Raw genomic sequence first — 111,914 nt, 5'->3', positions numbered from 1 at the left:
CTTTCAGGTGAGGGAAGGGCCTGCTGCTTTGCCGATGAGGCGGCTAGACCTCGCTGCGAATGGCTCTGTTGGACGGAAATACAAGCGATGTGGGATCGCTTGGCGTTCCGTCTTAAGCGATCGCGCCGGCTGATCTTATCGGCGGCTGTGGCTCGGCGGTTCGGGACTATTTCGGGAGGCTGGTTGGGCGTGCGCCCATGGCCGCTGGCGAGGTCGCGGTCGTCATCGTCCATCAGCAGGTCATATCCGTGGCCTTAGTGGGTGCGGCGATAGCGCCGGCCCTTCGCGCCGCCGTGATCGACCATGACCGTCACCACTTCGGCGCTGTCGTCGCTCCAGACCAGCGCCAGCGAGGCCAACTTGTCGGGGTTGGAGCTCAGGTCCGCCCGGATGTCGCCGTCCTGCAATCGGCGGCGGCTGACGCGCAGCACGGTGCAGCCGCCGCCGACAGGCGCCTCGACGTCAGCATGGGCCAGGAGGTCGGCGATCATCTGGTGGGTAATCCCGCGTTGATTGGCGCGGATCGCGGCGTGGCAGGTCATCGAGAATGCAGGCACGTCCAATTCTCCATTGGGATTGAGCACAGCCTGTGTCTAGATTTGCCTTGCGCCAGATTTGGTCGTGGGGGGATCTGATGCGGCAGGAGAAGATCGCAGCCTTGTTGGAGCTGGCGCGGCATCTGGCCGCCAGCGCCGAAGGCCTGACGCTTGATGAGATGGCGCAGGTCGCCGGCGTCAGCCGTAGGACGGCTGAGCGCATGCGCGATACGCTCTTCTATCTCTTCCCGCACATGGACGAGATCTCTGATCCACCCACAAAGCGCTTTCGAATTCCCAACGGATTGGATGGCTTCGCCCAATCGCCGACCGCCGCTGAGCTGCTGGAACTCTCCAAGGCCGCGACCATGTTGCGGGCTTCCGACGCTGGGCCGCGGGCGGCCGTCCTGGAAGGGCTGGAACGGAAAATCCGTTCGGCGATGCGGGCCGCAACGCTTCGGCGCCTAGCGCCTGACGTGGAGGCGCTGGTGCGGGCTGAGACGATCGCCGTCCATGCCGGCCCGCGGCCGTTTGAGGATGAGCATGTCATCTCGACGCTGCGCCACGCCTTGATCGCGATGAAGGCGGTCTCCTTCACCTATCGGGGCGGGCGCACGCCAGGCCACCACCGCAAGGTCGCGCCTTATGGGCTGCTGTTCAGCCGCATGAACTATCTGGTTGGTTCGGAGTTGGGCGAGGTGGAACCGCGCAATTGGCGGCTTGACCGGATCGTCGATCTGGAAGTGCTTGAAGCCTATGGGGCGCCGCCCGAGGGCTTTAGCCTGCAGGACTATGCTTCTCGCTCCTTTGGGATCTTCCAGGGCGATGTCGAGCATGTGGTCTTGAGAATTTCGCCTGATGGCGCCGAGGACGCTCTGGGCTGGCGCTTTCACGCCAATCAGACCGTTGAGCTCCAACCGGACGGGTCGGTGCTCGTGCGGTTCGCGGCCAGCGGGATGCTGGAGCTCAGCTGGCATCTCTTCACCTGGGGCGACAAACTTGAAGTCCTGGAACCGAAGGTCCTGCACGACACGATGGTCGAGCAGCTGCAGATCGCGCTCAGCCGCCATGCGACCCCGACCAAATCTGGCGTAGTCACGGCCTAAGACGGCGGCATGAACACGCCCCGTCTCTCCGCCTCTCGGCTCAACAACTTCCTCGGCTGCGCCCATCACGCCGCGCTTTGGCTGGGTGGCGTCAAGCCGCCGCAGACGGAAGACGCCGCCTTGGAGCTCGTCCGCGCCAAGGGCTTCGAGCATGAGGCGGAGGTTCTGGCGCGGCTGGAAAGCGTCCACGGCAAGGCCGTCTCCATCGCCGACAAGGCGCCGCTCGAGCAGCGCGTCGCTGAAACCAGGGCCGCGATCGCCGCCGGCGCGCCGCTGATCTACCAGGCCGCCTTCGCCAACGATCGCTGGGTCGGCTTCCCCGATTTCTTAGTGCGAACCGAGGGCGCGGCCGGGGCGGCGCGCTATGAGCCGGAGGACGCTAAGCTTGCTCGTAAGGCCAAGGCCGAGCACGTCCTTCAGCTCGGCATCTATGCGGCGCTGCTGCAGGAAGCCGAGGGCGTTCCAGTCGGGCAGGGCGCTATCCATGTCGGTGGCGGGGAGCCCGAGCGCTTCGAGCTGCATCGGACGGGTCACATCACCCGCCGGTTGATGTCGCGTTTCGAAGCGTTTGCGGGCCAGCCAGCGCGCGAAACCCGCGCGATCCGCACGAGCGCCTGCGGCCAGTGCCCCTACCAACCGCGGTGTGAGGCGCAATGGCGGGAGGCCGACAGTCCGATCTTTGTCGCGGGGCTGCGCACCGAGCAGATGCTCAAGCTGGAGGCGGTCGGCGTCGGCACGCTGACGGACCTGGCTGCCCGTGATCCGAACGGCTCGGTCCCCGGCATCGGGCAGGAGACCCTGGCTAAGCTTGTGCACCAAGCGCGGCTGCAAAAGGCCGGCGCCGAGCGCGGGGAAGGGCTGGTCGAATTGCTGCCCGTGGAACCAGGCCGCGGGTTCACGCTGCTGCCGCCGCCGCAGCCTGGCGACCTCTTCTTCGATATGGAGGGCGACCCGCTCTATCCGGGCGGTCTTGAGTATCTCTTCGGGCTTTGGGGGCCGCTAGCGCCCGATGGCGCTGATGGTTTCTTGCCGATCTGGGCTCATGATCCGCAGGAGGAGAAGGCGGCGTTCGAGCGCTTCATGCGGCTGATCGTCGAGCATCTGGCGCGCTATCCGGCGGCGCGCATCTACCACTATGCGCCCTACGAGACCGCCGCCCTCAAGCGCTTGGCCATGCGCTATGCGACCATGGAGGCCGAGCTCGATCAGCTGCTGCGCGAGAAGCGTTTTGTCGACCTCTATCAGGTGGTCCGGCAGGCCATCCGAGCCTCCACCGAGGGCTATTCGCTCAAGGACCTGGAGAAGATCTACTGGGGCCAACGCAGCGGTGATGTCACAAATGCCGGCGACAGCATCGTCGAGTATGAGCGTTGGCGCGAGACGGGCGAGCAGTCGATCCTCGACGATATCGCGCACTACAACGAAGATGACGTGGTCTCGACGGCGCGGATGCGCGATTGGCTCGAAGGCCTGCGTCCGGCTGATGCGCCCTATGGCCCGACCGATCTAGACGCAGAGGAAGATGCAGAAGCCCTTGCTGAAAGAGAGGCCAAGGCGGCGGCACGTCGAGCGTTCGAGGAAGAGCGCCAGTTGCTGGCGACGCGCGTGCGCGCCTCAGATGCTCTCTCTGAACCGGCGCGCGACCTGGTCGCCGAGCTCCTGTGGTTCCATCAACGGGCGCAGAAGCCGCAATGGTGGGCGCTCTTCGACCGCCAGACCTGGAGCGACGACGAGCTCTTTGATGATCTGGAGAGCCTTGCTGGGCTGACCCTCGATCCGGCCACGCCGGTGTTCAAGGACAAGCAGTCCCTGGTCGCGACCTACCGGTTCGAGCCGCAGGACACCAAGCTGAAGGAGGGCGATCCCGTGAAGATTGCCCTGACCTTGGAGCCAGCGGGCAAAATCGTCGAGATTGACCTAGAGGCCGGCCGGGTGGTCGTGCGGCGGCAAGCCAAGGCCGGCGACTATCCGGAGCAGTGCTCGCTGATCCCTGGCCGCCTGATCGATCAGGACGTGCTCATCGACGCCGTGGTGGCCTTCGCCGGGCGGGTGGCATCCGGCCAAACTGACGGCGACCGCGCGCTCATCAGTATCCTTGAGCGCGCTGCGCCGCAAATCGGCGGCTTGGCGCCTGGATCGCCGATCGTCGCGCCTGGGGCCCAGCTGGTCGAGGCCGCTACCGCAGCCATTCAGCAGCTAGAGGCCAGCCACCTGGTCATGCAGGGGCCGCCGGGCACGGGGAAGACCTACACGACTTCGCACGCGATCCTGGCGCTCCTGGGCGCCGGCATGCGCGTCGCGGTGTCGTCCAACTCGCACAAGGCGATCAACAATGTCTTGGCGGCCGTCGAGGAGCGTGCTCGCGAGGCCGGGGTTTCATTTGTCGGCGCTAAGCGTGCCACCAAGGGGAACGCCGAAACGGTCTATGCCGGCGACTTCATTGCTCCGGCCTATTCCAAGGATGAGGTGACGGGCGACTTCCAACTTGTCGGGGCGACGGCCTTCCATCTGTCGTTGCCGGAAGAGCTTGGCCAGTATGACTATCTGTTCGTCGATGAAGCCGGCCAGGTCGCCTTGGGTAATCTCGTGGCGATGGCCGGGTGCGCGCGCAACATCGTGCTGGTGGGCGATCAAATGCAGCTGCCGCAGCCGGTCCAAGGGACGCATCCGGGCGAGTCCGGCCTTTCCTGCCTGGACTACCTGATGCAAGGGGAGGCGACCGTCGCGCCTGATCGCGGGGTTCTGCTCGACGTCTCATGGCGCATGCATCCGAGCGTCTGCGAATTCATCTCCGATGCATTTTACGATGGGCGCCTGCGCTCGCATCCAGACGCGGCTCGGCGGCGACTGGTTCTGAAGTCCGATGCGCATGGTGCTCTTCGACCTGCCGGACTGTCGGTGGTGGAGGTTGGCCATCAGGGCTGCACGCAAAGCAGCCAGGAAGAAGCGCAAGCCGTTGCGGACCTTGTCACGTCGCTGCTTGAGCAGTCGCTCATCGAAAAGGACGGCGCCGTTCGAGGCGTCGCCTTGGACGATATCCTGGTGGTCGCACCGTTCAACGCCCAGGTGAACGCCTTGCGGCGGGCGCTTCCGGCCGGCGCACGGGTGGGGACGGTGGACAAGTTCCAGGGCCAGGAGGCCATGGTCGCGATCGTGTCGATGGCGACGTCAAACGGGGCGCATGCGCCGCGCGGCACGGAGTTTCTCTTCAACGCCAATCGCCTCAACGTCGCGCTCAGTCGCGCGAAGTGTCTCGCGATCTTGGTTCGTGGCAGCGACCTTCTCGAGCTCTCTCCCGGGACGGTGGAAGATTTGCGGCGGCTCGATGGGTTTGCGCGGGCGGATGTTGTAGGCAGTCGCGACCTCAGCGAAAGCTGACATTGAAGATCTGTGCAGGCGGAGGTGTGACTTCCGGCAGATGGGGGCGGTGTGGTCAGGGAAGCGTTTAGAGACTGGCTCAGTGATCAGTCGTTCACGGGCAAGACCAGAAGCGTGCAGTGGTCGCAAGTCGGCCGTCTTGAAAGGCACTACGGCGATCTGGACGCGGCCTATGACGCGGACCGCTTCGCGACAATTCTTGGCACGCTTCGCTATTCGAAGGACGACGAGCGCGAGGGCCGCGCTAATCCGTCCAAGCTCGAGATCAACGGAGACGTCTACGCCAATCTGGCGGGGTATCGGGCGACGCTGAGCTACTATTCTCGCTTTCGCGAGGCCGAGGCTGGCGAGGGGCGTCAAGACATCAGGCGTGATGAGCTTGAGCGCATGAAGACTGAGTTCCTCGCCCAGTACCCTGACTTCGAGGCGAAAGGGTTCGGGGCGCGGGAGGGCGCCTATTGGCAGGACGAACGCGCGTCGAAGGAAGCGGTAGTTCGCCGGTTTGCCGAGCTCATAGAGCAGCCTGACCTCAGCGATGACGTCCTCGGCGACGAAGCGCTCGCCCTCCTGCAGCAGTTGGACGGCAATCCCGTCGGTTGGAGAGCCTTTACGCAGATCAAGGACGCCGGTGAAGCGGGTGCGAAGGACATTAGCATCGCCGTCGGGACGTTGCTGCGCGATCCGGAGGATCCGTGGACTGCAGCGGCGACTTGTGCTGCCGCAATCCACCCTTTGGTGACCGGCGGCGCGCTTGAAAATCCCGCGTACGGGCAGGTGCGGGGCTTGGTGACCTACGCGTTGGCGTTCGCGCGACCGGACGAGGCGATGGCTATTAAGACCCAGGCGATGCAGCGCGCGGCCAAGCGGCTGATCGGGCGCGGGCCGTTTGTCGGGCTGATGACCGCTTCGGAGTACCGCACGGCTCTATCGATGGCGGCCGCGGTCTTTGCGGTGATGCGTGACGAATGGGGATGGAAGCCGAAGGACCTCTGGGACGTGCAGGGGTTCTTGTGGGTGACCAACAACCGAGCTGGAAACGACAGCGGACGCCAGGACGAGGAGGGGGAGAACGAGGTGGTGCAAGACAAAGGAACTGCGGGCAAACCGCAGCCGACCAACCTCATTCTGTATGGTCCGCCAGGGACTGGCAAAACGTTCGCGACGGCCGAACACGCGGTGCGGCTATGCGATGGGGTGCTGCCCGTGGGCGGGCGAGAGGCAACCATGGCTCGCTATAGCGAGCTCGTCGCGCGCAAGCGGATCAGCTTCGTCACCTTCCACCAGACCTACGCCTACGAGGACTTCGTCGAAGGGCTGCGCCCTGAAACCGGCGAGGACAACGAGAGCGGCGGTTCTGCCGGCTTTTCTCTACGTGCTCAACCTGGCGTCTTTCGGCAGATTGCGGGCCTGGCCCTGGACAACCATCGACGTGCCCAGCCGCTCAAGGCCTTCAATCGCAATCGACGCGTGTTCAAGATGTCGCTCGGCCGTAGCGACAGCGAAGAAGGCGGGCGCCTATTTCGGGACGCGATCAAGGGGGGCTATGTCGCCTTAGGGTGGGGCGGCGTAATCGACTGGTCGGCGTCAGAGTTTGATGAGTTCGCTGCGATCAAGGCAAGATGGCAGCAGGACCATCCGGACGCGACCGGTAATGCTCCCGACATCCAACAGCTCTACGCACTGCGCGGCGCCATGAAGCCCGGCGACTTGGTCGTCATCTCCGACGGCAACAAGAAGTTCCGTGCCATTGGTGAAGTCGCGGGGGACTATCAATTCGCCCCGGATGATCCTGGCAATTATTTTCACCGCCGCCCGGTGAAGTGGCTCTGGCACAACGACGTGGGTCAGCCTCGCGAGCTGATCTATGGGCGGAGCTTCAGCCAGGTTTCGGCCTATCAGCTCGATTCAGAGCAGATCAATTGGCTGGCGCTGGAGCAAATCGTTGCCGGCGGCGGGGATGAGACGGAGGTCGCTGGCGAGCCTGAGGCCTACGTCCTCATCATCGATGAGATCAATCGGGCGAACGTTTCGAAGGTCTTTGGCGAATTGATCACGCTTATCGAGCCCGATAAGCGACTAGGCGCTCCAAACGAGTTGACGGTTACGCTGCCCTACTCGGGCGCCGTCTTCGGTGTGCCCTCCAATCTGCATCTCATCGGGACGATGAACACGGCCGACCGGTCGATCGCTCTCCTCGATACCGCGCTACGCCGCCGGTTCGAGTTTGAAGAACTGATGCCAGACCCGCAAGCGCTGGAGGATGCAAGCGTGGCGACGGGCGTGGATCTTGTCGGCGTTCTCGCTGGCCTCAACGCCCGCATCGAATATCTCTTCGATCGGGAGCATCAGATCGGCCACGCCTTCTTCATGGGATGCCAGAGCCCAGCTGACCTCTCGCGGGTCATGCGCAAGAAGGTGATCCCCCTGCTCGCAGAGTACTTCTACGAGGATTGGGAAAAGGTCCGTCTGGTGCTTGGCGAAAGCACAGACGAGGGTGCATTTGTCGGTCGCGTGCGGCTCAAGCCGCCGACGAGCATGGAGCAGTTCCTGGCGGACGCCGAGCGCTGGCGATACTTCATCCGCGCCGATCACCCCGAGCACGCGTTCGAGCAGTTGAAGGCGTGATCGTCCGCAGCCGCCGTGAGTGGGAGTATCTCGCCGTTTCTGAGGCGGATGGTGACGACTGCGTGCCCCGTTGGGCGGCTGATCGCCTTGTCGCGGCCGCCCGCTCGGCCGCAATCGGTGGGGCGGACGGGGAGGGCGTGCTCGTCAACGGCCATAGGCGTTTGCGTACGCAGCAAGTGGTTGGGGTCATCGCCGCGCCCCAGGTGACGCTGGAGATCCTGCCGAAGATCGATGGCCTCGATGCGGGCGCCACCCGTCACTGCTTGGTGCACATGATCGCGCGGGTCTTTGACTTGGAAGTGGCAAGCGGCGCCATGGCAGGCCTGGGTTGGCAGGGGCATGACCTGCTGGAAATCGTCATTCGTTTGTTCTGCGACCGGTTGATTGACGCTGTGCGTCGCGGATTGCCGCGTCGCTACGTGTCCGAAGAGGCTGATCGAGCGTCCTTGAGGGGGCGCCTCAACGTCCAGCGGCAGTTCACGGCGTTGGCGGCCTCGCCGTACATATTGGCGTGCCGGTATGATGAGTTGAGCCCTGATATTGCGCTCAACCAGATCATGAAGGCCGCCATCGGGCGATTGCGAGTGCTTGCGAAGGCGCCCGAGAACCAGCGCAGACTAAATGAACTCGCCTTCGCGTTCGCTGATGTCAGCGCTCCGCCGATCGGCCAGTTGCCTTGGGATCGGGTGGTGCTCGACCGCACGAATGGAGCCTGGGCGACCCTGCTAGGGCTCGCTAGATTGCTGCTCGGCGAACGCTTCCAAACCACCAGCCTGGGAAATGGTCAGGGTCATACCCTGTTGTTTGAGATGAACACCCTCTTTGAGGAGTTCGTGGGGCGCTCGCTGAAGCGAGCCTTGAAGGACACGGGTTTGGAGGTCCGCCTCCAAGGACCGCAAGATCACGCACTGCAGGCCGATGATGGAGCCCGGCGCTTTGCGACCCGGCCTGACATTGTGGTTAGCCGGGCCGGCCAGCCCGTGGTGATCATCGATACGAAGTGGAAGCGGCTGAAGGGCGAAATCGATGATCCCAAGCGTGGGATCAGCCAGGCCGACGTCTATCAGATGATGGCCTATTCTCAGGTCTATGACTGCAGGCAGGTGATGCTCCTCTATCCGCACCATGACGCGGTCGGGGCCGAGGAAGGGGCGATCGCCACCCACCAAATTCGAGGAGCCGATGGGCGACAGCTCACCGTTAGCTCGATTTCACTGTCGGACCTCGCAAGCTTCGAGGGACGGAGCCGCGCGCTCGTGCTGGACGTGTTGGGCAAGGCCAGTGCGCCTTCGATCGAAGGCCTAGTCGGCGTTTAAGGAAGGACCACAAGTGTCGCTGGACGTCTGTCGCGTGAAGCTCAGCGCGGGGAATATTAGCAACCATCACTTCTATCTGCGGCATTGCCAAAGCGTGATCCCGGAAGGTGGGATCGGCGGCAAGAATAAGGGGGAGCCGGGGATCCCGTTCGTCGTCCGTTTTGAGCCTGGCCGACAGTCGAAACGGATGTGGCTGGGGACAAGATGATCCTCAGGAATCGAAAGGCCGTACGGGAGTTCCTTGGGACCTCCGCTGCGACAGAGGGTGATGTCGTCGTGGTGGAGCGTGCCGGCGAGCGATCGATCACCGTTTGGCTTGATCGGGCGGGCATCGAAGCCGCCACCGACTGAGGGGGCCTTTCGCGTAAGCGATCTGCACTCGATTGGTAGCGCTGCCCAACCTGCTGATCAACCGCATCAAGCCAAGAGATCCTGACTGCGGTTCGGGTCTATTCCGGGCCTGCGAAATGGCGGCCGACGGCACGCAGGATCATTGAGGCGGATGTGCGTCCCCCAGGAGTCGGTGCTTGGTCGCCATCATGGGGCGGGCGCGATCCGTTCGAAGAACGAGGACGCTCGTACCGAGCAGCGAGCGCATCTTCATCAGGAGAGGAATCAAGAATAAAGTTCGTGAGCGGAGCAGGTGGGGGCGCAGATGGCCGAATACTGGTGGGTCAACCACAACACCAGCCACAAGCACGAGATCGCCGGGAACTTCCTGTGGTCGCCGCAGCGAGAGCGTGACGGAAAGTTCAGCCAGTTCTACGAAAATATGCGCGTGGCGCGTCCTGGCGACATCGTTCTCTCGTACGCGAAACAGCGGATCGGCTACGTCGGGCGGGTCGTCGGGCTGGCCGAGGAAGCGCCTCTTCCGGACGAGTTGCGCCGGCCGAGCAATTATTGGGCGTCCACCGGCTGGCGGCTACCAGTAGTATGGGAACGCGCATCGCGCGCTGTAGAGCCGAAGAGCGTGTACTCCGCTCTCCAGCCGCTCATGCCGAGCAAGTATTCCCCGCTGAAGCGTAGCAAGCCCGAGGGAGCCCAAAAGGCATATCTGGCTCGCGTCGGTCGTGAAGTATTCGATGTGATCGCAACTGCCGGCGGATGGGTGCCGATCGTCGTTCCAGAAGCTTCGCGACCATCTTTCGAAGACCTGGGTATCGAGGGGGCCATTCGGCAGGCGCTAGCCCGAATTGCAGCGTCGGCCGCGCGCAGTGGTGAACAGCGCACGAGCAGCTATCCACAGCGATCTGCCGAGCGCTCAGATCCGTTGGAGGCCCTTCTTCGGGAAACTTGGGCCGCTCAGAAAGGCGCTTGTTCATTGTGCGGGGTTGCTATTCCCATCTCACCTCAGAACCCGTTACTTCAGCTTTCGGTGGATCGCATCGACAGCGACGTAAAAGAGTACGTCCGCGGCAATGTCCAAATCACCCATCTAGGATGCAATCTCGCGAAGAATAGCGCCCCAATGGAGCATTGGGGCGAATTCTTCGGAGTGATCACTCAAGTCGCAGCGAACAATGGAATGTTGCCGCAGGGCAAAACAATTCTCTAGCGGGGTACGTGCAAGAACGCCAGGAGAGGCCCGAGGTAAGATCCTGTCTTGGTTTCGCACTCCCAGACGATGTGAACGTTCCAGCCTGCTGCCTTCAGCTGAGCAATCATTTTCGCGTCGCGCTCCACGTTTCGCTCGAACTTGTCGGTCCAGAAGGCCTGCCGAGTTCTGGGCATCGTCGTTGCGCGGCAACCCGGATGCCGGTGCCAGAAGCAACCGTGGACGAATACGACCGCCCGACGCGAAGGGAACACGAGGTCCGGCGAGCCCGGCAGCGACCTGACATGTAGGCGGTAGCGCAGCCCCCGCCCGTGCAGCTCCCGACGCACGATCAGCTCAGGCGTCGAGTGTTCACGGCGGACCCGTCGCATCAATGCGCTGCGCGCAGGGTCGACACCGTCCACCGACCGGTTGGCCGAAGGTCGAGCACTAGGTTGGCGCCGAGGCGGACTCAAACCGGGCTCCCGAAGGCAGGCGCGAAAGGCACGTCAACGAGAACGAACGCGCTCGGATGGCGGGCCAGGCAACGGAAAGGTTTAGGCCGCCTTTGCTCTCGCCGAAGGAATGGAAATGCCACTGGCGGCGTCGATACGGCCGAGATGATCGCGCAGAGCGTCCACGAACCCCGGTCTGATGCGCAGGCGGCTCGCGAGCAGGCGACCGAGAAAGCCCGCGGTCGCGCGCGACGAGAGCGGGGCGCCAGGATATCGCAAGAAGTCGGCGAGCGGCTCGCGCGGCATGGCGACAGGCCAGGAGCCTACCGAGGCGGCGAAGCGCCCGGTTCGATCTCCGTACGCGGCCGCCGGCCAAGAATCGGTGTCCTCAAGAGGGCGGCCCGGGTCACCAGCCCAAAGCACTGGTTCCGCGAGGCGCTGGCCCAGCCATGCGGCCACTCGCACGCTCACGGCGTTGCCGACGAGCAACCAGCGGCGGCGGTGTCGGAATTCTGAGCCGTCCAGCGTGACGAGCTCGCGCGACCAGTCGGCGGGAAAGCCCTGAAGTCGTTCGGCGTCGCGAATGTCCGGTGTGATAAGACGAAGGCCCGCGGTCGCGGTGGCTGAGCTCGGAAGGAGGATAGCCGGGGGCGAGGGCACGCCGGCGCTCGACCCGCCCTTCAGGGTCGGGACGCAGTCTTCTCCCCAACCCAACCCGCGCGTTCCCTCCGTCCAGTAGAAGCCGTGAGCACGCTCTTCGAGCGAGAATTCGGTCGTAGGGGGGGCGACGTCGCCGTGGAATAGCACGTCGCGGGGATCTCCCTCACGCGTAGCGTAGAGAAAGATCCTCAGCCGACGCTGCGGCGCGCCGAAGGCGAGCGCATCGACCGTGCGATAGGCCCACCGGTAGCCCTGCTGCTCCAGCGCGGTGACCACCTCTGCAAGGTAGGCTCCCTTGTGAAGAACGCGCCAATTGGGAACGTTCTCCAGGAGCACATGCGCGAAGGGTCTCGCTGCGAGGAGCCTCAGGGCGTCGCGGACGAGGCTCGAACGGCCCCCGGCGAAGCCTTGAGCGCGTCCAGCTTGGCTGAGATCGGTGCAAGGGAACCCAGCGGTGAGAAGCTCGGAGCGGGCTCCGATGGCGGCGGCGACCTCTTGAGTGTTCCGGATGTCCCGGGTGAGGGTGGCGTCGGGGAAATGCGATTTCAGGATCGTCGCGGCTTCGGGATCGAGCTCGCAAAACGTCGATGCGCGATGGCCCGAGCTCGAAAGCCCCAATTCTAGACCGCCGATTCCGCCGAACAGGGCGGTCACCTCGAACGTGCGGGGTTTGGGCTTTGCCGTCACGGAACTTCCACTGAGTCGCCAGAGAGCCATCGTAGGCGGGCGCCCGGCGGTGGTCGACAGAGCACCGGACGCCCGATAGTTCTGGATTCCGCCCTGTCCTGGCGAAATTGACGCCCGAGACTTCCGTCCAGGTCCAGATCATCGGCTCGCGCCGATCGGCCTGTGGATAAAGGCGCCAAATGGCGACGGCGCCTCTAAAACGAGTGGGCACACGCCGCTACGCTCTGGACGGGAATCGCCGTGGCCCGAGCCGCCGACCGCAGGAGTTTGGATCATGGATCCGGGAGCAGCTGCTTACACGACGAGCCAGGTCACCCCCGAGCCAGGGCAGCTGGTCGAGGTGAGGCGTCGTCAGTGGCTCGTCTCCGATGTGGATCGCGCATCTGCGGCCCCTGAACTCCCCAGCCAGAACCTCGTGTCACTGGTCTCGATCGACGAGGATGCGCTCGGCGAGGAACTTGAGGTTCTCTGGGAGCTTGAGCCTGGGGCGCATGTGATCGAGCGGGCAGGCCTGCCGCGGCTCTCGGGCTTCGACGATGCAGCGACGCTCGACGCGTTCCTCGATGCGGTGAGGTGGGGCGCCGCGACCAATGCAGACCGAGGATATCTGCAGGCTCCGTTCCGGAGCGGCGTCAGCATCGAAGATTATCAGCTCGATCCTTTGGTGCGGGCGATCGACATGGCTCGCACCAACCTCCTGATCGCCGACGACGTCGGCCTCGGCAAGACCATCGAAGCGGGCCTCGTCGTTCAGGAGATGCTCCTTCGACACCGCGCACGCACGATCCTGGTCCTTTGCCCGGCCTCGCTTCAGGAGAAGTGGCGCCAGGAAATGCAGGAGAAGTTCGGTCTCGAATTTCGCGTGGTCGACACCGAATACGTCAAAGGATTGCGCCGAGAGCGAGGGCTGCACGCCAACCCGTGGACATCCTATCCTCGCCTGATCACCTCGATGGATTGGGCGAAGCAGGGCGAGGGCTTGCGGTTTCTGCGTGATGCGCTGCCGCCATACGTGACCCACCCACGTACCTTCGACCTCTTGATCGTGGACGAGGCGCACAACGTCGCCCCGACGGTCGGCCGCTACGCCGTGGAGAGCCGCAGAACGCGATTGGTTCGGCTGGTCGCGCCGCACTTCCAGCACAAGCTCTTCCTGACCGCGACGCCGCACGACGGATTTACGGAGTCGTTCACGGCGCTTCTCGAGTTGCTCGACGATCAGCGGTTTGCCCGCAATGTGCTGCCCAGCCCTTCGCAGCTATCGCGTGTGATGGTGCGTCGCCTCAAGAGCGACCTCGTAGACGCGCAGGGCAGGCGGATCTATCCCGAGCGCCGCCTCGAAGCGCTCCCGATCCGGTATAGCGACGACGAAAGGAAAGCACGCCAGCTTCTCGACGCGTTCATAGAACGCCGTGAGGCAGCTCGCGAGGACGGTCGGACCGCGTCCCGCTTCGTCCATCAGCTGCTACGCAAACGCCTCGGTTCGTCTCCGGCCGCCTTCCTCGGGACCTTGGAGCAGCACGTCGCCACGCTAGAGGGTCGTGAACATGGGAGATCGGGTGGAAGGCGGTTGGACGAGCTCATCCTCAGGAAGGCCATCGCGAGGGTCGAAGAGGACTATGCCGACGATGCTCAACGTGATGCAGCGGAACTTGAGGCCCTCGACGAGGCCGGCAAATACGCCCGTCCGTTCGCAGACGACGAACGTAGGCTGATCGGCGAACTGCGTGCGTGGGCCCAACAGGCGGCGCATCGCCCGGACGCCAAAGCCCATGCCGTGCTGCATTGGCTGAACGAGCACCTCAGGAAGGGAGATGGCTGGACGTCCGAACGCGTGATCCTGTTCACGGAATACCGGGCCACGCAGCGATGGATGCAGCAGATCCTCGCCGCGCATGGCTTCGGCGGCGAGCGACTGGCGTTGATCTATGGAGGCATGGACCAGCAGGAGAGGGAGGCGGTCAAAGCCGCGTTCCAAGCCGCCCCTTCAGAAGCTCCGGTGCGCATCCTCCTCGCGACCGATGCCGCGTCGGAAGGCATCGATCTCCAGAACCATTGCCACCTGTTGATCCATCTGGAGATCCCGTACAACCCGAACGTGATGGAGCAGCGCAACGGCCGGATCGATCGGCATGGCCAGCGCTCGAACGAAGTGGTGATCTGGCACCCCGTAGACGCGGAGGGGGGCCATGGCGAGGACATCCTTCGCGCCCTTCGGAAGCTCGACTCGATGCGGGCGGACATGGGGAGCGTCAATCCGGTAATCGCGCCGCAACTCCCGGACCTTCTGGAGGGAAGACGGCGAGATCTGGACACTCGCCCCGCCGAGGCTCGGATCGAGAAGGCGCGCCGCATGGTCAGGGCGGAGCGGGACCTTCGGGAGAAGATCGCGAAGCTGCACCAGCGCCTTAGCGAGACCGAGCAAGAACAGCGACTGACACCCAATCATATCGAGAGAGCGGTTCGAACGGCCCTGCGACTGGCGGAGAAGCCGGATCTACAGCCGATTTCGCTTGCCGGGGCACCTGACGGAGCCGCCTTCCGGTTGCCGCCGCTCTCGGGCTCCTGGTCGCGTTGCCTCGAGGGGCTCGAGCACCCGTACACGCACAAGGCGCGGCCGATAACGTTCGACCATGCGGTCGCGCGTGGGCGAGATGACGTGGTGCTGGTCCACCTGAACCATCGCTTGGTTCAAATGAGCCTCGCTCTGTTACGAGCGGAGATTTGGGCGCGCGACGACGTAAAAAGGCTGAATCGGGTGGCTATTCGTTCCCTGCCCGACGGTCAGATCGAAGGACCAACAGTCCTCGCTATTTCGCGGCTCGTGATCACCGGCGGCAACCACCATCGCCTGCACGAGGAGCTCACGGAGGCGGGCGGCTATCTGCGAGACGCAGGCTTCCGGAGGGAGGACCGGATTACCGAGCTGCGCCGCTGGCTGGACGAGTCCGAGCCAGTCCACCTTTCGGCCTCGTCATTCGACGCGCTCCGGACCCGCTTCAACAAGCAGAGCGAATCCATTTTGTCCGCCATCGAAGCTAGATCGAAAGACCGTCTACGGTTCCTCGCCAACTCGATCGAGATGCGAAAGCGGAAGGAGGTCGAGGACATCCGCCAGGTGCTCGACGATCTCGAGAAAGCGTTAACGAGCGAACTCGTCGCCGACCAGCAACCGTTGCAGCTGTCACTCTTCTCGGAGGACGAGCGCACTCAACTGAAGCGTGACAGAGCCGCGCTGGAGGCCCGTCTCGCCCGAATTCCGCAGGAACGAGAACAGGAAGCGCGCGCGATCGAGGACAGGCATTCGCAGGTGACCGATCATACCTTTCCTGTTGCTGTCGTCCTGCTAGTGCCCGCTTCGCTCGCGACGGAGAAGCGCCGATGAGCAAGGATCACGAATGGCTCAATCTCATCGAAGTGTCGGGCCCGTTCCTAGCAGTTCCCGTGTTGCGGGACGTCTTTCCCCAGGGGCTCGAAGCACCGGCGCGAACTCAGCGATTGCGTCGGGCCTACGATGAGTGGCGTGACGCCGTCGATCAGGACGACATCGATCTAACAGCGCTGCACCGCGCTTGGATCGACGAGGTAATGGTCAGCGCGCTTGAGATGGACGATCAGGTTCTGCGCCGCGGCGGGGAAATACCCGAGCGCCTGCGGGCCGCTATTCCGGAGCACGGCGTCACGCTCTCGCCCGATCTGGCGCTGATGAACCCGACAAGTAGCGACGACGCGCTGCTTCTGATCGATGTCTATGACCCGGACGTGGATCTCGATGCGAGCCGCCGTTTCGACGGCCTCGCCGCCACGCCGGCCGAACGCATGGTCTCGCTGCTTCGCGCGACCGGATGCCCGATCGGCCTGGTGATCAATGGAGAGCGATGGATGCTGGTCCATGCTCCCGTCGGCAGTGTGGCCAGTTTCGCGAGCTGGTACGCCCGACTTTGGGCCCAGGAACCCGAGACCCTCCGTGCCTTCGTCAGTCTACTGGGGGTCCGGCGCTTTTTCGGCCCCGATAATGAGAAGCTGCCCGCGCTATTTGAGCGCTCTCTCAAACATCAGGACGACGTCACTGATGCGCTCGGCGAGCAAGTCCGGAGAGCCGTTGAGGTGCTCGTCCAAGCGCTCGATCGGGCCGACCAGGATCGGAACCGGGAGCTGCTGCGCGACGTCGATCCGCGGGAGCTCTACGAAGCCGGCCTGACGATCATGATGCGGCTGGTCTTCCTGCTCGCCGCCGAAGAGCGCGGACTTCTGCTGCTTGGCGATCCCCGCTACGATTCCTTCTACGCGACCTCCAGCCTGCGCATGCAATTGCGCGCGGACTCCGAGGAGATTCTCGAGAGAAGGCGATCGGCATGGTCCCGCCTGCTGGCTTTGTTCCGTGCCATATTTGGCGGCATCGAACATCCAACCCTCCGACTTCCGGCCTTCGGCGGCTCGCTCTTCGACCCGGATCGCTATCCGTTCCTGGAAGGCCGCAATAAGGGTACCAGCTGGCGCAGCCAGCCGGCCGAACCACTACCGATTGACGATCGCACCGTCCTGTTGCTGCTGGAGGCGATCCAGACCTTCGAGGGCCGTACTTTGTCCTACCGCGCTCTCGACGTGGAACAGATTGGCCACGTGTACGAGGGCCTGCTGGAGCGCACTGTGAAACGCGTCGACGACGTCACGCTCGAGCTCGACAGCGCAGCGAAAGCCAGAAGCCCGCGCATAACCCTGGGCGAATTGGAATCGGCCCGCCTAGAGGGAACGCGAAGGGTCGTGGAACTCCTGAAGGAACGGAGCGAGCGTTCCGAGCCCGCGATCCACAACAATCTAGAGCGCCCGGTCGATGATCACCTGGCGGCACGGCTGCTGACAGTCTGCCGCGGCGACGCGTCCCTACGTGACCGCATCCTGCCCTATGGCGCGCTTCTGCGGGCCGACCCTTGGGGTTATCCGCTGGTTCATCATTCCGGCGCGTTCGTGGTCGTGCTCGGTGCCGATCGGCGTGAGAGCGGGACGCACTACACACCCAAGAGCCTCACCGAAAAGATCGTCCAGGAGACGATCGCGCCGATCGTCTATCGGGGGCCGGAGGAGGGTAGGGCGCGGGAAGAATGGGAGCTGAAAGGCACCGACGAGATTCTCGATCTCAAGATTTGCGATCCTGCTATGGGGTCGGGAGCCTTCTTGGTCGAAGTTTGCCGTTGGGTGGCTGACCGGCTCGTTGAAGCTTGGGCTGCGGAAGAGGAGCAAGGAGAGCTCTTCGATCCGGACGGTGCCCGTCTCCCTCCCGGCAGTTCGGCTGAACTCGGCTTGCTGTCTGGGGGTACTGAAGAAAGGACGCTTGTTGCAAGGCGCCTGGTTGCGGAACGTTGCCTCTATGGCGTCGATCGCAACCCTCTGGCTGTTGAGCTAGCCAAGCTGTCGCTGTGGCTTATCACGCTGGCGAAGGGGCGCCCGTTCGGATTTCTCGACCACAATCTTCGCAGCGGTGACAGTCTTCTCGGAATTCAGCATCTCGACCAGCTGCTGAAGCTAGACATGAGGCCAACCAGCGTTGAGCAGCTCCGGATATTTGGACGAACCGTCAAGGCGGCTGTCGAGCGCGCACTCGAGCTTCGAGGCGAATTACGGGCAATCCCCATCAGGGACGTCAGCGATATACAATCGATGGCCGTTCTGGATGATCACTCGCGAAGGGAGCTCAACTTCCCTGAACGGATAGCGGACAGGCTCGTCTCCATTGCGCTTGCCGGGGAGCGAGCGAGTGATCAAGCCGCGAAGATCGAGAATCTAGCCGCTTACGCAGACGTTGTTTCGCGAGGAGACCCCTCAGCTATTGATCGGTTGCTGCGGGAAGCACGCCGCGACCTGGCGAAGGACGCACCGGACGGTGCAGCGCGTCGCCCGCTACACTGGCCGCTTGAATTCCCCGAAGTGTTTCAACGCGAGAATCCCGGGTTCGATGCGTTCGTCGGGAACCCGCCATTTCTCGGCGGGCAGCGCATAACCGGGGCGCTTGGCACCTGCTATCGGGATTGGCTGGTCACATACCTTGCTGACGGGCGGCGCGGGTCCGCTGATCTTGTGGCCTACTTCTTCTTGCGGCTGTTTGCTCTTCTTCGTCGCGGCGGCGGCTTCGGCCTTCTAGCGGTGAACACAATTGCTGAGGGAGATACGCGTCAAGTCGGGCTTGAGGCAATGGTGCAGGCAGGTGCAGTGATCCACTCTGCTTACCCAAATGAGCCGTGGCCGGGTGCAGCGGCTGTAGCTACGAGCCGCGTTCACGTGAGGAAGGGAGATTGGCGAGGCGATCGACTATTGCGAGGAAAGCCTGCACCCTTCATTTCGGCCTTTCTCTCTGATCGGGAAGAGTGGAGTCCAAAGCGACTTAAGGCGAATGATGGAATTGCTTTTCAGGGTTGCATAACTCGCGGCCTTGGTTTCGTAATAACTCAAGAAGAAGCGAGAAGAATGCTAGAAGCAGATCGGCGGAATGCTGATGTGCTTTTTCCTTACCTGAATGGGGAGGATCTGAATTCCGATTCAGAACAGCGCCCTAGCCGGTGGTCAATCAATTTCTGGGATTGGCCTGAGTCGCGTGCGGCAAGCTATACCTTGCCCTATCGCCACGTGCTTGAGCATGTAAAGCCAGATCGTTTTCGCAGAAAGGAAAACGGCCAGTTCGTTTGCGCCGAACCGCTAAGGGAAGCTTGGTGGTTGTATGAGGGGCGGCGAACGGGTCTCTTTCACGCTATTGGCCGCGGTCGTCACTTCGATCGACATCCCGAAGGATGGGATGCAACAAGACAGCCGCCAAAGACCATTATGGTTTGCAGCGAAGTAACCAAACATTTGGCGTTCGCGATGGTGCCGAACACTTATGTCATGTCCGCAAATTTGGATGTGTTTTCTGGTGGGCTAGGGTTGTGGCTGATATGCCAGTCGTCCATCCACGAAGTCTGGGCGCGTACTTATTCGTCGAAGCTTGAGACGCGACTGAAGTATTCGCCTGGAAACGCCTTCGAGACCTTTCCGTTGCCGCGTCTCAGTGAACCAGAATCTATCGTGAAACTCGGTGAAAAATTTCACGAATTTCGTCGATTGACTATGATCTCCAATGAGATTGGTCTCACGAGACTGTACAATCGAATTCACGCTCCAGATGATCAAGATTCACAGATCGAAGAGTTGAGGCAACTCCAGATCGAAACTGATCTCGCGGTTATGGATGCGTACGGCTGGACAGATCTTAATCTTGAGCACGACTTCCGTGATGTGCCCTCGCTGGCGGGGAACGACCGCCTGCGTTTCGCAATTTCCGAACCCGCGCGCCTCGAGGTGCTTCGCCGGCTCTCAGAACTCAATCGTCGACGGTTCAATGAGGAGGTTGCGCAAGGCTTACATGGAAGCTCTCTCTCCAATAAGCGGGCTCGCAATCTCAAGCGTTCACCTACTAGCTCCCAAGTCTCACTCTTTGCGGAACCCGCTCCTCGCCAACGCGACATCACCGTTTCTCAGAGTCCGCAACAGGTAATCTTGGATTATTTGCAGAAGATCCCTGGCTGGCATGCAAAAGCGGGCGTCCTTAGCGCAACTGGCTTAGCCGATGCGGAGTGGAATTCGGGGATTGGAGGGCTCCTTAGCCAGGGTGCCGTCGAGCGTCTTGGTGAACGACGCGGTGCTCGATATCGGTATCGGGGGTGACTGTACGGATGCGTTATGAATCCAACAGACCAATGCCAACATCTGCCTGGTTGCTGAAAGGTGGGCTAGAGGCAAATGCCTATTGTACGCGACTGGAGCTCAAAGCCGAGGGGTACGGGGCCATCAATGAAGGCGATTGGGTCCTAATTGTAGGCGAACCTACCGATATCACGCATGCGGGACGCATCCTTCGGAAGCGCTGTAGCCTCGGATCCGCGCTGATCTACTTTGATCGTCTGCACACCTTTGACCCGCCCATACCGCTAACTGATGCGGAACTCGTGCTGCCACAAGCAACGGCAACAAGGGTGAGGTGGGACGACTTCACCAGAACACTCGCTAAATCCGACATCGAAACTCCGGGGCAAATCCCAATGGTGGAAGACGTCGGCTACGTACGCGACCTCCTGGAGCTCGCCGTCCGTGACGACCTTCTCGGCCCAGCTGGCGGCCCACACGAGCTGATCAAGGACATGAGCGTCCGCGATCGCTACCTTGTCGGCAAGCTTGCGCCGCGCCGGCCGGCTGACGGCCTCTCCCCTGAAGCCGAACCAGCCGCGGCAGCTGACGATGCTCGTGACCTTGAGGACGAACGCGCCGCGCCTCTGCACGAACCCGGCGCCGAGTTCTCAAGCGCCTCGGGACGCGTCGAGCCCGAGGACGACGCGCTGGACGAGATCGACACGACGAACAACCAGTCGCTGGTGCCGTCGAGCGTTGGACTGACCTTCTGCGTGGCAGCCGATGTCGAGGCGCTCGAGGTCGAGGCTACCTGGGGACGTTACGAGCGCGTCCCCGGCGACGAGCACGAGGTGGTCAAGCATCGGCGCGACCGGCAGACGGGCCACGAGGAAGAGGTCAAGGTCAGAGTTTGGCGTCGGATTCCCTGCGGAGGTCCCGCTCGTCTCCAGTTGGTCGACGGCCAAATCAAACCGATAACGCCCGATCGCGATCAGCAGGACGTGCGGCTTCAGGGCACGATCCGGACCAACGGTAATGGCGAGCGCCTAGTAACTTTGTTTCTCGTGAACGGGCAATTGGAGCCGGAAGAGAACAAGGACAGCGCCTGGGTCTTCCAACCGGAAATCGCCGTCGCCGCCTCTCCGGAGCGCGCCGACAAGGCCGTGTTCAGGCGGCGACCCAGCAACAATGTCGTCGTGGACGACCCGGAGCACGATCGGCTGGCGCTGATCTATCGCAATCGCCTCGAATTCGCCGTTGGTCACGGTGTATCGGTCCACGTGGAAGTCAGCTCCGCGGAGCCCGACAAGGCGCTCCGAGTCCGGACTGAAATCGTTCCCCGTTACGAGGTCGCGGTGACCGAGACACCGGGCTCCGATCCCGGCGATCGCCCGGCGATGCGTCGCATGGTGGAGCAGGGTTGGCTCGATATGGCCAAGCTGGCCGACTTGGACGCGGGCCAACTCGAAAATGCGCTTTCTTGCCTAGTCGACGACTACGGCGCTTGGATCGAGGATCAACGACAACGGATCGGAACCGAAATCTTTGGTTTCGAGGAAGCCAGCGCCGACGTAATCGCCAGATGCGAGGAGGCGCTCCTTCGGCTCCGCCACGGCGTCGAAACCGTCCTGCGGGACGAAAAGGCGCTCCAGGCGTTCCGTTTCGCCAATCGCTCGATGGCGATGCAGCGCGTTCGAAGCCTCTATGCGCTCAAGCGACGTCGGAACGAGCCCGCTGATCTCAAGGCGTTGAACATTCCTAAGAACAGGTCGTGGCGGCCGTTCCAGCTGGCGTTCCTTCTGCTCGCCATCCCGTCGCTGGCGGATCCGACCCACCCCGACCGCAGTCGGCCGGCAGAGGGTTTCGCCGATTTGCTCTGGTTCCCGACCGGCGGTGGCAAGACCGAGGCCTACCTGGGCGTAGCGGCTTTCGCGATGGGCATCAGGCGATTGAAGAGCGATCTCGGCGGCCTGGATGGATCGCGCGGGCTCGCCGTGATCATGCGCTACACGCTACGACTGCTCACCCTGCAGCAGTTCCAGCGTGCTGCGACACTACTCTGCGCGATGGAAGCGTTGCGCCGCGCCGACGCTCGGACCTGGGGCAATGAGCCATTCTCCCTCGGCTTGTGGGTGGGAAATCGCGTCACGCCAGGGACCACGGAGGTGTCGCATCAGGCCATCGAGGCTCTGCGGAACAAGGATCGGAATACGGCGGGGATGTCGTCGCCGGCGCAGTTGACGAGCTGCCCGTGGTGCGGTTCCGAAATCGCGCCCGGTCGCGAGATCGAGGTCGATCGGATTGGGGGACGCACGAGCATCTTCTGCGGCGACAAGCTGGGCCAATGCGAATTCTCGCGCGCACGATCCAGCGGCCACGCTCAGCCTGGGCTGCCGGTGAAAGTCGTCGACGAGGAGATCTACCACCGTCCTCCGACCATGTTGATCGCGACCGTCGACAAGTTCGCGATGATGGCTTGGCGGCCCGAGGTTCGAAACCTGTTCGGGCGCGTCGGGCAGGAGTGCGAGCGTCATGGGATGCTCTGGCCTGGTCACGACTGCGGAACGGGTCACAGAGCCAATCGGGGATATCCTGTGGCGGCGGTGAAGACTGCGCGCGAGGTTCGTCCGCCGGATCTCGTGATTCAGGACGAGTTCCATCTCATCAGCGGTCCGTTGGGGACGATGGTGGGGCTGTATGAAAGCGCTGTCGACCAGCTCAGCTGCTGGAGTATCGGATCGGCCAAGATCCGACCGAAAATCGTCGCCTCGACAGCGACCGTGCGACGCGCTGAGGATCAAGTCCGCAACGTCTTCATGCGGCGGCTTGCGGTGTTCCCGCCGTCCGGCCTGGACGTCGAGGACAACTTCTTTTCCGTACAGCGTCCAATCGAACAGAAACCGGGCAGGCGCTATCTCGGCATATGTGCGCCAGGAAGTTCGAGACCCGCCGTTCTGATCAGGACCTACACGGCGTTCCTCACGGCTGCGCAATCGCTGTTCGACCGGTTCGGCCCAATAGCAGACCCGTACATGACGCTGGTCGGCTATTTCAATTCGCTGCGGGAACTTGGAGGTATGAAGCGGCTGGCCGAAGACGATGTTCAGACGCGTTCCTTCCGCGTCAACATGAGCCTCGTCGAGCGACCGGGGTTGGCGCAGCGAGCGGTCAATGTCGTGAGAGAGCTGACCTCGCGAGTATCGAGCCAGCAAATCCCACGCTACCTCGACGAGCTTGAGATGCCGTTTCGCGGCACGTTCGACAAAGGCGAGGACAAGTGGCTGCCCGACCGCAAGAAGGACGATCCCTGGGCGATCGACGTCGTCTTGGCGACGAACATGCTTTCGGTCGGAGTCGACGTGAACCGGCTTGGGGTCATGGTCGTCAACGGTCAGCCCAAGGGAACCGCAGAATACATTCAAGCGACGAGCCGGGTGGGGCGTGCCCATCCTGGGCTCGTGGCGGCCGTCTTCACATGGGCTCGGCCACGAGACCTCTCGCACTACGAGACGTTCGAGCACTACCACGCGACCTTCTACCAACACGTGGAAGCCCAGTCCGTCACACCATTCTCTCCGCGAGCCCTAGACCGTGGGCTTACGGGCGCGATGCTTTCGGTGATGCGTCAAACCTACGATCCCTTCGCGCCCAACCCAGGAGCTGCCTCCCTGAACAGCCCCAGCCGGCCAGAAATGCAGGAGACGATCGCGGTCGTCGCGGAGCGCGCCTGGGAGGTGACCGAAGATTCCCACAAGAGAAACTTGGTCGAAGCGGAGCTGAAAAGTCGCGCGGACGAGTGGGCGAGTGAAGCCGCCGTCGGCGGGCGCGCTCTCGTCTACGAAAAGCGCGGGGCGGGCCCGACAGCATACCCGCTGCTGTCGCCTCCTGGGGTGAAGGCCTGGACGGACTGGACGGTTCCCATGTCGATGCGCGAGGTGGAACCCGGGGTTCGTCTGGTGATGGACGACGACCGCTCGAACGTAGATCCACCCTGGCCGCCCCGCCCGCCCAAGAATGGGGGCGCAGCATGAGCCGGACACCCGTTGGAGAAGTCCGCCCAAGTCAGCTCCTCTGGACCTATGGTCCGGGTGCACTCGTAGATCTGCCCAATCTCTCCGTGGTCACGATGGGGATGGATCGATGGGAGAAGGACAGGTGCTTACCTGTCCAGGAGGCGAGATTGCTCGCCAACGTCCGACGTGTGCTGGGTCCTCAGGTCGAGTCCCTCCGCATCCCGCCCATAGGCGCGCGTGACGGCGTCGACCCCAACTCGGCCGAAGCGCTTATTGGCGTGCCCGTCAGACCGTTTCCGAGATGGCTACGGTGCGTGAAGTGCGGCCTGCTGTCGCCCTACGACGCCGGGCTGTTCAAGCTGAAAGACAACCGATACCGACCCGAAGCGACCCGGTTCGTGCACGAGGCATGCCGAGGGTCGAGTGGAGACCAAAAGCCCAAGGACGCCGACGCGGTGCCCGCACGTTTTCTGACAGCGTGCAGGGCGGGTCATTTGGACGATTTTCCTTGGCACTGGTTCGTGCATGGCGGCCCGAGTGACTGTCGTGGGACCCTCAGGTTCTTCGAAAGCGGCGCCTCGCTTCAGACCGAGAATCTATGGGTCAAGTGCGACGGCTGCTCGTCCGCCCGGAGTCTGGCACAGGCATTCGGACAGGCAGGTCGAGACAATCTGCCGGGGTGCCGCGGGAGACACCCGCATCTCGATAGGTTCGACGAGGATTGCACCGAAGACCCGAGGGCCATCCTACTCGGTGCCGCCAATGGCTGGTTCCCGGTCACCCTGTCCGTCCTGGCCATTCCACAAACCGGCAGCCCGCTGGCTCAGCTGATCGCAGACGGCTGGACCTTCTTCGCGGACGTGAGCTCGGCCGTCGAGGTCGGATTCGTGGTGAAGACGCTTAAGAAGTCGGCCCAACTTCCGGGCATCGAAAAGTTCACCGACGAACAAATCTGGGCGGCGATCGAAACCCATCGGGCAGGCGGAAAGGAGATCGAGCAAAGTGATCTGAAGGAGCCCGAGTGGGACATATTGACGGCCGAAGATCCCCCCACGGACTATCCCTATTTTATGAGCAAGAAGGTGGACGTGCCGACCGGCTTCGAGGCCGCGATTACGCGCGTGCTCCTTCTTGAGCGCTTGCGCGAGGTGAACGCCTTGGTCGGCTTCACCCGGGTCGAATCTCCGGACGAAGGCGGCGGTTCGAGCGCCGCCCCCCGCGCGCCGTTGATGCGCAAGACGCCCGAATGGGTCCCCGCCACCGAGGTCCACGGAGAAGGGATATTCATTCAGTTCGAGCCGCAAGCTCTCGCAAACTGGGCTTCACGCGCCGCGGTCGTCGCCGTGGACAAGCGCCTGCGTGAAGGTCATCGCGGTTGGCGCAACAAGCGTGGTCTGGACCCCAGCGAGGGTTATGCCGGGATCCGGTACGTCATGCTCCACACGCTGGCGCACTTGCTGATACGGGAGCTCGCATTGGAATGCGGCTACAACTCCGCCAGCATCCGTGAGCGGGTGTACGCCGATGTCGACGAGGGCCGGGATCAGGCAGGCATTCTCGTATACACGGCGGCAGCGGATTCCGACGGTACGTTGGGAGGACTCGTCGAGCTCGGGAAACCAGAGAACCTAGGGCGGCTCCTTCGCCAGGCCCTCGACAGGGCGGTCGTCTGCGCATCCGACCCGCTTTGCGCTGAGCACGACCCCTCCAAGGATCAGTCGCTGCACGGAGCCGCTTGTCATGCGTGCTCGTTCGTTTCGGAGACGTCCTGCGAGCGAGGCAACCGTCACTTGGATCGCTCGCTCGTAACGCCCACCCTCGAGGCGCCTGACGCGGCGTTCTTCGGTGGCTCCTGATGGAGGCTCTTCTCGGCCCCATCGTGGAATTGGCTGCGCTCCTCTCCCCGAACAAGATCGAAGCAATCGCCAATAGGCTCCAGAAAGGCCCAGTCACTGACGCGGAGGTTCCGAGTCTGGTGGCGACGGCCCCGGCGAGACGTGCTCTTTGGCGACTGATCTCGGCTATGGACCGAACCTCTTCGAGCGACCTCGTGAGAGGGATGCTTCTGGGGGCCGCGCGCGCCAATGCAGCCGCGCGTGATGCGACCTCGATCGAGCTCGTTTGGACCGGCCCGACCACGAGCGCCGTCCCCACGCGGCGTACAGAGCAGGTTCTGCTCGACGTAATTGGAAGCGCGAAAGAAGAGCTCTTCCTGGTCAGTTTCGTGGCCTACAAGGTGGCATCGGTGGTCGATGCGCTCAATGCCGCAGTCAGGCGGGGCGCGGCGGTCCAGATCCTTATCGAGGCTTCGGTCGGAAAGGGAGGAAGCCTCGACCAGGACATGATCGCGGCCATGCGGGCGAGTGTGCCCGGCGCGACCTTGCTGAGCTGGGTGAACCGGCCGGAACCGTTCAGCGAAGGTCGTGTCCACGCCAAGCTGGCACTGGCCGACGATGAGGCGGCATTCGTCACGAGCGCGAATATCACCGGCTACGCCCTCGAAAAGAATATCGAGGCAGGCCTTCTGGTGCGCGGCACGGACGTCCCGAAAACGCTCCGAGCCCACCTGCACGGACTTGTCGCAACAAAGGTGCTTTCCGTGGTTGCATAGCCGATGGCCTGAGCGACAGCATTTATCCGGCCAAGCGCCCTAGCATCGCTTGGCGGATAAGCTAAGCGACTGATCTCAGGGCGAAATTGGTCGCGAGGCGCCATCTCTCCGGGACTATTCCGTGGCCACCCGTCCTGGTTCAACTGCCCCGCGGCGCTTCAACGACTTTGGCTGGCGGCAGCGATCACGATGAGCTTTCGCATGCGGGGTAAGCGTCGTTCCGACCCCAGTATTCTGAATTCTAGATTAGCTCAATCCCAGGGGTGGCCATTTTTGTTTCTGAACGTTCTGGTCAGTGAATCGTCAACTCTTCGGGCGTCTTTATTATTCGCCGCGTGGCGCAGTGAATGCGATGAATTTATACATATGGACGTTGTGTCTTGAGCATATCCAGGCAAATCATTGTTTTGTCCATCTTGGAAACGATCGTCGCGCGACCCGGGCCAAGCCTGGTTGGGCGGGTCCTTGATGCTGATGAAGGCTGTGCAGAACTCACCAGCGGCCAGCCTGCGGACATGGCCTGCGCACTGGCCCCGAAGGGCGTGCAGCATTGCGGTGTCCGACCACGGACAGCCCCAGGTCATCACCATAGCCGTCAAATGTATGCTTCTGCTGCGCCATGAACTCAGACGACAACGGCCGTGCCGCGCTGGCAGATCGCTTTCTCGCCCGCTTCAGCGCCGCTGATGGCGATGTGTCGCCGCTGTCCTTGATGGCGGACGATTCTGATGGGTATTTCGAGGCGATCATCTGCCGACCGCACGAGTTTTCCGCTGCGATTGATCACGCAACAGACGCGATTCAGGGAACGACGGCTGATCTGATTGGCGGCTCCTTCGCCTCGGCGGCCTGCCTGCCCAGCGGCGCGGTCCAGGTCGCCGATGACGCCTTCAGAGATTGGCTGATGGAGGAGGGGGCTGTCGCCCACCATATCGATGTCCGCGCCGATGGCGGCGCCCAGCTCAGCCTGGTTCTTCAGGGCCGTACTGGACGCCCGGTCGCGGTAACCTCGGCGGGGAGAGCGGCAACGGGGCGGTGGCCGCTTTCGGGCGAGGTGCGCGCCGAGCTGGATGCTGGCCGTGCGACCCACGCGGTCCTGGCCTTTGCCCCTGACGGCGCCGGATGGGCGCGCGCCTCGCGCGCGCTTGGTCTCACCCCGGCGCAATCGCGCCTCGTCATCGCGTTGGTTCTGAAGGGTGACCTCCGGGTGGCCGCGCGCAGCGTCGGCATCAGCTATGAAACCGCCCGCACTACAATTGGCGACGCCATTCAGCGGAGCGGCGCCAAGCGTCAGACGGAACTCGTACGCCTTGTCCTGCGACTGGCGGGGGGCGACCTGCGTGAGCCTGACACGGTCGCGCGGGTCTTCGCTGACCTTTTCGGACTCACACTGCGCCAGGCTCAGATCGCGCGCATCATCGCGTCAGGTGCGACCCGCGCTGAAGCCGCGCGCGTGCTGGGTGTATCGCAACATGCCGTGAAGACTGATCTCAAACACGTCCACGTGACGTGCGGGACGACGAGCGCTCTCGATCTCACGCGGCTGAGCGCAGAGGTCGACGCCTTGACGGGGCTCGCCACCGCCTGCGACGTGCGCGTGGCGCGCCCGGAGCAATCGGCGCCGTTGCGCCTCTTAGCGAGGCCCTGGGCGCCTGGGCGGATTGCAATCTCCGACCATGGGCCGGTCGATGGCTTTCCGGTGTTCATCCTTCACACCCTGACTATGGGCAGGGAGCTATCTCCGCGCTTTGTCGCGGCCCTTCAGGCTCAGGGATTGCGGCCGATCGTCTTTGAACGCTCGGGATTTGGGCTCACCGACTTCGTTCCGGGTGAACCGATCGACACATTCGTCCGAGACTTCGAAGCTGTCATCGACGCGCTTGGATGCGCACGGGTGCTTTTTGTTGGGATCGGGATGACGCATGGCGCGGTCAGTGCGGCCAGCCGCTTGCCAGGCAGAGTCCAGGGGGGCGTTCTCCTAAATCCTGGCCCGCCCGCTAGGTCTGATCGCTCGCGTCGCGGTGTCCTAGGCGCGAGCCGAGCCATCTTCTATGAGCGGCCATGGCTGTCTGAAAAGCTGGCCCGGCTGCTCTCCCAGCGTACGAGCTCAGAAGCGATCGCACGTCTGGTGCTAGATAGCGTGCATGGCAGCTCTGCCGATGTCGCCGCGCTACGGGACACCGCCGAACTCGATGTGGTCGTACGGGCCTGTCGCCAGTGCGCGCAGTCCATGCGGGGTTTCCTCACAGAAATCATCGCCAGGGGAGCGGGCGCGGAGGCCGCGGCTCTGGCTGACGGGCGCGCATGGACGCTCGTTTTCGGCGATCAGGACGCCGTCTTCGATCAATCGGTGTCACTGCCGTACTGGCAGGAGAAGCTTCCGGGGGCGCGAGTCGTCCGCCTGCCGGATGGGGGGCGCATGGTCCATGTGACGCACAGCGTGCTTCTCGCCCAACTCTGCGGCGAGCGGGCCCTTCAGAGGTAGCGCTGGCTTACCTCAAATGGGGGTTCCGCCAATACCGAGCCGCAACTACCGCTGATCGCCTCGCGGGACGCGGGACGCGGGAACCGGGCGGCGTGCCGTTCGGGACCGCTTTGGCACGCAACTTCATTCCTGGGCGGCTTTGGTCGACTGGTGACTAGGGGGAATTATGAAAAGGGATGCTCGCCGACTGGCTCTGGCCGTTGCCTTCAGCTTCGTCGCTTCGCAAGCTGGCGGTACGCAGGCCGATGCAGGGGTGCTGGTCGCTTCGGGCGATGAGTGGACTCTGAGCAACCACGCCTTCACCGCGCCATACGAGACTGGGACCACGGCCTTTGTACAGGACTTGGCCACGACGTTTGGCGGCGCAAATTATCTTCTGTTGACTGGCAACGGAAACGTATCGGACAGCCAACTTAGCCAACTCACCGCGGAGCTCACAGGGCTAGGCAAGAGCGTCCAGAGTTCGAGCAACTTCGATGCCTCCACCATCGCTGGCTACGACGCAGTCTTTCACTTTGGCCAAGGCCTAAGCGCAGAGCAGCTTACGGATCTGGATTCCTACGTGACGGGCGGTGGAAACGCTTACGTTTCCCTTGGCGCAGGTTGGTATGGAACCGCCGCTGGCGAGGCGGCCACCTGGAACCCGTTCCTGGCGAATTACGGGCTGGTGGCCGGCTCGACCTGGTTCACAGCGCCCGGATTTGTCGACGCCACGGTGACCACAGGGCCATCGGGCGCAACCAATCTGATCTGGGGCTATGGCCAGTCCATTGAACGGCTGCCGGCTGGCCAGGGCGTTTCATACGTTCGCGGGAGCTTTGTCGGTGGTCCCGCAGACGTCGGGTTGGTCGGTGCAAGCCGCGCGCTGGGCGTCAGCGCTGTTCCAGAACCGAGCAGCTGGGCGCTGATGATCTTAGGCTTCGGCGTGACTGGTCTTATGATGCGCCGGCGCGTGTCGGCGAGCGTGCCAGCTTGATGGCGCTGGCGAAATAGCGCTCGGCTCATCGTGTGCGGACCCCGCCAGAGTCTGCGAAGACTAGGGCGGGGCGCTGCTTTTGCTTCTGCCCGCGTCCAGTGGAAAGCAGTCGCCTCGCGGAGGCGGGGACTAAGACCGTCGCGACGGTGGTGCTTGGTCGCGCCTGTATCTAGTCGGATCTGCTTGAATCTCACAATGGCATGGGGGCGGAGTAACGCTTACCATTACGCGCCCGGGGCTCCTCCAACGGGCTACGAGCCAAGCTTGACCTTGAGGGTTCGGCCTCCTCATATCGCGCTGTTATCTGGGGGTGGAAGTTGAGCAAGAAAGCGATCGGCCTGGCCGTTGTGGGGGCGGCGGCCTTGTGCATAGTCGCGTTCGCGACACCGTTCCTGACGCTTTGGCGCGTGGCCGCTGCGGTCGAGGCCCGCGATGCCGACCAATTGGAATTGGTGGTGGACTTTCCGGCTGTGCGGGAGGGCCTGCGCAACCAGCTGAACGCCAGGGCGATGCAAGGCGCCGTGGCGGCTCTGTTTGCGCCCGATCTGGTCGACTCCGTGATCGACTCCGTCATCACCCCGCAGGGTATGATCGGCTTGATCGCGACCGGTGAGGTGCTTAGCGACGACGCTCCGGTGGCGAAAAGCCAGGCCGGAGATCGACCGAAATTCAAACTTCACCGTGCGCGCTTTCTGAGCCTGAACCGGTTCAAGGCGACGATGGGGCCTGACGCCACGAGCACTGTGGAGCTCGTGCTGGATCGATCGGGCCTGTTTGGTTGGAAGATCGCGCGCGTGAACCTTCTGGACCCAGCGCCAGCGCCAGCGGTCAGCGCGCCGAGCGAGCAGGCGGACGTCGGCGGGCCGGATCACGCGACGCAGTATCCCGCGGTGTCAGAGTTAGATGCGGACGGGCGGCCGAGCGCCGGCGCGCCCTATGGCGTTTGGCGAGCCTACCTCGTCTCGAACGGAGTGACGCCGGACCCAGATTGGGCGGGGGATGGCGGAAAGGACCTTAGCTGTCGCAGCAAGGAGATGTGCGTCGCCATCTTCCGGTACACCGACAAGGATGGATGGGGGCGCTACCTGGTCGTTGAGACCGATGGCGCCGGGCAGAAGGTGCTGGATGTGCGAGATCCGGTAACCGTGGAGGGGCTGACCCCGATCCCGCCGCCGCCCGCAAGCGATATTCCGAACCTTGTTGCGCAGCCCTATGGAGCCGCACGCAAGCGATTGATCGCCGAGGGCTACTTGCCGACGAGGGCCTATCAAGCGGAGCCCACGCGCGCCTGCGCTAAGGCGATTGAAGCAGGGGACTTCATCGACTGTGAGGACGACCTCGACTTGCCGGAAGTCGCGAACTGTTCGGGGACCGGGCGAGGGTACTGCGTCGCCTACTGGCTTGGAGGGGATGGTCGGGTGCTGAAGGTGACCACCATCGGAGAGCCACAGCCTGGCGGTGTCTACAACATGGAGTGGGCCTCAAAGCAGGACCTTGCGGAGCTGCCGCAGGGCTGGCGCCCATAGACCCCGGGATCTGAACGGCGGCTCCGGTCCGGCCTAATCTGCGGCTTTGATGGCTTGCGGGGCGGCCGCGCAGTTCTCGAGTCCGCGGGCCAGCGGCAGCGTCGTACCGCTGTGGTCGGCAATGATCGCTGTAGCGCCATGGTCTCCGGGGATGACCGATTGGGGGCGATCGAGCGTTGAAAGCGCTTGAGCGGCTTCATCGGGCGTATCGACACCCAACTGGTCGTAAAGAGACAGGCATTTGCCGCCAGCGACCGACGAGCGTCTCAAAGCGCACTGCGTCACCCGCGTAGAGGGCTCGTAGGGCGTCTTCATAACCTGCGAGATGTCCCGCGAGCGCATACATCACACGATAGGTCGCGGTCTGAGCCTTGCGGTGGCGGTCTAGGTCGGCGTTGTCCTGTTGAGCCTGTTCCACCAGCCGCCGGAGCGCCGCTGATGCGCCGCCAGGCTGTTCTTGTAGCCAGGTCCAATGCTTGGGCAGCAGCGTGACCTCGCGCGCAGTCACGCCGAGTTTTGGGCGTCCACGGGCGCGGGGCGCATCGGGCTGAGGCGCCTCGGAAGGGCGTAGTCGCCTTACGACGTCCTGTGGCCCCCCGCGAAGGTCGAGATCGACAACGCTGCCGGTGGCGTCATCGAATACGATGGGCATCTCCGCCTGCCGGTCCTGTGCCTGGTGGGCGGCAAGGGCCACGACTTCCAGGTCTCCGGCGGCGAGGCGCGCAGTTCCGACAAAAACGGTGAAGGTCGGCAGCATATGCGTGTCCCCTGTCCGTCGCCTGGCGACTTCCGACGCCCGACGAGGCTTGTCAATCTGCCCGGGTAAAAAACGGCGAGTAGAGCACAAGCCGCACGCAGATCCGTGGCCAGGGTCCAAAGTGCGCCGCTCTGGGCCGAGGGAAGGGGGATGCACAGGCTGTCGCGGCCACGCTTCGCGCGCGTAAACCGTCTTGGGCCACGTCCACCGATTGCGCAAACATTGTGTCCCGGGCGGCGTCCTTCGAAGCGGGCGCGTCCTAATGGTTGGGGGTGAGGGGCCTGTGCCGCGCTGGCGTTGCCCCCTGCGCCAGACCATTGAGCCGTCGCGTTCGCGCCTCATAGGCCTGCGCCCAAACCAGACGTAGCCGTAGCTTAAGGAAAACAGTCTGCGAGCCAAGCAAGGCGCCGCATGTCAAGTATGGGGCTCCCATTGCTGCAGCTCGCTCGATGGCCCATGGCTAAGCTGCAAGGGGTTCCGCGTGAACCTAGTGAGCGTGTCGAGCGAGACCGGGACGCGCCCCGAGCTGGTCCGGTTCAAGCCGACCAAGCGCTAGACGCCGCTTCGGCTCAACGTGCGTCTGGCAACTACGAAGTGAGGGACTGAATGCTCAAGCTGCAAACCGCAACAAGCGCTGTCGAGTTCGACTACGAAGAGCTGCATGACGCTAGTGAGATCGCGATCGAACTGCGAACCCTTGAGAGCCCCATCAACGAGTGGGGGGATGATGCGCTCGCAAGCTGCGAGGGACGCGTTGTCGGGTACCGTTTGGGCCCGTTTGAGGCGCTCGTTGAACTCGGCGTGAAGCTCCCGGTGACGCTGACGCTCTACCGTACCTGGAACAGCTCAGTCGAAGATTTCGCCCGCCAGCCAGATAGCCAAAACGGCCGGGTCGCTGTGACGATCGGGCGCTTTGAGAGTTCCAGGTACGAATGCCTCGTTGCGGCGCTGGACGAGGATGAGAGGCTTCTGCAGCGGCTCGCGGTATCGATGCTCGCCGCCAGAGCTAGCGGCGAGCAGGTCGTCGAGGTCGTTCTGCGCAGGTCCCTCGAAGAGATGCGCGCCTTTGATGGCGCGCGGCTGGAGGTGGGAGACGGAAGTCTAAGGCCCTTCATCGAGGACTATGCGGACCGCGATCTCGGGATCGAGGTCTATGGTGACGATGGTTTTCTCCAGGGCCTCGACGCACGGGAGTCTGAACCTCCGACGATCTATTTTGAATCGCTTGAGGCGGGCTTCGCGATCCGCCTTCCGAAACCGGCAAAGTCCGGGGAGGGGAGCGCCGCCGTCGCCAAGCGCCGCATCCCCCGAACCATGTAGTCACGTTGCGTGCTGCGCGGGGCGCCCGGGCATGATCGTCAGCGACGACGGCGCGGAGTGCGCCTCCAACGCCATCCTCAGTTGGGCCGGCGAGATCAGTATCGGCCGGGGCGCCGCGAACCTTGGCCGCTCCGCGCCCCGGCGTCTTGCAACTCCAGCTCTCCCGGCCCTGGCCCGAGCATTGCGCTGGAGCGCTCACAACGGCCCTTTCGCGCCTTAGGAGGCCGCTGATGAGCTGGGTCATTCTGGCGTTCTTGCTGCTGATCGTGCTGATCATGCTGATCGGCGTCGGCGGCGCCCCGGTCATCTGGCTGATCTCGATCATCGCCGTGTTGGCGTGGTGGACGCTCCGGGCCGTGGTGACGATCGCCGTCGGGCTAGTCTGCGCCCTCCTGCTACCGATCCTCAAATTGATGGACCCTGAAACTTGGAAGACAGTCCGCAGGGCCGTGCGCGATAGGCGGCGTTGAGCCGCGTTTCCAAGGTCCAGGAACGTGCCCGTGCGTCCAGGCGGCCGGCGGCTGACGACATCTCAGAGCACTGCAATCAGGCCGCTCGGAATACGTCCTCGAACGCCAGCATCGACGCTAACGGCGCGCCGTAGCTTACGAGACGAACATCGAGGGGGCGGCCCTTGAAGAGGTCCAGAGTTCGCTCGATAGCCTGATCGATCCAGGCATCCCTGTTGCCGAAGGCGCCGCCGCCGAGCCGGGTGAGCAGCACGGTGTTCGAGGCGCCGCGCTGGGCGTTGTGGAGCGCGGCCCAGAGTGTTGCTTCGTAGGCCGCTTCCAGAACGAGCTTGGCGAAAGGCGCCCAGAGTTCGGCGGGTTGCACGCCATAGGCCACCGGCAATGCCGAGCAGAAGGCCTGCGAGATGAGCTGCCGAGGCTGAGCGTCACGCTCGGTGGCCTCAACGTCCCGATGCAGGCCGATCCGCAAGCTGGCCCGAAGCTCGTCACGGCCGGCCTCATCTAGGCTTGAGATCAGGTCCGAGATCGCCTCCAGGCCCTCACGCGTGCAGAGAGCATAGCCGTTTCGCATGGTCCAAAGGCTTGTGACCGGGCGCTCCAGCGCCGCTGCGAGCCATCGGCCGACACCCGCCAGCCCGTCGAGCTGGCGGGCCGCCGTTTGACCAAATTCGCCATCCACTGGGGCGAAGTAGTTCCGATAGATCGTGGCCGCGCCGGCGGCGATGGCGCAGGCGGGGCCTTGAGTTCGGTCGTAGGCATATCGGGCGACGCCGTCCTCGGGTGTGATGTCGGGGCCCACCATCTCCAGCAGGTTGAACTGTGACGCCACCTGGAAGAGCGCGCCGACATGCTCCTTGGCCTGGTGCATTGCGCGAACATCGCCGGTGACATTGCGGACGGTGAGTTGGCCGTTCCCGGCAGCCGATTGCGAAGCCCGCTCCCGCAGCTCGCCCAGCGAGACGAGCTCCAAGGCGCCAATGTTGTAGGCGGCGCCGTTTCGCAAGGATCGAAGGCGACCGCCTTCCACGGCGAGCTTCTGGCGCGTGGCCTCATAGGATCCCTCGGCGAAGCCGGTCAGGCGTTCGAACCAATTGTGATCGTCGCCCATGCCTTCCCCCTCAGACTGCCCCGAACGTTGGCTGCGTCTCCTGGCGCGCATCATGCCAAGTTCGTCTGGGCGACGGCAGCTGATCGCGCAAATACTGTATCGAGTCTCGATCAGCTTAGCCTGCCGCACGAGGCGACGCCGCCCCTACGTCTTGGCGCTCGAAGGCCATCGTCTGAGACACTAGAACGTCATTGATGGCATGAGCCGCGCGAAAATGTCGTCCGCCTCCGCTAGGCAACTGAACACGATCTCATCGCTCACCCCGTGGTGACCGTGCTCGTCGTAGAGATCGGCCCATGGCGCGTCAGCGAAGTCAAAGGCCGACAGACCAGTGCGGGCGATCACGGCGCGGTCGACCCGGTCCATGAAGACGGCGAACCCGATGTCAGGGTGGTGTTGGGCATACTCGAACGAGCGCGCGGTCATGGGGGAGCTCCTGCAGCATCTGAATGCTGGAGCTTCGGCTGAAGGGCGCCGCAGTTGCGGCCTGGTCCTGGCCGCGAACTAAGTGTGGGGGGGGGCAGGGGACCTTTGTGATGTGTCCAAGCGATTGGTCATCGCTTGTGGCTGACCGATAAGATGCTGACGAGATGAGGAAAAGTGGGATGGGAAGGGCTGCGGTTCGGGACTATTCCGGGCGTGTGGCGCGCGCCTTTTCGCGTTTTCGGTTCGCGTCCTTGGCGCAGACGAATATCGCCCGCTCGACGTCGATCGCGCGCCAGGGCGCGCTGGGCCGTGGTGCAAGATCGCTTAGCTGGCTGGCGGCGTGGCGCAGAAACTCGCACCAGGCCTGGTACCCACGAGACATGGCGACCGTCTGGCCGCTGCTGAACGTCCCCTGGGCGGTCCAGGCCCACGCGCCGAGGTGCTCGTCGAGCCACGCCTCGAGCGCGCTCTTGTTCGGCTCCAGGCGGATCGCCGCCAGGTAACGATAAATCTGCTGATCGAAGATGCCACATCGCTCGGGCGCCAGGCAGGCGACGAGCTTTGAGGCGAACGACGTGCTGCCGACGCCATGCAGCGGCTCGCACGCGGCCAGCGCTTGCCCAAACTCGCCAGCGTCAACACGGGCGATGACCGCTGTCAGGTGCGCGCCAAGGTCGGCGTCTTCCATGTGCGCTGCGAGCTTGGCCTTGTGGAGCGCGAAACGCTCGTTGCGCGAAAGGTGCCCCCAGAAGATGACCGACAAGAAGCCGAGCTGCCGCCGCTCGGGATTTCCGGAGCGCAGGTCGCTGGCGATGCCGGCTTCAAATTGTGGGTAGGTAAGGGCGGCTTGGTTGATTATGCCATACGTCACGCCCTGCGCCTCGAAGGCCGCCGGGTAGGTGGCCGATGCGAGGGTCAGCCGCGTCTTGGGATAGTCGTACTTGCGCGCGGCTGCGGCCAGCAGATCTGCGATGTGTCGATCCATAAAGCCCATGTCCCCTGTGGCTTTGCGCCTAGCCTTGAGGCCGTCGTTTCCGCACGCGTTATCAACGCGGGCTAGCAAAATCGCTAGGCGCTGGGGAACTATCTTCGACCCGATAGGCGACGCCGCTCGTCACGTCTTTCAACTGGTCGATCCGCTCGCCGTCCCAATGATATGAAAGATGTCGGCCCTGGGCCGGAACGCCGATGACGTCCGGATAGAAGGCGCCTAGGCAGTCGGCGCCCGGCTGGCGAACGCTCGGATAGACTACGCCATTGGAGCCGCCGGCGCGCAGTTCGGCGCCAAGCGCTTGGCTGGCGCTGTAGTTGTCGGGAGCCAGGCAGCCGGCCCAGTCTCCGCCCGTCCGCAGATCGTGAAGCTCCGCCTCGACCTTGCCGATCAATTCGCGGAAGTCGGAGGTCCAGCCGGGCGGCTCGTCGGTCGCCGCCATGAAGCGGGCGTGATGATGCATGGTCTCGGCGAGCGCGCCTTCGAAGCTGCTGGCCGCGTAGTAGACGCCAAAGACGCCGTCGGAGAAGCGGCTGGGGCGATCTGGCGAGGCGTGGGTGAAGGGCGCCATCACCCAGGAGGAGCCGGGGCCGCCAACGCGGCGCTCGGCCGGCACCAGATCGAGCCGGCCGATGGAAAGTTCGAACCGCGGATTGGTCTTGGTTTCGGCGCGCGCCAGAGCGTCCCAGTCGGCCGGATCGGCGATGTCCTCGAAGAGGTCGATCGGCGGAAAGCGCGAGCGGATAATGCGGACGGCCTGTGGCCAGGCGACGCGCGAAACCGGCGGCAGGCTCGTCGGCGCTGCGCTCACCAGCCGCCGCGCTCAGCGTCGAGGTAGCGGCGCACGCGCACCAGATCGAGGAGTTCGCCCTGCAGCATCACGTCTAGCGCCGAGCGGCCGCTGAACGCCTGGTTAGGGCGCCTCACCCAGCCGTAGGCGCGGGCAGGCTCGGTGAAGATGATCCGCAGCGCCTTGTGGATGCCCATGAGATTGGAGAGGCGGGCCTTCAGGTCGCGGCCGATGCGCCCAATGTCGCCGGCCTTCCAGCGCGCATAGGTGCGCGGCGAAAGCTCGCCCAGCAGAATGCACGCTTCGGCGTCTGTCAGCTCCCAGAGCCCGAACAGGCGCACAGCCGCGCGCGCCATGGCCAAGCCCTCCGCGTCGGTGATGGCGGGGGAGGCCGGGGTGACCCCGGCCGTACGATCAGAGATTTGGACGAGCTGCACCATGTTTGCCTCTGTGGCGATGTATGGGATAAAACATGCCAAATGGCAAATGGATGCGATCTTGATCAAGACTGAGGCCGCGGCGGATTTGACGGCGATGGCGGCTCGGCTCGAGGCCAGCGGCGACTATCGGGTGCTGCGCCGCCTCGCCCCGCGCCGGCAGATCGAACCACACGATGGTTCGCCGACGCGCCTTGGCATTTTCCTGGATGTCGAGACCACGGGGCTTGACCCGCTGCACGACGAAATCATCGAGCTGGCCATGGCGCCGTTCACTTACGGGCTCGATGGCAAGATCTTTGACGTGGGCGAGCCGTTCAGCCGTCTGCGCGAGCCGTCCAAACCCATCCCGCCGCAGATCACCAAGCTCACCGGCATTGATGACGCCATGGTCGCTGGTCATGCGATCGACCCCGCTGAGGTCAGCAGGTTCGTGGCGCCGGCGGCGTTGGTGGTGGCGCATAACGCCAGCTTCGATCGCAGGTTCTTAGAGCGGTTTTGCGAGACCTTCTCGACCAAGCCCTGGGCTTGCTCGATGAGCCAGGTCGATTGGGTCGCCGAGGGCCATGAGGGCGTCAAACTCGCCTATCTGGCGATGAGCTCGGGCTTCTTCTATGAGCGCCACCGCGCTTTGAACGACTGCTTCGCGGCGATCGAGTTGCTGGCGAACGTGCAGCCGGCGAGCGGCGAGCGGGCGTTTGCTCAGCTGCTTGAGCGCGCACGGCAGGCGACCTGGCGGATCTGGGCGGAGAACTCGCCCTTCGACCTCAAGGACATTCTCAAGGCGCGCGGCTATCGCTGGAATGGCGAGGCCTCCGGCGGCCCGCGAGCTTGGTATGTCGACGTCGAAGACGGTGAGAAGGAAGCTGAGCTCGCTTTCCTGAAGGCCGAAATCTATCAGCGTGACATCGAGCTCCTCGTCCGGCGCATTGACGCCTACGACCGCTTTTCGGATCGTTGCTGAACGCTTCGGTGTGGCTATGCTTTGGCGCACGGATGAGCTGTGGCGCGGGGGGGGCGATGGCGAAAGCATCTAAGGCGGGGCGCGCTCTACGGTTCGCGCCCATTGTGGCCGGCCTTGCCAGCTTCGGTTGGGCTGCCAATGCCTACGCCGACCCCTGCAAGGCGATACCCGACCGGGGGGATGCGCCTGGCTATCTTGCGCCTGGCGCCAGCTTCTCAGGCCCAGTGGTCTATGTCGGCGACGGTGACAGCTTCTGCGTCGGCGTGGGGCCTGGCCGCAGCGACTGGGTCGAGGTCCGCATGGCTGACTTCTATGCCCCTGAGCTAAGCTCCGCCGATGGCCCGGCCGCGAAACGGGCGCTGGAGCATGTTGCAATGGGCCGGCAGGTGTCCTGCATCGCAGAGCATCAAAGCTATGATCGGATCGTCGCGCGCTGCGAGCTTGAGGGCCGCTCCCTGGGCGACCTCCTGCGAGGGGAGGGAGGCCTTGAGGGCGGCAATGGCTTCTCGGGCGGCGAACAGCGTCCGGCCGGCGAGAGCGCCCAAGCTGATCTGGTCGGCTTGGCTCAGCTTGGCGACGAGCAAGGCCGCGCCTGGATGCTTCCAACAGCAGCGCTCAGCGCCGCCGCCGCTTTGGGTGTTCTCTTTATCGGGCTAAGGCCTGGCCGCGGCGTGCGCAAACAGCCTCGGCCGACCATGAAGCACTGGCGAAGCCGGTAGGCGTCGTTCCCGTAGGCCGACCGTTGCTCGGATCTTTCATCAGGGCGGCCCTAGCAACCGGGGAGATCATCGACGGACGTGGTCGGCTCGTACTTGTCGGCGCGCTTCACGTATTCAACGGTTCGGTTTACCTCGCCCATGTAGACGACCTTGAAGCCCTTGGCCGTGCGCGCGATCGTCGATGAAAGTTCGGTCGGCGGAAGCTCGTTTCCGTCCTCGTCCTGCCCGGTCCAACTGTAGCCGGTTTGCACCGAAGCCCGCAGGATCGGCGCCTGCGGCGTAAGCTCGATAAGATCAACGAAGGCCATGCCGCAGCCCTGCTGCATGCCGCCGCCCCTCACCAAGAGCACAGGATTTTGCAGGATGTCACGCCGTAGGCTTGCCCCTGAAATGCGGCCATTGGAACCGGTTTGGCTCAGATTGGGCCAGGCTCCGACTGCCTTGAGATGCTCGCCCTCGCGTTGGAAGTAGTGGACGCTGACCAGCCCTTGCGCGACGCCGGTTTCATTGTCTTCGTGGCCGTCGCTCACCAAGGCCAGGCGCTCGCCAAGCTGAATCAGGCCCGTCTGACCTTCGACATCAGTTGGGGTGTAGGTGTAGGGATTGTCGTCGACCTGCCGGTGGGCCGATCCTGCGGTCCCATAGGCGAGCGCAAACGCCTCGCTCACTTGCTCGGCCGGCGAGGCCTCGTGGCCGGTCACTGTTGCGCTGGTTGACGTCTCAATGGGCATGGCGGTCTGGGCGGCCGCCTGTGGGGCGCCATCCTCCGAACCCTGGACCTTGCCCCAAACGTAGATGGCCGCTCCCAAGGTCCCCAAGATCGCGGCGAGGCCGACATATCCGATGACCCGCCGCATGCCGCGAGTTTCTCGCAAGCCGACCTGCATGGCCTGGGAGAACGTAGCTGGCGCGGCGACCGTAGCTTCGGAGTTCGCATCGTCCTCCGTGACCTTACCCGCGGCGATCAACCGGGAGCCCTTAACCGCCATGAAGGCCGCGTAGGTCGCGCCGACCGATCCCAAGGTGAGCTGCGCCCAAAAGCGAGGCAGGCCACTGGGTTCGAAAACCTGAAGGCCGCTGGCGACCGTGTCGAATAGGCAGAGCAGAAACGTCACGAGCGCCGCCCATCGACGTTGGGAGACGACGATTTCGACGCCGAGCCAAATGGCCAAGACCGTCGTGATCGCCGCAGCGGAGATCGCAATGTCTCGGTCGGTGTAACCGTCGAAAATCTCCGATGGGACGCCGGTGAGGAGCGGCCAAAGTTGGATGAACGTGCTGATGACCAGGTAGGTGATCGCCACGACCCCGAAGTTCCGGGTCGTTTCCCGGACCTTCGCGGGATGGAACGGGTTTGTCGTCGCGGCCGTCTTGGCTGGCTCAGGCGCGCTTTGATTGTTCGCGGTCATCTTGTTCTCCCCCAAGTATCAGAGATGCTACGTATCGTCTGTAGCTGTAAAGTCATCACTACCCGAACGATCGCCCCATGTCGGGCGAGCAGATTGGGGAGCTAAGGCGGGTGTTGGCCGCCAATGTGCGCCGGCTGCGCAAGGCCCAGGGCTTTAGCCAGGAAGGCTTCGCCGACGCCTGTGGTCTGCATCGCACATATGTCGGCGCCATCGAGCGAGCTGAGCGCAATGTGTCGATCGACAACATCGAGCGCATGGCCAGGGCGCTTGCGATCCCTGGCCACGAGCTCCTGAAGCCTTAAGCCCGCACCGGTTGGCTACGACGGCCGAGCAGAGCGATCACGGCGGCGGCCTTGGCGCTGTCCGCACAGAGATCCGCGACCAGATCCATGTCGCTGATCGAAGCTGCGGATGCCGCCCGATCGGACGCTGCCTCAAGGAGGCTGTAGAGCGCTGCGAGCAACGCCTCTTGGGCGATCTTCGCGCGGGCGGCGGGAATGACGCGCATGGCCGGCTCAGATCAGTTGATGGACGGGGGTGAAGTCGCAGTAGCGCTCGTAGAGCGCGGCGGCGAACTCCGTGGCTCCCGTCTCGCGGATGGCCCCGATCATGTCCTCCAGCGTCAACGACTGGAAGCTGCAGGGGCCTTGAGGCGCGACGAGTTTGGTCTTGTAGGTCTGGCAGGCGCGCTGGACCGAGACGTTGAGCTGCGGCGCCAGGCAGACAAAGACGCCGCGGTCATAGAGGCCGTTGGCGACCATGCGCTCGGCCAACATGTGCTCACGCCATAGCTGCTGCAGCGGATTGGCGCGAAGCGACGGGTCGCTGGGATCCTCATAGAGCCCGCAGACCTCGGTCAGCTCCTCGTAGCGTTCGCGGCCGCGCGCCTCGGGCTCGGTCATCGCCTCGGAGTATTTGACCTCAATGGCGATGAAGGTCTTGGCGCCCTGCGCGTCGCGGCAGGACAGGAAGACGTCGAAGGCGGTCGCGTCGGCGGTGAAGCGCAGATCACCGCGCGCCGGCGAATGTTCGAATTGAATGTGGCAGACCTCCTGCGCCAGGTCCGGCCAGAGCGCTCTGACGACAGCTTGCGCCAACTCGCGGTCGAGCTTGAGCGCGCTAAAGAGATTGAAGGTGAGCGGCATCGACGAGAGCATGTTCGACCAGAGGCGGGCCTCGTCGATCATGGCGCCAGGCTCGCGATAGGCGACCTCGCGAACGGCGAGCCGCCGAATGGCCGGGTCCAGGAAGTTGGCGCCGGCCGCGGACGCAAAGGCGCTGAGCCGGCTGCCGAGCGGTCGCTTGCGGCCCTTGCCGTTGACGTAGAAGCCCATCGGGATCTGCCGGCTTTCACGCCAGAGGGCCTGAAGCAATCGGGCGGCGGCTCGAAACCGCGTGTCGAGCGGATCGTGCACCTTGTATTGGCGCAGGGTGGCGGCCGGGATGATCGGCAAGCGATCCGGATAGGCAAGGTCCATCTGTCTGGCGTCTCCAAGGTTCATGCTGAAGCTTCGCGGCGGCGTGGGCGAAGTTGCGAGGAGCGGCCGGCGCCTAGATCATATCCGTCCAAATGCGGCCGGCGCGGCGAGCCGCGTCGGCATAGGCCGATAGCGTCTTGTCTGGCCGGAAGTAGCGGTCACGCTCGATCGGCAAGCCAAGCCGGCCTCGCGCGCGGCGCAGATCGGCAAGATCGACGTAGCCGAGTTCGGGAGCCCCAAGGCCAAGATCGCAAAGGCCGAAGGCGATCTCGGGTGCGTCCGGATCGATCTCTGTCAGGAGCCAGGTGGCGCCGCCATCGGGCGCGAAGAGCTTCACCACCGGTTGGAAATCGATCTCCTGTTCGGTGCCTTTCAGGGGCTTTTGGGCGTTGCCGTTGGCGAGGAGCTGGGCGAGGGAAGCGGGATCAAGAAGCTGCATGCGGAAGCTTCGACGGGGGGCGCTAGAAGTTGCGCCAAGCACGGGGTTTGGTTACCTAGCGGCGACCAAAATTGACGTACCTGTGGGCAAGATGGCGCCTATGACCAGAGCGCCTTCGTCGCCCGTTATCGCCCTTCGACAACCGCTGACGCGTCGAAGCTCGTTGGCGTTGCCGCCGTCCCGGCTCGCCGGCCAGCGACGTCGAGACATCGAGGCCGTTCCTGACGGCGCCTTGGCCGCGACGACGAAAATCGGAGTCCTCGAGAGCCGCTGGGAGGCGGGGCGTAACCTCAGTCTTCGTTCGGTCTTCGACCTCGTCTCAGCCTGCTATGGGCTCGGGCCAGACGCCTACGAGTATGAAATGGTCGGCGCGAGGGCTGCGCTTGCCGAAGCTCTTATTCGGCTGTCCTGGGACGCCGAAGTCGAGGTCATCTATCTGGCTTGCCACGGTGATGAGGACGGGCGCCTTGCGCTGCATAGCGGCGAGTTCGTCAGCCGCACGCACCTGGCGAACATGCTGGCCAAGTGCGGACCTGCCTTGAAGGGCGTCTACCTGGGAACCTGTTTTTCCGGGCGCGAGGATCTGGCGAGCTTCGTGCTCGAGCGTTGTCCCGACATCAAATGGATCGCGGGCTATTCCAAAGAGATCGACTATGTCGATTCAACCGCGCTGGACATGATGTTCTTCAGCAAGTGGATCGCCAGCGCTGGCGTGGGGCGTCGTCGGCTGCGCAGAGCCGTCAGCGCCTTGCGGCCTCTCGCAGCTGGGCTGATGGATCATGCTGAGGGGGAGGGGTTAGGGTTCTCGGCGTTCGTGCGTTCACAGGGACGGGTTGTCGACCTGGCGCACCGATAAGGGCCCAGATCGTTCCGAGGTCTGCTAAATGAGACCTAGGGTCTTGAAGCTTGCTACGCCTTCGCTGGCGACTACGACGTGATCATGGACGGTGATACGCAGCGCGCTGGCCCCATTGACAATCTCCTGGGTGACGGCGCGGTCGGCGCTTGATGGTGTCGGGTCCCCGCTCGGGTGATTGTGTACAAGGATGATGGCGGATGCCTCCAGTTCGAGCGCTCGCCGGAGAACTTCACGTGGATAGACCGGCGCATGGTCGGTCGTCCCATGTCCCATAGCCTCGTCAGCGATGAGCCGATTTCGCTTGTCGAGAAACAGGACGCGAAACCGCTCGCAGGTACATTCGGCGAGGTCGACCTTGAGGTAGGCGAGGAGGGCGTCCCAGCTAGATATGACGTCGCGTTTCAGCACCGATCCAGCAAGGATGCGCCGCGTCGCGTCATGCAGCAGCTTGAGATCGATAGCTGCGGCCCGGCCGATCAATCCCTCGAGCGTGCGCAGATCGGCCGACAACACGCGATCAAGCGACCCCCACCGGCTGAGCAAGACGCGGGCCCATGTCTGAGCTCCACGTGCGATTGATCGCGCAAGGGAATAGCTCCAATGCCTCGTTGTCGCTCAGAGCTTCCAAGCCAAACTCCACAGCGCGCTCCTGTAGGACAAAGTGAGGGGCAGTAGGGTTGGTGAATTCGCCTCGCATCCGGAGTCGCCTAGTGTTGATCGGCGCAGAGTTTCGTAAATCCTGTTCGGAAGTTGCGGCGGCCGAGCTGAAGCGGGGCTTTGGATGCGTAATGCGCGGCCTGGAGGGGGATATGCGAGGATGGGTATATGTCCTGAGCAATCAGGGGATGCCGGGGTTGCTCAAAGTCGGACGAACAGCTGAACACCCACGGACCCGGGCGGCTCAATTGCACACCACCGGCGTGCCGACGCCGTTTCAGGTAGAATATGCCGTTCGGGTCGACTGTTGCGATAGGGTTGAACGTACGGTCCACCATGAACTCCGATCGCACAGGATGGATCGAAGGCGGGAGTTCTTCACGATCGAACTCTCGGCGGTCGTTAGGGCGATGGAGAACGCCGTCTCAACGCTGCATCTTGATGTTTTGGATGTGGTGGATCCCGCGAAGGAGCGCGCGCGGGCGCGCGAACAAGCTCAGCAGGAGCAGCGTGAACGCGAACGCGTAGAACACGAGTTGAAACGGAGGAAGAGGATAGAGGGCGAGGCGCAGATGCTGATCGGCAAGGCGCACGAGCCAGTTCAAGCTGCGACAGACAAGATCGAGCGGGCTCTCCACCTAGCCTGGGCCGGCCTCGTGGGCCTGCTTGTCATTCTTGCCTTTACGGCGATCGGCTCCTTCCGGTTGTGGCCCATCGCCGTCGCGTGCTTTGTCTATTTTCCGGGCCGGTTGATTTTGATGCTGCCGGCAGGCCTGATTGTGTCTCGAACAAGATGGGGGCGAGCGGTGTTGGAGGTTGAGCGCGCTACGCTTGAGGCCATTGCCCAGCGTCGAGAGCAGGCCCTTCGCTCTCCGGTCGTTGAGAGCATCATCGCATCTTAGGGCGCGCTCTTGGCGCGATGTCGGTCGTTCTGAAGGGCTTGCCTGGCCGGTGACCGCCAGGCGAGCCAGAAATGTCCGCAATCGCTTGGCGGTGGGCTAGGCCCGATCCGAAATCGCCGGTCGATGGGCGTCGGCCTTGGCGAGCGCCAATTGGCGCAACTTTGCCAGGCTGATGGCACGTTGGCCGTTCTTCTGGATCGGTCCTGCGAGCAGCCATGCCGCATCCCCATCTCCGTCGAATACGACTTCAGCCTCTGTCGGAGAGATGATCTGGAGAACGATGAGTCGCTCGCATGTCGCATATAGGCTCACTGACCGCGTGCTCGTGAGCTTGATCTGCACTGCCCGTCCTGCGGGATCGACGGCGTCGTGGCCTGGGAATGATGCAGGGTAGAGCGTCAGCCCAAACGCTTGTGCCGCTATGACCTCGCCAATTGAACCGACTAGGTGTCCGTCGGGCGTGAATTTCCGACCTGGATAGGATGCTTCCAGGGCCTCGACGGCCTCGTAGATCTTCGCGACGGGCTCGGGGAGGGGAATGCGAATAGCCAGCTGAGCCCCGCCGACTTGTTTTAACATGCCGATCGGCGCGCGCCGCGAGTCCGGTGGACTATCAGGCGCAAGCGCAATTGATACGCGCGTTCCCCTCAAGGTCTGAAGCTGATGCCAATGGGCCTTGGCAGGTCCGATGGGTTTGAGGCCGGGGGTGCTGGCGCCGTTAGGGCCGGCAGCCATCTTCCGCCATTCGCCCTCGATCTCGGCGACCCTCAGACGGACAGACTGGCCGGGAGCCAAGGAGGAGAGCTGAGCCGCAAGATCGGCGTCGCCCGCAATGTGCTTGATCCACAGACAATGGTCTCTGACCTCGGCGACCGCCGTCTTCTCCAAATCCACCCAACCCGCCTCCGCTCGTCTAGGTCAGTCGTTAGACTGCCCGTTGGAGCCGCCACTGCCAAGCTTGCGACGCGGCCCCGGCAGGCGCTTCGAAGCGTGGGCACCAACCCTTCAACGTAGGCAAGGATGTTCTCAGCAAGCATTCCAGAACGCCGCTCCGCCTACAGGCGGCAAGCGAGCTGGTGCAGTGATGTGCCCAGCAGAATCCAGATTTGCTGAAAGCAGGTTTGCACTTGTTACGGTGGGCGTGACCGATAGCATTGCTGGACACGCGGGGGATTTGTGTTGAGCATTGAGAAGATCGAAGCGCTGGAGCGTCTGGAGCAGCTTCGCGGGAGCGGAGTGCTTACGGACGAAGAGTTTGCGCAGGAAAGGGCGAAGGTCCTCGGCGGGGCCCCAATGTTGGTGGTCACATCACGCAAATCGGCTAAACGCTCAGCGGGGCGCGCGAGATGGCTGCTGCCGACCTTAGCGGTCGCTCTCATTGCAGGTGGCGCTGGTGTCTTGCTGTTGCCCGCCAATAGCGAGCCAGGATCTCCACCCCAATCAGTCGCTGTCGCTCCTGCCGCGCAGACTAAACCCGTTGAAGCGCGCCCCGCGCCGGCGATAGTAAGCGAGCCGCCCGCACGCCTCAGCTGGTGCCATATGGGCTCGTGCTCTTGGCGGAAGGAGCTCGATCGGAAAGCCGTCGAGAAGATTGGAGAGGCCACTCTCTATCGTCTCACGCTTCTTGGTGGCGAAAGCAACATGGACGATACTCGTGGCGAGGAAGACGTCGCGAAGGTCGTGTGGAACTCGTCGCCTCACAAGGTAATGGTGCTCTGTTCGCGTGAACTGCCGACGGTTTTCATTCCGGGGCAGGACATCCAAGTCCTGCCGCTGAATCCCCAGGAAGGCCTGCCGAACGTGTTCACGTCCGACTTCGGCATCTACGCAGAGGTCTGCGCGCCCGCGGGAGCGGTTTTCGGCGACAGCGCGGACTTCGCGCGACAGTTCGGTTACGCGGTCAGCAGTGAAGCAGCCGAGAGCCTCTCCAGTGAAGTCACGACCGAGGATGACCTACTGAGGCGGATCCGAGGGGCCGAGCGGTGACGCCCGAGATCGCAGACGCGCTGCGGCGCCTGAAGGGGCTGCGTGATCGTGGCGTGTTGAGCGAAGAGGAGTTCGCAGCCCAGAAGGCCGATCTACTTGCAACGGGAGTTCAGCTAGGTGGCCGGTCGCGAAATAAGCGGCCCGCCCCGATCGCGCAAAAGCATGTTCTTCTGGCTGCCGGAGCCATAGGACTGCTCGCAATGGGCATCGTGCTGATGTCGAGGAATCCGCCGTCTAAAGCCGCTGCGAAGATCGCTGGATTGGACAGTGCCTCCGTTGAAGGCGCTTTCTCGGCTACCGCACCAAGCCGTGACGTGCGCTTGTCGTGCTCGGATGCGGCAATCCAATTCGCCGCTCTGACCTGTCTCGGCTCGGTGGCAGTTCTCGCTCAGCACGAGCTTGGCTTTCAGCAGGCGTCTGGCAAGCCAGTAAGTGCAGAGCTGGAGGCGGCTAGGGCCACCATCGACGCCAGCGAGAAGCAGCGCTGGGAAGCCGAGCGGGAGATTGACCGTGCATGCGCAAATCCTGTGGATGCTCAAGGCCTAGCGCTCGCCTATATGTCTAATGCTTCCCATGCTAGCGAGATCCTGCAAGCTGTGCGGAACGAGAGCGCATTTCCGCCAAGTGCGATCCATCGCTGGTGCACGAACATCGCCCGGGAAGCCCGGGAGGAGCTGCCGACAGTCGTGAACAACTTCCAGCTCGCTTCGCGGCAGCGTTGAGCAGACGGGCTTTCGATCGTTTCGGGTGCGTCGCCTCGGCGGGCCAACCATCGAGTGCGGCGGGCACAAGCGAGACGTCATCGCTTGGCATGTGGGTCTAACGCTTTGATTGCATGAAGGATGTCGGCAGCGGGCGCGCGGCGGTCCGGGACTATTTCGGGAGATCAGGGTGCGATTTGTCTGAAAAATTGCTCAAGGAGCTCCCCGGCGCGGATGACGGAGTTGGGCTCGTTGCGGTCCATCGCAACGTCCGCTTCTAGGCTAGAAGCCCAGCGGTTGTCGCCATGACCTACTCGGGCTGAGACTGTGTAAAAACGTGCTCGCTGATCTGTCCGGCCAGGGCGGATGACCGGCGACCGCGACCGTCTCCTAGGTCTGCATCGCGGTGATCAGCGGCTTGGCTCCGAGGATCGCCATCACCCGCTTCAGATTGTAAGCCAGGACGTGGAGGCTGATCTCTGTTCGGACGTTTTCTAGCCGCCTCATCTGGAAGTGGGTGGAGCCCATCCAGGATTTGATCGTCCCGAAGGGATGTTCGACGATCTGGCGTCGGGTTCGCATGGCGTGGGGCGCCAGATCCATTCGGCGCCGCATCGCCTCGACGACGTCCTCGTGCTCCCAGCGTGTAATCCGCCGCATGGGGCTGGGGGTGCATTGGGGCTTGAGACGGCAAGCCTGGCAGCTGGCCCGATCCCAGTAGCGATGCAGGACCAGACCTCTCTCAACGGTCGTCATGCGGTGCGGGAGCCGTTGCCCGCCAGGGCAGCGATAGACGTCTTCCTTGGGGAGATAGACAAAGTCCTGTTTGCCGAAGCGGCCGTCGGCCTTGGCGCCGGAGGTCTGGGGCTTGGGCACATACGGCGTCACGCCGATAGCTTCGCAGGCTAAGACTTCCTCGCCCGAGAAGTAGCCGCGATCAGCAAGCACCTCGAGGCCTTCCACGCCCATCGCCGCCTTGGCTTTCCCGCTCATCACCGACAGCTGCTGGCGATCGCTGCCGGTCATCGTCACCTCATGGGCGACGATCAGGTGATACTCGGCGTCGACGGCGGATTGGACGTTGTAGCCGATGATGCCGCTGCCGCCGGCGGACGTCGCCATCGCTCGAGCGTCAGGGTCTGTCAGCGAGACCTGCCCATCCGGCGAGGCCGCCACCTCAGCTTCCATGGCGCGCAGCGCACGCATGCGCGTCTTCAGGTGCTCGATCTTGCCTTTGAGGCGCATTACCCGCTCACCGGCCGCGTCAGCTTCCTGCATGTCGGCAATGTCCAGGTCACGAAGGTAACCTGCGATGCTCGCCTCGACCTGCTCGATCCGCCGTTTCAGCTTGGTCGGCGTGAAGTTCCGGTCGCTGTTGTTCACCGCCTTGAAGCGGCTACCGTCCACCGCAGCGACCGCGTGGGTGAAGAGGCCTAGTTCACGGCACAGCAGCACAAACCGGCTGCATGCCGCCTGGATCGGCGGACCATTGTCCTTCCGGAAGTTGGCGATGGTTTTGTGGTCTGGCGCCAGCTTGCCGGTGAGCCACATCAACTCGATGTTGCGTTGCGCCTCGCGCTCCAACCGGCGGCTCGACTGCACGCGATTCAGGTAGCCGTAGATGTAGAGCTTCAGCAGCGTGCGAGGATGATACGCGGGCCGGCCCGTCGCGGCCGGCGCCATGCCGTCAAAGCCAAGAGCCTGTAGATCAAGCTCGTCGACGAACACGTCGACCACCCTCGCCGGATTGTCGTCCGACACATAGTCATCAAGGCAACTGGGAAGCAGCGCCGCCTGGCGGCGATCTTCACCTTCGACGAAGCGGGACATCCGAACCCCCAACGCTGCAGCATCAGGAGTCTACGGTGCTTCGCGTTTTTACACAGCCTCGGCTCTAAGCGGACCTTCGAAAGGTTTTGCTTCCAAGCGCATTGTGCGCGTTGGAGCTCTACGGCTCCGGCGGATCGATCGTCCCATTCCCGCGCCCTGGCGCTCCCGGAGCTTCCTTCAGCGTCGCCGCGATTCGGTTATAAAGTTGGTCCCGAAGATCGTCGGGCGTCTTCCAGACGATGTGGGCGAACTGTCGGGTGTCGAAGTGCAGATAGCTCATCCGATCCTCCCGGCACGTGAAGATCACTTCCATTCCAAGGCCATGCGCCAGACCGGCCTCATAATAGACGCCACCTCGAGGCTCACCCTTAGGCTTTCCGCCCACGTCATGCTCAGGGCAAGTGAAGTCGGCGATCAGGAACCGGGACTTCTTGATCTCCGCGACGATTGCATCGTCGATCTTGCCATTGTGCTGTAGACCGTCAATGCGGAATGGCTCGTAGCCAGCGTCACGAATGCCCGGCACGAAACCGAGGCGCCACGCCTCCTTCATGCTCGGGTCGAACCACATGGCGACAAAGGCTTGGCTCGTATCGGCACCGCCATCTAACGCGTCGATGTAATCGTAGCCCTTGCCGGTGAACTCGAAGACTCTTTCGCCAAAGGTAAGGAAGCCATCATCCCGAAGCATCAGGATAATTGCGTGTCCCTCTTTGAAAGAATCCACGCCCATGAGCGCAAGCAGTTTTTGCGGATGATCCGGCCCCACGAGACTCTCATCAAAGCCATCCTGCCACCGGTTCCGACGCCCCGGCTTGATCCCGATGAAAGACCGAAAGAACCGCTCCTTCTTCTCCCGAAACCGCAGTGGACGCTGGGAGTAGATCGCGCTGAGGACCTCGGTCGTGATGAGGGGCGCTTCATCACCGAACCGTCGTCGATCCACTAGCCATGTCGTGAGCGCCGTCCGATGCGACGGCACGAGCAGCGGATGGTCATCCATCGCCTCGCTCGAAATGCGAAAGCCGCCGCCAGCGCGCTCCGAGAACACCTTCATCCCCGCGCGGCGTGAACCGGCCAGCAGTGTGGCTGGCGTTCCCCAGATCGGGCACGTAAACTCTTCAGGCATCGCCTCTCCCTGGCTCCCAGCGGCATTGCCCTGAATGTCGCCTTATTAGCTCGAAGTTCACGTCTGCTCCCGGCGCGCCACCGACTTGCGTCTGCGGCCGGCGGTGCCTAGCGCACCCTCATGCAACAATCACAGGCTCAACCAGGCGGCCGTCGGGCAGCGTGAGGAAGATCCCCCGCTGCCAGTTGCGCGGACGAAGCCCCACATTCAAGTAGACGCGCTTGCCAATGACCTCAATCCAGAACGGCGTCGGACAATGGCCATGGCGGCCCCACGCAGATAGGGCTGCTAGCCCCTCAGCGTTGAAGAGACTGCCCATGTTCGCGCGCACCTCGTGCGCGGTCTCCATCAAGCTGTCGAGCCGGCGCACTGCCTTGCCGGTGGCGAAGATCTCGGGCCGCGTCATACCTGCGAGCCGCGCCGTGATCTCGTCGCGCTGCACTATCCAGACCTGTGCGGCTTCTGCGATGGCCAGGTTGAGGTCCCCGAGGAGGTGGCTGGGGGGCGACAGCGCGTCGAGCCCGGCGGCGGTTGAGACGACGCGTTTCTCGATCACCTTACGACCGCGTTCGTCAGTCGCGTCCGCTTCCATGTCCACTGTGAGCTGGTCACCGATCCTAGAGCGTCGCATCGCCGCGACAGCCCGCTTTGTGATGCCGGCGACCGCGCGTTCCTGAAAATCCAAGACGCCCCAGATGTCGCGGAAGAGGGTGCGCGCTTCTACGAGCGTACGCGCAAGGTCAGGCATCCTCTCATCCAGCATCGAGCGCGCGACAGCCTCAGCGACTTCGTCGTCGTGCTCCTTGAGCGCGGCGGCATAGCTATCCTCGTCGAAGTGGTCGTGTCCGCACTCGTGTCCAATCAAGCGCAGGTAGCCGTCAGAGCAGAAGACAAGGAAGCCTTCATCGAACTTCGGCGTCCTCACGGAACAGATCGAACAGGGTGCGCGAGTGTCGCGCCCGTTCCGCAGCCGCTTCGGTATGCTGATCTTGCCGACTATGATTGGCGCTTCACCTCGCGGGTGCGGCGTGGTCGTGATCCAATTCCACGTATGGGGCGAACCGGTTCGCCAAACGTGCTGTCCGAAGTCTTTGATAATCGCTTCGCCAGGTCGGACGCGGAACCGCCGACCAACTCGAAGCTCTTCTAGTTGCGGGTAGATGTACGCCCGCTTTGTCACGGCCGATCTCCCGCCGGAACCCTTGAAGGGGAGGAACGCTACTCGGGTTCGCGGCTCACAGACATGCTAAAGCCGAGCCCGATTCGACGGAAGACCTAGTTCTATTTTTGTTCCATAGATCCGCCACCCCTCCGCGCGAGGTGGGTGGCTCCTGAACGTGCAAATTAGTGTCTGCTTCCCGGACACAGTCCAGAGTCCGCACCTGGTGCCTATTCCGGCCGCTCGCCACAGGGATTGGCGGCAAGACTCTGCGCCCGCGCTCGCCAGGCTACTCAAGGGCCTCCCCGCCAAGGCGCTTGGGGACTATTCTGGGGGGAGCCGATCAAGCTTTGTCGCAACGCCCCTTGAACTCGGCCGAACTGCGGCGCCCTATGGCCTGATCAAGCTTGGCTATGGGGGCTACTATGAAGGCGCCGAAGTCTGTCCCTGCGCTCGAGGAGCTCGGCCGTGTGCGGCTCTCGCGCAACTTCTTCATGCGCGACTTTCTCTATAGCGAGATCGCCAACCTCCACGGTCTTCCCAATATCCCGGAGGATCCAGATCTAGCGATCGCGGCGGGCACGCGGCTGTGCGAGGAGCTGCTCGAGCCGCTCAACGCCACCTTTGGCCGGATCGCCATCCGCTCGGCCTACCGCTCGCCCACCGTCAACGCGTTCGGCAACGCCAACAAGCTGGACTGCGCCAGCAACGAAGCCAACTATGCGAGCCACATTTGGGACCGGCGTGACGGTCAAGGGCGGATGGGCGCTACGGCCTGCATCGTCGTCCCATGGTTTGCTGATCGCTACGAGGCGGGCGCGGACTGGCGAGCCCTAGCCTGGTGGATCCATGATCATTTGCCCTATTCGAGGCTCTACTTCTTCCCCAAGCGCGCGGCGTTCAACATCGCCTGGCGAGAGGCGCCGGAGCGGCGGATCGACAGCTACATTGAGCCGCGCGGCTGCCTGACGAAGGCCGGCGCCGCCAATCAGGAAGGCGACCATTCGGCATGGTATGAAGGTTTCCCGCCGCTCCAGACCACCTCGGGGCCGCCGGCCTAGGGGACTGCGTCGTCGCGGCGGTCCCGGTGAGCGTGCGGGGGCGGAAGGTGGGCGTCCGCTGGTCGGACATCGGGTCCGGGGGATGAAGACGACGTCAGTTGTTCAAGGCCGGCGCGCAGGTCGCTCTCGACCGCGTGGGCGTACACTAAGGTCGATTGGATGCTGGCGTGACCTAGTAGGCGTTGAGCCACACGAAGATTGCCGGTCGCCCGTAGGATCCTCATGCCCGAATGGCGTCGCAGGTCGTGGGCGCCTTTCATGCCCTTGGCGGCCCGCAGCCCGGTGGCGGTGATCGCGCGACGAATGGCCGACGCTGCGCCATGGTAGGAGAGCGCATGAAGTTGGCCGCCGGCGAGCTCGCGGTGCCAGACAGTGTCAAGACCGGCGGCGCGGGCGCGCTCGGCTCGGCGGCGCAGCATACCAGCGTCGGCGGCGAGCAGCGGAATAACGTGGTCCTGGTCGTTCTTGCGTTCCCGCAGCGTGACCCGGGCGCTTGCGGGGTCGGTCAGATCGAGGGCGGAGAGCTTGAAGAACATTTCTTCGAGGCGACAGCCATAGGTCGAGGCGATCCGCACGAAGTCTCGCCAGTGGGGGGCTAGCGCCGCGAGCAGGGCCGTCAGTTCTGCGTCGGCAAATTCCTTGCGCTTGGGTTTGGGCTCTGGGAGGCGCAGTTCGCCCCAGTCGATTTCCGGCAACGCCTTGGCGCCCCAGGCCCGGCGCGCGCGCCGCAGGATCGGACGAAGGGTGTCAATTACTTCCAGATTCACGGTCCGATTGGACACGGCATAGCTCTGGGCGGACGGAGCATCGCTTCGGACGAACCGCTGGGCGCGGCGAGTTTGCATGGCGGAGAGCACGTCGGGCGTGGCGATCTCGGCGATGCGCCGTCCTGGGGCGAAGAGGACGAGCAGCCGTTCTAGGCGGCGCTCGACGGCGGCGGCGGTACGCAGATGGCGGCCCTTCTCCGACCACCAGCGGCCTGCCGCCTCGTCCAAGGTGAGCTGTGCGGCGTCGTCGAGGAGGCCGAGCGCGGCGTCATCACGAACCTTTCGTTCTACAGCTTGCGCCTTGCGGAGCGTCTCGCAGCCGGTCGATCCGTGAAAGCGATGACCCTGGTAGATGAAGTCGTAGTGGAAGAAGCGGCTCTTGGCCGGCCGGTAAACGGCCATCGCGCGTCGTGCCTTTCTGTTAGGTAGCGCCGCAGCTCATGTTCGGCGTATCCGCGGCGGTTCCCGCGCGGGACGGCGCTGATGAAGCCGTGTGCCGTCAGCAGGTCGATTGTCCCTGGATCAAGACCGAGAAGCTTGGCTGCTGCCTGCTTGGTGACCACAGCGCCTTGCGCGAAGGCCGCGGCGAAGCGCGCTTCGGTGATGGGGCCTAGGTCTAATTGTGCGAGGTGCGCTTGAGTGTCGGTCATGAAGGGGCGGGGGCCGCGGCCGTTGGTTTGAGGTCTCGTCGGTCTGCTTCTGGGCCGGGCGTCCGAAGTTGCTGGAGCTGGGGGATGTCCGCGGCCAGCGGCTGGGGGCGAATGAACGGCATGGCCAACTTGGGGGGATGGCCGCCAGCAGCCGCCTGCACCAGCAAGTGGAAGGGACGGGTGCATCAGGCCAGGTGCATCCGCCGCTTTAGGTCGAGGCTGGGTGCTTGGGCCTTACCGGACGGATGAAGGGGGCTTGGCATGGCTTTCGCCGGGCGGGGGGACCCGCGGAAGGGCCATTCTGGCGTGGGAGGTAGGCTGCGAGAGAGCGGGGAAGGGGAAGGGGAAGGGGTAGGGGTAGGGGTAGGGGAGAAGCGGGGGGGGGATGAAATAATAGCGGGACGCGAGCTTTCACTATAGCGGCGAGCCCCGAAATGAAGGGGAGGGCCATAGCGTTTTGGACCCTCCCGCGCGCTGCGAGCCTTTGGCCGCTGCTAAGCGGCGCCTTCGTCTGTCCTTGCGATCCAGGCGTTGAGTTCGACAGAGTTGTCGGTTTGCTCAAGCTTGAGGCCCCAGATGCGGCCGCACTCGGCCTTCAAAGTCTGAAGCCGAATTTCCACTGGTGCGATCGCCTCGACGAGACGTGTGAAATCGAGGAGGTTGAGCTTGGGGAAATCAGCGCCGGCGTGATGTTGTTCGTGCAGGCAGGCCGCCGCCTGCTGCCGCCGCTCACGCACCAGCTGTGAGCCCGATTCCTGGGGCTGGTCATGGGCGACGACGAGCCGCTGTCCGTCCCCGCAGCAAACCAAGGTGACTGGGTCCGCCATGTCGCGGATCAGCACTTGCTGAATGGGAAAATACCCGCCGAAGTCGCGATAGCTCAGCTCGGTTGTCAGGGTGCTTGTCAGTTTGGCGGCAAAGGCGTTGCGCGGCGCCTTGCCTTCAGCATTGGGGAAGGCGAAGCCGACGTCGCCATTGGTGATGACGTTCAAGTCGCCCACCTTCGCCCAGCGTGGCGTCTGAATGGCGTGACCGGCCTTTTCTGCGGTTTCGATGCGACGCCGCCGGTCCATCAGAGCCAAGGTGCGAATGAGCGTGTCGGCGTCGCGACGTCCGATACCGAATTCGAGCCCGTCGATGCCGGCGGTGCGAGCCTCAAGGTGACATGACCTGAGTTGGATCTTGCCAGCGCCTCCTGTGATCCAAACGGCTCCAAAATCTTGGCGCCGTTTAGTCGGTGCATAACTGTGCTTCGAAATCAAACGCGCCAATTGCCTGTTCGCATGGCTTGATGCAGCGAGCAGGAGGCGAATGACTTCGGCCAATCGGTGGGGTTCGAATGGGACGCCGCCGGGGCATTGGGCCCAGATTTCGTTCCAGTCGGGCTTGGCTTCCTCGGTGCTCACGCAGAAGAAGTGCTCGCTGGGTGGGCGGGGCTTGTGGGTGTGATCAGAGAATTCGAGCAAGCTGTCTGCGCTTGAGTAGCGCAGGCCTGCCAAGTCGCCGGCCTTCATCCAGCGCCGTGCGGCATGGGCGAAGTGCTCATATGGCAAGGTGAACGCAACCGGCTCGGACGCCATCAGTGCGGCGGGAGCCCGACTCCAGAACGTTGCGCCGTCCCATTTCACAACGATCCGCAGTTCGTCTTTGTTGAACGCGAACACCACCGGGCGCCGTGCGCCCGCTTTGGGCGGACGGAGCGTGTTTGCGGCGTCCGCAAATTGGCGACTGTCCAGTTTCAATGTGGCGTCGGTGGCGCCCGTAATCACCTGGGCCCCGACGGCTGAGGCGGGAGCCTCTGGCGTCTGCTGCAGGGGGGCGGGGCACGTCGCCCGCACTTCATCTTCAAATTGGTGCATGGCGCACTCCTAGCGCGCCCGCACTCGAATATCGGACGCCTAGTATATAGTGATTTCCGCCGATTTTGTGCACGTATGCCCAGGCGCGAAGGTCGAGCGGGGGATCGTCGGTGGCTCTGTGGCCGCAAAAATATCGGCCGAGAGCCTTCGAAGACGTTCTGGGTCAGGAAGGCGCGCAGGCAGTCCTTGAGAAGCTCGTGACGGGAGAGCCGACCTCTGTCGCCCTTGTTGGGGCCACGGGCGTCGGCAAGTCGACCCTGGCCCAACTCTATGCGCGGGCGCTTCTTTGTGTCGGGCCGCGGCAAGGCGCCAATGCCTGCGGTACGTGCGCCAATTGCCTTGAGTGGGCCCGCGGGGAGGCGCCGGGAGAGTATTTCGAGCTGCTCGCGAACGGCCAGCATGCGGTGGCCTTGCGTCGTGTGATCAGCGAGTCTGCAAGCCGCTGGCGCCTGTCGGGCAGGGCTATTGTCGTCCTGGAAGACGTCGATGAACTGCGCGGGTGGCGGCTGTTTAAGGGGCCGCTAGAAGCCACTGGAAATGATCGCATTTTCGTCTTCACCGCCGATCATCGCGCGCACATTCCACCGGAGATCCAGGACCGGCTGCTGGTGCTGGAGCTAGGTCGTCCGTCTAGCTCCGACCTCTATGAGGCCATGTTGCGGGCCTGCCTGGCCGAGGGTGTGAGCTTTGATCCCGGCGCCCTGCAGTTGATCGCTTCTGGCGCACGTAATTTTCGTGAGGCGATTGGCGAGGCCGAACGGCTTGCGCGGAGCGACGCCCTGACCAAGCAGGGCGTTCTTCGTGGCGCCTATTTGACCGAGCTCGCGTGGGTCGAACCCTACTTGGTCGGTCTTGCGAGGAAGGATATCGCTGCGCAGGTTGAGGCGTTGCGCAGCTCTCGTCTCGAGCCCGCGGCCACGGTCGAGGCATTGCTTGGCCTTATCGCGTGGCTCAAGACCGGGGTTGGGCTGAAACAAAATAGCGTGGAGCTTGATGGGGGCGTGGCGTCGGCGGGGCGGCGCATTCGGGCCCAGCGGCGGTTTGCAGACGCCGCCGCAAGTCTGGGAGTTTCGACGCCAGACCTCTGGAGCTTAGCTGCAAGCTTTTGGACGAGAGCGCCAAGGCCTGACAGCCCCGCCGCACTCGACGTTCTAGCGGTCCAATTTTGGACGGATGTCACCAGGGCCATGGCCCCGCCGTCAGGCGTCGTGGGTGGTTCAGCGTCGCCCTCCGGCCAAGCCGTCGCGCCGCGTCGGGTCAGGGTCGCTAAGGCCGATGCCGGACCGGTCGACGCAGCGTCAACTGGATTCCTTTCGCATCAACAGGTCAGAGCGCTCTACGAGGCTGCGACATTTGCGCTTCAGGTCCATTGGGCGCCGTTCAACACGCAAATCGAGATCATCTGGTCCGATGAAGCGCACTTGGCTCCCGGCGGGGTAAGCGGGGCGATCGACACGTTCGCACATGCCTTGCAGCAACGCGTCGGGGGAGGCGGAGGGCGGCCGTTCGCCCGACTACTGTTGAATGAAACGAACGCCGAGGGGCGAATGGTCACGACCATCATTGGTCATGTTTCGCCCGGCCATCGTGACGTGCTGCAAACCTGGTTGAACCGCAGGGCGGTCAAGGGCGTGGTGCGGCCGGTGCAGTTGCCCCAACCCGCGTCGACCGTCGAGGAGGCGGTGGCGATCCATTGGGCGCTGGTCCGACACCTCTGGGGCGGCTTGGACCCGGCCGCGTATGTGGACGGTCAATCGTTACTGGACGTTCTCGCGGTTCCCAACGATCAGCGTCGCGCGCTGGGCTCCGGCTTCACGCATCATAGTTTTTCCGTCGCCCTGTGCATTGGAAAGGGAGCTCAAAGGCGTTTGGCGAAGGCCGGCGCGCCGCATGTATCGGCCATGACCGAGCGAGCATGGAATTGGATTGCTACCGGCTGGGAGCGCATGCAGTTCGAGGCTTGGGCGAAGGCCGGGGGAGAGCGTCGCGCCGAGATAGCATTTGAAATTCGCCGTTTGCGGTCGAAGGGTGGCGATCTCGCCTTAGTGGCTAGAAATAAAGATGTGAAATATCAGATAGATATTGAACGCTCTGTGCCGCCGCCTTGGCGAAGCGGAGGCGTCGGGGCGTCGAATGTCGACGGACATTCTGCCGAGATGGGCTCTTTATTCGACGAGATGTGGTGATTTTGTAGCGAGCTATCTCGATGCGGGGGGGGGGGGCCTCGGCCGGACACGTGGGCGCGCTTTCGTCCCAGTCGGCTAGGGCTGGACGCTGCTGGATGCGATTCTGGACCGGCTACTTGCGCACCGTTCTCGGAGACAGCCGCCCGTCGAGGTTGTAGCGTGGCTGCAACCTTTGGGAGGGCGAATTGAGAATTCTGATCGTGACGGCCGTTGTTGTAATGGCGCCGGCGCTGGCGCAGGCCGAAGCCTTGGAGCTGATTTGCGAGGGCACGGCCTCGATCGCCTCGACTGAAAATAGCAAGATCGACACCGGCGTCAGCAATGGCTTCGGCACAAACCATCAGATGACGATGAAATCCGAGAGCGTGCGCAACAGTGAGCGCTCGGTCGCCATCCGCGTGCGCGATGACGGGACCGGAGATGCGAAGCTGCCGGGTTGGGGCATGCCGCTATGGGTCACGAAAAGCGCAGACGGCTGGCGTCCGCTCACCGATCTGCAGATGACTGACGCTGAGATCAGCGGCCGCTTCAAGCTCAACGGCCTTAACAACCCTACCTTCTCAATCAACCGGAAGACCGGCCGTATGCACCTGAGGATGTACGGCGCCTCGTTCAATGGCGACTGCTCGAAGGCGCCCGACAAGGACGCGCCCAACAAGTTCTAGATCGAGGTGGGAGCGAGCCCCATGGTAGACGGCAAAGCGGTTGCTGCGGCAGTTCAAGAGGCGCACGCGGACATCACCGGTGGTGAGCCGATTGACGGGGTGTTCGACCGTATTGCCGAGGAATACGGTCTTCGATCGGAGCTGCTCCGATTGAGGTTCTCGGAAAGCTATGGTGATGCGGCGCGGTTGCACGCCAATGCGAAATGGGCGCAGGCCTCTCGCGGCTATCCGGGACGTCGCTTCCGACTGAACGGCCGAGAATTCACCTTTGTCGAAATGGTCGATGGAGGCACCGCTCGGGTGGTGCGCACAGGCACAGACTCGATAGTCGAAATGGCATGGGCCCCCATCTGTGACGAAATCTGGGAACAGTGGGGGATGTGAACGCGAAAATTCTTCGCCTCGGGGAACCGGGGCGACGCTCACGGTCAAGTTGTCGCCGCGGTGAGCGCACGGCGGAAAGGGGCCGCTTTCGCGCCAGGTGCTGCGGCGGGCCCGGCGCGGCGCCTTCTGGTCTTGGAATTCGTGTTCGCGACCTACCTCCAGTCAGCCGCTTCAATGAAAGCCGCGTCCTTCTCCCAATCCGCGATCGCCACGGACATGGCGTCGGCATTCTGACGCTGCCCAGCTTGGCGAGCTAGCCATCGAACGTGCTGGGCCATTGCAGTCCGCCGCTCGGGCGAAAACGGTTGGCCCCAATGCTCAGCGTAGGCTGCAGGATACTCGACCGGGAGCAGCACCGAATAGAAGACACCAAGAAGCCGCCGCCTCTTGGCGAGGCTCAAGCCCTTTCGTCCGACGCGGTAGCCAAGCAGGTGTAGCGGGCTCTGCTCGGCCCAGTCCTTGCCCGCGTAATCATCATCGGGCGGGGTGAACGCCTCGTCGCTACGGGCTAGCTCAGCAAACGTTGCGTGGGGCGAAAGGGTGACGAGACCTGTGGAGCCGAATAACGGATCGACCGCAACCCAATCACTTGCCGTTAGATCCGCCACAAACGAGACGCACCAGTTCCGCTTCAGCGCGTAGAGCAGTTGCTGATTGTCCTCGCAGAAGTGGACCGGGCTGTCACAGGCGTTGCAGTGGCGGACGTTTTCAAAGCTCGTCGGGCTAAGGTCGTCCCATACCTTGTCGCATTTGAAACCCCACGAGCAGTTCCTGAGCAGGATATCACTGACGGTCATCTGGGCCCCGCTTTCATGTACGCGCGATTTCAGCCAGCGGGGGCGGCTTAGGCAATAGGCGCAAATGCTGCGCAGGTGGGCCTCTGACGGACACATTGGTGGCGTGACCGCCAGGAGGACCTCGGCAGCGCTTGCTGCGTCCAAATCCGCCACCCGCGCCGACAGCGAGGCTGTGCATGCGCGCCGTCGAAGAAGGGGGCCTAGCGAACCGGCGGCCGCTTGGCTTTCAGTGCTTCGATTGCGCCGGCTTGGTGATCGGGGCGGTGGTGGCCGTAGTGCTTCTCAAGCACGGCTGTCGTCATGCCAGTGTAGCCGGCCGCTTGCCAAAGCTCGGCGCCGGCCTCCATGAGCCAGGTCGCGCAGGTATGGCGCATCCAATGGGGGGTGATCTCGGCGCTCAGACCTGCGTCGCGCACGCAGCTGGCGAACCCGCGGCGGATCTTGCCGGAAATAGCAAAGCCGCCATGGTGAAGCACGGTCGCATAGCGCGCCGTCTGTTGGTCATCGTTGCCCGTCGCACGTTCGTCGAGTTTGCGCCAACGATGCATATGCGCGAGCAACCGCGGGCTCAGCTTGACCACTGGACGACGCTTTGTGCGACTTTCCCGCTCCTCCTTGCCCCGGCGAAAGATCATCCCGCGGTCAAGGTCGACCCATGCCTGGGTCGCTGAAGGCGCCCAAAGCAGCTTGGTGATGACGCTGTGACGGGTGCCCGTGTAGAGGCCGATCAGAATGAACCGACGCAGGTGCGCGCGATTGGCGCGGGCCGACGAGCCAAGACGCGTCCAGGTCCCATCCTCCAGCTTCCGATAGCCGCAGGCCGCCTTCAGCAAGGCGGCGGCCTGGGCGCGCGTCAGCGCATCTCGAGGGCTCTCGGGCTTGTCCGGCAACCAAACCTTGGGGCGGGTCGCCAGGGTGTCTTCGCCATGCCAGTAGCCGATCGCGGCGGAGAGCACCTCAAGTTCGCGGCGGGCGGTTTGTTGGGAGACTAGGCGGCCGGTCTCACCATGGCGGATCGGCTGGGCAATGCGATGCTCGACGTAGGCCTTGCAGCTCGAGCGCTTGACGTCGCTGACCATCCGCTCGCCCCACCACGTCAGCAGGTGCCGGACGAAGCCGGCGGTGGTGTGCGGATCTGATTTAAGCTGGGGCGCGCGCTCTTGAGCATAGAGCGCCAGGACTTCGGCTACGCTGACTTGAGCGGGATCGCCTCGCGCGCTCGCGCCCGGCGCTGCGTGCGGCCGCCACTTGCTGGCGATGTATTCGGCGAGCGCTCGCTCAGCTGTTGGCAAGCCATCAACGCTGCAGCCTGTGCTGACTTCATGCGCTCCGTCGCGGATGACCCAGGTGTCCGGGAGCCGGTCGCCGCCCCGGGTGATGCGTCCCTTTCGTAGGTAGAGACGGGGGCCTTTGGCGCGACGGGACATGGTTTGAAGAGATCCTTCAGTTGGGTGGGCGTGACGAAGAACTTCCCGGCCACGAGCGCGGGGGTCAGGTGTCCCTTGCGAATTTCGGTGCGAAGCATCGCCACGCTGATCGGCAGCTGGCGGCCAAAGACCGCCACGGCTTCTTCCAGCCGCATAGGTGCGTCCGGCTCCCAGTCAGCGGGATTGGGCCGTTCGCGGACACGGATCGATGAGGTCGTCACGGCAAGCGCTCCGGACGGGGAGGTGTGCTCGGTTTGCGACCTTGCGCGGCCGTGGCGGGACGCTGGCTGGGGGCGATATGGTTCTTCACCCAGCTATATAGTGATTTACGACGTAAAATAACACGACGAGGCGATGGCGGCATTCGAGCCTGGCTAAGCTCCGAATTTCGCGGGCGGCGCGACGCCAGGGTTTGGCCAAGCAGGCGGGCCGCCGTCAGCTGCGGCGGGCTACTGCAGTTGCGCCGGCGGGGTCGACTGAGCGCGGGGCGAATCGTCATCGGGCCTCCTGAGGCCATAGCTTCGGAGGAAAGGCCGCGGACTTGCGTTTGTCGGCTGGGCGCCGGCCGCCCAGCTCTGGCTGCCGAAAGTCACGCTCGGCGTGACGCGTCGCCTGGGCGTCAGGGATTCGTGGAAATTTGCGCCCAAGGAGGCCCAACGCGGCCCGAATTCGCCGGCGCGCGCCCCAACTACGCTGCAGGTGCGCTCGGTTTCCTGGGGAATATCTGGGGAGCGGAACCGCGGCGGTTCCATAACGTCTTGAAAAGAATGGTGGATGCGACAGGGATTGAACCTGTGACCCCCTCGGTGTGAACGAGGTGCTCTCCCGCTGAGCTACGCATCCGCCGCAGGAAGGGTGCGCCTATAGCCGCTAGCTTTGCGCCGGGCAAGCGGTCAGAAGCCGAACACACGCATTTGCCATCTGATCGTAGTGATCGACCAGGATGTCGGGGGCCAGTTCGACCGCCGGAATCTCGGTGTAGCCGAAGCTGACCAGGATCAGCGGAGCCTTGGCGGCGCGGGCGGCGCCGGCGTCCGTAGAGGCGTCGCCGACCATCACCGCGCGCTCGATGCGCCCGCCCGCCGCCTCGACGGCGAAGATCAGGTGTCGGGGGTCGGGCTTCGGCGCCGGGGCCGAATCGGCCCCCACTACGGCGTTGAAGAAGCGGGCGAGGTCGAGCCTTTCGAGAATCGGCGTCGACAGCCCGGTCAGCTTGTTGGTGCAGACCGCCAGCCTGGCGCCGGCCGCCTTCATCTGCGTCAGGCAATCGACCACGCCGGGGTAGGGGCGGGTCAGGTCGGCGCTATGGTCGTTGTAATGGGCGATGAAGCGCTCGAAGAGCTCGGGGATGCGCTCGGCGGGCAGGGGGCGGCCCTGGGCGGCGAAGCCGCGCTCGATCAGCCGCCGTGCGCCGTGGCCGATGAAGGGGCGGGCCTCGTCCAGCGGCAGGGGCGCGATCCCCTCCTGCTGCAGGACGACGTTGAGCGTCCCGATCAGGTCGGGCGCGGAGTCGACAAGCGTTCCGTCGAGGTCGAAGGCGATGGTCGCGCCGTCCAGCGCGCTGAGATCGGTCAAGGAAACGCTCCGTCGAAACCGCTCGCCGTTTCGGCTAAACGCCGCATGATTGCAACATCCGCACGACTCGTAAGGACCGATCCATGACCAGACGCGCCGCCGTGATTATGGCCGCCGGCCAGGGCACGCGCATGAAGTCGCCGACGCCGAAGGTGCTGCACAAGGTCGGCGGCCGCGCGATCCTCGACCGGGTGATCGACACGGTGCAGGCCAGCGGCTGCGAACGGATCGTGGTGGTGGTCGGCAACCACAGCCCCGGCGTCCGGGCCCTGGTCGAGGCGCGCCTGGGCGCGGCCGCGGTGGCGGTGCAGGATCCGCCGCTGGGGACGGCCCACGCGGTGCTGGCCGCCCGCGAGGCGCTGGCCGATTTCGACGGCGACGTCCTGGTCCTCAACGGCGATTGCCCGCTGCTCGAGGCGCACCACCTGGAGCCCCTGTTCGAACTGCGCACCGCCGGCGTCGACATGGCGATGCTGGCGTTCGAGCCCGCCGACCCGCTGCTCTACGGCCGGGTGCTGCGCGGGGCCGACGGCCATGTGCTGCGCATCGTCGAGGCCAAGGAGGCCACGCCCGAGGAACTGGCGGTCAGGGTCTGCAACGCCGGCATGATGGTCGCCGACCGGGCCCGCATGTTCGGCTGGCTCGGTCAGGTCACCAACGACAACGCCAAGGGCGAATACTACCTGACCGACACCGTGAAGATCGCGGTCGCCGAGGGTGGGCTGGTCAAGGCCTCGATCGCGCCGGAGAACGCGGTCATGGGGGCCGACACGGCCCTGCAGCTGTCACAGGCCGAGGCGGTGTTCCAGCAACGCCGCCGCGCGCACTTCCTGGCGCAGGGCGTGCAGATGCTGGCGCCGGACACCGTCCATTTCAGCTGGGACACCCAGGTCGCCGCCGCCGCGACGATCGAACAGTTCGTGGTCTTCGCGCCGGGCGTCAGCGTCGAGACCGGCGCGGTGATCCGCGCCTTCAGCCATCTGGAGGGCGCGGTGGTGAAGGCCGGCGCCCTGATCGGTCCCTACGCCCGCCTGCGTCCGGGCGCGGAGATCGGCGAGGAGGCGCACATCGGCAACTTCGTCGAGGTCAAGAAGGTCAAGGTCGGCGCCGGCGCCAAGGCCAACCACCTCAGCTATCTCGGCGACGGCACCGTTGGGGCCAAGGCCAACCTTGGGGCAGGCACGATCTTCTGCAACTACGATGGCTTCGACAAGTTCGAGACCCATGTGGGCGAGGGGGCCTTCGTGGGGTCGAACTCGGCCCTGGTTGCTCCGGTCACCATCGGGGCCGGCGCCTATACCGGCTCTGGCTCGGTGATCACCCGCGACGTCGCCCCCGACGCCCTGGCGCTGGAGCGCAGCACCCAGGTCGAGAAGCCTGGCTGGGCCGCCCGTTTCCGCGCCGCCAAGCTGGCCAAGAAGGCGAAGAAATGACGTCGCGGCGCGTCCGCGCTTGGCCTATGTCACCGCCATGAACACAGCAGACGATCAGAAGCGCGCCGCCGGCGAGGCCGCCGCCGCCCTTGTCGAGAACGGCATGACCGTCGGCCTGGGCACCGGCTCGACCGCCGCCTGGTTCGTCAGGGCGCTGGCTGCCTTGGGGCTGGACATCGTCGGGGTCCCGACCTCGCTGGCGACCGCCCAGCTGGCGCAGAGTCTCGGCATCCGGCTGGGCGAACTCGGCCAGGTGAAATCGATCGACCTGACCATCGACGGCGCCGACGAGATCGGTCCGGCCCTGTCGCTGATCAAGGGCGGCGGCGCGGCCCTGCTGCGCGAGAAGCTGGTCTGGGAGGCCTCCCGGCGCTGCGTGGTCATCGCCGACGCCGAAAAGCGCGTGGCCAAGCTGGGCAAGTTTCCCCTGCCGATCGAGGTCGTGGCTTTCGGACATGAGACCACGGCCCTGCGGATCTGCGACGCCCTGGCCGAGTGCGATCTCGGGATCGCGCCGCGTTTGCGGATCAAGGACGGCGCCCCGGTGAAAACCGACGGCGGCAACCTCATCTATGACGCAGCTTGCGGGCGTATCGAGGACCCCGCCCAGCTCGCCGACGCGCTGAAGAGCGTGACCGGCGTGGTCGATCACGGCCTCTTTCTGGACCTCGCGGACATGGCCCTGGTGGGCACGCCGGACGGCGTCGTCACCCTCGAGCCGTAAGGAGTCATCTGTGGCGAACTACGACTACGACCTCTTCGTGATCGGGGCCGGTTCGGGCGGCGTGCGGGCCGGACGGCTGGCGGCGCTGTCGGGCGCCAAGGTCGGCATGGCCGAGGAGCACCGCGTCGGCGGCACCTGCGTGATCCGCGGCTGCGTGCCCAAGAAATTCATGGTCTACGCCTCGGAATTCGCCAACCAGGCCCAGGTCGCCGAAGGCTACGGCTGGAGCGTCGGCGAGGCTCAGTTCGACTGGAAGCGCTTCCTGGAGGCCAAGGATCGCGAGATCGCCCGCCTGTCGGGGATCTATGTGACCAACCTCAGCAACGCCGGGGTCGAGATCGTCCATGCCAAGGCCCGCCTGAAGGACGCCCACACCGTCGAACTGGTCGGCAAGGGCGAGGTGACCGCGGGCAAGATCCTGATCGCCACCGGCGGGCGGCCCTGGACGCCGACCGATTTCGCCGGCGCCGAGCACATCATCACCTCGGAAGAAGCCTTCCATCTGCCGGAGCTGCCCAAGCGGATCATGGTCGCCGGCGGCGGGTACATCGCCGTCGAATTCGCGGGCATCTTCGCGGGGCTGGGAGTCGACACCACCCTGGTCTATCGCGGCCCGAACATCCTGCGCGGTTTCGACGACGACATTCGCTCGCACGTCACCGAGGAGATGAAGAAGCGCGGCGTGAAGATCATGCTCGGCTGCCAGCACCAGAGCATCGAAAAAACGGCCAGCGGCCTGGTCAGCCACATGGACGGCTGCGGCGACATCGAGACCGACGTCGTGATGTTCGCCACCGGCCGCAAGCCGTATGTCGAGGGCCTGGGCCTGGAGACCGCGGGCGTCGCCCTCAACGATGTCGGCGCTATCGTCGTCGACAAGTTCTCGAAGACCAACGTCGACAACATCTGGGCGGTTGGCGACGTCACCGACCGGATCAACCTGACCCCGGTGGCCATCCGTGAAGGCGCGGCCTTCGCCCAGACCGAGTTCTACGGCAACCCGACCAGCTTCGATCACGACATGGTCGCCTCGGCGGTGTTCTCGCAGCCGCCGGTCGGCTCGGTCGGCCTGTCCGAGGCCGACGCCCGCCATCTTCATGGCAAGGTCGACATCTACCTGTCCCGCTTCAGGCCGATGAAGACGACCTTCTACGGGGGCGACGAGCGTTGCATGATCAAGCTGGTGGTGGAGGCGGGCTCCGAGAAGATCCTCGGGTGTCACGTGGTCGGGCCGGACTCGCCGGAGATCATCCAGATGGCCGCCATCGCCCTGAAAATGGGCGTGACCAAGCCGCAGTGGGATTCGACGTGCGCCGTGCACCCGACCTTGGCCGAAGAACTGGTGACGATGCGCGACAAGTACGTGCCCCAGGGCGCGGCGGCGTGACGGCTGCGGAGGCGAGCGCCCCGATCCGGGAGGCCTCCTGGTACGGCTGGGTGCTGGCCTTCGCCTTCGTGCTGGCGCCCGTCGCCGGCTGGGTCGGGCCGCTGGCTTTCGCGCCGATTGTGGGCCTGAGCGGCCTGCTCAGCCTGGGCGCGCTGCGCATGGCCGAGCGCGACCGCCCGGCCGCCCTGGCGATCCTGGTGCTGTCGATCTGGGCGCTGGTCTCCATGGTCTGGAGCCCGTTTCATCCCACCAAGGCCGGGCAGGCCACAGCTATGAAGCTGATCCTGCAGGGCGTTCTCTATTGGGCGCTGTTCCGGGCTGCGGCGGCGCTTCCCTCGGCCAGCCGCATCCTGGTCCTGCGCATCTTCGCCTGGGGCATGGCGCTGCTTGGCGCGCTGCTGGCCATCGAGGCCCTGACCGGGGCCGGCGTCTACCAGGCGCTGCGCAATGCGATCAACGACCCGATCCGGCCGGACCTGGCGGTCAAGAACGTCGCCCAGGGCGGCTTCGTCCTGGCCGTGCTGACCCCGGCGGGGGCCCTGGCGGGCTGGCGCGCCGGCGCCGGCGTCTGGCCGGGCCTGCTGATGGCCGCCGGTGTCCTGGGCGCAAGTTTCGGCCTCGACGCCGACGCGCCGGTGATCGCCCTGGTCCTCAGCGCCCTGGCCGTCTGGGCAGTGTGGCGCTGGCCGGTCTGGGCCCCACGCGTGCTCGGGGCCGGCGCGGCGGTGCTGTTCCTGGCCGCGCCCGCGGTGGTCTGGGCCACGCGCCAACTCGGTTGGTTCCAGGCGCTGGAGCGCGAGGTGCCGCTCTCCTGGTCGCTGCGGATAGGCTATTGGCGTCATGCGGCCGACTGGATCGGCGACCACCCGCTGCGCGGCTGGGGCATCGACGCCAGCCGGACGTTCGGTCCCGGCATCACCCTGCACCCGCACAACGGCCCGCTGCAGGTCTGGCTTGAGCTCGGCCTGATCGGCGCGACCGCGGCGGCGGTGTTCTGGTTCGTGGCCATCGCCAGCCAGAGCCAGCCGCGCCGCGATGTCGGCCGCGGCGTCGCCGTCGGCACGGCGGTCGCCTACCTGACCTTCTCTGCCGTCTCGTTCGGCGTCTGGCAGGAATGGTGGCTGGCGGTCGGCGGACTGGCGGCGGCCGGATGCATGGCCGTTCTGCGACAGGGCCGGCTGGAAAACGCCTAGCAGGGGGCTCAAGGCCTTCCTACGTCATCGACTGCGCAATCATTCTGGGTTTAGAAGCCCTCGGCCCGTTCGTCGTGCGGGCGCGGAGTTGAGCCATGACCGAACATTGGACGCCTGCCTCCTGGAGGAACAAGCCCGCCAAGCACGTGCCGACCGACTATCCGGATCTGGCTGAGGTGGCGAAGGTGGAGCAGGTCCTGCGCGGGATGCCGCCGCTGGTGTTCGCCGGCGAGGCCCGCCGCCTGAAGAGCCTGCTCGGCGACGTCGCCGAAGGCCGCGCCTTCCTGCTGCAGGGCGGCGACTGCGCCGAGAGCTTCAAGGAATTCCACGCCGACAACATCCGCGACACCTTCCGCTTGATCCTGCAGATGGCGGTGGTGCTGACCTTCGCCGGCGGCAAGCCGGTCGTGAAGGTGGGGCGCATGGCCGGCCAGTTCGCCAAGCCGCGCTCGTCACCGGTCGAGATCGTGAACGGCGTCGAGTTGCCGTCCTATCGCGGCGATATCATCAATGGCATGGAGTTCGACGAGGCGTCCCGTCGTCCCGATCCGCAGCGCCTGCTGCAGGCCTATGGCCAGTCGGCCTCGACGCTCAACCTGCTGCGCGCCTTCGCCGGCGGCGGCTATGCCGATCTCTACAACATCCATCGCTGGACCCTGGGCTTCGTCGCCGACAGCCCGCAGGGGGCCAAGTACCGTGAGCTGTCCGAGAAGATCAGCGAGGCGCTTACCTTCATGGCCGCCATCGGCGTGACCCCGGAAAGCCAGCCCGACCTGCATCGCGTGGAGTTCTTCACCAGCCACGAGGCCCTGCTGCTGGGCTTCGAGGAGGCGATGACCCGCGTCGATTCCACCTCCGGCGAGTGGTACGACACCTCGGCCCACCTGGTCTGGATCGGTGAGCGCACCCGTCAGCTCGACGGCGCGCACATCGAGTTCTTCCGCGGCATCAAGAATCCGATCGGCGTGAAGTGCGGCCCGACCATGGAGCCGGATGACCTGCTGCGGCTGATCGACGTGCTGAACCCGAAGAACGAACCGGGCCGCCTGACGCTCTACGGCCGCTTCGGCCATGACAAGATCGCCGAGCGCCTGCCGCGCCTCCTGCAGGCGACCAAGAAATCCGGCCGCTCGGTGGTCTGGGCCATCGATCCGATGCACGGCAACACCCTGACCGCCGCCAACGGCTACAAGACCCGGCCCTTCGACCGCATCCTGTCGGAGGTGAAGAGCTTCGTGCAGATCGCCGAATCCGAAGGGGTGCACCCTGGCGGCGTCCATCTGGAGATGACCGGCCAGAACGTCACCGAGTGCCTCGGCGGCGCGCGGGCGCTCTCCGAGGGCGACCTGGCTGACCGCTATCACACCCACTGCGACCCGCGCCTGAACGGCGAGCAGGCGCTCGAACTGGCCTTCCTGGTGGCCGAGAAGCTTAAGGAAGAACGGTTGGAAGCGGCGCTCCGCGCGGCGATCTAACCTGCATGGCGGGGGCGCTCGGCGCTCCCGCGGCCGGTTCGGCAAGCGGCGGGGTGAGCGCTCGCTTGTGCCTTGGCGGGCGCCGGGCGCCTGGAAAATGAGCATGCCGGCCAAGCCGCCCCTTGCGGCTTGTGTTGCAACGCGTCACGTTCCGCGCCTTCTTTGAAAACCGGTGAGAACATGGCCGACCCGGCCCAGGCTGCTCTTCCCTTGGGAGAGCGCGAAATCGACGTCGTGCGCAAGGAAACCGCGGAGCTGTGGAAGCTCTCGTGGCCGGTCGTGCTGTCGCGCCTGGGCATCATGGTCATGGGCCTGTCGGACGCCATCGTCGTCGGCCGCTTTTCGGCGACTCAGCTCGGCTATCACGCCTTGGCCTGGGCTCCGACCAGCGTCGTGGTGACCATGTGCGTGGGGCTGCTCACCGGGGTGCAGGTGATGACCGCCCGGCGGATCGGGCAGGGGCGACGCGAACTGACCGGCGCGGTGCTGCGCCGCGGCCTGTCGTACGGCTTCTGGATCGGCGTGGTGTCGATGGCGATCACCCTGGCGGCCGGCCCGACCTTCCTGCACGTCATCGGCCTGGACAAGGACCTGGCCGACGGCGCCGCCAAGGCGATGCTGATCTTCGCCCTGTCGCTGCCAGGCTACGCCTTCAGCGTGGCCGCGAGCTTCTGGCTTGAGGGGCTCGGCAAGCCCAAGCCCGGCGCGGTGATGATGTGGCTGGCGAACGGCGTGAACCTCGCCCTGTTGCTCGTCCTGGTGCCCGGCAATTTCGGCCTGCCGGCGCTGGGCGCGGTCGGCGGCGCGTGGGCGACGACCGGGGCGCGGACCTTCCTGGCTCTGGCGATGCTGGCCTACATCTGGCGCATGCCCGAGGCGCGGGCGCTCGGCGTGTTCAACAAGCCCGAACGCGACAAGCCCGCCGAGGTCGAGCAGCGGCGTATCGGCTACGGCGCCGGGGCCTCAAACTTCTTTGAGGTCGCGGCCTTCGCCTCGATGAACATCTTCGCCGGCTGGATGGGCGGCCTGCACGTCGCGGCCTGGGCGGTGGTGCTCAACGTCGCGGCGCTGGTCTTCATGGTGCCGCTGGGCCTGTCGACCGGTACGGCGGTGATGGTCGGCCGCGCCTATGGGGCGCGAGACCCCCGCGGGGTGACCCGCGCCGGCCTGATCGGCTTCGGCATGACCGCAGTCTTCGGCCTGGTGATCTCGCTGGTGATCTGGCCGTCCGCAGGGCTGATCAGCCAGGCCTACACCTCCGACAAGATGGTGCTGGCCATGGCCTCGACCGCGCTGGTGCTGTCGTGCCTATTCTTCCTGGTCGACGCCTTGCAGGTGGTCATCGCCCAGGCGCTGCGGGCGCGCGGCGACGTCTGGCTGCCGACCTTCACCCACCTGACCAGCTATGTGCTGGTGATGATGCCGCTGGCCTGGTTCCTGGCCATTCATCTGAAGATCGGGCTGAACGGCATCGTCTGGGCGGTGATCGCCGCCTCGTTCCTGTCGGCCGGCCTGCTCAGCGCGCGCTTCTGGATGCTGGCCCGCCGCGGGTTGTAGTGGAACTATTTTTCGCGCGGTGAACGGTCGATTCACGCTGATCTGCGAGGGTGCCGGCCATGGTTCTCTCGCCGAAGACCACCGCCCGCTGCCTGCTCGTCGCCGCCGCCCTGGTGTGCGGGATCGGCATGGTCACGCCCGGCCTGCAGGGCGTGGAGAAGAACTTCGTGCCGGCCGACAAGGCCGCCCATTTCATCGCCTTCTATGGCCTGACCGTCCTGATGATGGCGGCGTTCCCCAAGAACCGCCGCCTGGAGATCACGTTGGCCGCGGTCATGCTGGGGGCCTCGATCGAGGTGGCGCAGATGTTCACCCATCGCGGGGTCAGCTTCAGCGACCTGGCCGCCGACGCGGCCGGCGCTTTCGCGGTCTGGGTTCCGATGTGGATCCAGTCGCTGCGCAGCCCGCCGGTGGTCGAGCGCCGTCGCCGGGCCAGCGACCGGGTTCCTGAGGCCTCGTCGGTCTAGGTCACAAGGCCGGACGGGCCAGGCCCCATCGAGCTGCTTGCGTGAGGCGGCGCGAGCGCGACGCGCCGCATTGTCGGCGTTAGGAACCGTTTCGCGGCTTAGTGAAAGCTCTCAGGCTAGTCTGCGGCGGCCGTCTTGAGGTGAAGGATCGGCCGTTTGCCCGGCGATGAATGGGACGTCGGCGTCAGGCGAGCCGGCTGGGCGTGACTGACGTAAGGGCGTCTCGGACGCCGAACGACTGAGATGAAGGACATTTGTGTTCCGTTGTTTGCGGTGACGTCTGCCAACGCTTGAAGCGTGTGGGTGTCGATCAGCGATGAGGGGAATGCTTGAGGCCGCGCGGCCGAATGGCGACCGCTGAGCGGCGCGGCGCGGCGCGGCGCGGTCGTCGGCGCTGGGCCGCCAGGGCGACGAGGCTCTTGGCGGCAAGAGTCTGGACGTGGCCGCTCGTCCTGTAGGGGGTCGCCTGGGCGCGATTAGAAACCCGCCCAGGCCTCCAACGCTTAGGCCGTCTGCAGTTGACCAGCGGACGTCTTACCGCTGCGCTGATCGCGTTCCAGCTCGTAGCCAAGCTTCTGGCCTTCGTTCAGGGAGGCCATGCCCGCGCGCTCGACCGCTGAGATGTGGACAAACACGTCCGGGCCGCCGTTGTCGGGTTGGATGAAGCCGAAGCCCTTGGCCGTGTTGAACCACTTAACTGTGCCGGTAGTCATGAGAAAATGTCTCCAAATAAGAGTTTTCGCGCGCTCAATAAGAGGCGTGGTTTAGGTTTTTCGAGAGGGTTCAAGAGGGGCCGTAGTTTGACTCTAGGGTCAAAATATCTGTTCGGCCGAAATTAAATCGCAAATCGATTTTGAAAGCATTTCACGCATTTCAACTCGGTGCGAGCGAAAAATAAAAATAACTTGCCTGCAAGGCGATATCGGGGCGCGAGCCGTTATCACCTCACGCTCAAAGAAGATTTGTGCTAAGTTTGTTAATGCAAAAGGAAATCGAACTCACGCGATTGATCGCCGATCTCCAGGCTCGATCAGTTGTCCACCATCACATCATCATGCAGTTGGTTCGCGATAACGCCCGGAAAGCAGGTAACCCGCGCGCCTATCTGTCCGGCCTTGCTGAAGATCTTACGCAGATTGTTGATCAGAGCCTACCTCTCGACGACGTGCGCACCGCAGCGATGAGCATGCGGCAATATTTCGACGAGTTCCTGGTCACCGTCGGAGCCGAACTGTTGATGAAGCAGCAATCCGACAAGTCCTAAGCGCGGCCTGACCGCGCCTGCGCGGCGCGGGAGCCCAAGCTGTGGCCGCCGTCGCGGTGGGGTTCGGAGGCCGGCGGTTGGCGCGCTGGCCTACTGCCGCTGCCGCGACTTGGCTTCCTCGTCTCGATTGATTTGCGCCCGCTCATTGCGCCTCGCGCGCTGGTTCTTCTTTTTCAGGCGCAGAAACACTGCAAGTCCGCCCGCGAACCCGGCGACCATGAGCACCGCAAGGCTTTCGAGATTGTCGCGCAGGGGCCAAGCGTAGAAGCCCGAAATGATCGCGTCAGCGGCGAGAAGCAAACCGGCGCCTGCTACGCCGGCCATGAAGAGGCTGCCGGTGGGGCGCGGCGCGTATTCTTCCGCTCGGGAGGCGGCCAAGTCGTCGCGTCTCTTCTCTTCCATGGGCGATGATATCACATGCATCGCTCAGGCGGGGTCACAATACGCCATGTTGAGCGACCGACACCGGGTTGGCGAGCGGCCGGCCCGGACCTAGGCCTCGACGCCCAGGATCCAGCCTTCCTCGGTTTCGGCGTCGACGATTACGTCGGCCGCCGAGCTCCTGGCCCCGAAGATCGCGCCCAGCTTGCCGGTCTCGTCCAGTCGCGCGAAGTGCTCGGCGGTGACGCGGACCTGAGCTTGATCCTTGATCTCGCCAGGCTGCGGCTGGGCCTTGTAGAGCGAGGGGTAGACCTCGGCCACGACCACTTCCACGCCGGCCAGGTCGGCCTCGGTCAACGCCTTGAAGCCGCCCTCGAACGGCCAGACCTTCACAGCCTCGCCACGGGCCAGCTTGAGGCGGCGGACGGCCGGAATGCCCAGGATCGCCTGACCGCCGACCGAGCCGTTATAGTAAAGCTTCCAGATCGAGGCCGCGCCCTTGGCGGCCAAATCCGCATGCCGGAACTCGGGCAGGTCGTCGGGGCCATGGGCCCGCGGGCGCTTGGGCTGCAGGGTGGTCAGCGCGTCCTTGGGCGGACAGCCCCAGAACGGGAACGGGCCGCCGGTCAGCCGGCGGTTGATCTCCGAGCCGACGCCGAAGCGGTTGTTGGTGTTGTCGGCCTTGTCCTTGACCATCTTGTCGAGCTGGTCCCAGACCGCGCGCCACGGCAGGTCGCCGGGCAGGGCGAGCGCCTTGGCCAGGCCGCGCGGGAAGCCGAGCGGGAAGTCGAAGCCGACCAGCACGCGCTCGCCGCGCTTCTGGAAGTCGTCGAGGATCTCGCCGAGCTTCTTCTCGGCCTCGGCGCGGGTCGAGGGATTAAACGCCTCGAACGAAAGCCGGAAGCGCAGGTCGCGCTTCATCACCCCGATCCAGACGGAGTCCGGGCCCGTGGCGGGCTTGGCCGCCGCGCTCCAGTCGACGATCACATAGGCGCTGAACAGGCGGGACACGGGAAACTCCGGCGGCGACTAACCCTTGGCTTGTAGCGGCTCGATCCCGAGCGGCCAACGCCCTCAGGTCAGCTTGACCAGCATCTTCCCGAAGTTCTCGCCGGAGAACAACTTGAGGAAGGCCTCGGGCGCACGTTCGATGCCCTCGAGCACGGTCTCGCGCCACTGCAGCTTGCCGGCGGCGTGCCACTCGGCCAGGTCGTGGTGGAAGGCCTGCAGCAGGTCGTAGTGGCTGGAGACGATGAACCCCTCCATGCGGATCTGCTTGCCGACCGCCTGGGCGATGTTGCGCGGGCCCGGCGGCGGAGTGGTGGCGTTGTACATCGAGATCATCCCGCACAGTGCAAAGCGGGCGAAGGGCCGGGCCGAGTTGAGCGCTGCCTCCAGGTGGTCGCCGCCGACATTGTCGAAATAGACGTCGATCCCCTCGGGCGCGGCGGCCTCCAGCGCTTTCATCAGGTCGGGCGCGGCCTTGTAGTCGATCACCTCGTCGACGCCGAGTTCGTCCTTCAGGAAGCGAACCTTCTCCGGCCCGCCGGCCGAGCCGATCACCTTGTGGCCCTTGAGCTTGGCGATCTGGCAGACCATCGAGCCGACCGCGCCGGAGGCGGCCGAGACGAAAACCACGTCGCCGTCCTTCAGGGCCGCGACCCGCAGCAGTCCGGCATAGGCGGTCATGCCGGGCATGCCGGCCGCGCCCAGGAACGCCTGCGGCGGCAGCCCCATTGTGTCGAGCTTCTGCACCATCGAGGCATGGGCGTTGAACGCCTCGCGCCAACCGTAGTTGGACTGCACCAGGTCGCCCGGCTTGAAGCTCTCGTCGGCGGAGGCGACCACCGTGCCGATCGCCCCGCCGTGCATGGCTTCGCCCAGCGCGAAGGGCGCGGCGTAGCTCTTGGCGTCGTTCATGCGGCCGCGCATGTAGGGATCGACGGTCATCCAGTCGTTGCGCACCTGGACCTCGCCGGGGGCGGGCGCGGGCAGGGTGACGGAGGCCAGTTCGAAGTTGTCGGCGCTCGGCGTGCCGACGGGGCGGCTCTTCAGCCGGACCTCGCGCGAGGTGGTCATTGCAGCGTCTCCCTTGCCCGCCTGTCGTTGTCTGCGGCCCATGTTGGCGCGCGGCGCAGGTGGCGTCGAGTGGGGCTTCCGTGTAAGGCGCGGCGCTAGAGTTGGTTGCGGAGCGAATCCATGGGCGAACCCCTGCGAGGCGGCGTGATCGGCGCCGGCGTGTTCGGCGGCCATCATGCGCGCAAGTATGCGGGCGCCAAGGGCGCCGTGCTGTCGGCTGTGCTCGACACCCATCACCCGGACCGCGCCGCGGCGCTGGCGGTTCCGCTGGGCGGGCGGGCGTTCCACAAGATCGACGAGTTTCTCGAGGCCTGCGACGTCGTCACCGTCGCCTCGCCGGCCAGCGCCCACATCGAGGGCGCGCTGGCGGCCTTGAAGGCGGGTAAGCCCGTCTACATCGAAAAGCCCATCGCCATCAGCCTGGACGACGCCGACAAGATCATAGCCGAGGCCGCCCGGCAGAACCTCGTGGTCGCCTGCGGCCATCAGGAGCGGGTGGTGTTCGAGGCCATGGGCCTGTTCGACATTCCCGAACAGCCGCTGAGCCTGGAGTCGATCCGCCATGGCACGCCGTCGGAGCGCAGCCTGGACGTCTCGGTGGTGCTCGACCTGATGATCCACGACTTGGATCTGGCGCTGTCGCTGTCGACCGCCCAGCCCATGGCGGTCGAGGGCGAGGGGACGGTCGACTTCTCTGGCGGCTGGGATCAGGCTCGGGCCGAGGTGACCTTCGACGACGGCTTCACCGCGGTGTTCGATTCCTCGCGCATGGCTCTGGAGCGCAAGCGCAGCATGAAGCTGGTCTATCCGTCCGGCGAGGTCGAGATCGACTTCATCAGCCGCAAGTTCCGCAACACCACGGGCTTTGCGCTGAACGAGGACTATGCCGAGGCTCCCGCCGTGAAGGACACCCTGGCGACCAGTGTCGAGGGGTTCCTGGCGGCGGTGCGCGGCGAGGCTCCTCGCCCGATCGTGACCGCCCAGGAGGCGGCCCGCGCGCTCGATCTGGCGCTGGCGGTCGAACGGGCGCTGGAGGATCGGCGCTAGCGGCGTTAGGCTTGCTCAACCCCATCGGTGGAGCACGGCCATGACCAAGTTCGCCTACGACTTCGAGTTCCACACCATCGAAGGCGGCCACCTGCCGCTAGAGACCTATCGGGACAAGGTCGTGTTGGTGGTGAACACGGCCTCGCAATGCGGCCTGACCCCGCAGTATGACGGCCTCGAGAAGCTCTACAGCGACTACCGCGACCAGGGTCTGGTGGTGCTGGGCGTGCCCTGCAACCAGTTCGCGGGCCAGGAGCCGGGCACCGAGACCGAGATCAAGGAATTCTGCGAGACCCGCTTCAACGTCGACTTCCCGCTGACCGGCAAGACCGACGTCAAGGGCGACACCGCGCACCCGTTCTACAAGTGGGCCAAGGAAGTCCTCGGCGAGCCCGCCGAGCCGGTGTGGAACTTCCACAAGATCCTGGTCGGCAAGGACGGCAAGCTGATCCGCGCCTTCGGCCCGCGCACCGAGCCGCTGGACGACGAGGTCGTCGGCGCGATCAAGGCGGCGCTTTAGGCCCCAGGCCCCGGTTCGCCGCGGCGGGGCGGGGCAAGTCTACCTAGTCGGGGGGGCAATGCGTACTGTCGGACTGCTGGGCGGGATGAGCGCCGAGAGCACGACGCTCTACTATCAGGCCATGAACCGGCTCGTGCGCGAGCGGCTGGGCGGCCTGCACTCCATCCAGCTCCTGATGTGGTCGGTCGATTTCGCGCCGATCGCCCGGATGCAGGCCGACGGGGACTGGCAGGGCGCCGGCGAGGTGCTGGCCAGGGCCGCCGCCAAACTGGAACTGGCCGGCGCCGAGGCGATCATGATCGGCGCCAACACCATGCATCTCGTCGCCGAACAGGTGCAGGCGGCGGTGAGCGTGCCGCTGATCCACATCGCCGACGCCACCGCCGATGCGGTCAAGGCGGCCGGCTGCTCGCGGCCGCTGCTGCTGGCCACCCGCTTCACCATGGAAAAGCCGTTCTATCGCGAGCGGCTGAAGGCCCAGGGAGTCGAGGCGAGCATCCCCGGCGACGCCGAACGCGAGCGGCTGCACGCGATTATCTATGACGAGCTGTGCCAGGGCGTGATTTCGCCCGCCTCGAAGACCGAGGTGCTGGCGATGATCGCCCGGGCATCGGGCGCCGACTGCGTGATCTTCGGCTGCACTGAAGTCGGCCTGTTGCTGTCGCCGGACGATCTGGACCGGCCGGTGATCGACACGGCCCTGGTGCACGCCCAGGCCGGCGTCGACTTCGCCCTGAGCTAAGGCCTCACAGCAGCCGCTCGTCGCTGCCTAGCTGGAACGGCGGCTCCTCCTCGTCTTCGGACGCGTCGAGAATAGGGCCAGGCATGGCGGCCGCCACGCGCGGGGCGATCGGACGGCGCAGGATCGCCTCGGCGCGCGCCAGCCAGCGGTTGGCCTCCTGCATGGCGTCGCCGGGCGAGGTCGCACGCCGGCGCGTCTCGTCGCCGGCCAGCCACAGATCCAGGTCGAAGTCGGGATGATGCGGGTCGTCGAAGATCAGCCGCAGCGTCACCCGCGCGGCGTGCTCCATCGTCTGATCGAGGGCGCGGCGGGGTTCGCCGCGATAGGCGCGCGCCACCACCTGGCCGTCGACGATTACCTCGGCGCCCATAAGCTCGTCCAGGCGGTAGATCAGCAGCCAGGCCCCGGCGTCCCAGGCCACGCCCATCAAGCCGGTCGAGGTGTTGAACCCCGCGCCCCGGCCGCGCCCGCGGGCGATGATCACGGCTTCGGCCGGTCCCTTCAGGACCCGTTTCAGAGCCCGCCGGATGCGCCGCTCCTCGTCCATCAGCCAGGCCGCCGCGCTGCCGAGCAGGGTCACGACCACGCCGGCCAGCGCCAACAGTAGGAAGAGCCTGGGCCATTCGTTCATGCCTGGACGCTAGCGCCGTTCGCAAAGGCCGAGAAGAGCGGCCGCCCGCGAATGGTTGAAGTGTCATGCAGGTGGTGTCTCATATGGCGCAACGATCTAATCGATCGTCGGATGACAGGAGCGCGACATGGGTCTGCTGGACGGCATTCTGGGCGGGGCGGGCGGCGACGGATCGCCGATCGGCGCCATCACCGATCTTCTCGGCCAACAGCAGGGCGGGCTGGGCGGCCTGATCGGCGCCTTCGAACAGGGCGGCCTGGGCGAAATCGCCAAGTCGTGGGTCTCGACCGGGGGCAACCTGCCGATTTCGGCTGAACAGATCCAGGCCGTGCTGTCCTCGGGGTTGCTTGCCGACTTCGCGGCCAAGCTGGGCGTCGATCCGCAGGCGGCGGCCGGCACGCTGGCCCAGGTGCTGCCCCAGGTGATCGATCAACTGACCCCGAACGGTCAGGTCGCCGCCGGCGGCGGCCTGGGCGGCCTCGCCGACATCCTCGGCAAGCTCAGGGGCTAGGGTCGCTGGACCACCAGCGCTTCAGGCTCCGCAGGATGCGCCAGCTGACATAGAGCACGCCGAGCGCGCAGAGCAGCAGGCCGACCGCCACGGCGATGGCGATATGCGGCTGGCTGAGCACCAGCCATAGGCCGCCGGCGGTCATCACGTCCTCAAAGCCGCTGACAGCGATGTTGCTGACCGGTTCGGGGCTGGTGTTCACCGCCGCGCGGGCGCTGGCCTTGGCGCTATGGCTGAGCAGCGCCGCGCCCCCGCCGAGCATGAACACCACCACCTGCCAGGCGGGGTCGGAGGCGTCGACGATGGCCAGGGCCAGCAGCGCTCCGCCCAGCGGGCGCACCAGGGTGTGCGCGCCGTCCCAGAGGGTGTCGAACCACATCACCTTGTCGGCGACCAGTTCGGCGATCGCGCCGAGGGCGGCGACGCCGATCACCCAGGGATTGGCGAGGGCGTCGAGAGCCTGGATCTTCTGCGGCAGGTCGATGACCCCGAACCGCATGGCCAGACCCACGGCGGCGATGCAGGCGTAAAGCCGCCAGCCCGCCAGAAAGCTCAGGCTCGCGGCCGTTCCGACCAGTTCGACCGCGCCCATGGCCCGATCTCCCAGCAGCTTCTCGCGGTGAGGCTAGCCCCGATCAACCGGGAGGTGAAGCTCAGCGCTGGAAGTTGAAGACGTAGGCTTCCTGCAACAGGTTGTTCCCGCGCATGAACTCGGCCATCGACTCGTAGGTCGCGGTGCGGACCGTGCCGTCCTGGTCGTCGGTGCGCAGCCGTTGGTCGGCGATCGGCCCGAACAGTCGCACCACGGCGTTGGTCTTCACGACCGTCGGCTCGTAATGGGCCTTCAGGTTGGCGGTGATCCGTTGCGGATCATCCGTCTGCCAGATCGCCGCGCCGATGACGTTCAGCATGAAGTTGTTGCAGTTCTGGTATTTGCGGGCCCACGGATTGGCGACCAGCGAATAGGCCGGGTTGTGGACCTTCTGGTAGGTCGGGCTGTCGATCACGGCCAGGATGCGGCGCTGCATTTCCGGGCTGGGGATGATCACCGCCATGTCGTCGACGGTGGAGCCGCGGGTGAAGTCCAGCGGATAGTCCTGCACCAGCCGGCTCTCGATCTTCGACCAGTCGGTCCCGTTGCCGGCATAGAGGTTGTAGACCGCGTACCCCTGCATCGTCCCGCCATCGGCGGTCTTGATGTCGCGATATACCCAGAACGCGCCGTGGGTATAGGCGATGCCCTCGGGCAGTTGGTCGCGCATGCGTCCGGCGCGGAACACCATCGCCACCCGCGCGCCCTTGGCGGCGAGATCGCGCTCGACCTGCTTGGAGAACGCGGCGGCCTGTTCGGCGCTCAGGTGCTGGGAGATCGCGCGGACGGAGCTGTCTTGCGCGCTCGCCGGCACAGCGGCGGCGCTCAACGCCGCCGCGATCAGCGCGGCTTGAAGGATTTTCATCAGGGGGTCGGCTTCTGGGCGTTGTAGGGCACGGCGGGCATGGCGTCGGGCGAGACGACCACCTTGTCGTCGACCTTCAGCGGGCCGGACGCGAAGTCGGCCGAAGCGCCGGCCGCTTCCGACAGACCACCCCCGACCGCAGCCGAGCCTGCGCCGACGCTCACGGCCGCAGACCCCGCGGCCCCCGAACCGGCCGCCGCGACGCTCACGGGGACGGCGGCGACGCCTACCACGGCCTGCACGCCCGCGGCGGCGAGGTGACCGACCGCTTCGGACGAGGCGCCGCCGGCGGCCGAGGCGTTGGCGGCGCTGTCTTGGGCCAGGGCCGGCGCGGCGCCTGCGCCAAGGGCGAGCGCCGCAATCATGAGAACGCGCATGTGAACACCTCCGATGAGTTCATGGTGCAGCTAGGATCGGGCCGGAATTGCGGCAAACGCTTTGCGACGAACTAGACTTCCAGCTCGACGACCAGGGGCACGTGGTCGGACGGCTTGTCCCAACCGCGAACGTCCTTGTGGATGACGCAGCCGCGCAGCAGGTCCGCCGCTTGGGGCGAGAGCAGGGCGTGGTCGATCCGGATGCCGTTGTTCCGCTGCCAAGCGCCGGCCTGGTAGTCCCAGAAGGTATAGGCCCCAGGCGAGCCGTCGGCGGTCATGAAGGCTTCGGTCAGCCCCAGCCATTGCAGGGCCCGGAACGCTTCGCGGCTCTGCGGCTGGAAGAGGGCGTCGCCCAGCCAGTTCTCGGGATGGGCCGCGTCGCGCGCCTCGGGGATGACGTTGTAGTCGCCGACCAGGGCCAGCGGCTCCTCGTAGCTCAGCAGTTCGCGGGCGTGGGCGTTGAGTCGCGCCATCCAGTTCAGCTTGTAGTCGAACTTCTCGGTTCCGATCGGATTGCCGTTGGGCAGGTAGATCGAAGCGACTCGGACCGGGCGAGGTCCGCTGATCACCGCCTCAAGGTAGCGCGCCTGCTCGTCGGCGTCGTCGCCGGGCAGGCCCTTTCGGACGTCCTCCAGCGGGGCCTTCGAGAGGATCGCCACGCCGTTGTAGGTCTTCTGGCCGTGAACGGCGACGTTGTAGCCCAGGCGCTCGAAGGCCTCGGCCGGGAATTTTTCGTCGACGCACTTGATTTCCTGCAGGCAGGCGACGTCCGGGGCGGCCTCCTCGAACCAACGCAGCACCGTTTCGAGGCGTGCGTTGACAGAATTTACGTTCCAGGTCGCGATGCGCATCGACTGCTCCAGCTAGGGGTGGGGACGCTAGTGGCGCCGACTGCGTGGCTCAAGCCCCGCGAACGCACGTGACCTTGTCGCAATGATAGTCTAGCTACCTGCGACCAATTGTCATTGCACGGGGGTATTCATGTCGCGTTTTGCAAAGCTGGCCATGGTCGGCGCAGCGGTGCTGACTGCGGCGCCAGTCGGTGCGTTCGCCCAGGGCCGTCCGGCCAAGGCGTCCAACGCTCAGAAGATGCAGGAAGCCGCGTCGGCCGAGGTGCCGCGTTGCACCCGCAAGCTCGGCACGCTTTCCATCACCAACGGCGACGATCCGCGCGGCTGGAACCAGTACAACCTCGCGCCGCCGGCCAAGCTTCTGCGCTCGATCGTCCAACGCTCGGGCTGCTTCAACCTGGTGGACCGCGGCGCCGGCCTCAACGCCGCCCAGGCCGAACGCGACATCGGGTCGGGCCTCGGCATGCAGCGCGGCTCGAACGTCGGCCAAGGCCAGATCAAGGCCGCCGACTACGTCCTGGTGGCCGAAGTGCAGGCCGCTGACGGCAATGCTGGCGGCTCGGCCCTGGCCGGCATCGCCGGCGGCCTGATCGGCGGCACGGCCGGCGCGCTGGTCGGCGGCATCAAGACCCGCAAGCTGGAAGCCAACACCGTGCTGTCGTTGACCAACGTCCGCACCACCGAAACCGTGTCGGTGACCGACGGCTACGCGGTGAAGAACGACATCGGCTGGAGCGCCGGCGGCGGCGGCTTCGGAACGACCGGCTTCGGCGGCGCCGTCGGCGGCGGCTACGAAGACACCGAGACCGGCCGCATCGTCACCCTGGCCTTCATTCAGGCCTATTCTAAGATGGTCAACGAGCTGGGCCTGGTCTCGGCCTCGCCGGGCGCGGCCCAGGCCTCGCCGGCCAAGACTTTCACCGCAACTGCGCCGGTGAACATGCGCCGCACGCCGGACGCCAAGGGCGCCCTGGTCCGTGCGCTGAACCCGGGGGCGATCCTCTATCCGACCGGCCAGAAGAACGGCCTGTGGTGGGAAGTCGCCGACGAGAACGACAATGTCGGCTGGGTGCTGAACACCAAGCTCGAACCCTCCCGCTAGGGCTCGAAATAGAGGGCGGGGGCCGCGGCTCCCGCCCTTTTTGATTCAGGACCAGGCGGCCCGATCCGGATCGTCGCGCCACACCCGCCAGCTCTCGAAGACGGCCAGGCCCGCCGCCGCGAGCAGGCCTGCCGCCAGCGCCTGCAGGCCGGCTGGCTGCGGCGTGAACGGAGCGGCGATGATCCCCGCCAGTCCGCCCCAGAAGAACAGCCGGCCCATCAGCCGGTTGGACTTGTCCCAGGCCAGCCGGCTGGCGAACGTCCATGGCGTGCGCACGCCGATCAAAGGATTGGGCGCGACCTTGCCGAGATAGGCCCCGATGCCGGTCAGGGCGAAGCTGATCGTCAGGTGACTGAAAAGCGCCGCGCCGCCGGCCGCCAGGCCGAACGCCACCGCCGCCATCAACACGCTGACCCCGCTGGCGACTGCGACGACGACGATTGTCGTCAGGCTCATGATTGTTGGTGACGCGACGGGCGTCCTTCGTCCGAGCGACAGATGCTCCAGTCCGAAGGTGGAGATCATCGAAAGGCCGGCCATCAGGCCGATGACGAAGGCGGCTTCGCCCCGGGTTCCCCAGCGGTCGACTTCGCCGGCGAGATCGAAGTGCATGGGGATCGGCGATGTCGGTCCAAACTGCGCCACATAGAGGGCCAGGGCGATCTGGGCCGTGGCGGCGGCGGCCCCGGCGGTGCGGACGATGGAGCGGTTCATGTCTCGGAGGCCTTCTGTGCGGGGAGGGGGCGGCGGTCCATGAGCTCAAGCAGGAAGGCCACGGCCTCCTCGACCGCCGAGATATTCAGGCGATAGCGAATCGATGCGCCGTCGCGCTCGGTCTCCACCAGCCCGGCGTCCTTCAGCGCCGTCAGATGCCCGGTGATCGAAGGCCAGGCCATGTCGAACTCGGCGGCGATGTCGCCGGACGCCATCGGGCGCTCGCGTAACATCTCGACGATGCGACGGCGGACCGGGTGGGAGAGGGCCTTGAAGACTGCGCTCATAGGATAAATCCTAATTAGGAAATATCCGAATTTCAAGTCGCGCGCCCAAAGCTCGGCGGTCGCGATGATCTGAGCGCTAGATCGAGAAGCTGACGCCGCAGCCGCAGCTGGACTTGGCGTTGGGGTTGCGGACCTTGAACTCGGCGCCGGCCAGTTCGTCGACGAAGTCGATCTCCGAGCCCTTCAGCAGCACCAGCGACATCTCGTCGACCAGGGCCGCGGCGCCGTCACGTTCGATCTTCAGGTCGTCGGGCTGCGCGGCGTCCACCAGGTCGAACTGGTACTGGAAGCCCGAACAGCCGCCGCCCTCGACCGCGATGCGCAGCATGATCGGCTTGCCTTCGGCGGCGCCGATTTCGTGCAGCCGCTTGGCGGCGGCGGGCGAGAGTGTGAGTTCGGTCGTAGTCATACTGCGGAAAACCTCTGCCTGGACTATATGAGATCGCCAAGCCCTTCGTCCAAGAGGGCGTCGTCAAACCGAGACCCGATGATCCTTCCGCCCCGCGCGCCCTACGCCGAAGATCCCACCAAATCCTTGGGCCGTAAGGTGTCCGAGCCGGAGAGCCGCACCCGCACGCCCTTCGCGCGCGACCGCGACCGGATCATCCACGCGACGGCGTTCCGGCGACTCAAGGAAAAGACCCAGGTCTTCGTGGCCCACGAAGGCGACCATTTCCGCACCCGACTGACCCATTCGCTGGAAGTGGCGCAGATCGCGCGCTCGGTCGCCACGGCCCTCGGTTTCGAGCCGGATCTGGCCGAGACCATCGCCCTGGCCCACGATCTCGGCCACCCGCCGTTCGGTCACGCCGGCGAGGACGAACTGCAGATCCAGATGGAGAAGTATGGCGGCTTCGACCACAACGTGCAGACCTTCCGGGTCGTCACCAAGCTGGAGCGCCGTTATCCCGGCTGGGACGGCCTGAACCTGACCTGGGAAACCCTGGAAGGGATCATCAAGCACAACGGGCCGGTGGCCGATAAGCTGGGCCGCCCGTCCTGGAACTCGATCGCCGAATTCGACAAGGGCTACGACCTGCGCCTGTCGACCTGGGCCTCGGCGGAGGCCCAGGTGGCCGCCCTGGCCGACGACATCGCCTACAACAATCACGACGTGGACGACGGCGTCGCCGCCGGCCTGTTCACCCTCGACGACCTGCTGGACGTGCCGCTGATCGGGCCGATCCTGGCTGGGGTCTACAAGGACTATCCGGGCGTCGATCCCGTGATCACGCGCCTGGAGGCTGTCCGGCGGATGATCGGGGCGATGGTCGACGATGTTCTGGCTGAGACCCATCGTCGCGCCCTTGAGGCCAAGGTCGCCACGCCCGAGGACGTGCGCAAATTGGACCACGCGCTCGTCTCCTTTTCGCGGGACATGCTTGAGGACCTGTCGCGGCTGCGCGAGTTCCTGATGAACCGCATGTACCGCTACTGGAAGGTCAATCGAACTCGCAGTCAGGCCCGCCGCATTCTTGCCGAGATGTTCCAGTTGTTCATGGCCGAACCCGACGTTCTGCCGACGGAGTGGTTCGCTCGATCGCAGAACCGCGACGAGGCCGGGCGGGCGCGAGTGGTGTGCGACTACATCGCCGGCATGACCGACCGGTTCGCCATCGAAGAGCACCGCCGACTTTTCCACCTCGACGTCTGGAATTAGGCGTAGGGCTGGCTTCGAAGCCTCGGTCCCCTTCGGTAAACTAACCGAAACGCTGCGCGCGATTCGCGCTGCGGCCACCGAGTCCTTTTCGGAGCCTTCCATGTCCGACCCCGATCGCGGCGCCTATACGCCCCCGACAGATGCGCCGCTGTCCTTCGATGCGCGCCAGCCGGTGCGCGGGGGTGGTCCTGCGCCCGTCATGCTGATCCTGAGCGCCCTGGTCCTCATCGCGCTCGTGGTCGCCATCATCATGTTCTACCGCTCCGGCGTGCGCGAGGCCGGCGATGCGCCGCGCACCGTCGGCGCGCCGGTGGCCGAGATGAAGGCCGCGCCGCCGGCCGAGGCCCAGCCCGCCGATCCGGCCGCCGGCCTGCAGATCTATCATTCCGAGGACGGCTCCGAAGCGCCGGCCGCGCCGAACTTCACCGCGCCGCCGGAACAACCACAGGCTCGCCCGGCTCCGGTGACCGTGCAGCCGCCGCCGCGTCCGGCTCCGAGCTCGCCGGTCTCGGCCGCGCCGATCGCCCCGACCACTGCAGGCGGTCTGCGTCCGGCCGTGGCCCCGCCGGCCGCGCCGGTGACCAAGGTCACGCCGCCGGCGGCTCCGGCCCCGAAGTCGATCGACGCCGCGCTCGCCCAGGCGCCGGCCCCCAAGCCCGCCGCCTCTGGTGGTCCGGCCGCGGTGCAGATCGGCGCATTCTCGTCGCAGGCGCTGGCGGATTCGGAGTGGAGCAAGGCTGTCGCGGGCGCGCCCGGCAAAGGCAAGAAGGTCGAGGCGGTCCAGAAGGGGACCTCGACCCTCTACCGCACTCAGGTCACCGGCTTCGCTAGCCGCGCCGACGCGGCGGCCTTCTGCGACAAGCTGAAGGCGGCCGGCAAGAACTGCTTCGTGAAGTGACCCGCGCGGCGATCCTCGGTTGCTCGGGGCTGAGCCTCTCGCGGGAGGAGGAAGCCTTCTTCCGCGACGTTCAGCCGTGGGGGTTCATCCTCTTCGCCCGCAACGTCGAGGCTCCAGACCAGGTGCGCCTGCTGGTCGACCAGCTGCGCGCCACCGTCGATCGTCCCGACGCGCCGGTGCTGATCGACCAGGAAGGCGGCCGGGTTCAGCGCCTGGGGCCGCCGCACTGGCGGCGCTACCCGCCCGGCCGCGCCTATGGCGAATTGGCCTCCAATGACCCGCTGCTGCGGCGGGAGATCACCCGCCTGGGCGCGCGCCTGCTGGCCCACGACCTCGCCGCGCTGGGGATCAATGTCGACTGCGTGCCGGTGCTCGACGTGCCGGTGGCCGGCGCCCATGACGTCATCGGCGACCGCGCCTACGCCAAGACCCCGGATGGGGTGGCGCTGCTCGGCCGCGCCGCCTGCGAGGGGCTGATCGCCGGAGGCGTGCTGCCGGTCATCAAGCACATCCCCGGCCACGGCCGCGCCATGGCCGACAGCCACCACGACCTGCCGGTGGTCGAGACCGCCTATGACGAGCTCGACGCCTGGGACTTCGCGCCGTTCAAGATGCTGTCGGACATGCCGATGGCGATGACCGCCCACGTCGTCTACTCGGCCGTAGACGCCAAGCGGCCGGCGACGACCTCGAAGAAAGCGATGCGCGGGGTGATCCGCGGGGCGATCGGCTTCGACGGGCTGGTGATGAGCGACGACCTGTCGATGAAGGCGCTCGGCGGCGAGTTCGCCGACCGCGCCCGCCACTCGCTGGCGGCCGGCTGCGACGTGGTGCTGCACTGCAATGGCGACATGGCCGAGATGAAGGCGGTGCTAGACGGGACCAAGGCGCTGTCGGGCCAGGCCCTGCGCCGGGCCAAGGCCGCGCTCGGTCGGTTGGCCAAGGTTCCTGAGCCCTTCGACCTCGAAGAGGCCCGGGCCCGGTTCGACGCCGCCTTCGACGGCAGGTGGGCTGCGTGAACGGCTTCCAGCCCACGCTCGACTTCGAAGCGGCCAAGACGGCGGCCGAAGACGGCGATGCGCTGGTCATCGACATCGACGGCTACGAAGGTCCGCTGCATGTCCTGCTGGCCCTAGCCCGCAACCAGAAGGTCGACCTGCTGCAGCTGTCGATCACCAAGCTGGCCGACCAGTACCTGTCCTTCGTCCAGCAGGCGCGGCGCGTGCGCTTCTCGCTGGCGGCGGACTACCTGGTCATGGCCGCGTGGCTGACCTACCTGAAGTCGCGGCTGCTGCTGCCCAGGCCCGAGCGCCCGAAGGCCGAGGAGCTTCCGGCCGAGGAGATGGCCGCCCAGCTCGCCTTCCGCCTGGCCAAGCTCGACGCCATGCGCAAGGCCGCTGACGCCCTGCGCGACGGCGCGCAACTGGGCCGCGAGGTGTTCGTCCGTGGGGATCCCGAAGCCATCAAGGTCGTGCCTTCGACCCGTCTCGAAGGCGATCTCTACGGCTTGATGAGCGCCTACATCGAACAGCGCCGCAAGGAGCAGGGCCGCCACTACACCCCGCGCGTCCAGCAGGCCTATCCTCTGGAGGACGCCCGCGACCGGCTGCGCCATATGCTGCCCGACCTCGGGCGCTGGACCCCGCTGACCGGGGTCGCGCCGCTGCGGCCTGCCGGCGAGGGACCGAGCCAGGCCTCCTATGTCGCCTCGACCCTCTCGGCCAGCCTGGAGTTGGTGAAGGAGGGGGCGCTCGAGACCCGCCAGCTTGAGGCCTTCGCAGACATCTATCTGCGGGCCCGCAAGGAGTTGCGGCCATGAGCGGCGACACCGAACGCCAGATCGAGGCGCTGTTGTTCGCAGCCGCCGGGCCGCTCAGTCACGAAGACCTCGCCAAGCGGCTGCCGGCCGGCGCCGACGTGCCCGCGGCGATCGCGGCGCTGCAGGCGACCTATGAGGGCAGGGGGGTGGAGCTGGCTTGCGTCGCTGGCCGCTGGCGCTTCCAGACCGCCCAGGACCTGGCCTTCCTGATGACCGAGGAGCGCGAGGAGCCACGCCGGCTCTCAAAGGCCGCGCAGGAAACCCTGGCCATCATCGCCTACCACCAGCCCGTCACCCGCGCTGAGATCGAGTCGGTGCGCGGCGTCCAGGCCAGCAAGGGCACCCTCGACGTGCTGCTGGAACTTGGACTGGTGCGGATGCGCGGCCGTCGCCGAACGCCTGGCCGGCCGGTGACCTATGGCACCACCGACGCCTTCCTCGAGCACTACGGCTTGGCGCACCTCAGCGACCTGCCCGGGGTAGCGGAGATGAAGGCGGCCGGGCTGCTCAGCCTAGACCTGCCGCCCGGCTTCAATGTTCCTAATCCCGCCGGCCTGGGAATGCCGGAGGAAGACCCGCTGGGAGACGACGAGGCGCCCGAATTCCACACGGATTTCCTGGGCGAGGACGATCCAGCGCACTAGGACGCGTGGCGTCTTGCAGCGTGACCGACTATATTCCGTTCTCAATAGGGACGGGCGCGCGGCCGAGGGCGGCCGCCGACGTTAAGGAGTTTGGCCTGATGGGCTCATTTTCGATTTGGCATTGGCTGATCGTTCTGGTCGTCGTGGCGCTGCTGTTCGGCGGCCGCGGCAAGCTTTCGGGCATCATGGGCGACGCCGCCAAGGGCATCCGCGCCTTCCGTGACGGCCTGAAGGACGAGCCGACCTCTGCGGAGAGCAAGCCGCTGCCGAACACCGAGCGGGAAAAGGACGAAGCGCGCGGCTGACGCGCCCGTCTCATCGCAGATTCGCCCGCGCCGGTTCCGATCGGCGCGGGCTCATACGTCTAGGCTGCCTTACGAATGCTTCCCGAAATCGGCGGGCTTGAACTCCTGGTGATCGCGGCGGTCGCTCTGATCGTCGTCGGCCCCAAGGACTTGCCTATGATGCTGCGCAAGCTTGGCCAGTTCACGGCCAAGATCCGCGGCATGGCCAACGAGTTCCGCGCCAGCTTTGATGAGATGGCGCGCCAGTCCGAGCTGGACGAGCTGCGCAAGGAAGTCGAGGCCATGCGCCGCGGCCAGCTCGCCGACACGGCGGCGGCGGACGCTTCCAAGGCCCAGGTCGACCAGGTCCTCAAGGAGATCGGCGACAGCCTGCAAGGCTCGGACGTGCGGTTCCCGCCCTCGGCGAGCCAGAGTTACGATCCGCCGGCCCCGGAGCCGGCGGCGCCTGACCCCGCGCCCATCGTTGAGGAAGCCAAGCCGCGCGCCCGTCGGACGGCGAAGCCGAAGGCGGAGACCGACGCCAAGCCGAAGGCCGCGAAACCGAAGGCCGCCGCCAAATCCAAGGCCGGAGCCAAGGCGTGAGCAGCCCCTACGACCACGACGAGGCCGAGATCGAGGCCTCGCGCGCGCCGCTGCTTGACCACCTGGTCGAGCTGCGTTCGCGCCTGATCGTCTGCGTGCTGGCCATGGCGATCGGGTTCGCCATCTGCTTCGGCTTCTCCAAGCAGATCTACATGTTCCTGCTGCATCCGTTCGCGATCGCCGCCCAGCTGCTGGCGGCCGAGCAGGCGGCGCACGCCCAGCAGGCCGGCGGCTTCGACATCCTGAAGTTCCTGTCTGGGACCAAGGACCTGTTTCTGGCGCTGATCGGCGCGCGCGAGGTGCCCGACGCGGCCGGCGCCGAGAAGCTGAAGCTGGTGTTCACCGCCCCGCTCGAGTTCTTCTTCACCAAGCTGAAGCTGGCCGGCTTCGGCGCGGTGGTGCTGACTTTCCCGGTGCTCGCCTGGCAGGTCTACGGCTTTGTCGCGCCGGGTCTCTACAAGCGCGAGCGCAAGGCCTTCCTGCCGTTCCTGCTGGCCTCGCCGAGCCTGTTTCTGATGGGCGCGGCGCTGGTCTACTACGTGATCCTGCCGTTCGTGCTGTGGTTCTCGCTGTCCCAGCAGATCGTCGGCGACGCCGGGGTCACGGTCGAGCTGTTGCCCAAGGTCTCGGACTATCTGAGCCTGGTGACCACGCTGCTGCTGGCCTTCGGTCTCTGCTTCCAGCTGCCGGTGGTGCTGACCTTGCTCGGCATGGCCGGTCTGATCTCGTCCAAGGCGCTGTCGAGCGGCCGCCGCTACGCCATCGTCGGCGTCTTCGTGGTCGCCGCCGTGGTCACTCCGCCCGATCCGATCAGCCAGACCATGCTCGCCGTGCCGATCATCCTGCTCTACGAGATCTCGATCTGGTGCGTGAAGCTGATCGAGATCCGCCGCAAGCGCGAAGAGGACGAGGCCGGCACGGACGTGGCCGTGGTCTAGAGCCCCTCGCACTTACGATGGATCATCGTGAGTGGGTAAGAAGGGCTTAAACTCACAGAATCGACCCTGTTCATCCCGGTTGGCTTGTTTCAAGCCGACCGGGACAGGGACGAGGGCGCTAGGGGTTGGCCCGCCAACCAACCCGCTCTAGAGAAGTCCGCTCACTCCCACCTGCGGCGGACCCATGCACGATATCCGAGCCATTCGCGAAACCCCCGAGCTTTACGAGAAAGCGTGGGCTGCGAAGGGCCGTTCCGGCGCCGCCGCCCAGGCGATCGAACTGGACGCCAGGCTACGGGCCGCCAAGCTGGCCCTCGAGACCGCCCAGAGCCGCCGTAACGAAGCTTCTAAGTTGATCGGCCAGGCCAAGGCCAAGAAGGACGAAGCCGAGGCTCAGCGCCTGATGGCCGAGGTCGAGCAGGTCAAGGGCGTGCTGGCCGAGCAGGCCGAGGTCGAGCGTGCGGTCTCCGCCGAACTGCAGAACCTGTTGGCCTCGCTGCCGAACTTGCCGATGCCGGAGGTGCCGGGGGGGGCGGACGAGCACGACAATGTCGAGGTCCGTCGCTGGGGCGAGCCGAACACCATCGCCGCTCCGAAGGATCACGTCGATCTGGGCGAAGGCCTGGGCCTCATGGACTTCGAGGCGGCCGCCCGCATGAGCGGCGCGCGCTTCACGGTGCTGCGCGGGCAGCTCGCCCGGCTGGAGCGGGCCATCGGCCAGTTCATGCTCGATATGCAGACGCTGGAGCACGGCTACACCGAGGTCTCGCCGCCGCTCATGGTGCGCACCAAGGCGATGTTCGGGACCGGCCAGCTGCCCAAGTTCGCCGACGATCAGTTCGTGGCCTTCCCGGGCGCCCAGGCGGCCCAGACGCTGGACCTCGACCGGCTGGACGAGACCGACGTCCGCTGGCTGATCCCGACGGCCGAGGTCTCGCTGACCAATCTGGTGCGCGAGCAGATCGTCGCCGAGGAGGAGCTGCCGCTCCGCTTCACGGCCCTGACGCCCAGCTTCCGCGCCGAGGCCGGCGCCTCCGGCCGTGACACCCGCGGCATGATCCGCCAGCACCAATTCTACAAGGTCGAGCTCGTCTCGATCACCGCCCCGGACAAGTCCGAGGAGGAGCACGAGCGGATGGTCGGCTGCGCCGAGGCGGTGCTGAAGGCGCTGGAACTGCCGTTCCGCACCATGCTGCTCTGCACCGGCGACATGGGCTTTGGCGCGCGCAAGACCTACGACCTCGAGGTCTGGCTCCCCTCCGAGGGGCGTTATCGCGAAATCAGCTCCTGTTCGAACTGCGGCGACTTCCAGGCCCGGCGGATGGACGCGCGGACCAAGAAGGCCGGCGAGAAGGGCGCTCGCTTCGTTCATAGCCTGAACGGCTCGGGCTTGGCCGTTGGCCGCACGCTCGTGGCGGTCATGGAGAACTATCAGGACGAGAAGGGCCGCATCGCCATCCCGCAGGCGCTGCACCGCTATCTTCCGGGCCTGACGCATATCGGTGGCGAATGAGAATCCTCCTGACCAACGACGACGGCATTCACGCTGAAGGTCTCGTCGCCCTGGAGAGCATCGCCCGAGCCCTGACCGACGACGTCTGGATCTGTGCGCCGGAGTACGAGCAGTCGGGCGCCAGTCGCGCCCTGACCCTGTCCGATCCGGTGCGGGTGCGGAAACTGGACGACCGCCGCTTCGCCACCACCGGCACGCCGACCGATTGCGTGATGCTGGCGGTCACCGAGCTGATGGGCGGCCTGACGCCGGACCTGGTGCTGTCGGGCGTCAACCGTGGCGCCAATCTGGCCGAGGACGTGACGCTTTCGGGCACCGTCGCCGGCGCCATCGAGGGCATGGCGATGGGTATCCCGTCGATCGCCCTGTCGCAGACCACCTGGCCGCTGGTCGACGGTCAGGACATGTTCGCCCCGGCCGAGCGTTTCGGCCCCGGCATCGTCAGGCGGCTGGTCGAGATCGGCTGGCCAAAGGACGTGGTGATGAACGTCAATTTCCCCTCGCGAGCGCCCGACGAGATCACCGAGGTCGAGGTCACCCGCCAGACCTTCCGCGACGTAGCGGTGCGTCACGCCGAGAAGCGCACCGACCTGCGCAACCGCGACTACTACTGGATGGGCTTCCGCCACGAAATGTCGCAGCCGGCCGACGGCACCGACCTTCGCGCCATCTACGACGGTAAGATTTCCGTCACCCCCTTGCATATCGACCTGACTCACGCCGAAACCGTCTTTCGCCTGAAGGGCGTGCTCGGGGGCGCGCCGCCGAAGGCCTGAGGCGGATATGGGCAAGCAAGACGACAACGGCGAAGAGGGGCGGGACGTCCAGCTCGCACGACTGGTGCTGTCGCTGCGCGCCCAGGGCGTCAGCGACCCGGCCGTGCTCGCGGCGCTCGAATCGACCCCGCGCGAGCTGTTCACGCCGGACCTTTTCAAGGAAAGGGCTTTCGAGGATTCGGCCCTGCCGATCGCCTGCGGCCAGACGATCAGCCAACCGTTCATCGTCGGCCTGATGAGCCAGGCCCTGCAGGTCGAACCGCGCTCGCGGGTGCTCGAGATCGGCACCGGCTCAGGCTACCAGACCACCATCCTCTCCAAGATTTCGCGGCTGGTCTACACGGTGGAACGCTACCGGACCCTGCTGGGCGAGGCCGAGGCCCGCTTCAAGCAGCTCGGGCTGACCAACATCGTCACCCGCTTCGGCGACGGCGGGCGGGGCTGGCCCGAGCAGGCGCCTTTTGACCGCATTTTGGTCACAGCCGCGGCGCCGGATGAGCCCAAGGCCCTGCTTTCGCAACTGAAGCCCTCCGGCATTCTGGTCGCGCCTGTGGGCAGGGGGCCGGTGCAAAAGCTGATCCGTTATCTCGGCGACGGGGCGGGCGGCTTCCGGGCCGAACACATGACCGACGTCCGCTTCGTTCCTCTGCTCGACGGCGTCGCCAAGGAGCCGTGAGGTACGACTAATTGGGTGGCCTGGGCGTCGGCCGTAACCCATCATTAACCCTGACGCCTCGACTGATTCCGATCCAATGTCCCCCGGAGCGGCGATGACGCTTTCCCTCTCGCGTACGGTTTTGTTCCTTCTGGCCGGCACGGCGCTGACCGCCTGCACCACGGTCGAGCCCATGCGCCCGAACTTCCCGACCAGGCCCAATCCCGCGCCGAGCCAGCCGCCGCCGGCGACGCCGCCTGTCGTGCGTCCGTCCGAGCCGGCGCCCGAGGCGCGGCCCACGCCGCCGGTCTCGTCCACGCCGCTGCCCAGCATTCAGCCGGCCCGGCCGCTGCCGCCTGCGCCGACCTCGCCGCCGCCTACGACCCAGGCTCTGCCGCCGGCGCCTCCGGTCATGCAGACCGTGACCCGTACGACAGTCGCCGGCCGGGTGGTCGACACCGCCGGCCCGGCCAAGGACTATACGGTCAAGAAGGGCGACAATCTCGACGCCATCGCCCGCACGCTCGGCACCGACCGCAAGCAGCTGGCTGAGGACAACGATCTCAAGGCGCCCTACGCCCTGCGGCCCGGCCAGGTGCTGAAGGGCCCGCGCACGGCCAAAAGCAAAGCCTATGTGGTCGAATCCGGGGACACCCTGTTCGCGATCGCCCGCCGCTTCAGCGTCACCGCCGCGGCGATCGCCGAGGCCAACGAGCGCGACATCGACGCGCCGCTATCGCCCGGCCAGCGCCTGATCCTGCCGGACGGCTATAAGGACAAAGGCCCGACCGTCGTTCGGACCCAGGTCCCGGTGGCTTCCAGCGGCTATGAGCCGCCGCCGCCCTCCGCGCCCCCGCCCTATACCCCGCCGCGCGTCACGCCGCCTGCGTCGCCGCCGCCCGTCGTCGACCAGCCGGCGACCACGGTGCGCATGCGCGTCACCGGCAAGGTGGTGGACACCGCCGGCAAGCCGAAGACCTATACGGTCAAGAAGGGCGACAATCTCGACGCCATCGCCCGCAGTCTCGACACCACCCGTAAGGACCTGGCCGACGACAACAAGCTGAAGGCGCCATATGCCCTGCAGCCGGGGCAGGTGCTCAAGGGGCCGGCGACCAAGGCCAAGGCCTATGTGGCCGGGCATGGCGACACCATGGCCCTGATCGCCCGCCGCTTCGGCGTCACCCAAAAGGCGCTGGCCGAGGCCAACGGCCTGCGCGTCGGCGCCTCGATCAAGGCCGGCCGGCAGGTGATCCTGCCTTCGGGCTATCGCGACCGGGGACCGATCCGCGAGGAGGTCGCCGCGCCGCGACCGGCGCCGGCTCCGACACCGGCCCCGCCGCCGCCCTACACGCCGCCTTCGACGACTACGCCTTCGACGCCGTACCAACCGCCGGCGGCCACCACGCCGACGCCGACGCCGACCCCGCCTGCGCCGGTGCGTCCTGCGCCGCCGCCGCCGAAGCCTTCGACCCCGGCCCCGACGCCGAGTTCTCCGGCCCCGACCAGCGGCACGCCGACCGATGCGCAGATCTCCAGCTTCGGGCGCGGCCGTTTCGTCTGGCCGGTCCGCGGCGACATCGTTTCGGACTACGGGCCCAAGGGCACCGGCCAGCGCAACGACGGCGTCAACATCCGCGCGTCGCAGGGCGAGACGGTCCGCGCCGCTGCAGCCGGCGACGTCGTCTATGCCGGCGACCAGGTGCCGGGCTTCGGCAACCTGGTGCTGATCAAGCACACGGACGGCTGGGTCACCGCCTATGGTCACCTGGCGCGCGTCGACGTGAAGATGCAGCAGAAGGTCGTGCAGGGGCAGCAGGTCGGCCAGGTCGGCTCGACCGGCGGCGTCTCAGAGCCGCAGCTGCACTTCGAGGTGCGCTACGCCCCGACGCCGCAGGAACGCGCCCGCCCGATCGATCCCAAGCTGGTGCTGCCGAAGTAGATTTCCCTCCTTTTGGGGGAGGGACAGATCGCGAAGCGATCAGGGTGGGGCAGGCGTCGAGTACCCCACCCATCACGGCACGTTGCGCCGCGCCGCCCTCCCCATGAAGGGGAGGGGAAGTCGCCCTACAGCGGCAGGTGCTTGCCCTGCTCGCCGGCCAGGTCGCGGATGAACTGATAGGCTACGCGGCCGGAGCGCGAGCCGCGCAGCTGCGCCCACTGCAGGGCCCGGCGGTCGAGCTCCGGATCGGCCAGGCCGTAGCGCTCGGCATAGGCGTTGATCGCCGCCAGATAGGTCGCCTGATCCATCGGCGGGAAGCCGATCCACAGGCCGAAGCGGTCTGAGACGCTGACCTCTTCCTCAGCGTCCTCGGCCGAGGCGACCAGGCCGCGGTCCTCGGTGTTCGTGCGCGGCATCAGGTGGCGCCGGTTGGAGGTCGCCACGAACAGCACGTTGCTCGGCGGACCGGAGACGCCGCCTTCCAGCGCCGACTTCAGCGCCTTGGCGGCGGCCGCACCTTCCTCGAACGAGAGGTCGTCGCACAGCACCACGAAGCGTTCGGCCCGGCCGCGCAGCTCGTCGAACAGCGACGGCAGCTCCGTCACCTGGTCGCGGTCGACCTCGACCAACTTCAGGTCGGGCGCGTCCTGCGAGACCTGCATGAACGCGGCCTTGGAGATTGAGCTCTTGCCGGTTCCGCGCACGCCCCACAGCAGGACATGGTTGCTCGGCAGCCCCTTGGCGAAGCGCTGCAGGTTCTCCAGGAACCGGTCCTTCTGCCGTTCGATGCCCAGCAGGGATTCGAGCGGCAGCGGATAGTCCGGCGCGGGATGGAAGGCCCCGGTCACAGGATCGTGGCGGAACAGGCGCGCGCCGTCGAACGAGGGCGCTACCTTGGCCGGCGGGGCCAGTCGCTCCAGGGCTTCGGCGATGCGGACGAGAACAGGCTTCAACGCGTCTTCCATGGCGAAGGTGCTTAGCCGCACGGCGCTTCCATTGCAAAACGAAGACGCAGCGCATAGCTTCCGCCGACCTGAAAAACCGGGCCGCAACGCGCCCGACTATTGAGCTTCGGAGCGCCATGTTCGCCACGCCCGCCTTCGCCCAGACCGCCGCCGGCGCCCCCACGGGCGGCCCGCAGGATCTGCTGATCCAGTTCCTGCCGCTGGTCGGCCTGGTCGTTCTCTTCTACTTCCTGATGATCCGGCCGCAGCAGCGCCGGATGAAGCAGCACCAGCAGATGATCACCAACCTGAAGCGCAACGACACCGTCGTGCTGAACTCGGGCGTGGTCGGCAAGGTGGTTCGGGTCGAGGACAAGGAAATCGGCCTCGAAATCGCCCAGGGCGTCACCGTCAAGGTGGTGAAGGGCATGATCGCCGAGGTCCGCGTGCGCGGCGAGCCGGCCCCTGCCAACGACTCCAAGGCCTAAGGGCTCGACGTACACATGATCAATCTCTCGCGCTGGAAGGTGATCGCCGTGGTTTTCGCGGCGATCTTCGGCGTGGTGTTCACCTTGCCGAACGTGCTGCCCGCCGATGTGCGCGACAGCCTGCCGGGCTTCATGCCCAAGCAGACCCTCAATCTCGGCCTGGACCTGCAGGGGGGCTCGCACCTCCTGCTGGAAGTGGACACCGCCGCGCTCAAGCAGGAGCGTCTCACCAACCTGCTGGAAGACGTGCGCACCCAGCTGCGCGAGGCCAATATCCAGTTCGCCGAGCTGCGGCTGGTCAATGATCAGGTCAGCGTCCTGATCAGCGATCCGGCCCAGGCGAACACCGCGGTCAACAAGCTGCGCAGCACCGTGGCCGCGGCCAGCGCCGCGACGCCGGGCGGCAGCGGCATCTCGGTCTCCTCGGCCGGCGGCGGGCGCATCGTCCTGTCGCTGTCCCAGGACGCGATGAACGCCGAGGCCGGCCGCGCGGTCGACCAGTCGATCGAGATCCTGCGCCGTCGGATCGACGAACTGGGCACCAAGGAACCGACCATCGTCCGTCAGGGCGTCAACCGGATCGTCGTCCAGGCGCCGGGCGAAAGCGATCCGCAACGCCTGCGCGACGTCATCGGCCAGACCGCCAAGCTGACCTTCCAGATGGTCGACGACAGCGTCACGCCGGAAGACATGGCCGCCGGCCGGGTGCCGCCAGGCTCCCAGGTCTATCCGGCCGACGACGGCTTCTCGCAGTCGTACGTTCTGAAGAAGCGCGCGCTGGTGACCGGCGAGATGCTGACCGACGCCCAGCAGCAGTTCGACCAGCAGAGCGGCCAGCCCGTCGTGTCGTTCCGCTTCAACGGCCAGGGCGCGCGCCGCTTCGCCGATGCGACGTCCCAGAACCTCGGCAAGCGCTTCGCCATCGTCCTCGACGGCAAGGTGATCTCCGCTCCGGTGATCCAGAGCGCCATCACCGGCGGCAACGGCCAGATCAGCGGAAGCTTCACGCCGCAGAGCGCCAACGACCTGGCGATCCTGCTGCGCGCCGGCGCCCTGCCGGCGCCGCTGAAGGTCGAGCAGCAATCCACCGTCGGCGCCGAGCTCGGGGCCGACGCCGTGAAGGCGGGGATCATCTCGCTCGTCATCGGCGGCGTGGCGATCATCGTCTTCATCATCCTGGCCTACGGCCTGTTCGGCGTGTTCTCGGCGATCGCCCTGATCGTCAACGTGCTGCTGATCCTGGGGATCATGTCGTTCACCCAGGCGACGCTGACCTTTCCCGGCATCGCCGGCCTGATCCTGACCCTTGCGGTGGCGGTCGACGCCAACGTGCTGATCTATGAACGGATACGGGACGAGGCCCATGCCGGCAGGTCGCCGATCGCGGCCCTGGAGCACGGCTATTCGCTGGCCCTGGTCTCGATCATGGACGCCAACATCACCAGCGCCATTTCCGCGCTGATCATGTTCCAGTTCGGCTCCGGCCCGATCCGCGGCTTCGCCTGGACGCTGCTCATCGGGGTCATCACCTCGGTGTTCACCGCCGTCGTCATCACTCAAGTGCTTATCGGTCTGTGGTTCCGCGCCACTCGGCCGAAAGTGCTGCCGATCGTCTAGGATTCGAGAACATGTGGCCTCTGATCCGTCTCCTGCCGCGCGAGTTCCACTTCAACTTCGTGCGTCTTGCGCCTTATGCGGCGATCTTTTCGGCGATCCTCATCGCGCTCTCGGGCGTGTCGTTCTTCACCAAGGGCCTGAACCTGGGCATCGACTTCATCGGCGGGTCGATGATCGAGGTGCAGACCCCGGGGCCGGTCGACATCGGCAAGCTGCGTCAGACCATGATGCGGGTCGGCGGCGAAGACGCCCAGGTCCAGCAGATGGGCTCGCCCAACAGTGCGATGCTGCGCTTTCGCACCGCCGAGGACGTCAATCCCGTCGACGGCGCTGAAGCCATCAAGACCGAGCTGACCAAGACTTTCCCGGGCATCACCTTCAAGAAGGTCGAGGTCGTGGGGCCGAAGGTCTCGGGCGAGCTGATGACCGGCGGCTTCATGGCCCTGGGCGTCGCGGTGCTGCTGATGCTCCTCTACATCTGGTTCCGCTTCCAGCTGCAGTTCGGCCTCGGCGCCGTGGTGGGCGTGTTCCACGACGTGCTGCTGACGATGGGCATGCTGTCGCTGACCCATCTCGAGTTCTCGATGACCTCGATCGCGGCGCTGCTGACCGTCATCGGCTATTCGATGAACGAGAAGGTCATCACCTTCGACCGTCTTCGCGAGAACCTGCGCAAGTACAAGACCGCGCCGCTGGCCGACATCATCAACAAGTCCGAGAACGAGCGTCTGTCGCGGACCCTGATCACCGGCTCCACGGCGATCCTGGCCCTGTCCGGCGCGGTGTTCTTCGGCGGCCCGGTGCTGCTGCCGTTGGTCGTGACCATGGTCTTCGGCGTCGTCGTCGGCACCTACTCGTCGATCTACGTGGCCCTGCCGATCATCCTGCTTTGGGGCGTGAAGCGCGGCGACGAGCCGGCCGAGCCGCTTAAGCCCATGGCCGCCCGCTAGGCGCGCCATGGCCCGGGACGCCCCCCAGATCGACGCCTACGGAGACGGCGGTTTCCGCCTCTCCACCGGCCGCCACGAGGGCTCCCTGCTGATCGTGCGCGACGAGGCCAGGGCCTGGCCCGTCCGCACGATGGGCGAGCTGTCGCCCGACCACTTCGCCGAGATCGTCGCCGCCGGTCGCGGCGAGGTGGAGTTCGTGCTGCTGGGGGCGGGGATGCACAACGCCCTGCCGCCGCGCGCCGTGCGAGAGGCCCTGCAGCGGGCCGGCATCGGCCTCGAATTCATGGACACCCCGGCCGCCTGCCGGCTCTACAACATCCTGACGGCCGAAGGCCGCAAGCTCGCGGCCGCCATCATCGCCGTCTAAGCTTGGCTTTTCGCCTGCTGCGAAGCGCCCTATATCCGGTCCTTAGGGCTGGAAACATAAGGGGCATCGACAATGCAGGGACTGCTGTCCAATTTCCGCAACACCATGATCGTGAGCTTCCTGCTCGCCGTGATCATGGTCGTTGGTTACATGAGCCACTACGGCTCGGCTGACTCGATCTTCTGGCAGGCGGTGTTCCGCTGGCTGCACACCTTCTTCGGGATCCTCTGGATCGGCCTGCTGTACTATTTCAACTTCGTCCAGATCCGGAAAATGCCGGACATCCCGGCCGAGCTGAAGCCCGCCGTCTCCAAGTACATCGCGCCCGAGGCGCTGTTCTGGTTCCGCTATGCGGCGCTGGCCACCTGGATCATGGGCGTCATCCTGGCCTTCAACCGCGGCTATCTGGTCCAGGCCTTCACCCTCGGCGCCCTGGACGGCTTCTCGGTGCCGCAGCACACCTTCATCGGCGTCGGCATGTGGCTGGCGACGATCATGTTCCTCAATGTCTGGGTCTTCATCTGGCCGAACCAGAAGATCGCCCTGGGCCTGGTCGACGGCGACGCCGACGCGAAGGCCAAGGCTGGCAAGGTGGCCATGCTGTTCTCGCGCACCAATACGCTGCTGTCGCTGCCGATGTTGGTCACCATGACCATGAACCAGACCATCTTCGGCTAACGGCCGAACGCGTCTAGGATCGGAAGGCCCGCCCCACCCGGCGGGCCTTTTGCTTGTGTGTGATGTCCGAAACCCAACCCGCCGCCGACCTCGACGACCAGGCCCGCCGCCTCGACCCGGAACGCTGGCTGTCCAGCCGCTTCATCGCCGACCCCGCCGCCCGTGCGGACGTCATGGCCGTCTACGCCTTCGACTACGAGCTGGCCCGCGCGCCCAAGGTCGCCTCCAACGCCCTGATGGGCGAGATCCGCCTGACCTGGTGGCGCGAGGTGCTGGATGAGGTGTTCGAGGGGCGGCCCGTGCGCCATCACCCGACCGCCCAGGCGCTGGCTGCCGCCATCGGCCGCCACGGCCTGCCGCGCGGCCCGCTGGAGGCGATGATCGACGCCCGCTACCGCGAACTCGATCCCGCGCCGATGAACCTGGCCGATGCGCTCGAATGGGCGCGGGGATCGGCGGGCGGGGCGGCTCGCGCCGTGGCGCTGATCCTCGACCCGCAGGCCGACCTGACCCGGGCCGAGCGCGCCGGCGAGGCGTGGGCCATCGGCATGCTGATGGGCACCGCCGGCATGGAGGGCGAGGCCGCCCAGGCGGCGTTGGCCGAGGCGCTGGCGGCCGGGCAGGGGATGTCGGTGGCCGCGTTCCCGGCCGTCGCCCATGCGACCCTGGCGCGGGTCAGGGCGCGGGGACGGCGAGCCTCCGACCTGGAAGCCCGCCTGCGGCTGTTCTGGGCCAGCGCCCGCGGTCGGCTCTAGCTACTCCGCCGCCAGCGCCGGCGAGCCGGCGACCCAGGCGTCGAGGTCGGCCAGGGCGCGTTCGCCCATCGCCAGCTTCTTGTTGCGGCCGCGTTCCTTGGCGCCGATGCGGCTGCCGTCCTCGCGCCGCTTCGGGCCGGCCGCTTCCAGCGGCGGGAGCAGGCCGTAATTGATGTTCATCGGCTGGAACGAGCCCTTGCCGGCGTCGATGTGGCCGCCGGTGATGTGGCCGATCAGGGCCCCCAGCGCCGTGGTGGCCGGCGGCGGCGCGATCGGCCGGCCCAGGCGCTCGGCGGCGGCGAAGCGGCCGGCCAGCAGGCCGACGGCGGCGCTCTCGACATAGCCTTCGACCCCGGTCACCTGGCCGGCGAAGCGCAGCCGCGGCTGGGTCTTCATCCGCAGTTGGGCGTCCAGCAGCTTCGGGCTGTTCAGGAAGGTGTTGCGATGCAGGCCGCCGAGCCGCGCGAACACAGCCTTTTCCAGCCCCGGAATGGTGCGAAAGATCTCGGTCTGGGCGCCGTGCTTCAGCTTGGTCTGGAAGCCGACCATGTTCCACAGCGTGCCCAGGGCGTTGTCCTGGCGCAGTTGGACGATGGCGTAGGCCTTCACCTCGGGATTGTGGGCGTTGGTCAGGCCGACCGGCTTCATCGGGCCGTGGCGCAGCGTCTCGCGGCCGCGTTCGGCCATCACCTCGATCGGCAGGCAGCCGTCGAAGTAGGGAACGTTCTCCCAGTCCTTGAACTCGGACTTCGGACCGGCCAGCAGGGCGTCAATGAAGGCCTCGTACTGCGCCTTATCCATGGGGCAGTTGATGTAGGCGGCGGTGTCGCCGGCCGGGCCGGCCTTGTCGTAGCGCGACTGACGCCAGCAGACGTCCATGTCGATCGACTCGAAGTTCACGATCGGGGCGATGGCGTCGAAGAACGCCAGTTCGCCTTCGCCGGTCAGCTGCAGGATCGCCTCGGACAGCGCCGGCGAGGTCAGTGGACCGGTGGAGACGATCACGTTGTCCCACTCGGACGGCGGCAGGCCGGCGATCTCCTCGCGCTCGATGGTGACCAGGGGATGGGCTTCCAGCCGCGCGGTGACCGCCTGCGAGAAGCCGTCGCGGTCGACGGCCAGGGCGCCGCCGGCCGGCACCTGGTTGGCGTCGCCGCAGCTCATGATGATCGAGCCGAGCTTGCGCATCTCGGCGTGCAGCAGCCCGACGGCGTTGCCGGTCCAGTCGTCGGCGCGGAACGAGTTGGAGCAGACCAGCTCGGCCAGGCCGTCGGTCTGGTGGGCGTCGGTCTTCCGGACCGGGCGCATCTCATGCAGGACGACCGGAACTCCGGCCTGGGCGACTTGCCACGCGGCTTCGGAACCGGCCAGGCCCCCGCCGACGATATGAACTGGTTGGATCGACATGCGTGACTAACTAGCAACGATCGTAACACTTCGCGAGCGGGGCCTTGCGAAGGTCGAGCCCGCTCACCAGAATCCGCAGCCAAACAGCGGCCGACTCGTTATTAGCGACGGCTTGGCCAGAGGATTGAGATGAGCGCGTTTTCGGCGACTGACGCCGCTTTCGAGGGTTTCCGACTGACGCGCGAACGCCCGAGGACGGTCCTCGTCTGGGCGATGCTGTGCTTCCTGGTCAGTGTCTGCAGCGCCATCTACCTGACCACCGTCGGGCGGGAGGCCAGCGCCCTGCTCGAGGCCGGGCCCGCGGACACGCCCGACGCCGCCGCGCTGGGCGAGATGCTCGCGGTGCTGTTCCCGATGATGATCATGGGGCTGCTGTTCCAGTGCCTGATGGCCGCGGCGGTCTATCGCGTGACGCTGCGTCCCGAGGATCGCGGCTTGGCCTATCTGAAACTGAGCATGGACGAGTTCCGGCTCGTCCTTCTGACCGGGGTCTACTTCCTCCTGGTTCTCGGCGCCGTAATCGGCGCGGTGCTGGTCGCGGGGCTGATCGCCGCCGTGGTGATGATGGTGGCCGGGCAGGGCGCGGGCGCGTTGATGGGCGTGGTCATCGAGTTCTTCATCCTCGGCGTTCTGTTCTACACCGCCGTGCGGCTCTCGCTGGCGCCGGCGATCACCTTCGCCGAGCATCGGCTGGCGATCTTCGATTCCTGGCGGCTGACCAAGGGCCAGTTCTGGAAGCTGACCGGCGCCTACACCCTCGCGATCTGCGGCATCATTGCGATGTCGCTGCTGGTGCTGGTGATCTTCGCGGCGGCGGTGGCGATCGCCAAAGGCGGCGACCTCCAGGCGGCCGGCCGGATGTTCAGTCCCGACAGCACGTCGGTGCGATCCTACTTCACCCTGACCACGGTGCTTTACCTGCTTGTCTCGGGTTGGCTGACGGCGATCTACTACGCCGTGGTGATCGCCCCCGCCGCGGTTGCGTATCGGGGGCTCACCAAGGCCGCCGCCTAGGCGTCAGCGCTCGGCCGCGCCTTCACGCGTTCGCGCCAGGCCTTCAGGTTGACGAACTCGTCCTCGACCGGCAGGCCGATCCACTCGGCGAAGTCGACGGTCGAGAGCAGGCAGATGTCGGCCATGGTGTAGCTGTCGCCTACCAGGAATTCACGGCCCTCCAGCTCCCGATCGACGTACTTCTGGGCTCCGCGGTAGGTTTCCTTGTTGGACTCGCCGAAGTCCTTGAACTGGGTCAGCAGCGCCGCGGTGAACGGGTGCGCATGGCGCCAGAAGTTGCCCACCGGCATCATCACCGCGAACTCGACGCGGCGGATCCACTGGTCGACCAGCGCCTTTTCCACCGCCGTGCGGCCGAACATCGGCGGCTCGGGATGGGTCTCCTCGAAGTAGCGGCAGATAGCGACGGTCTCGGAGATGCAGGTGCCGTCGTCCAGTTCGAGCGCCGGCAGCTGGCCCATCGAGTTTTTGGCTCGGAATTCGGCCGACTTATGCTCGCGCTTACGCATGTCGACTGGCGTCTCGGGCAGGTCGACGCCCTTTTCGGCCAGGAAGATGCGCACACGGCGGGGGTTCGGCGCCGGCATCGGCGCGCCGTAAAGTTTCATTGGATCGCACCCTAATGTTCTTAAGTATGGCGCGAGGCTATTTCGAACGCGCGTTTGAATGCAAGCGTCATTCCGTGGCGTCAGCGGTCGGCGGCGTGCAGGTCCGAATGCCGCCAGCGTACGCCGTCCGGCGGTGGTAGGATGGCGTCATGACCGAGGGTTTCGCCCTGTTCGACACTGCCATCGGCCTCTGCGGCGTCGCCTGGAACGGCCGCGGGCTGACCGGCGTCATGCTGCCGCTCAGCGAGGGCGGCGACCCGCGCGCGCGGATGACGCGCCGCCATCCGGGGGTGGAGGAGGGGGACCCGCCCGCCGCCGTCGCCGAGGCGATCGCGGGCATGCGGGCGCTGCTGCGCGGCGACAAACGCGACCTGCTGGAGGTGGCGCTGGACGACGGACAGGTCGCGCCGCTGGCGGCCCAGGTCTACGCGATCGCCCGCGCCATCCCGCCGGGCCAGACCCTGACCTATGGGGACATCGCCCGCCGGCTCGGCGACGTCAGCCTCTCGCGCGCCGTGGGCCAGGCGCTGGGCGCCAACCCCTGGCCGATCGTGGTGCCGTGTCACCGCATCCTGGCGGCCGGCGGCCGCAAGGGCGGCTTCTCGGCCCCCGGCGGGGCCGACACCAAACTGCGCATGCTGGAGATCGAGGGCGCGCTGGCCCCCGACACCCTGCCGCTGTTCGGCGGCCGCTAGAGCTTTTCCCTTCAAGTGGAATCATTTGAAGGGAAAAAAGGCTCTACTTCAAAGAGTTGGAGCGTGATGACCGCCGGAACCGGCTTCCACTTCCGGCTATCACGCTCTAGGCCCGCAGCTTCGCCCGCCGTTCGTTGCGGCGCTTGTCGTGCTTTTCGAGGATCTCGGCCAGGTAGCGGCCGGTCCAGCTCTTGGGGCTGGCGGCGACCTGTTCCGGGGACCCCTGCGCCACGATCTCGCCGCCGCCGTCGCCGCCCTCCGGGCCGAAGTCGACGATCCAGTCGGCGGTCTTCACGACATCGAGGTTGTGCTCGATGACCACCATGGTGTTGCCCTGGTCGGCCAGCTCGTGCAGCACCTCGAGCAGCTTCTTGACATCCTCGAAGTGCAGGCCGGTCGTCGGCTCGTCGAGGATATACAGCGTCTTGCCGGTCGCCCGCCGCGACAGTTCCTTGGAGAGCTTCACTCGCTGGGCCTCGCCGCCCGACAGCGTCGTCGCCGACTGCCCGACCTGGACATAGCCCAGGCCGACGCGCTTCAGCGTCTCCATCTTGTCGCGCACCGGCGGCACCGCCTTGAAGAAGTCGGCGGCCTCCTCGACGGTCATGTCCAGCACGTCGGAGATCGACTTGCCCTTGAACAGCACCTCGAGCGTCTCGCGGTTGTAGCGCTTGCCGTGGCAGACGTCGCAAGTGACGTAGACGTCGGGCAGGAAGTGCATCTCGATCTTGATCAGCCCGTCGCCCTGGCAGGCCTCGCAACGGCCGCCCTTGACGTTGAAGCTGAACCGGCCGGGGCCGTAGCCGCGGGCCTTGGCCTCGGGCAGGCCCGCGAACCAGTCTCGGATCGGCTGGAAAGCGCCGGTATAGGTGGCGGGGTTCGAGCGCGGCGTGCGCCCGATCGGCGACTGGTCGATGTCGATGACCTTGTCGAAGTTCTCCAGGCCCTCGATCTTGGCGTGCGGGGCAGGGGCGTCCGAGGCGTTGTGCAGCCGCCGGGCGGCCGCCTTGTAGAGCGTCTCGATCGTGAAGGTCGACTTGCCGCCGCCGGAGACGCCGGTGATGCAGGTGAAGGTGCCGACCGGGATCTCGGCCGTCACGTTCTTCAGGTTGTTGCCGGTGGCCCCGACGACGCGCAGCACCTTCTTCTTCGAGATCGGCCGGCGGTCCTCGGGAATTTCGATCTCGCGGGCGCCGGACAGGTACTGGCCGGTGATGCTCTTGGGATTGTCCATGACCTGCTGGGGCGTGCCCTCGGCCACCACCTCGCCGCCGTGGACGCCGGCGGCCGGGCCCATGTCGATGACGTAGTCGGCGGTCATGATCGCCTCTTCGTCATGTTCGACCACCAGCACCGAATTGCCGAGGTCGCGCAGGCCCTTGAGGCTTTCCAGCAGCCGGGTGTTGTCGCGCTGGTGCAGGCCGATCGACGGCTCGTCCAGCACGTAGAGCACGCCGGTCAGGCCCGAGCCGATCTGGCTGGCCAGGCGGATGCGCTGGCTCTCGCCGCCCGACAGGGTGCCCGAGGCGCGGCTCATGTTCAGGTAGTCGAGCCCGACATTGACCAGGAACCGCAGGCGGTCGTTGATCTCCTTCAGGATCCGCCGGGCGATCTCCATCTGCTTGTCGGTCAGATGGTTGTCGAGCTCGGTGAACCACTCGCCGGCGTGCTTGATCGAGAGCCGGCTGACCTCGCCGATGTGCTTGCCGTCGATCTTCACGGCCAGGGCTTCGGGCTTCAGGCGGTAACCTTCGCAGGCCTCGCAGGGCGTCTCGGACTGGTAGCGGCCCAGTTCCTCCCGCACCCAGGACGAATCCGTCTCGCGCCAGCGGCGCTCCAGGTTGGGCAGGACGCCCTCGAAGGTCTTGTTGACCTCGTACTTCCGGGCGTTGTCGTCATAGACGAACTTGATCTTCTCGCTGCCCGATCCGTACAGCACCACTGTCTTGGCGCCCTCGGGCAGCTTCCACCACGGCATGTCCATAGAGAAGCCGTAGTGGCCGGCCAGCGCCTGCAAGGTCTGGGTGTAGAGCGGCGAAGGCCCCTTCGCCCAAGGCGCGATCGCGCCCTTGTGCAGGGTCTTGTCCTTGTCCGGCACGACCATATCGGCGTCGAAGGCGAGCTTGGCGCCTAGGCCATCGCACACCGGACAGGCGCCATAGGGATTGTTGAACGAGAACAGCCGCGGCTCGATCTCGCTGATCGTGAAGCCCGAGACCGGGCAGGCGAATTTCTCCGAGAAGATCAGCCGGCGCGGTTCGTCCTCGCCCTCGGCCTTGTCGGCCCACTCGGCGGTGGCGATGCCCTCGGCCAGCCGCAGCGCGGTCTCCAGGCTGTCGGCGTAGCGGCTCTCCAGGCCGGCCTTGGTGACCAGCCGGTCCACGACCACGTCGATGTCGTGCTTGAACTTCTTGTCGAGCGCCGGGGCGTCCTCGATCGGATAGAACTCGCCGTCGATCTTCAGCCGCTGGAAACCGGCCTTCTGCCACTCGGCGATCTCTTTGCGGTACTCGCCCTTGCGGCCGCGCACCACGGGCGCCAGCAGATAGATCCGCTCGCCGTCGGGCAGGGCGGTCAGCTTGTCGACCATCTGGCTGACGGTCTGGCTTTCGATGGGCAGGCCGGTCGCGGGCGAGTAGGGAACCCCGACCCGCGCCCACAGCAGGCGCATGTAGTCGTGGATCTCGGTCACCGTGCCGACCGTCGAGCGCGGGTTGCGGCTGGTGGTCTTCTGCTCGATCGAGATGGCCGGCGACAGGCCTTCGATCAGGTCGACGTCCGGCTTGCTCATCAGTTCGAGGAACTGGCGCGCATAGGCCGAGAGGCTCTCGACATAGCGACGCTGGCCCTCGGCGTAGATCGTGTCGAACGCCAGCGAGCTCTTGCCCGAGCCGGACAGGCCGGTCAGCACGACGAGTTCGCCGCGTGGAATATCCACGCTGACGTCCTTCAGATTGTGCTCGCGGGCGCCGCGAACGCGGATGAAATTAAGCTGTTCGGCCATGCTTTTCCGGAAAACGCTTGCAGCCGCCGATGCCCTCGGCGGCTCTCGTCCAATGTAGTTCCGAGACTCACCGATAACACGGGAACATTAGGGGAACAAACCCGCTGCGGCGATATCACCGGCAGGTTCTAGCCCATCGCTTGCACAAACCTGTCAGCAGCGTTGTCAGCAGGCCTATGAGCCGGCGCCCTTGACGGCCCGATTTACGCATGTAATCCAATTGCGAACTACAAATGTAAATTGGAGGAAGCGATGCAGACGACGGTCATCCCGCAACCGGATCCCATGAGCCCCGTCATCGTGCCGGAGTTCGAAAGGCTGAACTTCGTGCAGGTGTTTCTCGACGCCTCGCGCCTGAACCAGGGTGTCATGCTGGTCCTGATGCTCATGGCGGCGGCGGCGGTCGTGCTCTGGGCCCTTGGGCTGGGGCGCTCGCTGTCGGCCCAGCCGAGCCGCTCGGTGGCCGGCCTGCGCTATCTGAAGGGCATGTGGGTCGGGGCGCTGCTGCTTGGCCTGTCCGGCGCCTCCTACACCCTGCTGGCGAGCTTCATCGGCCTGGCCAACGTCCGTCCGACGCCGTCGCTGGCGATCCTGGCGCCGGGCTTCGCCGAGATCATGGCGCAGATCACCCTCGGTCTGGCGGCCGCGGCCCTGGCGGTGATCTGCCACCAGGACTTGGACGCGCGCCTGCGTCGGCTCGCGGCGTGATCGCCGTCACCGAGGCCGAGCGCCACGTGATGGAGGCGCTGTGGGCCGGCGAGCCGCTGAGCCCGGACGAACTGGTCCGGGCGGTCGCCCCCGCCCAGGGCTGGGGCGAGGCGACGGTCAAGACCCTGGTCAACCGGCTGCTGAAGAAGGGGGCGATCGCCTCGCGGCGCGCGGACGGCCGCACGCTGTACGCGCCGCTGGTGGCCCGGGACGAGTACGTGACCGCCGAAAGCCAGGGCCTGCTCGACCGGCTGTTCGGCGGCGAGCTGGCCCCGATGGTCGCGCACTTCGCCCGCCGCCGGGCCCTGTCGGACGAGGAGAAGGCTCGCCTGCGCCGGCTGCTGGACGAGCTGGACCGCGAGTAACCCGCTAGCTCTCCCGCCGCTCGTAGCGCGGCGGGCGCTTTTCCAGGAAGGCGGCGACGCCCTCGCCGAAATCGCCGTCCAGGCTGGCCAGGATCTGGTTGCGGTCTTCCATGGCGATGGTCGCCTCCAGGCCTTGGGCGTCGATGGCGTGGTTCAGCGCCTCTTTGGTCAAGCGCAGGCCCAGCGGCGTGGCGTGCAGCATGTCGGCGGCGAAGCTCTGCGCCTCGGCCGTGATGGCGTCCGGCGCAACGACCCGGCTGACCAGGCCCAGCTGATAGGCGCGCTCGGCGTCGATGAAGCGGCCGGTCAGCATGTATTCCGCCGCCACCGACGAGCCGACCATCCGCGGCAGGAAATAGCTGACCCCGATGTCGCATGCCGAGAGTCCGATGCGGATGAAGGCGGCGTTCATCCGGGTCGTCGGCGTGACGATCCGCACGTCCGAGGCCAGGGCAAGTGCGAAGCCGCCGCCGCTGGCGGCGCCGTCGACGCAGGCGATGATCGGCTGTGGGCAGCGGCGCATGGCGATGACGATCTCGCTGATCTGCCGCTGGCCGGTCAGGCTGGCCCCGACCGACCGACCGCCCGGCGCGGCGGTACTGCGCTCCTTCAGGTCCAGCCCCGCGCAGAACGCTCCGCCGGCCCCGCACAGCACCACCACCCGCACGTCGCGCCGCCAGTAGAGCCCGACGAAGAAGTCGCGCAGTTCCTCGACCAGCTTGCGGTTCAGGGCGTTCAGCCGCTCGGGCCGGTTCATCGTGGCCCAGACGACGTCGCCGTCCTGGCGCAGGTCGAGGTGTTCGTACATCGCAGGCCCTCCGAGGTTTCGAAGGAGCCTGCGCCCGCCGCCGCTGCGTCAGGCAAGCGGCGGCTATTTCGCCTTCAGCTCGTCGGCCTGCTTGAGCACCCGCAGGGCGTTGCCGCCCCAGAAGCCGGCCAGCTCATCCTTGGTCCACCCGGCGGCGACCAGCCGTTCGGTCAGGGCGGGGAAGTAGGTGATGTCGTCGAAGCCCTCGATGCCGCCGCCGCCGTCGAAGTCGCCGGAGACGCCGACGTGGGCCTTACCGGCGACCTGCGCCGCGTGCTGAATGTGCTTCATCAGGTCGTCCATGTTGGCCCGCGCGATGGGGTACTTCGCCTCGATGGCGTTGCGGGCGGCGCGATAGGCCTCGCGCTTGTCGGCCGGGACGTCGCGCGGCGAGCCGTAGGTCTTGAACAGCTCGGTCAGGGCCGCCTTGCGCTCCGGGATCTCCGGCATGTCCTTCATGTAGCCGGAGAAGGCGTTGATCTGGATGACGCCGCCCTTGGCCGCCAGCTTGCGCAGCAGGTCGTCGGGAACGTTGCGCGGGTGGTTGTAGATCGCCTTGGCGCCGGAGTGCGACAGGATGATCGGCGCCTTGGACAGGTCGAGCATCTGGTCCAGCACCAGGTCGGAGGCGTGACTGGCGTCGAGCAGGATCCCCAGACGGTTGGCCTCGGCGACAAACTGCTTGCCCAGCGGCGAGAGGCCGCCGTGGATCGGCCCCTTCGGGTCGGTGGCGCTGTCGGCCAGGTCGTTGTTGGCGAAGTGGACGGGCGACATCATCCGCACGCCCATGTCGTAGAAGGTCTTCATCAGCGTCAGGTCGCCGGCGACCGGCGAGCCGTTCTCCATGCTGATGTAGACGAAGCGCTTGCCGCTTTGGCTGATCGTGGCGGCCTCGTCGGCCTTGGTCGCCTGGGCGAAGATGTCGCCGTTCTTGGCGACCATCTCGTGGATGACCATGGTCCGCAGCAGGGCGTGGTCGCGCGCGGCGATGTTGCCCTCCTTGGTGTTGGCGCCCTGGGGCGTGAAGACCACGAAGAAGCCGCCGTCGACGCCGCCCTCGACCATCCGCGGATAGTCGACCTGGCTGCCGTCCTCGACCTTGTTGCGGGCGCGGATGTCGAAGCTGGGGTTGGCCTCGTTGGCTGGGGTGTCGAAGTGGGTGTCCAGCACGATCAGATTCTCGTGCAGGATCCTGGTCTCGGGCTTCACCTTGGGAGCCTGGGCCAGGACCGGCGAGGCGCTGGCGAGCAGAACCGCGAGCGGAAGACCAAACTTGAACACGAACGCCACTCCCCGAAATGAACCGGCGCGAACCTTCAGCATTCCGGGGAGTCTGCGCAAGCCTCAGTTGCGGTCGATCCGCGCGGCGAAACAGCCCCTGCCTGCATTGTGGGCATGCAGATAGGCCGTCCCCGGCGCGGCCAGCATCCGCTCGATGATCGGGACGAGATCGGCGCCGGCCGCGATCTCGGCGGCGGTCATCATGCCGTCGGCGTCGTAGGCCCGCAGGGCGATCGCCCCACGCACGGCCAGGCATTGGGGAATCTCATCGACCAGGGCGGCGCTCGCCGTCGCCGCCTCGTTGACGAAGATCGCGTGGCGTGAGCGATAGGGCGTATCGGCCGGCTGGTGCTCGTAGTTCAGCAGCAGCAGGGTCTGGCCGACCTCGGCGTCGCGCAGGGTGATGCGGCAGGGGAAGCCGATCGGCGTCGTGGCCGTGTAGCGGACGGCGCCCAGGGCGGCGAGCTCGGCGTCTCCGAGGCCGAACAATGGGCGAAACTCATCGACCGGCAGGCCGGTGATCTTGAAGGACATGGCAGGCTCCAATGGGCTCAGGTCGCGTCGTGGAAGATGACGCCCAGGGTGTGGCGTTGGCCGCTGCGCAGCTGGCTGACGCCGTGGCGCATGGTGACGCGGTAGCTGCCGCGGGTTCCGCGCACCGGGCGGTGGTGAACGGCGAAGATCAGGCCGTCGCCCTGGCGCAGCGGCGCAACCTCCGCCCGTGACTGCATGCGCGGCCGCTGTTCGGTCAGCACGAACTCGCCGCCGGTGAAGTCGCGGCCGGGCTCCGACAACAGCACCGCGACCTGCAGCGGAAACACGTGCTCG

General features: G+C 65.6%; 105 protein-coding genes and 1 tRNA gene (1 of these 106 only partly in view). 62 read left to right on the top strand and 44 right to left on the bottom strand.

Going from position 1 to position 111,914, the window contains the following annotated elements:
* Positions 1-254 precede the first annotated feature (254 nt).
* Positions 255-557, bottom strand: coding sequence for a hypothetical protein (locus tag OUA97_RS00800; RefSeq protein ID WP_267229818.1), 303 nt, complete (start codon positions 555-557; stop codon positions 255-257).
* A gap of 77 nt (positions 558-634) precedes the next feature.
* Here OUA97_RS00800 and OUA97_RS00795 point away from each other — a divergent pair, with 77 nt between their 5' ends.
* From OUA97_RS00795 to OUA97_RS00775, 5 genes are all read left to right on the top strand, one after another.
* The gene (locus tag OUA97_RS00795) at positions 635-1,642 is read left to right on the top strand and encodes a WYL domain-containing protein (RefSeq protein WP_267229817.1); all 1,008 of its coding nucleotides are present in this window, start codon (positions 635-637) and stop codon (positions 1,640-1,642) included.
* 9 nt (positions 1,643-1,651) lie between these two features.
* Positions 1,652-5,020, top strand: a complete 3,369-nt coding sequence (locus OUA97_RS00790) for a TM0106 family RecB-like putative nuclease (RefSeq protein ID WP_267229816.1) — start codon at positions 1,652-1,654, stop codon at positions 5,018-5,020.
* 114 nt (positions 5,021-5,134) lie between these two features.
* A complete protein-coding gene (locus tag OUA97_RS00785; RefSeq protein ID WP_267229815.1) occupies positions 5,135-7,645 on the top strand; it encodes an AAA family ATPase in 2,511 nt (836 codons plus the stop codon).
* A complete protein-coding gene (locus OUA97_RS00780; protein ID WP_267229814.1) occupies positions 7,642-8,961 on the top strand; it encodes an McrC family protein in 1,320 nt (439 codons plus the stop codon). Before OUA97_RS00785 ends, OUA97_RS00780 begins: the two co-directional genes overlap by 4 nt.
* 655 nt (positions 8,962-9,616) lie before the next feature.
* Positions 9,617-10,516, top strand: a complete 900-nt coding sequence (locus OUA97_RS00775) for a hypothetical protein (RefSeq protein ID WP_267229813.1) — start codon at positions 9,617-9,619, stop codon at positions 10,514-10,516.
* On the opposite strand, the gene OUA97_RS00770 is transcribed toward OUA97_RS00775, so the two are convergent.
* Positions 10,513-10,920: a very short patch repair endonuclease gene (locus OUA97_RS00770; protein WP_267229812.1), complete on the bottom strand. Its 408-nt coding sequence runs from the start codon at positions 10,918-10,920 to the stop codon at positions 10,513-10,515. The two genes, OUA97_RS00775 and OUA97_RS00770, sit on opposite strands and share 4 nt — an antisense overlap.
* A gap of 132 nt (positions 10,921-11,052) precedes the next feature.
* A complete protein-coding gene (locus OUA97_RS00765; RefSeq protein WP_267229811.1) occupies positions 11,053-12,297 on the bottom strand; it encodes a DNA cytosine methyltransferase in 1,245 nt (414 codons plus the stop codon).
* A gap of 274 nt (positions 12,298-12,571) precedes the next feature.
* Here OUA97_RS00765 and drmD point away from each other — a divergent pair, with 274 nt between their 5' ends.
* The 8 genes from drmD to OUA97_RS00725 all read left to right on the top strand — a co-directional run bounded on the left by drmD (position 12,572) and on the right by OUA97_RS00725 (position 31,564).
* Positions 12,572-15,682: a DISARM system SNF2-like helicase DrmD gene (gene drmD, locus OUA97_RS00760; RefSeq protein ID WP_267229810.1), complete on the top strand. Its 3,111-nt coding sequence runs from the start codon at positions 12,572-12,574 to the stop codon at positions 15,680-15,682.
* The gene (locus OUA97_RS00755) at positions 15,679-19,992 is read left to right on the top strand and encodes an Eco57I restriction-modification methylase domain-containing protein (RefSeq protein ID WP_267229809.1); all 4,314 of its coding nucleotides are present in this window, start codon (positions 15,679-15,681) and stop codon (positions 19,990-19,992) included. Before drmD ends, OUA97_RS00755 begins: the two co-directional genes overlap by 4 nt.
* A 374-nt stretch (positions 19,993-20,366) precedes the next feature.
* The gene (drmA, locus tag OUA97_RS00750) at positions 20,367-23,984 is read left to right on the top strand and encodes a DISARM system helicase DrmA (protein ID WP_267229808.1); all 3,618 of its coding nucleotides are present in this window, start codon (positions 20,367-20,369) and stop codon (positions 23,982-23,984) included.
* The gene (gene drmB / locus OUA97_RS00745) at positions 23,981-25,822 is read left to right on the top strand and encodes a DUF1998 domain-containing protein (protein ID WP_267229807.1); all 1,842 of its coding nucleotides are present in this window, start codon (positions 23,981-23,983) and stop codon (positions 25,820-25,822) included. The genes drmA and drmB overlap by 4 nt, the downstream gene beginning before the upstream one ends.
* On the top strand, positions 25,822-26,577 hold the full coding sequence (gene drmC, locus OUA97_RS00740) for a DISARM system phospholipase D-like protein DrmC (RefSeq protein ID WP_267229806.1): 756 nt from the start codon (positions 25,822-25,824) through the stop codon (positions 26,575-26,577). The genes drmB and drmC overlap by 1 nt, the downstream gene beginning before the upstream one ends.
* A 619-nt stretch (positions 26,578-27,196) precedes the next feature.
* Positions 27,197-29,062: an alpha/beta fold hydrolase gene (locus OUA97_RS00735; RefSeq protein ID WP_267229805.1), complete on the top strand. Its 1,866-nt coding sequence runs from the start codon at positions 27,197-27,199 to the stop codon at positions 29,060-29,062.
* Positions 29,063-29,228: 166 nt separating this feature from the next.
* On the top strand, positions 29,229-30,038 hold the full coding sequence (locus tag OUA97_RS00730) for a PEPxxWA-CTERM sorting domain-containing protein (RefSeq protein ID WP_267229804.1): 810 nt from the start codon (positions 29,229-29,231) through the stop codon (positions 30,036-30,038).
* 317 nt (positions 30,039-30,355) lie between these two features.
* Positions 30,356-31,564 (top strand): DUF2939 domain-containing protein, encoded by a 1,209-nt coding sequence (locus OUA97_RS00725; RefSeq protein ID WP_267229803.1) that lies wholly within the window; start codon positions 30,356-30,358, stop codon positions 31,562-31,564.
* A 196-nt stretch (positions 31,565-31,760) separates the two neighbouring features.
* On the opposite strand, the gene OUA97_RS00720 is transcribed toward OUA97_RS00725, so the two are convergent.
* Positions 31,761-32,321: a DUF2239 family protein gene (locus OUA97_RS00720; RefSeq protein WP_267229802.1), complete on the bottom strand. Its 561-nt coding sequence runs from the start codon at positions 32,319-32,321 to the stop codon at positions 31,761-31,763.
* Positions 32,322-32,927: 606 nt separating this feature from the next.
* On the opposite strand from OUA97_RS00720, the gene OUA97_RS00715 reads away from it, so the two are divergent.
* Positions 32,928-33,641: a hypothetical protein gene (locus OUA97_RS00715; protein WP_267229801.1), complete on the top strand. Its 714-nt coding sequence runs from the start codon at positions 32,928-32,930 to the stop codon at positions 33,639-33,641.
* Between the two features lie 230 nt (positions 33,642-33,871).
* Positions 33,872-34,111, top strand: coding sequence for a hypothetical protein (locus tag OUA97_RS00710; RefSeq protein WP_267229800.1), 240 nt, complete (start codon positions 33,872-33,874; stop codon positions 34,109-34,111).
* A gap of 76 nt (positions 34,112-34,187) precedes the next feature.
* Here the strand turns inward: OUA97_RS00710 and OUA97_RS00705 are convergent, their stop codons facing one another.
* The 5 genes from OUA97_RS00705 to OUA97_RS00685 all read right to left on the bottom strand — a co-directional run bounded on the left by OUA97_RS00705 (position 34,188) and on the right by OUA97_RS00685 (position 37,866).
* A complete protein-coding gene (locus tag OUA97_RS00705; RefSeq protein WP_267229799.1) occupies positions 34,188-35,219 on the bottom strand; it encodes a hypothetical protein in 1,032 nt (343 codons plus the stop codon).
* 180 nt (positions 35,220-35,399) lie between these two features.
* Complete coding sequence (locus OUA97_RS00700) at positions 35,400-35,645, bottom strand: hypothetical protein (RefSeq protein ID WP_267229798.1); 246 nt, start codon at positions 35,643-35,645, stop codon at positions 35,400-35,402.
* 202 nt (positions 35,646-35,847) lie between these two features.
* Positions 35,848-36,630: a hypothetical protein gene (locus tag OUA97_RS00695; RefSeq protein WP_267229797.1), complete on the bottom strand. Its 783-nt coding sequence runs from the start codon at positions 36,628-36,630 to the stop codon at positions 35,848-35,850.
* 61 nt (positions 36,631-36,691) lie between these two features.
* Positions 36,692-37,447 (bottom strand): RES family NAD+ phosphorylase, encoded by a 756-nt coding sequence (locus OUA97_RS00690; protein WP_267229796.1) that lies wholly within the window; start codon positions 37,445-37,447, stop codon positions 36,692-36,694.
* Positions 37,444-37,866, bottom strand: coding sequence for an MbcA/ParS/Xre antitoxin family protein (locus OUA97_RS00685; protein WP_267229795.1), 423 nt, complete (start codon positions 37,864-37,866; stop codon positions 37,444-37,446). The genes OUA97_RS00690 and OUA97_RS00685 overlap by 4 nt, the downstream gene beginning before the upstream one ends.
* Before the next feature lie 46 nt (positions 37,867-37,912).
* Here OUA97_RS00685 and OUA97_RS00680 point away from each other — a divergent pair, with 46 nt between their 5' ends.
* The gene (locus OUA97_RS00680; protein ID WP_267230034.1) at positions 37,913-38,827 is read left to right on the top strand and encodes a 3'-5' exonuclease; all 915 of its coding nucleotides are present in this window, start codon (positions 37,913-37,915) and stop codon (positions 38,825-38,827) included.
* Positions 38,828-39,126: 299 nt separating this feature from the next.
* Positions 39,127-39,546 carry a hypothetical protein gene (locus OUA97_RS00675; RefSeq protein ID WP_267229794.1) on the top strand — a complete coding sequence of 140 codons (420 nt, stop codon included), beginning with the start codon at positions 39,127-39,129 and terminating at the stop codon, positions 39,544-39,546.
* Positions 39,547-39,596: 50 nt separating this feature from the next.
* Here OUA97_RS00675 and OUA97_RS00670 read toward each other — a convergent pair whose 3' ends face one another.
* On the bottom strand, positions 39,597-40,955 hold the full coding sequence (locus OUA97_RS00670) for a hypothetical protein (RefSeq protein ID WP_267229793.1): 1,359 nt from the start codon (positions 40,953-40,955) through the stop codon (positions 39,597-39,599).
* A 77-nt stretch (positions 40,956-41,032) separates the two neighbouring features.
* On the opposite strand from OUA97_RS00670, the gene OUA97_RS00665 reads away from it, so the two are divergent.
* Entirely contained in the window at positions 41,033-41,257 is a 225-nt protein-coding gene (locus OUA97_RS00665; protein ID WP_267229792.1) for a helix-turn-helix domain-containing protein, read from the top strand.
* Here the strand turns inward: OUA97_RS00665 and OUA97_RS00660 are convergent.
* The 3 genes from OUA97_RS00660 to OUA97_RS00650 are packed head-to-tail and all read right to left on the bottom strand — an operon-like array spanning position 41,254 to position 42,872.
* Positions 41,254-41,463 carry a hypothetical protein gene (locus OUA97_RS00660; protein WP_267229791.1) on the bottom strand — a complete coding sequence of 70 codons (210 nt, stop codon included), beginning with the start codon at positions 41,461-41,463 and terminating at the stop codon, positions 41,254-41,256. The two genes, OUA97_RS00665 and OUA97_RS00660, sit on opposite strands and share 4 nt — an antisense overlap.
* Before the next feature lie 7 nt (positions 41,464-41,470).
* A complete protein-coding gene (locus OUA97_RS00655) occupies positions 41,471-42,457 on the bottom strand; it encodes a PGN_0703 family putative restriction endonuclease (protein ID WP_267229790.1) in 987 nt (328 codons plus the stop codon).
* Between the two features lie 49 nt (positions 42,458-42,506).
* Positions 42,507-42,872: a DUF2958 domain-containing protein gene (locus OUA97_RS00650; RefSeq protein ID WP_267229789.1), complete on the bottom strand. Its 366-nt coding sequence runs from the start codon at positions 42,870-42,872 to the stop codon at positions 42,507-42,509.
* 100 nt (positions 42,873-42,972) lie between these two features.
* On the opposite strand from OUA97_RS00650, the gene OUA97_RS00645 reads away from it, so the two are divergent.
* The gene (locus OUA97_RS00645; protein WP_267229788.1) at positions 42,973-43,728 is read left to right on the top strand and encodes a hypothetical protein; all 756 of its coding nucleotides are present in this window, start codon (positions 42,973-42,975) and stop codon (positions 43,726-43,728) included.
* Between the two features lie 24 nt (positions 43,729-43,752).
* On the opposite strand, the gene OUA97_RS00640 is transcribed toward OUA97_RS00645, so the two are convergent.
* Positions 43,753-44,241 carry a JAB domain-containing protein gene (locus OUA97_RS00640; RefSeq protein ID WP_267229787.1) on the bottom strand — a complete coding sequence of 163 codons (489 nt, stop codon included), beginning with the start codon at positions 44,239-44,241 and terminating at the stop codon, positions 43,753-43,755.
* 203 nt (positions 44,242-44,444) lie between these two features.
* On the opposite strand from OUA97_RS00640, the gene OUA97_RS00635 reads away from it, so the two are divergent.
* Positions 44,445-45,290, top strand: a complete 846-nt coding sequence (locus OUA97_RS00635) for a GIY-YIG nuclease family protein (RefSeq protein ID WP_267229786.1) — start codon at positions 44,445-44,447, stop codon at positions 45,288-45,290.
* Positions 45,291-45,386: 96 nt separating this feature from the next.
* Here OUA97_RS00635 and OUA97_RS00630 read toward each other — a convergent pair whose 3' ends face one another.
* Positions 45,387-46,184 carry a DUF6998 domain-containing protein gene (locus OUA97_RS00630; RefSeq protein WP_267229785.1) on the bottom strand — a complete coding sequence of 266 codons (798 nt, stop codon included), beginning with the start codon at positions 46,182-46,184 and terminating at the stop codon, positions 45,387-45,389.
* A 285-nt stretch (positions 46,185-46,469) separates the two neighbouring features.
* Here OUA97_RS00630 and OUA97_RS00625 point away from each other — a divergent pair, with 285 nt between their 5' ends.
* Positions 46,470-47,276 carry an SHOCT domain-containing protein gene (locus OUA97_RS00625; RefSeq protein WP_267229784.1) on the top strand — a complete coding sequence of 269 codons (807 nt, stop codon included), beginning with the start codon at positions 46,470-46,472 and terminating at the stop codon, positions 47,274-47,276.
* The gene (locus OUA97_RS00620) at positions 47,273-47,998 is read left to right on the top strand and encodes an SHOCT domain-containing protein (RefSeq protein WP_267229783.1); all 726 of its coding nucleotides are present in this window, start codon (positions 47,273-47,275) and stop codon (positions 47,996-47,998) included. The genes OUA97_RS00625 and OUA97_RS00620 overlap by 4 nt, the downstream gene beginning before the upstream one ends.
* 369 nt (positions 47,999-48,367) lie before the next feature.
* Here OUA97_RS00620 and OUA97_RS00615 read toward each other — a convergent pair whose 3' ends face one another.
* The 3 genes from OUA97_RS00615 to OUA97_RS00605 form a co-directional block, all read right to left on the bottom strand.
* Positions 48,368-49,807, bottom strand: coding sequence for an IS1182 family transposase (locus OUA97_RS00615; protein WP_267229782.1), 1,440 nt, complete (start codon positions 49,805-49,807; stop codon positions 48,368-48,370).
* Positions 49,808-49,925: 118 nt separating this feature from the next.
* Complete coding sequence (locus OUA97_RS00610) at positions 49,926-50,936, bottom strand: hypothetical protein (protein WP_267229781.1); 1,011 nt, start codon at positions 50,934-50,936, stop codon at positions 49,926-49,928.
* Between the two features lie 118 nt (positions 50,937-51,054).
* Positions 51,055-51,861 (bottom strand): hypothetical protein, encoded by an 807-nt coding sequence (locus OUA97_RS00605; protein ID WP_267229780.1) that lies wholly within the window; start codon positions 51,859-51,861, stop codon positions 51,055-51,057.
* 659 nt (positions 51,862-52,520) lie between these two features.
* Here OUA97_RS00605 and OUA97_RS00600 point away from each other — a divergent pair.
* On the top strand, positions 52,521-53,156 hold the full coding sequence (locus tag OUA97_RS00600; RefSeq protein WP_267229779.1) for a hypothetical protein: 636 nt from the start codon (positions 52,521-52,523) through the stop codon (positions 53,154-53,156).
* Here the strand turns inward: OUA97_RS00600 and OUA97_RS00595 are convergent.
* Positions 53,153-54,325 (bottom strand): tyrosine-type recombinase/integrase, encoded by a 1,173-nt coding sequence (locus OUA97_RS00595; protein WP_267229778.1) that lies wholly within the window; start codon positions 54,323-54,325, stop codon positions 53,153-53,155. The two genes, OUA97_RS00600 and OUA97_RS00595, sit on opposite strands and share 4 nt — an antisense overlap.
* A gap of 38 nt (positions 54,326-54,363) precedes the next feature.
* Here OUA97_RS00595 and OUA97_RS00590 point away from each other — a divergent pair, with 38 nt between their 5' ends.
* A complete protein-coding gene (locus OUA97_RS00590) occupies positions 54,364-54,537 on the top strand; it encodes a hypothetical protein (protein WP_267229777.1) in 174 nt (57 codons plus the stop codon).
* Between the two features lie 530 nt (positions 54,538-55,067).
* Here OUA97_RS00590 and OUA97_RS00585 read toward each other — a convergent pair.
* On the bottom strand, positions 55,068-56,432 hold the full coding sequence (locus tag OUA97_RS00585; protein ID WP_267229776.1) for a hypothetical protein: 1,365 nt from the start codon (positions 56,430-56,432) through the stop codon (positions 55,068-55,070).
* Between the two features lie 110 nt (positions 56,433-56,542).
* Here OUA97_RS00585 and OUA97_RS00580 point away from each other — a divergent pair, with 110 nt between their 5' ends.
* From OUA97_RS00580 to OUA97_RS00570, 3 genes are all read left to right on the top strand, one after another.
* Complete coding sequence (locus OUA97_RS00580; protein WP_267229775.1) at positions 56,543-58,618, top strand: hypothetical protein; 2,076 nt, start codon at positions 56,543-56,545, stop codon at positions 58,616-58,618.
* Between the two features lie 185 nt (positions 58,619-58,803).
* Complete coding sequence (locus tag OUA97_RS00575) at positions 58,804-59,283, top strand: hypothetical protein (RefSeq protein ID WP_267229774.1); 480 nt, start codon at positions 58,804-58,806, stop codon at positions 59,281-59,283.
* Positions 59,284-59,304: 21 nt separating this feature from the next.
* Complete coding sequence (locus tag OUA97_RS00570) at positions 59,305-59,667, top strand: hypothetical protein (protein WP_267229773.1); 363 nt, start codon at positions 59,305-59,307, stop codon at positions 59,665-59,667.
* Positions 59,668-59,819: 152 nt separating this feature from the next.
* Here OUA97_RS00570 and OUA97_RS00565 read toward each other — a convergent pair whose 3' ends face one another.
* The 4 genes from OUA97_RS00565 to gph form a co-directional block, all read right to left on the bottom strand.
* Positions 59,820-60,464, bottom strand: coding sequence for a hypothetical protein (locus OUA97_RS00565; RefSeq protein WP_267229772.1), 645 nt, complete (start codon positions 60,462-60,464; stop codon positions 59,820-59,822).
* Between the two features lie 200 nt (positions 60,465-60,664).
* Positions 60,665-61,891 (bottom strand): tyrosine-type recombinase/integrase, encoded by a 1,227-nt coding sequence (locus tag OUA97_RS00560; protein ID WP_267229771.1) that lies wholly within the window; start codon positions 61,889-61,891, stop codon positions 60,665-60,667.
* Between the two features lie 768 nt (positions 61,892-62,659).
* Positions 62,660-62,734: transfer RNA gene (locus tag OUA97_RS00555), tRNA-Val, on the bottom strand.
* A 27-nt stretch (positions 62,735-62,761) separates the two neighbouring features.
* On the bottom strand, positions 62,762-63,466 hold the full coding sequence (gene gph, locus OUA97_RS00550) for a phosphoglycolate phosphatase (RefSeq protein WP_267229770.1): 705 nt from the start codon (positions 63,464-63,466) through the stop codon (positions 62,762-62,764).
* A gap of 83 nt (positions 63,467-63,549) precedes the next feature.
* Between gph and glmU the strand changes: the two genes are divergently transcribed.
* From glmU to OUA97_RS00515, 7 genes are all read left to right on the top strand, one after another.
* Positions 63,550-64,899, top strand: coding sequence for a bifunctional UDP-N-acetylglucosamine diphosphorylase/glucosamine-1-phosphate N-acetyltransferase GlmU (gene glmU, locus OUA97_RS00545; protein WP_267229769.1), 1,350 nt, complete (start codon positions 63,550-63,552; stop codon positions 64,897-64,899).
* A 37-nt stretch (positions 64,900-64,936) separates the two neighbouring features.
* Positions 64,937-65,623 (top strand): ribose-5-phosphate isomerase RpiA, encoded by a 687-nt coding sequence (gene rpiA, locus OUA97_RS00540; protein ID WP_267229768.1) that lies wholly within the window; start codon positions 64,937-64,939, stop codon positions 65,621-65,623.
* 10 nt (positions 65,624-65,633) lie between these two features.
* The gene (gor, locus tag OUA97_RS00535) at positions 65,634-67,010 is read left to right on the top strand and encodes a glutathione-disulfide reductase (protein WP_267229767.1); all 1,377 of its coding nucleotides are present in this window, start codon (positions 65,634-65,636) and stop codon (positions 67,008-67,010) included.
* Positions 67,007-68,203 (top strand): O-antigen ligase family protein, encoded by a 1,197-nt coding sequence (locus OUA97_RS00530; RefSeq protein WP_267229766.1) that lies wholly within the window; start codon positions 67,007-67,009, stop codon positions 68,201-68,203. Before gor ends, OUA97_RS00530 begins: the two co-directional genes overlap by 4 nt.
* A 95-nt stretch (positions 68,204-68,298) precedes the next feature.
* The gene (locus tag OUA97_RS00525; RefSeq protein ID WP_267229765.1) at positions 68,299-69,678 is read left to right on the top strand and encodes a class II 3-deoxy-7-phosphoheptulonate synthase; all 1,380 of its coding nucleotides are present in this window, start codon (positions 68,299-68,301) and stop codon (positions 69,676-69,678) included.
* Positions 69,679-69,858: 180 nt separating this feature from the next.
* The gene (locus OUA97_RS00520) at positions 69,859-71,235 is read left to right on the top strand and encodes an MATE family efflux transporter (RefSeq protein WP_323690505.1); all 1,377 of its coding nucleotides are present in this window, start codon (positions 69,859-69,861) and stop codon (positions 71,233-71,235) included.
* Between the two features lie 59 nt (positions 71,236-71,294).
* Positions 71,295-71,702, top strand: coding sequence for a VanZ family protein (locus tag OUA97_RS00515; protein WP_267229764.1), 408 nt, complete (start codon positions 71,295-71,297; stop codon positions 71,700-71,702).
* A 503-nt stretch (positions 71,703-72,205) separates the two neighbouring features.
* Here OUA97_RS00515 and OUA97_RS00510 read toward each other — a convergent pair.
* Entirely contained in the window at positions 72,206-72,415 is a 210-nt protein-coding gene (locus tag OUA97_RS00510) for a cold-shock protein (RefSeq protein ID WP_267229763.1), read from the bottom strand.
* Positions 72,416-72,681: 266 nt separating this feature from the next.
* Here OUA97_RS00510 and OUA97_RS00505 point away from each other — a divergent pair, with 266 nt between their 5' ends.
* Positions 72,682-72,966, top strand: a complete 285-nt coding sequence (locus OUA97_RS00505; protein ID WP_267229762.1) for a hypothetical protein — start codon at positions 72,682-72,684, stop codon at positions 72,964-72,966.
* Between the two features lie 90 nt (positions 72,967-73,056).
* Here OUA97_RS00505 and OUA97_RS00500 read toward each other — a convergent pair whose 3' ends face one another.
* The 3 genes from OUA97_RS00500 to OUA97_RS00490 form a co-directional block, all read right to left on the bottom strand.
* Positions 73,057-73,368, bottom strand: coding sequence for a hypothetical protein (locus OUA97_RS00500; protein ID WP_267229761.1), 312 nt, complete (start codon positions 73,366-73,368; stop codon positions 73,057-73,059).
* Positions 73,369-73,458: 90 nt separating this feature from the next.
* The gene (locus OUA97_RS00495; protein ID WP_267229760.1) at positions 73,459-74,358 is read right to left on the bottom strand and encodes a cobalamin biosynthesis protein CbiG; all 900 of its coding nucleotides are present in this window, start codon (positions 74,356-74,358) and stop codon (positions 73,459-73,461) included.
* A gap of 63 nt (positions 74,359-74,421) precedes the next feature.
* Positions 74,422-75,426 carry an NADP-dependent oxidoreductase gene (locus tag OUA97_RS00490; protein WP_267229759.1) on the bottom strand — a complete coding sequence of 335 codons (1,005 nt, stop codon included), beginning with the start codon at positions 75,424-75,426 and terminating at the stop codon, positions 74,422-74,424.
* Positions 75,427-75,546: 120 nt separating this feature from the next.
* Here OUA97_RS00490 and OUA97_RS00485 point away from each other — a divergent pair, with 120 nt between their 5' ends.
* From OUA97_RS00485 to OUA97_RS00475, 3 genes are read left to right on the top strand one after another with little or no spacing between them, the layout of a single operon-like run.
* The gene (locus tag OUA97_RS00485; RefSeq protein ID WP_267229758.1) at positions 75,547-76,473 is read left to right on the top strand and encodes a Gfo/Idh/MocA family protein; all 927 of its coding nucleotides are present in this window, start codon (positions 75,547-75,549) and stop codon (positions 76,471-76,473) included.
* 40 nt (positions 76,474-76,513) lie between these two features.
* Positions 76,514-76,993, top strand: a complete 480-nt coding sequence (locus tag OUA97_RS00480) for a glutathione peroxidase (RefSeq protein ID WP_267229757.1) — start codon at positions 76,514-76,516, stop codon at positions 76,991-76,993.
* 58 nt (positions 76,994-77,051) lie between these two features.
* Positions 77,052-77,735, top strand: coding sequence for an aspartate/glutamate racemase family protein (locus OUA97_RS00475; protein WP_267229756.1), 684 nt, complete (start codon positions 77,052-77,054; stop codon positions 77,733-77,735).
* Positions 77,736-77,739: 4 nt separating this feature from the next.
* On the opposite strand, the gene OUA97_RS00470 is transcribed toward OUA97_RS00475, so the two are convergent.
* Positions 77,740-78,366, bottom strand: a complete 627-nt coding sequence (locus tag OUA97_RS00470) for a hypothetical protein (RefSeq protein WP_323690504.1) — start codon at positions 78,364-78,366, stop codon at positions 77,740-77,742.
* Positions 78,367-78,493: 127 nt separating this feature from the next.
* Here OUA97_RS00470 and OUA97_RS00465 point away from each other — a divergent pair, with 127 nt between their 5' ends.
* Positions 78,494-78,877: a YidB family protein gene (locus OUA97_RS00465; protein WP_267229755.1), complete on the top strand. Its 384-nt coding sequence runs from the start codon at positions 78,494-78,496 to the stop codon at positions 78,875-78,877.
* On the opposite strand, the gene OUA97_RS00460 is transcribed toward OUA97_RS00465, so the two are convergent.
* The 4 genes from OUA97_RS00460 to xth all read right to left on the bottom strand — a co-directional run bounded on the left by OUA97_RS00460 (position 78,867) and on the right by xth (position 81,562).
* Complete coding sequence (locus OUA97_RS00460) at positions 78,867-79,469, bottom strand: DUF4126 domain-containing protein (RefSeq protein ID WP_267229754.1); 603 nt, start codon at positions 79,467-79,469, stop codon at positions 78,867-78,869. The two genes, OUA97_RS00465 and OUA97_RS00460, sit on opposite strands and share 11 nt — an antisense overlap.
* Positions 79,470-79,530: 61 nt before the next feature.
* Positions 79,531-80,334, bottom strand: coding sequence for a DUF2145 domain-containing protein (locus OUA97_RS00455; RefSeq protein ID WP_267229753.1), 804 nt, complete (start codon positions 80,332-80,334; stop codon positions 79,531-79,533).
* Entirely contained in the window at positions 80,334-80,711 is a 378-nt protein-coding gene (locus OUA97_RS00450) for a hypothetical protein (protein ID WP_267229752.1), read from the bottom strand. The genes OUA97_RS00455 and OUA97_RS00450 overlap by 1 nt, the downstream gene beginning before the upstream one ends.
* Positions 80,712-80,782: 71 nt before the next feature.
* On the bottom strand, positions 80,783-81,562 hold the full coding sequence (gene xth, locus OUA97_RS00445; protein WP_267229751.1) for an exodeoxyribonuclease III: 780 nt from the start codon (positions 81,560-81,562) through the stop codon (positions 80,783-80,785).
* 130 nt (positions 81,563-81,692) lie between these two features.
* On the opposite strand from xth, the gene OUA97_RS00440 reads away from it, so the two are divergent.
* Complete coding sequence (locus OUA97_RS00440) at positions 81,693-82,664, top strand: CsgG/HfaB family protein (RefSeq protein ID WP_416362397.1); 972 nt, start codon at positions 81,693-81,695, stop codon at positions 82,662-82,664.
* Positions 82,665-82,709: 45 nt separating this feature from the next.
* On the opposite strand, the gene OUA97_RS00435 is transcribed toward OUA97_RS00440, so the two are convergent.
* From OUA97_RS00435 to erpA, 3 genes are all read right to left on the bottom strand, one after another.
* Positions 82,710-83,378, bottom strand: a complete 669-nt coding sequence (locus OUA97_RS00435) for an SdpI family protein (RefSeq protein WP_267229750.1) — start codon at positions 83,376-83,378, stop codon at positions 82,710-82,712.
* Complete coding sequence (locus OUA97_RS00430; protein WP_267229749.1) at positions 83,375-83,665, bottom strand: metalloregulator ArsR/SmtB family transcription factor; 291 nt, start codon at positions 83,663-83,665, stop codon at positions 83,375-83,377. The genes OUA97_RS00435 and OUA97_RS00430 overlap by 4 nt, the downstream gene beginning before the upstream one ends.
* A 76-nt stretch (positions 83,666-83,741) precedes the next feature.
* Positions 83,742-84,074 (bottom strand): iron-sulfur cluster insertion protein ErpA, encoded by a 333-nt coding sequence (erpA, locus tag OUA97_RS00425; RefSeq protein WP_267229748.1) that lies wholly within the window; start codon positions 84,072-84,074, stop codon positions 83,742-83,744.
* A gap of 78 nt (positions 84,075-84,152) precedes the next feature.
* On the opposite strand from erpA, the gene OUA97_RS00420 reads away from it, so the two are divergent.
* The 12 genes from OUA97_RS00420 (at position 84,153) to OUA97_RS00365 (ending at position 95,397) form a co-directional block, all read left to right on the top strand.
* The gene (locus OUA97_RS00420) at positions 84,153-85,325 is read left to right on the top strand and encodes a deoxyguanosinetriphosphate triphosphohydrolase (RefSeq protein ID WP_267229747.1); all 1,173 of its coding nucleotides are present in this window, start codon (positions 84,153-84,155) and stop codon (positions 85,323-85,325) included.
* Positions 85,326-85,425: 100 nt separating this feature from the next.
* Positions 85,426-86,223 (top strand): SPOR domain-containing protein, encoded by a 798-nt coding sequence (locus OUA97_RS00415; RefSeq protein WP_267229746.1) that lies wholly within the window; start codon positions 85,426-85,428, stop codon positions 86,221-86,223.
* A complete protein-coding gene (gene nagZ, locus OUA97_RS00410) occupies positions 86,220-87,242 on the top strand; it encodes a beta-N-acetylhexosaminidase (RefSeq protein ID WP_267229745.1) in 1,023 nt (340 codons plus the stop codon). Before OUA97_RS00415 ends, nagZ begins: the two co-directional genes overlap by 4 nt.
* Positions 87,239-88,042, top strand: coding sequence for a segregation and condensation protein A (locus OUA97_RS00405; protein WP_267229744.1), 804 nt, complete (start codon positions 87,239-87,241; stop codon positions 88,040-88,042). The genes nagZ and OUA97_RS00405 overlap by 4 nt, the downstream gene beginning before the upstream one ends.
* On the top strand, positions 88,039-88,686 hold the full coding sequence (scpB, locus tag OUA97_RS00400; protein ID WP_267229743.1) for an SMC-Scp complex subunit ScpB: 648 nt from the start codon (positions 88,039-88,041) through the stop codon (positions 88,684-88,686). The genes OUA97_RS00405 and scpB overlap by 4 nt, the downstream gene beginning before the upstream one ends.
* A 98-nt stretch (positions 88,687-88,784) precedes the next feature.
* Positions 88,785-88,991: a twin-arginine translocase TatA/TatE family subunit gene (locus OUA97_RS00395; protein WP_183769598.1), complete on the top strand. Its 207-nt coding sequence runs from the start codon at positions 88,785-88,787 to the stop codon at positions 88,989-88,991.
* Between the two features lie 75 nt (positions 88,992-89,066).
* Positions 89,067-89,573 (top strand): Sec-independent protein translocase protein TatB, encoded by a 507-nt coding sequence (gene tatB, locus OUA97_RS00390; protein ID WP_267229742.1) that lies wholly within the window; start codon positions 89,067-89,069, stop codon positions 89,571-89,573.
* The gene (tatC, locus tag OUA97_RS00385; RefSeq protein ID WP_267229741.1) at positions 89,570-90,511 is read left to right on the top strand and encodes a twin-arginine translocase subunit TatC; all 942 of its coding nucleotides are present in this window, start codon (positions 89,570-89,572) and stop codon (positions 90,509-90,511) included. The genes tatB and tatC overlap by 4 nt, the downstream gene beginning before the upstream one ends.
* Positions 90,512-90,695: 184 nt before the next feature.
* Positions 90,696-92,024 carry a serine--tRNA ligase gene (gene serS, locus OUA97_RS00380; protein WP_267229740.1) on the top strand — a complete coding sequence of 443 codons (1,329 nt, stop codon included), beginning with the start codon at positions 90,696-90,698 and terminating at the stop codon, positions 92,022-92,024.
* The gene (gene surE / locus OUA97_RS00375) at positions 92,021-92,800 is read left to right on the top strand and encodes a 5'/3'-nucleotidase SurE (RefSeq protein ID WP_267229739.1); all 780 of its coding nucleotides are present in this window, start codon (positions 92,021-92,023) and stop codon (positions 92,798-92,800) included. Before serS ends, surE begins: the two co-directional genes overlap by 4 nt.
* A 7-nt stretch (positions 92,801-92,807) precedes the next feature.
* Positions 92,808-93,476 (top strand): protein-L-isoaspartate(D-aspartate) O-methyltransferase, encoded by a 669-nt coding sequence (locus OUA97_RS00370; protein WP_267229738.1) that lies wholly within the window; start codon positions 92,808-92,810, stop codon positions 93,474-93,476.
* Positions 93,477-93,570: 94 nt separating this feature from the next.
* Positions 93,571-95,397: a LysM peptidoglycan-binding domain-containing protein gene (locus tag OUA97_RS00365; protein ID WP_267229737.1), complete on the top strand. Its 1,827-nt coding sequence runs from the start codon at positions 93,571-93,573 to the stop codon at positions 95,395-95,397.
* Positions 95,398-95,522: 125 nt separating this feature from the next.
* Here the strand turns inward: OUA97_RS00365 and OUA97_RS00360 are convergent, their stop codons facing one another.
* A complete protein-coding gene (locus OUA97_RS00360) occupies positions 95,523-96,362 on the bottom strand; it encodes an ATP-binding protein (protein WP_267230032.1) in 840 nt (279 codons plus the stop codon).
* Between the two features lie 116 nt (positions 96,363-96,478).
* Between OUA97_RS00360 and yajC the strand changes: the two genes are divergently transcribed.
* From yajC to OUA97_RS00330, 6 genes are all read left to right on the top strand, one after another.
* Complete coding sequence (gene yajC / locus OUA97_RS00355; protein ID WP_267229736.1) at positions 96,479-96,829, top strand: preprotein translocase subunit YajC; 351 nt, start codon at positions 96,479-96,481, stop codon at positions 96,827-96,829.
* A gap of 15 nt (positions 96,830-96,844) precedes the next feature.
* Complete coding sequence (secD, locus tag OUA97_RS00350) at positions 96,845-98,446, top strand: protein translocase subunit SecD (protein WP_267229735.1); 1,602 nt, start codon at positions 96,845-96,847, stop codon at positions 98,444-98,446.
* 11 nt (positions 98,447-98,457) lie between these two features.
* Entirely contained in the window at positions 98,458-99,396 is a 939-nt protein-coding gene (gene secF, locus OUA97_RS00345) for a protein translocase subunit SecF (protein WP_267229734.1), read from the top strand.
* A 7-nt stretch (positions 99,397-99,403) separates the two neighbouring features.
* Entirely contained in the window at positions 99,404-99,763 is a 360-nt protein-coding gene (locus tag OUA97_RS00340) for an Mth938-like domain-containing protein (protein WP_267229733.1), read from the top strand.
* A 72-nt stretch (positions 99,764-99,835) separates the two neighbouring features.
* The gene (locus tag OUA97_RS00335; protein WP_267229732.1) at positions 99,836-100,441 is read left to right on the top strand and encodes a urate hydroxylase PuuD; all 606 of its coding nucleotides are present in this window, start codon (positions 99,836-99,838) and stop codon (positions 100,439-100,441) included.
* 62 nt (positions 100,442-100,503) lie between these two features.
* Positions 100,504-101,196, top strand: a complete 693-nt coding sequence (locus tag OUA97_RS00330) for a squalene/phytoene synthase family protein (protein ID WP_267229731.1) — start codon at positions 100,504-100,506, stop codon at positions 101,194-101,196.
* Here OUA97_RS00330 and trmFO read toward each other — a convergent pair whose 3' ends face one another.
* Positions 101,197-102,603 carry a methylenetetrahydrofolate--tRNA-(uracil(54)-C(5))-methyltransferase (FADH(2)-oxidizing) TrmFO gene (gene trmFO / locus OUA97_RS00325; RefSeq protein ID WP_267229730.1) on the bottom strand — a complete coding sequence of 469 codons (1,407 nt, stop codon included), beginning with the start codon at positions 102,601-102,603 and terminating at the stop codon, positions 101,197-101,199.
* A gap of 129 nt (positions 102,604-102,732) precedes the next feature.
* Between trmFO and OUA97_RS00320 the strand changes: the two genes are divergently transcribed.
* Positions 102,733-103,617 (top strand): hypothetical protein, encoded by an 885-nt coding sequence (locus OUA97_RS00320; protein WP_267229729.1) that lies wholly within the window; start codon positions 102,733-102,735, stop codon positions 103,615-103,617.
* On the opposite strand, the gene OUA97_RS00315 is transcribed toward OUA97_RS00320, so the two are convergent.
* Positions 103,614-104,225: a glutathione S-transferase family protein gene (locus OUA97_RS00315; RefSeq protein WP_267229728.1), complete on the bottom strand. Its 612-nt coding sequence runs from the start codon at positions 104,223-104,225 to the stop codon at positions 103,614-103,616. The two genes, OUA97_RS00320 and OUA97_RS00315, sit on opposite strands and share 4 nt — an antisense overlap.
* Before the next feature lie 149 nt (positions 104,226-104,374).
* Between OUA97_RS00315 and OUA97_RS00310 the strand changes: the two genes are divergently transcribed.
* A complete protein-coding gene (locus OUA97_RS00310; RefSeq protein WP_267229727.1) occupies positions 104,375-104,920 on the top strand; it encodes a methylated-DNA--[protein]-cysteine S-methyltransferase in 546 nt (181 codons plus the stop codon).
* A 106-nt stretch (positions 104,921-105,026) separates the two neighbouring features.
* Here the strand turns inward: OUA97_RS00310 and uvrA are convergent, their stop codons facing one another.
* A complete protein-coding gene (gene uvrA / locus OUA97_RS00305) occupies positions 105,027-107,924 on the bottom strand; it encodes an excinuclease ABC subunit UvrA (protein ID WP_267229726.1) in 2,898 nt (965 codons plus the stop codon).
* Between the two features lie 252 nt (positions 107,925-108,176).
* Here uvrA and OUA97_RS00300 point away from each other — a divergent pair, with 252 nt between their 5' ends.
* Complete coding sequence (locus OUA97_RS00300; RefSeq protein ID WP_267229725.1) at positions 108,177-108,632, top strand: hypothetical protein; 456 nt, start codon at positions 108,177-108,179, stop codon at positions 108,630-108,632.
* Entirely contained in the window at positions 108,632-108,997 is a 366-nt protein-coding gene (locus OUA97_RS00295; RefSeq protein WP_267230031.1) for a BlaI/MecI/CopY family transcriptional regulator, read from the top strand. The genes OUA97_RS00300 and OUA97_RS00295 overlap by 1 nt, the downstream gene beginning before the upstream one ends.
* Before the next feature lie 4 nt (positions 108,998-109,001).
* Here the strand turns inward: OUA97_RS00295 and OUA97_RS00290 are convergent, their stop codons facing one another.
* The 4 genes from OUA97_RS00290 to OUA97_RS00275 form a co-directional block, all read right to left on the bottom strand.
* Positions 109,002-109,805, bottom strand: coding sequence for an enoyl-CoA hydratase/isomerase family protein (locus OUA97_RS00290; protein ID WP_267229724.1), 804 nt, complete (start codon positions 109,803-109,805; stop codon positions 109,002-109,004).
* Between the two features lie 63 nt (positions 109,806-109,868).
* Positions 109,869-111,086, bottom strand: a complete 1,218-nt coding sequence (locus OUA97_RS00285) for a dipeptidase (protein WP_267229723.1) — start codon at positions 111,084-111,086, stop codon at positions 109,869-109,871.
* Positions 111,087-111,149: 63 nt separating this feature from the next.
* A complete protein-coding gene (locus OUA97_RS00280) occupies positions 111,150-111,620 on the bottom strand; it encodes a DUF1203 domain-containing protein (protein ID WP_267229722.1) in 471 nt (156 codons plus the stop codon).
* 17 nt (positions 111,621-111,637) lie between these two features.
* Positions 111,638-111,914: the 3' end of a 2OG-Fe(II) oxygenase gene (locus OUA97_RS00275; protein WP_267229721.1), read on the bottom strand. It continues 455 nt past the right edge of the window; only the last 277 of its 732 coding nucleotides appear in the window; the start codon falls outside the window, past its right edge — the gene reads right to left on this strand; the stop codon is at positions 111,638-111,640.

Origin of the sequence: Phenylobacterium sp. 58.2.17 (genome assembly GCF_026411515.1) — a bacterium.
In the GTDB taxonomy this organism is placed as follows: domain Bacteria; phylum Pseudomonadota; class Alphaproteobacteria; order Caulobacterales; family Caulobacteraceae; genus Phenylobacterium.
The sequence above is the reverse complement of the archived record's forward strand: the minus strand, read 5'-3'. Positions and strand labels throughout refer to the sequence as shown.

Excerpts from the sequence above, each read along its gene's own strand:
- OUA97_RS00795 (WP_267229817.1), top strand. The coding sequence starts at position 635 with ATGCGGCAGGAGAAGATCGCAGCCTTGTTGGAGCTGGCGCGGCATCTG.
- OUA97_RS00790 (WP_267229816.1), top strand. The coding sequence starts at position 1,652 with ATGAACACGCCCCGTCTCTCCGCCTCTCGGCTCAACAACTTCCTCGGC.
- OUA97_RS00775 (WP_267229813.1), top strand. The coding sequence starts at position 9,617 with ATGGCCGAATACTGGTGGGTCAACCACAACACCAGCCACAAGCACGAG.
- drmD (WP_267229810.1), top strand. The coding sequence starts at position 12,572 with ATGGATCCGGGAGCAGCTGCTTACACGACGAGCCAGGTCACCCCCGAG.
- OUA97_RS00755 (WP_267229809.1), top strand. The coding sequence starts at position 15,679 with ATGAGCAAGGATCACGAATGGCTCAATCTCATCGAAGTGTCGGGCCCG.
- drmA (WP_267229808.1), top strand. The coding sequence starts at position 20,367 with ATGGTGGAAGACGTCGGCTACGTACGCGACCTCCTGGAGCTCGCCGTC.
- drmB (WP_267229807.1), top strand. The coding sequence starts at position 23,981 with ATGAGCCGGACACCCGTTGGAGAAGTCCGCCCAAGTCAGCTCCTCTGG.
- drmC (WP_267229806.1), top strand. The coding sequence starts at position 25,822 with ATGGAGGCTCTTCTCGGCCCCATCGTGGAATTGGCTGCGCTCCTCTCC.
- OUA97_RS00735 (WP_267229805.1), top strand. The coding sequence starts at position 27,197 with ATGAACTCAGACGACAACGGCCGTGCCGCGCTGGCAGATCGCTTTCTC.
- OUA97_RS00730 (WP_267229804.1), top strand. The coding sequence starts at position 29,229 with ATGAAAAGGGATGCTCGCCGACTGGCTCTGGCCGTTGCCTTCAGCTTC.
- OUA97_RS00720 (WP_267229802.1), bottom strand. The coding sequence starts at position 32,321 with ATGCTGCCGACCTTCACCGTTTTTGTCGGAACTGCGCGCCTCGCCGCC.
- OUA97_RS00715 (WP_267229801.1), top strand. The coding sequence starts at position 32,928 with ATGCTCAAGCTGCAAACCGCAACAAGCGCTGTCGAGTTCGACTACGAA.
- OUA97_RS00710 (WP_267229800.1), top strand. The coding sequence starts at position 33,872 with ATGAGCTGGGTCATTCTGGCGTTCTTGCTGCTGATCGTGCTGATCATG.
- OUA97_RS00705 (WP_267229799.1), bottom strand. The coding sequence starts at position 35,219 with ATGGGCGACGATCACAATTGGTTCGAACGCCTGACCGGCTTCGCCGAG.
- OUA97_RS00700 (WP_267229798.1), bottom strand. The coding sequence starts at position 35,645 with ATGACCGCGCGCTCGTTCGAGTATGCCCAACACCACCCTGACATCGGG.
- OUA97_RS00695 (WP_267229797.1), bottom strand. The coding sequence starts at position 36,630 with ATGGATCGACACATCGCAGATCTGCTGGCCGCAGCCGCGCGCAAGTAC.
- OUA97_RS00685 (WP_267229795.1), bottom strand. The coding sequence starts at position 37,866 with ATGGTGCAGCTCGTCCAAATCTCTGATCGTACGGCCGGGGTCACCCCG.
- OUA97_RS00680 (WP_267230034.1), top strand. The coding sequence starts at position 37,913 with ATGGATGCGATCTTGATCAAGACTGAGGCCGCGGCGGATTTGACGGCG.
- OUA97_RS00675 (WP_267229794.1), top strand. The coding sequence starts at position 39,127 with ATGGCTGACTTCTATGCCCCTGAGCTAAGCTCCGCCGATGGCCCGGCC.
- OUA97_RS00670 (WP_267229793.1), bottom strand. The coding sequence starts at position 40,955 with ATGACCGCGAACAATCAAAGCGCGCCTGAGCCAGCCAAGACGGCCGCG.
- OUA97_RS00665 (WP_267229792.1), top strand. The coding sequence starts at position 41,033 with ATGTCGGGCGAGCAGATTGGGGAGCTAAGGCGGGTGTTGGCCGCCAAT.
- OUA97_RS00660 (WP_267229791.1), bottom strand. The coding sequence starts at position 41,463 with ATGCGCGTCATTCCCGCCGCCCGCGCGAAGATCGCCCAAGAGGCGTTG.
- OUA97_RS00655 (WP_267229790.1), bottom strand. The coding sequence starts at position 42,457 with ATGAACCTTGGAGACGCCAGACAGATGGACCTTGCCTATCCGGATCGC.
- OUA97_RS00650 (WP_267229789.1), bottom strand. The coding sequence starts at position 42,872 with ATGCAGCTTCTTGATCCCGCTTCCCTCGCCCAGCTCCTCGCCAACGGC.
- OUA97_RS00645 (WP_267229788.1), top strand. The coding sequence starts at position 42,973 with ATGACCAGAGCGCCTTCGTCGCCCGTTATCGCCCTTCGACAACCGCTG.
- OUA97_RS00615 (WP_267229782.1), bottom strand. The coding sequence starts at position 49,807 with ATGTCCCGCTTCGTCGAAGGTGAAGATCGCCGCCAGGCGGCGCTGCTT.
- OUA97_RS00610 (WP_267229781.1), bottom strand. The coding sequence starts at position 50,936 with ATGCCTGAAGAGTTTACGTGCCCGATCTGGGGAACGCCAGCCACACTG.
- OUA97_RS00600 (WP_267229779.1), top strand. The coding sequence starts at position 52,521 with ATGAAGGCGCCGAAGTCTGTCCCTGCGCTCGAGGAGCTCGGCCGTGTG.
- OUA97_RS00595 (WP_267229778.1), bottom strand. The coding sequence starts at position 54,325 with ATGGCCGTTTACCGGCCGGCCAAGAGCCGCTTCTTCCACTACGACTTC.
- OUA97_RS00590 (WP_267229777.1), top strand. The coding sequence starts at position 54,364 with ATGTTCGGCGTATCCGCGGCGGTTCCCGCGCGGGACGGCGCTGATGAA.
- OUA97_RS00585 (WP_267229776.1), bottom strand. The coding sequence starts at position 56,432 with ATGCACCAATTTGAAGATGAAGTGCGGGCGACGTGCCCCGCCCCCCTG.
- OUA97_RS00570 (WP_267229773.1), top strand. The coding sequence starts at position 59,305 with ATGGTAGACGGCAAAGCGGTTGCTGCGGCAGTTCAAGAGGCGCACGCG.
- OUA97_RS00565 (WP_267229772.1), bottom strand. The coding sequence starts at position 60,464 with ATGACCGTCAGTGATATCCTGCTCAGGAACTGCTCGTGGGGTTTCAAA.
- OUA97_RS00560 (WP_267229771.1), bottom strand. The coding sequence starts at position 61,891 with ATGTCCCGTCGCGCCAAAGGCCCCCGTCTCTACCTACGAAAGGGACGC.
- glmU (WP_267229769.1), top strand. The coding sequence starts at position 63,550 with ATGACCAGACGCGCCGCCGTGATTATGGCCGCCGGCCAGGGCACGCGC.
- rpiA (WP_267229768.1), top strand. The coding sequence starts at position 64,937 with ATGAACACAGCAGACGATCAGAAGCGCGCCGCCGGCGAGGCCGCCGCC.
- OUA97_RS00525 (WP_267229765.1), top strand. The coding sequence starts at position 68,299 with ATGACCGAACATTGGACGCCTGCCTCCTGGAGGAACAAGCCCGCCAAG.
- OUA97_RS00520 (WP_323690505.1), top strand. The coding sequence starts at position 69,859 with ATGGCCGACCCGGCCCAGGCTGCTCTTCCCTTGGGAGAGCGCGAAATC.
- OUA97_RS00515 (WP_267229764.1), top strand. The coding sequence starts at position 71,295 with ATGGTTCTCTCGCCGAAGACCACCGCCCGCTGCCTGCTCGTCGCCGCC.
- OUA97_RS00510 (WP_267229763.1), bottom strand. The coding sequence starts at position 72,415 with ATGACTACCGGCACAGTTAAGTGGTTCAACACGGCCAAGGGCTTCGGC.
- OUA97_RS00505 (WP_267229762.1), top strand. The coding sequence starts at position 72,682 with ATGCAAAAGGAAATCGAACTCACGCGATTGATCGCCGATCTCCAGGCT.
- OUA97_RS00500 (WP_267229761.1), bottom strand. The coding sequence starts at position 73,368 with ATGGAAGAGAAGAGACGCGACGACTTGGCCGCCTCCCGAGCGGAAGAA.
- OUA97_RS00490 (WP_267229759.1), bottom strand. The coding sequence starts at position 75,426 with ATGACCACCTCGCGCGAGGTCCGGCTGAAGAGCCGCCCCGTCGGCACG.
- OUA97_RS00485 (WP_267229758.1), top strand. The coding sequence starts at position 75,547 with ATGGGCGAACCCCTGCGAGGCGGCGTGATCGGCGCCGGCGTGTTCGGC.
- OUA97_RS00480 (WP_267229757.1), top strand. The coding sequence starts at position 76,514 with ATGACCAAGTTCGCCTACGACTTCGAGTTCCACACCATCGAAGGCGGC.
- OUA97_RS00475 (WP_267229756.1), top strand. The coding sequence starts at position 77,052 with ATGCGTACTGTCGGACTGCTGGGCGGGATGAGCGCCGAGAGCACGACG.
- OUA97_RS00470 (WP_323690504.1), bottom strand. The coding sequence starts at position 78,366 with ATGAACGAATGGCCCAGGCTCTTCCTACTGTTGGCGCTGGCCGGCGTG.
- OUA97_RS00465 (WP_267229755.1), top strand. The coding sequence starts at position 78,494 with ATGGGTCTGCTGGACGGCATTCTGGGCGGGGCGGGCGGCGACGGATCG.
- OUA97_RS00460 (WP_267229754.1), bottom strand. The coding sequence starts at position 79,469 with ATGGGCGCGGTCGAACTGGTCGGAACGGCCGCGAGCCTGAGCTTTCTG.
- OUA97_RS00455 (WP_267229753.1), bottom strand. The coding sequence starts at position 80,334 with ATGAAAATCCTTCAAGCCGCGCTGATCGCGGCGGCGTTGAGCGCCGCC.
- OUA97_RS00450 (WP_267229752.1), bottom strand. The coding sequence starts at position 80,711 with ATGCGCGTTCTCATGATTGCGGCGCTCGCCCTTGGCGCAGGCGCCGCG.
- xth (WP_267229751.1), bottom strand. The coding sequence starts at position 81,562 with ATGCGCATCGCGACCTGGAACGTAAATTCTGTCAACGCACGCCTCGAA.
- OUA97_RS00440 (WP_416362397.1), top strand. The coding sequence starts at position 81,693 with ATGTCGCGTTTTGCAAAGCTGGCCATGGTCGGCGCAGCGGTGCTGACT.
- OUA97_RS00435 (WP_267229750.1), bottom strand. The coding sequence starts at position 83,378 with ATGAACCGCTCCATCGTCCGCACCGCCGGGGCCGCCGCCGCCACGGCC.
- OUA97_RS00430 (WP_267229749.1), bottom strand. The coding sequence starts at position 83,665 with ATGAGCGCAGTCTTCAAGGCCCTCTCCCACCCGGTCCGCCGTCGCATC.
- erpA (WP_267229748.1), bottom strand. The coding sequence starts at position 84,074 with ATGACTACGACCGAACTCACACTCTCGCCCGCCGCCGCCAAGCGGCTG.
- OUA97_RS00420 (WP_267229747.1), top strand. The coding sequence starts at position 84,153 with ATGATCCTTCCGCCCCGCGCGCCCTACGCCGAAGATCCCACCAAATCC.
- OUA97_RS00415 (WP_267229746.1), top strand. The coding sequence starts at position 85,426 with ATGTCCGACCCCGATCGCGGCGCCTATACGCCCCCGACAGATGCGCCG.
- scpB (WP_267229743.1), top strand. The coding sequence starts at position 88,039 with ATGAGCGGCGACACCGAACGCCAGATCGAGGCGCTGTTGTTCGCAGCC.
- OUA97_RS00395 (WP_183769598.1), top strand. The coding sequence starts at position 88,785 with ATGGGCTCATTTTCGATTTGGCATTGGCTGATCGTTCTGGTCGTCGTG.
- tatB (WP_267229742.1), top strand. The coding sequence starts at position 89,067 with ATGCTTCCCGAAATCGGCGGGCTTGAACTCCTGGTGATCGCGGCGGTC.
- serS (WP_267229740.1), top strand. The coding sequence starts at position 90,696 with ATGCACGATATCCGAGCCATTCGCGAAACCCCCGAGCTTTACGAGAAA.
- surE (WP_267229739.1), top strand. The coding sequence starts at position 92,021 with ATGAGAATCCTCCTGACCAACGACGACGGCATTCACGCTGAAGGTCTC.
- OUA97_RS00370 (WP_267229738.1), top strand. The coding sequence starts at position 92,808 with ATGGGCAAGCAAGACGACAACGGCGAAGAGGGGCGGGACGTCCAGCTC.
- OUA97_RS00365 (WP_267229737.1), top strand. The coding sequence starts at position 93,571 with ATGACGCTTTCCCTCTCGCGTACGGTTTTGTTCCTTCTGGCCGGCACG.
- OUA97_RS00360 (WP_267230032.1), bottom strand. The coding sequence starts at position 96,362 with ATGGAAGACGCGTTGAAGCCTGTTCTCGTCCGCATCGCCGAAGCCCTG.
- yajC (WP_267229736.1), top strand. The coding sequence starts at position 96,479 with ATGTTCGCCACGCCCGCCTTCGCCCAGACCGCCGCCGGCGCCCCCACG.
- secD (WP_267229735.1), top strand. The coding sequence starts at position 96,845 with ATGATCAATCTCTCGCGCTGGAAGGTGATCGCCGTGGTTTTCGCGGCG.
- secF (WP_267229734.1), top strand. The coding sequence starts at position 98,458 with ATGTGGCCTCTGATCCGTCTCCTGCCGCGCGAGTTCCACTTCAACTTC.
- OUA97_RS00340 (WP_267229733.1), top strand. The coding sequence starts at position 99,404 with ATGGCCCGGGACGCCCCCCAGATCGACGCCTACGGAGACGGCGGTTTC.
- OUA97_RS00335 (WP_267229732.1), top strand. The coding sequence starts at position 99,836 with ATGCAGGGACTGCTGTCCAATTTCCGCAACACCATGATCGTGAGCTTC.
- OUA97_RS00330 (WP_267229731.1), top strand. The coding sequence starts at position 100,504 with ATGTCCGAAACCCAACCCGCCGCCGACCTCGACGACCAGGCCCGCCGC.
- trmFO (WP_267229730.1), bottom strand. The coding sequence starts at position 102,603 with ATGTCGATCCAACCAGTTCATATCGTCGGCGGGGGCCTGGCCGGTTCC.
- OUA97_RS00320 (WP_267229729.1), top strand. The coding sequence starts at position 102,733 with ATGAGCGCGTTTTCGGCGACTGACGCCGCTTTCGAGGGTTTCCGACTG.
- OUA97_RS00315 (WP_267229728.1), bottom strand. The coding sequence starts at position 104,225 with ATGAAACTTTACGGCGCGCCGATGCCGGCGCCGAACCCCCGCCGTGTG.
- OUA97_RS00310 (WP_267229727.1), top strand. The coding sequence starts at position 104,375 with ATGACCGAGGGTTTCGCCCTGTTCGACACTGCCATCGGCCTCTGCGGC.
- uvrA (WP_267229726.1), bottom strand. The coding sequence starts at position 107,924 with ATGGCCGAACAGCTTAATTTCATCCGCGTTCGCGGCGCCCGCGAGCAC.
- OUA97_RS00300 (WP_267229725.1), top strand. The coding sequence starts at position 108,177 with ATGCAGACGACGGTCATCCCGCAACCGGATCCCATGAGCCCCGTCATC.
- OUA97_RS00290 (WP_267229724.1), bottom strand. The coding sequence starts at position 109,805 with ATGTACGAACACCTCGACCTGCGCCAGGACGGCGACGTCGTCTGGGCC.
- OUA97_RS00280 (WP_267229722.1), bottom strand. The coding sequence starts at position 111,620 with ATGTCCTTCAAGATCACCGGCCTGCCGGTCGATGAGTTTCGCCCATTG.